Origin of the sequence: Aestuariibaculum suncheonense, from assembly GCF_014596935.1 — a bacterium.
Taxonomy (GTDB): Bacteria; Bacteroidota; Bacteroidia; order Flavobacteriales; family Flavobacteriaceae; genus Aestuariibaculum; species Aestuariibaculum suncheonense.
In genome coordinates this window covers 57,672-173,014 of the sequence record NZ_JACVXC010000004.1, presented here as the reverse complement: position 1 = coordinate 173,014, position 115,343 = coordinate 57,672, and the positions used below count along the sequence as shown (strand labels likewise).

Here is a 115,343-nt window from a genome sequence, read left to right as displayed (position 1 = left end):
AAATCATTGATTTTAAAACTGCTTATTGGTTTTTGAGTTTGAACTTTTACATTGTAAGTTTTGTAGATGTTTCCATTAGATACTCTATATTGAACTGTATTTGAGAAATCCATGGGTAGTCCCTTTTCAGGTAGAATGGACGATCCGTTTGGTATTTCTAATTCAGGTGTTAGAGCAGAAATGTCGGTGCCATAAGGCAAAGTAACGGTAATCAGATTTTCTTGATTATTGATTTCGCCTTCAATATCATTAACAGCAAAGGATTCCATGTTTACAGAAACATTGGTTACAAAAGCTGATTCATCAAAATTATCTTCGCAAGACCATATCAGGCAAGCGAATAGCGCTATTACACTTACAATAACACTTATGTTTTTAGTTAGTATGTTTTTCATCGTTTTGTCTTGTTTAGTTTCTTTTTAATATCCTGTATTTTGCTGGTATAACCCTTGACTAAAGTTTATTTGAGCAAGAGGAATAGGGCAGTATTCTTCTTTGTTTTTATCAAATCCAGCTTCTAAGTAGTATGAGATTTTTGTTTTTTCTTCGGCGTAGAAGGCATTCAAAGTTTCAGAAGCAATTCCCCATCTTACTAAATCAAAAAATCTACTACCCTCCATCGCAAATTCTAATCGACGTTCCCAACGTAAAGCCTGACGCGCGAAGTCCTGTGTCCAATTACAGTTTACTCCGTCTTCATATTGTTTAATGAAGTTATTGGATGTGTAGCTTGAAGTTAAAGTCGTACTCACTGAAGCTCTGCTTCTAATTTCATTTATAATTGGAAGAGCGTCATTATGTTTGCCCAATTCAATAAGTGCTTCAGCACGCATAAGAAGTACATCTGCATATCGAATTATAATTCTGTTTTTAGAATTTCCATAGAACGGATCAATGTTAACAAAGCAGTCGCAATCTGGTTGAACGTTTTCTTTTAAAGAAGCAAAATAGAAATAGGTACCAGGAGAACGGTTCCAGTTTTCTTCGTAAGTATAATCTGGATGATATTTAAACGGCAAACCAGGTATGGCCACCGTGTGATATAATCTCGGGTCTACGTCGTAGTTGTTTAATTGATGATAATCTAGATCTGTATCATTATAGGTGTCAAACATAGGTAGCCCATCAGAGTTTGTTTTGAAGGCATTTACCAGGTTTTGACTTGGTTTATGAAAATCACAACAACCCAGACCTTGAGGTACTGATAGTACATCACCAAAATTTAACCTTCCGTATAGTGTTCCATCGTTATCAGAATATTGAATAGCGAAAATGGATTCAGGACCATTTTCATAACTTCCTGATAAAAAATTAAAGGCATAATCAGGCTCTAACGAAAAAGCTCCTAAAATTTCGTCTGTAGCGTCAACTACTTTTTGTAATGTTTGTTGGTTAATGTTTGTCACATTATAGTTTTCATCTTGCTCATAGGCTTGATATAATCTCGTTTTTGCTAAATAAGCATATGCAGCGTATTTGTTGATTCGACCAACTTGAGCTTGACTATCAGGTGTATGATTTGCTGCATATTCAAAATCTGAAGCAATGGCTTCCCATAGCTCATTATCGGATAAATCTCTATTTGATATAAGATTGTATTCCTCTGGTAAAGTTGCTTCAGTTACATAAGGAACATGTTTAAACATCACTTTTAGCATGAAGTAAAAATGTGCTCTAACGAAATGCATTTCGCCTAGTCTGGTTGATTTTAAAGGGAAGTCGTTTTCATCAATTTTGTTTAATGCTCCAATGGCCTTATTTGCTCTTGAAATACCAACGTAGCAGTTATACCATAACCTGTCTAATTCCCCAAAATCTGTTCGAATATTATTAGAAACTTCAAAAAAGTGAAAAGCTTGAATATCGTTTGTTCCGCTTCCTCCTTTATATGCGTCGTCAGATCTCACGTTACCATAAGGCCAAAGACTAAAAGGAGTATCGTAATGATCGTTGCCTAAAGCTGCATACGCCGATGTAATAAAACCTTCTACATTCTCTGGAGTTACAAGGCTTTCTTCGAAAAGAACACTTTTTGGGGTGTTGTCAAGAAAGTCTTCACAAGAAATTGTTAATGTTAAGGCCAGACAGCTAAATATATATATAATCTTTTTCATGATTTATGAGTTTTGTTAAAGTGAAATGTTTAGACCAAAGGTGAATGTAAGAGGTAGGGGATAACCAAATCCAGGATTCTCAGGGTCTACACCTGTGAAGTCTGATGATGAAATTGTTAATAGGTTTTGTGCATTAACATACATTCTGAAATTACTAATACTGTAATTAGTCAAGAGGTCTTGCGGAAGCGAGTATCCTAACTGTAATACTCGAAGTTTTAGATAACTTCCATTTTCAATATAGTATGTAGAAAAACGAGATTCTGCATTGTTGTCAATTGTGGTCAATGCTGGAATATCCGTATTTAAGTTTTGTGGAGACCAGGCATTTAATAATCGAGCCCCTTTGTTAGATCCTACATCATCAACACTCCAAAAATCTGTTTGATATTTAGTTTGATTAATTACGTCTACGTTTCCAACACCCTGCCAGAAGGTTGTTAGATCGAAGTTTTTATATTCTAAAGAAAGGTTGAAACCGTAGGTGAATCCAGGATTAGGGTTACCTATCCAAGTTCTGTCTTTATCATCAATTAATCCATCCTCATTTAAATCTTTATATCTTATACGACCAAGATCTTTACCTGGTTGGATGGCTGAGTTTTCAACTTCTAGGTTGGATCTGAATAATCCATCAGCTACATAACCATACATGGAGTTGATAGGCCTACCAAGTATGTTGTCATCCTGACCATTTCCTCCATAATTGTTTTTTACTTCATCAGGAAGTACTGTAATTTTATTTTGATTAGCTGCGATGTTTCCGGAGATTTCATATCTAAAACCATAATCTGTTAAATGCTTGTATTGTAAAGCGAATTCTATTCCTTCATTTTCCATTGAAGCTCCATTTACCCAACGGTTACCGCCTTCGCCAATAATTGCTAAGTATGGAGGTAAAACTAAGATGTCTTCCGTGTTCTTTTTGTAGATATCTATACTACCTGTTAAGGCATTGTTTAAGAATCCAAAATCCAGACCTAAATTGGTTTGTGTTGTAGTTTCCCATTTTAAATCATCGTTTCCTGTTTGGATAGCAATAAAACCTGAATTTAGAAGACCACTTCCAGCACCCGAAAGATCATATGCCGTGCCATAAGACGTGTTCCATGTAGGGTCTCCTCCAGCGTAATTGGCAAGGTAAAGTGAATATATGGCCTCATTACTAATTTCTTGATTACCTGTTTGACCCCATCCGGCTCTAAGTTTTAAATCGGAAAAGAATTTAAGATGTTTCTCAGCGAAGGCTTCGTTGCTGATTCTCCATCCCGCTGAAAATGCAGGGAAAGTACCAAAGCGATTGTTTTTTCCAAATCGTGAAGAACCATCATGTCTTAGTGTTGCAGAAAATAAATATCTTCCGTCGTAATCATATGAGGCTTTACCAAAATAGGAAAGTAAACTGTATGAAGTCGCAGAGCCTCCTGTGTAAGATTCTCCTGTTCCTGCATCAGGGTAGAAATAGTCGGGATCTTCAATTAAAAAGTCTTCTTTTCGTAACCATGTGTTTTCAAAGTCTTCTTTGTACATTTCTGTACCTGCAAGGATGTTGATGTTATGGTTGTTTTTCTTAATGTCGTATTGAGCTGTATTTGTCCAAGTCCATTTTACGGTGTTCGATTTATCTATATTAACAGCATTTTGATCATTCTTTAAATACCCTGAAACATAGCTGCGTTGTATGGCTCTTTTATAATAATTATTGTAATCTATACCAAAACTGGTTCTAAGGCTCAGGTTTTTAATAGGGGTTAATTCTGCAAAGGTGTTACCAAAAAGACGTAAATATTTATAGCCATTATCTTTGTTGTAATCCAGAACTCTAACAGGGTTTTGTCTATCGTTCATACCACCTACAGGACCACCCCAACCTTGTCCGTCTACAGTTCGAACTGGGATAATTGGTAATGCTCTTAGTGCAGGGTCAAGTACACCTGGGTCAGTTACTTCATTAGTTCTGTTAATAGTGAAGTTTTCACCAATTTTTAATTTGTTGTCAAAGAAATTATAAGACGAATTCATTCTGGCCGATATCCTTTTGAATTCGGTTGTTTTTACAATTCCGTTATTGTCGTAATAGCCTAAAGAAAACATGTATGCTCCTTTGTCGGAACCATTGGACATTGATAAATCTAAGGAGTTGGCTCTACCTTGTTGTGAAATTTCATTATACCAATCGGTATTCGATGCTTTTATTGTTTGAGCATCATCTAAATATTCAGGAACTAGAACATTAAATAGTGTTGGTTGCCCATCAATTACTCCCCAATCAAATTGGTAACTTAAGTTGTTAGAATTCGGATTTATACCATCGTTAATATTGGCTTGCCATAAAACTTGTCCGTATTCATATGCATTTAATACATTCAGTTTGTTGGCATAGTCAGAGAATGAAGTGTAATAATTTAAGTTGATTTTTGTTTTACCTTCTTTTCCTTGTTTTGTTGTTATTATAATAACACCGTTAGAAGCACGAGAACCATAAATACTTGCAGACGAAGCGTCTTTAAGCACTTGTATCGATGCAATGTCGTTTGGATTAAGTTCGTGCATTCCTGCTTTGGTAGGGACACCATCAATAACATAAAGCGGGTCAGTGTTATTCAAAGTACCAATACCACGAATGTTAATTCTAGTATTTCCACCACTAGGAGACCCATCTGTGGAGATGTTAACCCCTGCAAGGCGACCTTGTAAAGCTTTAATGGGGTTTGGTTCAGTTTGTTTGTTTAGTTCGTCGACATCAACCACCGCAACAGCTCCTGTAATGTCTGCCTTTTTTTGTTTTGTATAACCTGTTACAACGATTTCTTCTAATTGTTGATTATCCGGTTTCATAGCGATATTCATTGTCAAATTATCACCAACCGTTACCTCTTGAGTAATAAAACCAAGGTAACTGAATTGAAGTACATCTCCTTTTGATGCGCCATTTAGAATAAAGTCTCCATCAAAATCGGTTACAGCTCCTTTTGAAGTACCAGTTATAATAACCGCAACACCAGGTAAAGGCATATTGTCTTCAGCAGATACTACCTTTCCCTTAATATCCAGATCTTGAGCCATAAGGACTGAGAACTGTAGAAAGAATAAAATAATTAATTTATACTTCATGATTTAGTTTTTAATAGTTAGTTGTTATTTATGTTTAGTTTATTCGCGTTTAAAGTTGAAATTTTAGCTTCTTTTCTTGAAGATTCTATTGTTAACTTGTCGAAAGGTTCATTTGGAAAGAATATTTCAGTTAACACCTCTTGACCATTGTTAAAGAAAAGCTCTATCGATGTTTTGTCTAATATGATTTTTATCCTGGCTTCTTGATATTCTTTGGTAAGAGGGGCCTTCGTAACGTGTTTTCCAAATGCTTCAGAGAAATTTGTTAGCCCTGATGATTGACGATCTATAAAAAGATATTTTTCAATATTATCTAGTCCGAATTTCAGGTTGTTTCCAATAGTATTAGAAAGCGTGAAAGTATATGCGTCAGCAGTTAAATTGGTTAGTTTTATATCTATTACAGACTTTGTTAAGTCTATAGTTTTACCGTCGATTAAAACTGTTTTTTCTTTAAATTCTATGTCTTCTTTGGTGATTTTATCGGAATAATAATTTTCTAATTGATCAACAGGTTCAGAGCAAATTAAAAATCCATTTTCAGTTTTATTTAGTTTTAGTTCTCTTGGGAGAGTCATGCTACTTCTCCAGGTTTCGGTGGGCACATCTTGTGCATATAACCAGTTAGACATCCATCCTATAGAAATTGGGTTTTTACCGTTGGCATTATTCCAAGTAACACTAGCATAATTATCCATTCCATGATCTAACCAGATAGCCTTTTTTAAATCTAACTGCTTTTTAAAGTCTTCATCAAGTTTAAATGTCTTGCCATCAAAGTCACCAATGAAATATTGCGTTGCAGATCCTCCATTTGGACCACCGGGATTTAAACTTTGAAGAAGAATCCATTTGGTTTCATTAGAATTTTCGGATTGCATTGGAAAAAAATCAGGACACTCCCAAACCCCGCCATGGGCACCAATGTCGTTTCCAAAATCAGAAATGAACGCCCATTCCTTTAAATTTTTAGAGCTGTAAAATTTGGTTCTGTCATCCGCAGCAAGTGCCATAACCCATTGTTGATGGTCTTCGTCCCAAACCACTTTAGGGTCTCTAAAGTTCTTAATTCCTGGGTTTTTTAAGACAGGGTTATTTGCATACTTAATCCATGTTTTTCCTTCGTCAATTGAATAGGCTATACTTTGATTCTCGAAATCAATAAGACCTTTTCTTTCTTTAATTGGATCATGATGGGTAAAAATAGCCACTATAGGAGGAGTTGTACCATCTCCAAATCCAGAAGTGTTCTTTAGGTCTACTACTGCACTACCAGAAAAAATATAACCTAGTTCATCGGGATATAGAGCTATAGGATTTTCTGTCCATGTTATCAAATCTTTACTTGTAGCATGCCCCCAGTGCATAGGACCCCATTTATTTCCTTCTGGGTAGTATTGAAAAAACAGGTGATATGTGTCATTTAAAAAAAACATACCGTTAGGGTCATTCATCCAGTTTTCTTTGGGGGTAAAATGGAAGTTTGGACGGTATAAAGTTTCTTCTGTATAAACTATATTCTCGGATGTGGTTTCGCTATCTAAGCTAGATTTTGTAGTTTCTTTACATGAGAAAGTGAAAAACATTATTACGGCAACACTGGCTACTTTTTTGAGAGTCTTTGAATTGTCTGTTTTAATCAAAGTTTTTCCTAATTGTTCTAAAGAAATACCTTTGGTTTCAGGCATCATGAAAATCACAAATAGAAGTTGAAACACCATCATTATAGCGAAAATTAAGAAAACCATACCGGCTCCAATGGTTGAAAATAACACTGGAACTAAAGAAGGAACTACCGCAGCCAATACCCAGTGTACAGAACTGCCAAAGGATTGACCGTATCCTCTTAAATGGTTCGGGAAAATTTCAGAAATAAATACCCAAATTACAGTTCCTTGACCGATAGCATGAGCTGCGATGAATAAGAATAAAAATATTGGAACAGCTCCACCTTCCCAATTGAAGAAAAATGCTGCAGACACAAGTGATAATGATATAATGTATCCAAAAGACCCGATGTACATTAGCTGTTTTCTGCCCAACTTATCAATAAGTGTGATCCCTAATAGTGTGAAGAGTAAATTGGTTATACCGACACCAATACTACTTAAAAGGGCTGAACTTTCTTCTAATCCTGCTTCGGTTAGTATTCTAGGCGCGTAATAAAGCAACGCATTGATACCTGATAATTGATTGAAAAAAGCAATTAGAAAAGCTAAGATTAAAGGAAGTCTATACTTCTTCATGAAAATATTTTCGTTAGGAATGGTGTTGTTCATTTCATCTTTAATCTCCATCATTAATTGTTCTGGATCTACTCCCGGGTTAATAACTCGAAGAACATTTTTGGCCTCACTGTTTCTTAATTTGGTTAATAACCATCTTGGACTTTTCGGAATACTTAAAGTGATAATTGTGTATAGGGCTGCAGGAATGGCTTCAATACCAACCATCCATCTCCAGGCGTTTTCTCCAATATCATTTAATAAATAATTTGACAAGAAGGCTATTAAAATGCCGAATACAATATTAAACTGATATAAACCTACCAGTTTCCCTCTGTCTTTTGCTGGTGCTATTTCAGAGATGTATGCAGGAGCAGCAATAGTAGAAGCCCCAACACCCAAGCCGCCTAAAAATCTAAATAAAGCAAAGGTATATGGGTCATTGGCTAAACCAGAGCCAATAGCAGAAACCGTGTAAAATACACCTATCCAGATTAGGGTTTTTTTGCGTCCTAATTTATTTGTTGGAAAGCTACCAAGTAAAGCTCCTATAACAGTTCCCCACAAAGCCATACCTATTACTACGGTTCCATGAAAAACATCAGATGAGTTCCATATGTGTTGTAATGTTTTTTCTGCGCCAGATATAACAACTGTATCAAAGCCAAATAGGAAACCAGCAAGTGCGGCCGTGATAGACCAGATCAATATTTTCTTATTCATAATTTAGTTGGAAAATTAATTTCTATAAAACTAGATATCCAACATAGTAAACCGTATAAGAATTGTTACATAATTGTAAATGAACTTAATTTGATCTTATTGTTTTGATTTTCAATTAATTGATGTTGTGTTTTTTTGTTCGTTTTTATATGAAATTATAAAAATAGTTACATCTTTGTATGGTAAAATACTTGTGTTTAGGGATAAAATACTGGTATTAATATGATAGTACAATCAATATGATATTAAGAAACTGTTATTTTTTTCTGTACATTTTTGGAGATTTACCAAATTTATTTTTAAAGGTTAGAGAGAAATAACTTGGGGATGAAAATCCTACCGAATAAGCTATTTCAGATATTGAAAGCGTCGATTCCTGAAGTAATATTTTTGCTTTTTCTAATCGTAGATTTTGAATATAGTCACTGACGTTAATATTTAATATAGCCTTTACTTTTCTATAAAGCTGTACTCTCGATATACCTAGATCCGAAGCTAATTGTTCTACATTGTAACTGGAATCATCAATGTTTTCATGAACATATTTATTCATGTCATTAATAAATTCTTGCTCAGAATTAGCAAGGTCATTTGTGGGTTCTGTTTTATAAATGTTTTTTATGTGATGCCTACGCAACTTTTCTCTGTTAAAAAGTAAGTTTTTAATGGATCTGTAAAGTATGGTAAAACTGAAAGGTTTTGTCAGGAACAAATCTGCACCCGAATCTAACCCTTGAATGTATGATTCTTTACTATCGTATGCGGTTAAAATAATAGAAGGAATATGTGATGTTCTTAAATCCTTTTTTAGAATGTCGCATATTTCGAATCCATTTTTATCAGGTAAGTTAACATCGCAAATAATTATATCGGGGATCAGTTCAAAAGCCTTTTCAATGGCTCCATGCCCATCGCATGTTTCAATAATAAATTCAGCAGAAAGTTTATTGTTCAGGTATCTTATGAGATCAGGATTGTCTTCTATTATTAATAAGGTGTTTTTGTTGTCTTCATCTATATCATTTTTAAGAATAAAAGCGTCATCTTCGTAGTCAGTCTCAAAACTTAAAGTAGGGTTTTCTATTATGTCAGGCTCATAAATTATTTCATCAGAACTTAAGTGTACATCGCCTTTATATAATGATATAATGAATTCCGCTCCATTTTTAGAATTTACTTCAATAGTACCTTTATGCAATTCAATAAATTCTTTAGAAAGGTGTAAACCAATGCCTGAGCTAGATTTTTTATTATTTGAACCTTGAAAGAAGGGCATGAAAACCTTATCCATTTCTGTATCAGGAATACCAATACCAGAATCGCTAAAATGGATCTTTACAAAATTAGTTTCTTCATCTATGATATCAATGCTAATTGTACCATTGTTAGGAGTGAACTTAAACGCATTAGATAAAATGTTAAAGTATACCTTATCCATTAAATTTCTATCGATGAAAACTTTTAAAAATTCATTGTTTGTGTTAATAGAAAATTTAATATTCCTTTTCTGAGCTTCACGTTCAAAATCTTTAAAAATAGATTTTGAAAATTGATACAAGTTGGTTTCTGATGCTTTCAAAATGAATTTTCTGTCTTCTATTTTTCGAAAGTCAATGAGTTGATTTATAAGTCTTAATAATCTTTTAGAATTGTTAAATATTAAACCTACCTCTCTAATTAATTTATTGTCTCTAATTGATTTATTGTCTGAAATTGATTCAATAGAAGAGAGGATTAGAGTAATAGGTGTTTTAAATTCATGTGAGAGACCGGTGAAAAAGTTAGTTTTAGCTTCACTTATTTTTTGAATATGTTCCTGTTGGATTGTGATTTTATTATTTCTTAGTTCTAACTCACGCTTTTTTTTACGAAGTTTAAAACCAGAATATATACTAAAGGAACCAAGTAGAATACTGGTAATTAAAAGACCTAGAACAAGTTTTAATATGTTCGTTTGAGTAGAATATGTTTTTTCTTGTTCATTGATTTTGTTTTGTTGGGCGACAATGTCTTCTTGATGTTGATTTATCTTGTCTAATTGATTCTTCATGATTTCCGCATTTTTAGAATCAATCACAGTTGTTCGTAAAATATTATTTTTTTGAACCTTTTCTCCGTTCAATATTCTTAAAGCAAGTCTAATAGCTTCATCACCACCAGTGGGGTATAAAATTGTTGCATTTAGAATATTGTTTTGGACCAATCCTATGCCTCCATCAGGAATGTTTAATCCATCAACACCTATGAATTTTAGTTTTTTTTCAAACTGTAATTTATTGGTTAAGTCCCAAACTTGTTTGGCCAATTGATCATTAAAGGCATAAATATAATCGATACCTCTAGGTCCTAAGGAATCTAAAGTTTTTACTATTTCGGAAGGATTGACTCCTTCAATAGTTTTAACAATGTTAATATTTGGATTATTTTGAATTTCATGATGAAAACCTAAGCTTCTTTCTTCTACAGGAGACGAGTTTCCAACACCTTTTATTTCTAAAACATGTATGTTTTTCTCTTGAGAGTTAGATATAATGTACTTGGCAGCTGTTTGTCCTACTTCTAAGTTGTCAGCCCCAACAAAAGCAGTGTATTTGTCAGAATTAATTTTTCGATCTAAAAGAATAATCGGTATTCCGGCATCGAATGCTTTTTCAATAACAGGGACAATACTATCTTGAACAAGGGGAGAAACAATAATCAAATCATATTGATTCTTAATCATTTCCTCTATTTGCGCTATTTGTAGTTTAGTGCTACCATGAGCTTCAAACCTTGAAAGATTAATCTCATTATGATTCAGAGATGCTTGAATTTGCATAGAATGATTCATTGCATTTCTCCACATCTGATCACTCAAGCATTGAGAAAACCCTATTCTGTATTTTTTATGATTTATTTCACTGCAAGAAATTATAATAATAGAAACTATAGAGATAAAAAAAAGAATAAGATTTCTCATGATGATTGAAAATGCGGACCATAATTTATGGTTCTGTTAGTCAAAAATATTACAAATATGTCAGTTTAAGATATATTTAGGTGTTATATGTTTTCAATTACTGCTAAAAAATTATACATTAAAATTTGGGTTAAATAGATACTCTTCTGGATCATTTAATTTATTATATCCTCTGTTCATTAATTGATTTTGAAGACAAAATTAAAAATGAAAACCATTGTTTTTATTGGTCTTATGGTGTTGTTTTACAGTTAATATTGGATACAAAGTGGCTAATTGTGTTATTGTTTTTAGAGTTATATCAACGTAACTTTAAATTGTATAATTTAAAATTATTTTGTTATGAAGGCACGTAAATTATATCCAAATCAATATGTTCCTAATTCTGTAGTTATTAACCCATATTTTTACACTAATTCGGTTACTAATACAAAGGAAGTTATATTAATAAATGAATGGTCTTTTAATGAGGGTGTTTCTGAAATGGAGCTTAATGTGGTTAAATTAACCGCTTTTGATGATAAGGGTAATGAGCATTTGTTTTTTGAAATGCCAAAAGAAAATATTGTGAAAATTAAGGGCATGAGATATGCTAGATTTTTGAAATCACATAGTTTAGACAAGTTGTCTAAGGGAACCTATTTATATTTTAGATTTTATCTGAAAAGTAATTTCAATAAATTCATTTATAGTAATGGTGAAGAAAAATATCTTTCCGGAGTTAATTGTTTAGATTTCAAAATTAAAAATAAATTGAAAGTTGATGGTCATCAAACAGGTGAGGTGAAGCTTTGGTTTGACTTAGCACCTAATCACTTTATTAGACATCTAAAACCAATTATTGACTTTATTAGAAAGGGCACCGAATGATTTTCATTAGTTTACTAGTTATTGGTGTAATTAGTTAACAGCGATTAATCTTTTGTTTTATTGTCTTTTTAGTATAATTCAAAATTATCCTTGCTAAAAAAGCTATCTGGCATTATTGTATTCTTAATTGATTTTTAAACAGTGGAGTTTAATATTTAAATGCTTTCCACAGTTTAATATAATAGTGCTACAATTTTTTTTAAAGGATAGCTTGTTTGCTGATGCTTAAATAAGTTTAAATAATTCAATACCTTTATTTTTTGTAGATATTTAAAATAGAGATGGAGAAAATATTTTACTGCGCATTAAAATTGAACAGGCTCTTTTTTATTTTGTTATGCCTTTCTAGTAGCCTCGTAATTGGACAATCAAATAATTCTTTTATAGTCTTAAAGAAGGTTTTAGATTCTGTTGATATCTACGATTCATCTAAGGTTTTGAATATAAAGGAATTAAACTTACGGCTAAATAGTTTAGATAAAACCAATCTGACAGAGAGATTCAATTTAAGTCAGGAGTTATTCGGGCAATATATTGTTTTTAAAAGGGATTCAGCTTTCAGTTATGCATTACAGACAAAACGAATTGCAGAGTCAGTTGGAGATAAGCAGCTTCAAAATAGGGCGTATTTAAATTTAGCCGATATATGTGTTTCTGGGGGTATGTATAAAGAGGGATTTGATTATTTAAATTCTATTGATACTACGAATATAACTAAAGAAATAGCTTCTTATTATTATGGTATAATGGGAAGATGTTACAGTGATATGGCTGAATATAGTAATCTACCCTATTTTAATGATGATTATGATGAACTAGCAAAGAAGTATAGGAACAAAGCCGTCTTGTTAACTGAAAAAGGAACGTTCTATTATAGTTTTCTGGTAGCTTTCAATAAGCTCAAGAGTAAAAAATATAAGGAAGCTCAGTTGGATTTTGAGGACTTGTTAAAAGCGGAAAATTCGGCACATGATTTGGCCTTAACCCATTTTATGCTGGGTGAAATTTATAGTATAGAGAATAAACCTAATGCGGCTATCGAGCATTTTACATTAGCAACCATAAACGATGTAAGAACCTCTACAAAGGAGTCTTTGGCCATGATTAGGCTAGCTGAACTTCTATTTAAAAAGGGCGATTTATTAAATGCTTCATTAGTTATTAACAAAGCCTACGATGATTCCAGATTTTATGGGGCACAACAGCGAAAACTTCAAATAGGAGCTGTTTTACCACTAATTGAACAAGAAATTTTAAAAAATATAGAGCGAGAAAAAACAAGATTATACTGGCAATATGTTGGAGTTACCGTTTTTCTTATAATAGTGTTGCTTTTTACAGGAATAATAATTATTCAGTTCAAAAGGCTTCAAAAGGCGAAAAAAGTTATAGCTAATGCTCACAATGAACTTCAGGATAAAAATGTAGTGTTGTTAGAAGTGAACAAGAAACTAAATGAGAGCAATAATGAAATCATTCAGGTAAATTCCAGACTTTTTGAAGCTAATAAAATCAAAGAAGAGTATTTAGGATTCTTTTTTACGGAGTACGATGATATATTTGAAAAGTTTAACGAATTAATAATAAAGGTTGATAGTTATCTTGATTTGGGAGAATATGAAAAGGTTAAGTATCATTTGTCCAAATATAATCCAAGAAAAGAAAAGGACAAATTATTACATAATTTTGACACTGCATTTATAAATCTTTTTCCAAATTTCATCAATGAATTTAATTCGTTAATGAAGGAAGGTCAACAAATTCGTCTGAAAGAAAATCAAATATTAAACAAAGAACTTCGCATTTTTGCCCTAATCAGATTGGGGGTTACTCACAATGAGAAAATAGCCCAAATACTCGGTTATTCAGTCAATTCCATTTATGCATTTAAAACTAAAGTTCGGAACAAATCTTTAATTGAAAACGAGAAATTTGATCTTAAATTGAACGAAAACACTTCAATAAGAGCTTAAATTTCTTTTAAATTGGACATTGTTTTAGTTTAATAATCTATATTAAAATTGTTGTTTTATATATTTTAAAATATTAATTTTCAGATATTTAGTTTTTTTGTTTGTCCTGTTTTATTCATATTTATCTATACGTTTTTTTAAGAGCGTCTTTTAGGATGTGTTTTTTTGTTCATTTGTTAATGAGTTGTTTCAAATTAACTCAATTATATTCTAAATTAACTCAAACTAATTTTAAGATGAATGAAAAAACTAAACTAAAACTACTTAATAGGATAAAGAAATTAAAGTATTTATTATTCTTTATAACTCTATTCTATTCTTTGAAAATTTCATCACAAGAATTAAATCAGTTAAAAGTAACTGGTAAAATTTTAGATGAATTTAATACACCACTTCCAGGAGCGTCAATAGTTGAAGAAAATACTTCGAACGGAGTGATTTCTGATTTTGATGGAAATTTTGAAATCACAGTTCGTAGTGTGAATGCAAATCTCGTCATTAGTTATATCGGTTACAAGACTCAAATCCTAAATACAAGTAAAAATCCTATATCGATTAAGTTAGTTCCTGATGTGTCTTCTTTAGATGAGGTTGTAATTATTGGCTATGGAGAATCCAAGCAGAGAGATTTAACAGGTTCCCTATCTGCTATAGAAATGGCAGATGTTCAAAAACAACCAGCTTCAAATATCGGTGATGCGATTCAAGGTCGAGCGGCCGGAGTAACCATTACGACATCTGGTCAGCCAGGAAACAATCCAACTTTTAGAATTAGAGGTACAGGAACTATTGGAAATAATGATCCTCTAATTGTAGTGGATGGTATGCCTTTAAATGGTGGGTTAAATCAGGTTAATATGAAGGATGTAGAATCTCTACAGGTTTTAAAAGATGCTTCAGCGACTTCGATTTATGGTGCGAGAGGATCAAATGGGGTTATAATTATTTCTACCAAAAGAGGTAAGAAGGGGCAAGGACAATTAAGTATTGATACATTTACCGGATTTCAGCAGGCGACAAATACCATAGATGTTTTAAATGCGCGACAATTTGCATTGTTAAGTAATGAAATGTTAGTTAATGGAAATTTACTACCCAATCCGGAATTTACGAACCCTTCTTCTTTAGGTTCTGGTACAGATTGGTTAGATGCTTTTTTTACTACAGGTAGACAAAGTAACATAACACTTTCATATTCCCAAGGATCTGATAAATCTAATTTGTATACCTCCATTAACATTTTTGATCAGGATGGAATCATAATCAATTCGGGGTATACAAGATATATAATGCAGTTTAATAGTGATACTCAAATTAATGATAACTTGAAGTTTGGTAATAGTTTGAAGTTAAATTATGATATCAAAAAAAATGGAGATAATAGTATTCAAAATACTATTCTTTCTCTGCCTACACAACCTATTTTTAGAGAGAATGGGAACTACTCAGGACCAATAGGGCAGCCAATTTACTCAGGAGATTTGGATAACCCAATAGGGAAATCAAATATCGTAGAGAATACCACTAAAGGGTATAATCTCCAGGGAAATATATATGGAGAGTTAGGGTTTTTAAAGAATTTTAAATTTAAATCTATTCTTGGAGTCGAGGCAAATTTTTGGGATACGCGAACTTGGGCTCCTTCATATAGTTGGGATTCAAAAGTATCTCCTAATGCATTTTTAGCGGAAGGTTCAAATAAGAGCTTAACCTTACTTTGGGATAATACTTTAACCTTTAATAAGGAGTTCGAAGATGGAAGTTCTATAACAGGGGTTTTAGGTACAAGTGCCCAGGAAAATCAATTTAAATATATCAGTGGCTCTGTACAAGGGTTCACTAGTGAAAATGCTCAAACAATTAATAATGGCTTATTACAACCTACCATTAATGGAAGTGGGTCTGAATGGTCAATATTTTCATATTTTGCTAGGGGGCAATTCGATTATAAAAATAAATACTATCTAACGGCTACAGTTCGTAGAGATGGTTCTTCAAGGTTTGGTGAAGGTAATAAATATGGAACATTTCCATCGGCATCTGTGGCATGGAGAGTAACCGAAGAAGGTTTTTTTGAAGATTCAAAAAGTATAAATGACTTAAAATTAAGAATAGGTTATGGTATAACAGGTAATCAAAATATAGGTAATTATTCTTTTGCATCATCATATAATACAAACCTCTATAATTTTAATAACACCTTCGTGACGGCAGCTGTACCAACCGTACTTCCTAATTCTAATGTTAAATGGGAATCACAGAAACAATTCAATATTGGTTTAGATGCAAGCTTGTTTGATAATATAGTTGATTTAACAATTGACGGTTATATTAAAAACACAGAAGATATGTTGGTGCCTCAAACAGTGCCGGTTACTTCTGGTTACTCTGATGTTTTTGTGCCATTTATTAATGCAGGAAAAATTAGAAACCAAGGAATAGAAGTTGTGCTTACTACTAATAATATTAGGAAGGATAAATTTAAGTGGTCTACAGATTTTGTTTTCGCATATAATAAAAATGAAGTACTCAGTATAAATAGCGATACACCACTTACTACAGGAGGTATTGGGTTAAATTATACATTGGCGAGAATACAACCAAATTATCCAATTAATGTTTTTTATGGGTTTGTTCAGGATGGTATATTTCAAACTCAAGAAGAAGTAAATAATGCTGCTCTTCAAACCCCAGGAATAAATTCATTTACAAGTACAGCACCAGGTGATATACGTTTTAAAGATTTGAATAGCGACGGAGTAATAAATGATGATGACAGAACTTTTATAGGTAATCCAAATCCTGACTTCACCTATTCATTCAACAATACATTTAAAATAGGAAATTTTGATTTAAGTGTTTTTTTTCAAGGCGTATATGGTAATGATATATTTAACGCTAATAGATTGTATACAGAGAATATGTCTGTTACAACCAATCAATCAACAGCGGTTTTAGACCGATGGCAAGGAGCAGGAAGCAGTAATACGATGCCGAGAGCAATTTTTGGCGACCCAAATAATAATAACAGGCAGTCAACAAGATACATTGAGGATGGATCTTACTTAAGATTGAAAAATGTGAACTTGTCTTATACGATTCCAGTAGACAATTTTAAAAAATCCTTTTTCAATAATGCAACGCTTTACATTTCAGCTCAGAACCTATTTACAATCACAAATTATTCTGGTTTCGATCCGGAAATAGGTCCAAATGGTATTGATAATAATATTTATCCAATAACAAGAACATTCACCTTAGGAGCAACCGTTGGATTTTAAAAAATATACTATGAAACATATAAATATCATACTTATAATTTTCGGCTTCACAATTATAACAAGCTGTAGTGAAGACTTTTTAGATAAACAACCACTTGATACAATAAATACAGAAAACTATCCTCGGACAGCTGAGGAACTGGTAACGGTTGTTAATGGTGCTTATCAACCATTGCAATGGCCAAAATTATATAATTTAAGAATGTGGACATCTGATATTATGGCAGGTAACAGCATCGTCGGTGCCGGTGGAGGTACTGATGGAATTGAAACACAAAATATGTCCAATTTTACAACTCAACCAGATAATGCAGGAGTTTTAGATCTGTGGAGGGGCCCTTGGCCAGGTATTTTGATGTCAAATATAGTTTTGGAAACGGCTCCTACCTTGGATATAGATACTGCTATTAAAAATAGAAGTATGGGTGAAGCTCATTTTTTACGAGCTCATTACTACTTCATTTTAGCACGTTATTTTGGAGATGTTCCATTGGTTACCACGCCTCTAAGTTCTGATGACGATTTATTTCCAGTAAGGAATCCTGTAAAAGAAATTTATGATTTGATTATAGATGATTTAGAGAGCGCTGCTCAGCTTTTGCCAAAAAAATCATCATATGGTCAACAAGATTTAGGAAGAGCATCAAAAGGGGCTGCATACGGATTATTGGCTAAAGTACATTTAACTTTAGGTAATTATCAAGAGGCTTTAAATATGGCAACAGAAGTAGAGTCTTTAGGTTATGATCTAAATGATAACTATGCGGATAATTTTGATATTAATAATGAAAATTCAAAAGAATCTATTTTCGAAATACAATTTGCATCAGACGGAGGTTATAGCTTCTGGGATAATGAAAATCAAGCTTCATGGGCTAGCCCATTTATGGGACCAAGAGGTGCAAATTTTGTTGGTGGTGGTTTTGGTTGGAATCAGCCCACTCAAGAGTTTATGGATCAATATGAGGAAGGAGATTCAAGAAAAGAAGTTACAACACTTTATGAAGGGTGTCCTGATTTTGACGGGAAAGATTACCAAAGTGAATACTCCTATACAGGGTATAATGTTCGTAAATTTTTAGTTCCACTAAGCCTAATTCCCTCATATGACAACAGTCCTCTTAACTTTCCGGTATTACGTTTTTCAGATGTATTGTTAATGAAGGCAGAAGCGTTAAATGAATTGGGTCAGACATTACAAGCCGAAAATTATTTAAACAGGATAAGAAACAGAGCAGGTCTTGACGACATTCAACCAGGTTTAAGCCAAATTAATTTTAGAGAAGCTGTCTTAAAAGAGCGTAGGTTAGAATTAGCTTTTGAAGGGCAACGTTGGTTCGATTTAATACGTGTCAATAATGGTCAATATGGTTTAGACTTTTTACATTCTATAGGTAAATCCAATGCTTCCCAAAAACATTTACTATTTCCAGTGCCACAGATAGAAATTGATAGAAATCCAAAACTAACTCAAAACCCTGGTTACTAAAAAAGAAAACGATGAAGAATAAAAATATATTTAAGAATATCATTTGGGTAATGATAAGTGTTTTAACGCTTGTTTCTCTATCCTGTAATGATGATTTAGTTGATAACACTTTTGATACAGATGACGTTTTAGAAGTGACACTTTCTAATTCTGAAATGGTGTTAGAAGAACTGTTTTTCAATAATAAAGTGGTATTTAATTGGTCTAGTGGATCGAATAAAAGTACTGGAGCAGCCATAAAATATAGACTAGACTTGGATTTGGTCGATGGTGATTTTTCAAACCCAATAGCAATTTTTGTAGATAATGTGCAGAACACATTTTCACATGAAGTTAGATTTGGTGATTTAAATAGGGCGCTTCTCGATTATGGTTTAGATGTTGACAAGACATATGATTTAAAGGCAAGAGTTACTGCTAAAGTGTCTAATGAATTGGTTTCAGATCAAGTGGCTTCAGCTAATTTTAATGTAACAACTTTTAAACCAGTTTCAAATAAACTATTTATAGTTGGAGATGCCACTCCAAACGGTTGGGATATATCCAATGCAACAGAGTTGACAGCCTCAACAACACAAAGGGGTGTCTTTGTTTATAGAGGCGATTTAACTTCAGGGAATTTTAAGTTCGCAGTAAGTCAAGATGGTTGTTGGTGTCAAGATTTTTATACAAAGGACGCAATTGATTCTGGCAAAATCATTTATAACGAAGGAGGAAGTGGAGATGATTTACAGTGGTCAATTGATCAAAGCTTAGAGAATGATCAGGAATATAAAATTACTGTAGACTTATTAAATAAGACAATTAAAATAGAAGTCGTAGAGATTACAGTAAAAACTCCCCCTTTCGCAAATTTATGGATAGTTGGAGATGCTTCTGAGAGCGGATGGAACATTGATTCACCAGTAGCATTTAATCAAAACAGCGATAATCCTTTTGAGTTTTATTATGAAGGACAGCTTAATCCAGGAAATTTTAAAATTTTCGCAGGCGCCTTAGGTGACTGGTGTGGGGAATGGTATCGACCATTTCAGGATAATCAAATATTGGAAAATGGTATTGTAGATCAAAACTCAGGTTGTGATGTCGATAATAAGTGGAGTGTTAGTGAAGCAGATCAAGGTAGGTACAGAATCATAGTCGATACCCAGAATAATACAATCGTCTTTAGCAAAGTATCATTGTATTTGATCGGCGATGGAGGACCAAACGGGTGGAATATTAACAATCCAGATCCAATGGATTATGTTAATGGCGAATACATTTTTCTTGGGGAATTAGGAGCTGATAATCCTACTGGAGAATTTAAAATTTCAAAGTTTATTGGAGAATGGTGTGGAGGAGAATGGATTAACGCAGCAACTAGTTCCCAGTCCATAACAAATACAAGTTTTATTTATACTCAAGGTTGTGATGGGCCAGATAATAAATGGAAGATGCAAGAGGGAGATGCAGGTACGTATGAAATTCGTGTAAACCTTGTTACAGAAGTTATTACAATAATTAAGCAATAACAGTTTAAATAAATAAAATGGGAAAAATAATATCAAAAAATAAATTCACAATATTTTTAATAGTTCTATTAGTATTAAATTTTTCTTGTGATAATAACGAAAGTCAAGAATTAGAAGTAGAGGAAAGTATAACTCCAGAAATGTATTCTGAGACTTTAGGGCTGTTAAAGGATAAAGCAAAGTATGCGCCGGGCGAGGAAGTAAGTTTTCATGTTGATGAAGTGCGTGAAAACACGATAATAAGATATAAGTTTTTAGGGGAAGTTCTTGCAGAAGAATCCTTGTCTGCAACTACTTGGAATTGGACACCTCCAATAGAAGATTTTCGGGGTTATATGGTAGAACTTGTTGATATCGCAAATGAAGATGTTTTAGGAACCATTGCTGTTGATGTATCTTCCAATTGGACTAAGTTTCCGCGCTATGGTTTTCTTTCTAGTTTTGGAAATATTTCTTCAGAAAATCAAAATGAGGTCTTGAATAATTTAAAGGATTTTCATGTTAATGGTTTACAATATTACGATTGGCATGCTAAACATCACATTCCGCTGCCTTTGGATGCTAATGGAAGCCCTGAAAGTACTTGGGTTGATTTATTTAATCGTGAAATAAAGTTTGAAACGGTTAATAATTACATTAACGCTGGACACGAGTTAAATATGGCTTCTATGTTCTATAATTTAATTTTTGGTGCTTGGCATCCAGAAAATGGGGACGGTTTTTCTAATGAATGGTTAGCATTCAAAGATCAATATCACAAAAATTCAGATAAACATGATTTGGGTGATTTAGGAAGTATTTTGGTGACCAATCCTTCCAATCAAGATTGGCAGAAATATATTTTCAATAAGACGGAAGATGTTTATTCAAATTTAAATTTTGATGGATGGCACTTAGATCAATTAGGAAACAGAGGTTTATTATACGATTACAATGGTTATCTCATGGATTTGGAAACTGGTTTTGAGAATTTTTTAAATAATCTAAAAACCCACTTTCCTGAGAAGAAAATAGTCCTAAATGCTGTTGATCAATACGGACAAGATAATATTTTAAAAACCCCCGTAGATTTTGCTTATACTGAGGTTTGGAGCAGAATACAATATAGCGATTTAGTTCAGGTTATCTTGGAAAACAGAGAAATGTCAAATAATCAACTAAATACAGTTTTGGCAGCCTATATGAATTATGATGCTTCAGAGGGAAGTTTTAATACGCCTAGTGTATTGTTAACAGATGCTGTAATTTTTGCATTCGGAGGTTCTCATTTAGAGCTTGGAGAGCATATGCTTTCTAGAGAATATTTTCCTTTTAACAACTTATATATGCAAGATGATTTGAAAAATTCTTTAAAAGAGTATTATGATTTTATGGTGGCGTATGAAAACCTGTTAAGGGATGGAGGAGACTTTGTTATACCTGATGTATCGTCAAAGAGTATTAGTCTTAATAATTGGCCGCCAATAACAGGCAATGCTTCAGTGGTCGGGAAAAAAATTGATAATAAGACAGTTATTCAATTATTAAATTTCGACGGGACTAATACACTTAGCTGGAGAGATAATAATAAAATCCAAACAAAGCCGAATGCGTTCGCAGGTTTTGATTTGTCTATCGCTGTTGATCATTCGGTTTCTAAAGTTTGGTTTGCTTCACCAGATTTTAAAGGAGGAGCGTCGAAAGAAGTAGAATATATTCAAAACGATAACACAATTCAAATTACAGTGCCTTATTTAGAATACTGGAGTATGATTGTTCTTGAACAATAAATACAGTAAAACATTATGAGAACAATTTTATTATTGGTCGTTTCAATAACTTTTGTAATTCAGTCATATTCTCAAACTTCACAAGTAATAACAGGGTTTGAGAAAGATAAAAATAGAGTTACGATTTCTCTGGATGATGGTTCTAAAATGAGATTAAAGTTTTTAGATGGAGAAAATATTAAATTTTGGTTTTCTCCCGATGGCCTTTTTGAAAGAAACAATGCTTCGTTTGCGGTAATTAATGAAAGTTTTGATCAAGATTACAGTATAGAGGTAAATCAGTCTTCCACAAATCTTGAAGTCTTTACAGAAAAATTGAGGGTTATAATTTATAAGGACCCTTTTAAAATTCAAATTTTTAATAAGTACCAAAGATTACTTTTTGGAGATGTTGATTTGCAGCCATATTGGATAGATGGAACTCTGGTTAAGACCACTAAAAAACTTAGAGATGATGAGCATTTTTTAGGGCTAGGAGAAAAAACAGGAGATTTAGATAGAAGAGGGAAGTCATTTATTATGTGGAATAGTGATAAGCCGTGCTATTCAGAGATTGAGGATCCACTATATAAGAGTATCCCTTTTTTTATGAGTAATTACAATTATGGGCTTTTCTTGGATAATACTTTTAAAACGAAGTTTGATTTTGGGAAGGAAGTTAAAAACGAACTGTCATTTTCTGCCCCTGCAGGAGCTTTTATTTACTATTTCTTTTACGGTAGTGATTATAAGGAAATTATAAAAAGCTACACAAGGTTGACAGGACAACCAATTATGCCACCAAAATGGGCCTTGGGTTGGTCACAAAGTAGAGGAATGTTAACTAACGAGAACCTTACAAGGGAAATTGCTACTGAGTATCGAAAACGAGGAATTCCATGTGATATAATTTATCAGGATATTGGATGGGTAGAAGGATTACAAAACTTTAATTGGCGCAATGATCGATACGATAATCCTAGGGAAATGTTATCTGATTTAAATAAGCAGGGGTTTAAAGTGATTGTATCACAAGACCCAGTTATTTCTCAGGAAACAAAAGCTCAATGGCAAGAAGCTCATGATAAAGGCTATCTGGTTTTAGATGATAGAACCGAATTAGCTTATGATATGCCTTGGCCATGGGGAGGTAATGCAGGTGTTGTTGATTTTACTAAACCGGAAGTAGCTGATTGGTGGGGGAATCTGCAGCAAAAGACTTTGGAAGATGGAATTAAAGGTTTTTGGACAGATATGGGAGAGCCAGCCTGGAGTAATGAAGAAAGCACTGATAGATTACATATGAAGCATTATTTGGGTATGCATGAAGAAATTCATAATGTTTATGGTTTAACCTGGGATAAAGTGGTGACCGAGCAGTTTGAAAAGCACAATCCAAATCAAAGAGTTTTTCAAATGACCAGAGCGGCCTATTCGGGATTGCAACGATATACTTTTGGTTGGTCAGGTGATAGTGGGAATGGAGAAGATGTAACAGATGGTTGGGAGAATCTCGCAAATCAAATTCCCTTAGGATTATCGGCAGGAATGGGACTGATTCCCTTTTGGACAACTGATATCTCGGGTTACTGTGGAGATATAACCAGCTATGAAGAGTTTGCAGAATTATATGTGCGTTGGCTGCAATTTGGTGTTTTCAATCCATTAAGTAGAGCTCATCATGAAGGGAATAATGCTGTAGAGCCATGGTTGTTTGGTGAAAAGGCTGAACATTTAGCTAAGCAGGCTATCGAACTTAAATATCAGTTGATACCATATTTATATACTTATGCGCGTGAGGCATATGAAACAGGAATTCCAATTTTAAGGGCCTTACCAATTGAGTTTCCGAAAGATGAAAAGGCTATTGAAATTAATGATCAGTTTTTCTTTGGAGAGAAACTTTTGGTAGCTCCAGTAGTTCAGGAAAATGTGAGTTCTAGAAAAGTATATTTACCAAAGGGCATTTGGGTTGACTTCAATAATCCAACAAAAACTTACAAAGGTCCAGTTACTTTAGATTATAGAGTATCGCTAGAAACCATTCCTATGTTTGTAGAGGAAGGCGCGATAATACCCAAGATGCCTGTAATGAATTATATCGATGAGGTTGAGAATCCAGCCATGATTGTTGAAATATTTCCTTCAGAAACTAAAGAGTCTTCATTTGTATTATATGAAGATGATGGTACTTCAAATAATTACAAAAAAGATGAATTTTCAAAAACCAAAATTCATTTAGGTAAGAAAAATGAAAATTATACCATAAAAGTCGATAGACCTATTGAACAAAATTTTTATTCAATAAAACGAAATTATGTGTTTCAAATACATTTGGTAAATAAGCCTAAAAATGTCCTAATAAATAAGCTTAAGCTTAAAAAGGTTGATTTAAAAACGTTAGAAACTAGTCAAAATACAAACTTTGATTTATCAGGTTATCATTACGATAAAGAGCATCAACTTCTTTGCATAAAAACACCAGATACTAAACTAGCTATAACTATAGAAATTAATAAATAATTTAAAATGATAAGAAAACTTATTTTCACTGTAATATGTCTTCTGAATTACAGTAATACGATATTGGCTCAAGTTGTAATCTCTCCTAATAAAGAAGTGCAATTAGATTTTATACTTCAGGAAAATGGAACTCCGGGATATAAAATAGCCTATAAAAATAAAGCAATTATTAAGTCTAGTAAACTTGGATTTACGCTTAAGGAATCTGAAAATTTGGATAATGGTTTTACACTTTTAGACTATGAAACATCAACATTTGACGAGACCTGGAAACCGGTTTGGGGAGAAGAAAGTGAGATAAGAAATCACTATAATGAAATGCTTGTTAAGTTAAAACAGGAATCAACGGGACGTTTAATGAATATCCGTTTTCGAGTGTTTGATGAAGGAGTAGGGTTTCGTTATGAATTTCCAGAACAACCTAATCTAGGACATTTCGTTATTGAAGATGAAAAAACACAGTTCGCTATGACTGGAGATCATACGGCATTCTGGATTCCAGGAGATTATGATACTCAGGAATACGATTATACCGAATCTCGTTTGTCTGAAATTCGGGGATTGATGGATAAATCGATTACCGGAAACCTGTCGCAAAAGTCGTTTTCTTCAACAGGCGTTCAAACATCATTAATGATGAAAACCGATGACGGTATATATATTAATATTCATGAAGCCGCTTTAATAGATTATTCCGTATTACATTTGGAATTAGATGATGAAAATATGGTCTTTAACGCTTGGCTAACTCCCGATGTACAAGGGACAAAACCTTATATGATTGCTCCAGCCAACACCCCTTGGCGTACCGTTATGGTCAGTGACGATGCCAGAGATATTTTAGCATCACGCATAACCTATAATTTAAATGATCCATGTGTTATTGAAGATACGTCATGGATTAAACCTGTGAAGTATGTAGGTGTTTGGTGGGAAATGATTACAGGAAAAAGTTCATGGGCATATACCAACGATTTTAAAGCTGTGAAATTAGGAGTGACTGAATATGGTACAGCTACTGCTAATGGAACACATGGAGCGACCAACAAGCGCGTAAAAGAACTCATTGATTTTGCGGCCTTACATGGTTTTGATGGCGTTTTAGTAGAAGGTTGGAATGTTGGCTGGGAGGATTGGTTTGGACACTCCAAAGATTATGTATTCGATTTTGTAACGCCATACCCTGATTTTAATGTAGACGAAATTCAAGCTTACGCAAAATCTAAAGGAGTTGAAATGATTATGCATCACGAAACATCTTCTTCCGTTAGAAACTACGAAAGACATTTGGATGCAGCCTATCAGTTTATGAAAGATCATGGTTACAATGCGGTTAAAAGTGGTTATGTTGGGGATATTTTACCAAGAGGAGAGAATCATTACAGCCAATGGATGATTAATCACTACCAATATGCTATTGAAAAAGCAGCTAATTATGAGATTATGGTAAATGCTCATGAAGCGGTTAGACCAACAGGAATAGCCAGAACATATCCTAACTTAATAGGTAATGAATCGGCTCGTGGCACCGAGTATCAGGCCTTTGGAGGCTCAAAACCTAATCATGTTACAGTATTGCCTTTTACCCGTTTAATAGGTGGACCAATGGATTATACTCCTGGTATTTTCGAAATGGATATAAGCAAATTAAATCCGAATAACAATTCTCATGTTAATAGCACTATAGCCAATCAGTTGGCGCTTTATGTTACTATGTACAGCCCGTTGCAAATGGCAGCCGATTTACCTGAAAATTACAATAAGTTTTTAGATGCTTTTCAGTTTGTAAAAGATGTTGCGGTTGACTGGGATAAAAGTGTGTATTTAGAAGCAGAACCAGGAAGTTATATCACCATTGCAAGAAAAGCTAAGGGTACAAACAATTGGTTTGTGGGTAATGTTAATGGAAAACAAACCCGAGAATCTAATATCTCATTAGACTTCTTGGATAAGGATAAAAAATATACAGCAACTATTTATGCCGATGCTAAGGATGCTAATTACAAAACGAATCCGCAGGCTTACACGATAAGAAAAATGAAAGTGACTAATAAGACGAAGTTGTCATTAAATAGTGTAGAAGGTGGGGGATATGCTATAAGTATTATGGAAGAATAGTTTTTAATGAAATTTTATTGGGAATGGGACTTTTTTTCTAAATTTACACATATAATCAGAAAACTAAAGCTGCATACGTTTTAGCATACGATTTAAGTAAATTAACAGCGGAAAACCTCAGTAAAATGGTTTTTTAAATGGAAGTCTTGGGGCTCATAACCCGAAGGTCACAGGTTCGAGTCCTGTTCCCGCTACGAAGCAAGAGAATTTAGAAATAGGTTCTCTTTTTTTTTTGCAGTAAATTCTTAGTACAAGCTCCATTTTTCAAGTATTAATGCAACACAACTTGTTTTTATTTTATATACGTTAAAATACACATATTATTCTTAGGTTTAATGAAGAAGATTAATATTAATTGTCTAACGGTAAAAAGGACTATTTTATACTATTGGTATGAAGGTCAAAATAGGGTAGGGCACCATCTTGTCTTGGTGGGTGGTTTAATATTTTATGATAGCGCTTTGTGATATGCTTTACCAATTCTACTAAGTCACCTTTAGTAGCCTGTTTATTCATGTCTTTTGTGAGTCCCAGTCTTATCCAATCTGCAAGTAGAGTTCCAATAGTTGCATTTGCAACGCCTTGCATACTCATAGCTTCTACTTTTGTTTTGGTTTGTTCGGGATTATTATCGGCCGGTACAATGGTATCTTCAATATTGGAAGTTGGTAATTTTGACTGTTTTGATTTCTTCGCATTGTGTGCTTTAGATCTGCAGGAGTTACAGCAAAATTTTTGAACGCGTCGTCTTGTAGGTTCAAATTCTTTAAAGTAATAGTTACAAGTTTAATATCTCATTAAAATAAGCGTTTAATAGTTGGTTTTAGGATTAAGTTTAAATAATAAGAATAAAATGCCTTCCATTTTATCACCAACTTTCTGTCTTATAATTTCAAAAGCCTTATACATTTGGTTCTCTACGGTTCTTACAGATATGTTTTGGTGTTCTGCAATTTCGTTATAAGTAAGTCCTTCTAGTTTAGCCATGGTGAAAATGGTTTTACACTTTGGAGGAAGGTTTGAAATTTCTTTTTTTACAACTTCAATTAATCTGTTAATTTCGGTGTAATCTTGTTCCTCAACAATAGAATTCAGGTGTTTTATATGCTCTTCTTCTAGAGGAGACATAATTCTACTTCTTCGGTACTGGTCTATAAATTCGTTGTAAACGGCTTTGTATAAGTAGTTCTTTATAGAGATGTCAAACGATAGCTTTTTTCTTTTGTGCCAGACTTTAAAAAACACATTCTGCACAATGTCTTCGGCCTTAAATTTATCTTTTGTTAGTCCCTGAGCATAAATACATAATCTGGTGTAATATTCATCCATGATGTAAGCATAGGCGCTTTCATTTCCTTCAATTAAATTTTCAATAAGGATGTTGCTATTCACCTGAATAAAAGTCGGATTAAGTGTTAAATAAGTTGAAAGTTTGTGTAAACATATAATTTTTTTTCTAAAAAATGTGGGTGGTATTAATTCTCATCCGTAATAATAGTATAACCTTTTATAAAATGACAGAAAGAGATAAAAAAGCATCAGTGAAATTTCTTGCAAATGAGGCAAATATTGATGATTTGGCTCATTTGAATGAATGGCTTAAAGACTCTAAAAACAACCAACTATTTAAAGACTACATTAAATCGAATTATTTAATGGATTCCGGTATGAATTCTTTTAATTCGGAAATTTTTAAGAAAAATTATTTAAAAATAATCCGTGAAGAAAAACGTAAAGAAAGACGCTTAAAAATTTATAGATGGTCTGGTTACGCGGCGGCTATTGTAGTTGTGGCTTTGTTAATAGGAAATTTTGTTTTTAATGGTTTGGTAGGTAATTCAAAAGATGAGTTAGTTCCCGTAGTTGTAAACAACAATATTAAACCCGGAGAAAATAAGGCTGTTTTAACTTTAGACGATGGTGAAGAAATAATCTTTACTAAAGGTGCTTCTATGCAAACCCAAGATGCCATAAGTAATGGGGAAGAATTAGTTTATAAACCTAATGAGAGTACTTCTAAAAAGATAGTATTCAACACACTCACAATTCCTAGAGGAGGTCAGTTTTTCGTGAAATTGTCAGATGGCACTCAGGTATGGTTAAATTCAGAATCACAATTAAAATATCCTGTAAATTTTATTGAAGGGCAAACTCGCGAAGTAGAATTGGTTTACGGAGAAGCCTATTTTAATGTGTCTCACAGTTCAGAACATCTTGGTTCACACTTTAAAGTCTTGAATAATAGCCAGGAAGTTGAGGTTTTAGGGACAACTTTCAATATAAAAGCCTATAAAGAGGAATCTATTATTTACACGACATTAGTATCGGGTAAGGTGTTTTTAAAAACGAATGCTGTACAGCAAAATTTAATTCCAGGAGAACAGATAGAATTAATTAAGTCTAATGGAGAACTAATTAAACGAAAAGTTAATACAAGCACAGTGATTTCTTGGATTGATGGGAATTTTGATTTTAACGATGTGCCTTTAGGTGAAATAATGAAAGTGCTCTCAAGATGGTATGATATGGATGTTAAGTTTCAAAATGAAAGTATAAAGTATCAGAGATTTACAGGAAGGTTGAGTAAAAATCATACAATAGAAGATATTTTAACTAGTATAAAAGGAGCTGAAATTATTAATAGTTATGAGATTAGTAATAAACAACTTATTATAAAATAGAGATTGAAAATACTAACAATAGAAATAACGCTCAAAAATAGTAAAAGCCTATGATTTAAAACAGAAATAATTCTAACTAAAAAACAAAAAAAGGAGGAAATCAGTTTACACCGTCCAAAGTAGAAAACTGGTATCCCTCCGCTTACAGTATTAATTACAAATAACTAACACCAAAACAAATTTATGGAAATTAAATTAACTAAAAGGCGTTTTTTAAAACGGCTTCTTATTCTGTGTATGAGAACATTTATCTTTTTTTTATGTACTACAGTCTTTGGTTTATCTTCAGTTCATTTAGAATCTCAAAATTCTAAAATTGTTATTGAGAGAGACCAGACGGTTACAGTTGATGAAGTGTTTGATATTATTCGAGAACAGACCAAAGATTACATGTTTATTTATAAAGCAGAACTATTTAAAGACTTTCCTAAAGTTCAATTAAATAAAGGGGTAATATGGATGGATGCCCTTATAAGCAAAAGTCTTAAAGGGGGAGATTTGGATGTTATTCTTACGGCAAATAACACCATATTAATTAAAAAATCTTCAATTTTTCAAAGTATAAAAATTACAGGTCAGGTTTTAGATCAAACAGGTTTGCCCATCCCGGGAGTGACGGTTTTAATTAAAGGCACGCTAAAAGGAGTATCAACAGATTTTGATGGTAAATATTCTATTGTAGTGCCATCATCAGAGAACATTTTAGTGTTTTCTGCACTTGGTTTTAAGAAGAAGGAAGTATTGGTCGATAATCAAAACGTTATTAATATCCTTCTTGAAGAGGATATTGCTGAGCTTGATGCTGTTGAATTAGTTTCTACAGGTTATCAAACTATTTCAAAAGAGCGCAGCGCCGGTTCGTATTCAAAACCAGATATGGACGTGTTTCAAAACCGTAGTAGTAGTATGAATGTCGCCGAACGTTTAGATGGTTTAGTCCCAGGTCTTACGGTTAACAGAAGTCCTGGAGCAGAATTATTTAATCCTATTTTAGTACGCGGATTATCAACTTTACAGCTCACACAAACAAGTCCTTTAATTGTTGTAGATGGCATACCTATTGCAGATATCGCACCGCAATCAACAAGTGCAATAGCTTTATCAGGGTTACTTAACATCAATCCTCAGGATATTAAAGATATTACAGTATTGAAAGATGCTACTGCTGCTTCCATTTGGGGAGCTCGAGCAGCCAATGGCGTTATTGTAATAAATACCAAAAAGGGAAACTCAACAGGAGAAACAGAGTTTCAATACGATACGTTTGTATCAACTGAAGGTAGATCAGATTTAGATTATTTAAGAACGTTAGAGAGTAAAGATTTTATTCAGGTTGTTGAAGATATTTTCGATCCGGTAAGGAACCCATATAATTCTGTTACAGGATTTACAACCTCGGGTAACGGTATTCCTCCTCATGAACGTATTTTGTATGATGAGTACAGAGGTGTTATTAGCAGTGGAGCTGCCAGAAGGAGCTTAGATAGCCTGGCTTCTATAAACAATAGAGACCAAATTGAAAAAATTTGGTATCGCCCTTCTATTTTAACAACACATACACTTTCTGTTTCTGGTGGTGCCGATAAATATTCGTTTTATGCTTCTGGAAATTACACCGGTACACAAAGCCACACTCCAGGAGAAAAGGATAATAGATATAAATTAAATTTCAGACAGAATTTCGATGTTGGTAAGCGGGTTAATATCGATTTGATAACAGATATTACCTATCAAGATAAATTCAGCCCGAATAATATAAATATTGATAGTCGTTTCTTACCCTATCAGTTGTTTAGAGATGCAAACGGAAACAATATAGAAATGTCTTATATGACCGAACTAAACGATTCTATTAGATCGGTTATGGAAGATGCAAGTCGCATAAATCTAAGCTATACGCCGCTTAATGAAATCGATTATGCCTATACAAAAAGTAACACTAAATCTATTAGAAATATTTTAGGTTTTGATGCCGATATTGTTAAAGGCTTGAAGTTTCAGGGAAAATATGGTTATACGGTAAATATTGTCGATAATGAAAGTTACACTGATCATTTAGCTATTGGAGAGCGTACCGAGTTGGTCGAATTTACAGTAGTGCCTTCAGCTGGATCCGCACCGGTTTATTATTTGCCGTCAACGGGTGGTAAATATGCAACTCGAGGCACAGATGTTAAAGCCTGGACCATAAGAAATCAACTATCTTATATTAAAGATTGGAATAACCGTAAGCATCAGCTTAATTTAATTGCTGGTCAGGAAGCTCAGGAGCAACTTAGTATTGTTAAAACTAGTCAGGTTAGGGGTTATGACGACCGTCTTCAAACTTATGAGCAAATAGATTATGGTAATTTGGCTCGCGTAGATAATGTGGTTAAGCCTAATGCTTATAATTTTCCATTGTACGGTTTAGTTTTTAGCAGTTTAAATCAGGAGCGTTATTTTGGACGTGGAGAAACAATAAGTCGATTTACTTCATATTACGGTAATGTGGCTTATACTTATAACCAAAAATATTCGTTAAATGCGAGTGTTAGAAATGACCAGAGTAATTTATTTGGTTTAGATAAATCGGCGCAGAATAAACCTGTTTGGAGTGTTGGTGGTCGATGGGATTTAGGAAGAGAGACTTTTTTGAAAAATTCTGGATGGTTAAATATGTTGGCGCTTAGGGCAACCTATGGTATTGCAGGTAATGCTCCAAGGCCGGGATCGGCGGCATCTTTCGATATTTTAACACCAACATCAAGTTTCTTTTTTCCAGAAACCGGTTTGAGAATATCAACTCCCGGAAACCGAAAATTAAGCTGGGAACGTACAGCGACTAAAAATTTTGGTATCGATTTCAATTTTATTGGTCGTATTTCGGGGTCTATCGATTATTATCAACGTCGAACAGAAGATTTATTGGGTACCATTCCAACAAATCCTCTTACAGGTTATAGCAGTGTAACAGGGAATTTAGGAGATATTGAAAATGATGGAGTTGAAATGTCTCTTCAAACACGAAATATTGTCCTTAAAGATTTTTCTTGGACGTCAACATTAAATATAGCCTACAATAAAAATACACTTACTAAACTTAATTTAACGGAAGAAACAACCTCTGGAGATGTAAGAGTTAGAGAGCAATTTGTAGTGGGGTATCCAACTTTTGGATTGTTTGCTTACGATTATGTTGGACTTGATGAGAACGGTGATCCGCAAATTCGTTTGGCAGATGGTACAATCACTAAAGATCCAAATGTAACGACTCCAGAAGATATTAAGTTTATGGGAACAACGCAGCCTAAATGGAATGGTGGTTTCGGAAATACATTCGCATACAAAAATCTATCTTTAAACATTAATACAGTTTATAGTTTTGGACATGTCATGCGCCGTGATGTGAATAATTTCTATAGCGGAACCCGCTTGTTACCTGGTAATTTTAATTTCCTTTCAGGAAATATAAATGAAGATTTCCTAAACAGATGGCAACAATCTGGAGATGAAAATACTACAGATATTCCTAGACATGTAGTAGCTGAAGACGGCACACGTTATACAAATTATTACGTTTATGGGAATAGTAATGTTATTAGTGGTTCTTTCATAAAAATTCGAGATATAAATTTAGTATATAGACTCCCTTCAAAAATCTTTGGAAACATCAGTTGGATTAATCAGGTAACTGTTAGAGGACAAGTTTCTAACATTTTATTATGGGCTGATAATGACTACGGAATAGATCCTGAATATCATTTTTTCGACGGGAGTAGAGCACTAAAACCAGGCGAGAGAATAACCTTGGGGTTAAATGTTAAATTCTAAAAAATATATCTATGAAACTTTTACATAAAACACTCTATAAAATAACTTGTTTTTGCCTTGGAATGTTATTAATAACCTCTTGTTCTGATGATTTTCTTGAGGTTATTCCAAAAGGTAGATTAATAGCCGATAAGGTTGTAGACTATGATAAAATGTTCTACAATTTAAATTTAGTGAATATGACCTCGACTAATGCACAGGTGCCTTTGGGACCTGAATTTATAGCTTTCGAACCTCAATTTAGTAGTGCCGCTTTACGTACACAACGCCTCTATAAGTGGGAAGGCTTAGTTTATGAAGCCGAACAAAATTCGAGCGAGCTTGAAAATACAATGGAAAACCTTTATATCTATAATAAAATTATAAATGAGGTTTTACAGGCAACCGATGGTTTAGAGCAAGATAAATTAGCCTTACAAGCCGAAGCTAAAGTTGGGAGAGCTTGGGTGTACCTGTTATTAATTAACTATTATGGCTTGCCGTATAATAGCGAAACATCTGCCACCGATTTAGGTTTTCCATTAATTACTGAAGCCGATCTTGTGGCATCAAATTTTACTCGAGCAACTGTAAAGGAAGTCTACGATTTTATTATTCAAGACTTAACCTCTGCCATTCCCTATTTGCCTACTTCGGTAATAAGTCGTTTTCGATTAACAAAAGCAGCTGGTAATGCATTACTTGGAAAAACCTATATGTTTATGGGGGAATATGAAAAAGCTAAACCTTATTTAGAAGATGCTTTTACCCAAATGAGTACAATGGGGATTAACGCAGGTTTACTAGATTATAATCAAGGTTATAGAGGTCAACGGGTTGATACTGATCCTGAAAGTCTTTATGGGAAACAAATGGTAAACAACTGGGCAAATACATCAAGTGAGTTTGCTGTAAAACCGGAGGTAATGGCTTTATATGATCAAAATGACTTACGTTTAAATTTGTATTCATCAAATATTAGAGGTGGTGGTGCTTATTCAATTGAAGGTGCAAAAAGAAAAGTTACAGGCAGTGGGCAAACCGCCTGCGGTGTTCGAATTCAGGAAATTTATTTGTTTAATGCTGAAGTTAAATGTAGACTTAACGATTTAGAAGGTGCGGTTGAGGTGCTTGAAGAATTCAGACGTCACAGAATGCCTGCTCAATTTGCAGTTGTTCCAACTAATATAGCATCAGATAGAAAAGCTTTACTTCAATTTATTTTTGATGAGCGATTACGCGAATTTGCCGGTTTAGGATTTTATTGGTTCGATGTACGTCGATTAACGGTTGATGCTGACATACCTACTCCAGTGTCCAGTTATTCTCATGCTATTTATGATAACCAAGGGAATGTAATAAATAGTTATAGTCTAACAAAAGAACGATTGGTACTAAGGTTTCTGCAAACGGTATTAGACCAGAATCCTAATTTAACTGATAACGAATAATTTAATAATAATATCTGTCAGGAAAGTGTTGATTTTATAAAAGTGACACTTTTCTGATTGAAAATATAATATCATTATGAAAAAAATAGTATTTCTAATACCTTGTTTATTGCTGGTACTTATAGCTTCGGCTCAAGGAGTTTCGTTTCAGGACTTGAGTCTTGAAAGAGCTATAGAAAAAGCTAAAACAGAGAAAAAATATGTTTTTATAGATTTTTACACCAGCTGGTGTGGTCCATGTAAACTAATGGATGCACAAGTATTTCCAAAGGAAGATGTTGGTGAATACTTTAATGAAAAGTTTGTAAGCTTGAAGTTAAATGCGGAATCAGGAGAAGAAGGACCAAGGTTAGCCAATAAATACAAGATTAGAGCGTATCCTACTTTTGTCGTAATAGATGAAAAAGGTGAATTGGTGCATATGTTTGCCGGTGGAATATTAGATACCCAAAAGTTTATTGAAAAAGTAAATACAACTTTCAATAACGATAAAGCCTATGGGAGATTAGAACAACGATATAATTCTGGTGAGCGAGATAATAAAACAGTGTCGGCTTATTTGCAAGCGTTGATAGAAACCAGTACAATAAAACCAGACTCACTAGTTAATGATTTTTACAATAGCTTGAGTGGTAAAGAGAAAGTAAGTGAAGAAGCTGTTTTTGTCTTTGAAAAGTTTGCTCCTTTAGATTCTGATAAAGCTATTTTTTTTGAAGACCATAGAAATGAATTTAGAAATGAATTGGGAAAAAATAGAGTCGATTCTATCTTAGTGAGTAAATATGAGCAGTATTTTGGAATGATTGCCAAAGGGTATACAGCAAAAGCAACGGTTGAGGTTGTAAATGAAAAATTTGAACACGTGAATGGTTTAGGTATATCAAATTTGAAAACAGTACCAGCATTTAAATCGGCAGCAATATTGCAATTAACAAATATAGGAAAAGACGACGTTTTAAAAGAAATTAATAACACAATTCCGAACCTTAGTGAAAGAGAAAAAGATTTAATGCTTTATATTCTAATTCCAGGAATTAAGAAGTTTTTAACCGATGAAGAAAAGGACAGTTTATTAAAATTGGTTGACGACGAAGGAGTAAAGGGCTATATAATAAGGTCTGTTTACAGATAAAAAGAATACATCAGTATATGAAAGCGTAACTAATTAAGTTGCGCTTTTTTTTTTAAGTATATGTGAAATTAGAATTCCCCTTTCATACAATCTCTTAAGATCTTAAAAGCTTTAGCGACGTGAGCTTCAACGGTCTTAATAGTTATTTCAAAAGTGGTTGCAACTTCAGCATATTTCCGTCCCTTTATTTTATTCTCATAAAATACTTCTCTGCATCTGTCGGGTAATTCATTGATGCATTTATCAAGGTTGGTTAATTGTTGATCTCTTAAATTCTTTCCTTTTTCAGCACTTAAAATTAAAGCAGTGTAATAATAAGAGGAGAGCATATTATTATCTTTTTTGAGATGTCTATGCTTATCCATTAATGTTGTATAGGCAATTTTATACAAATAACTATTTAAAGATGTTTTAACGGATAGTTGCTTTCTTTTATTCCAAATTTTTATAAAAACATCTTGAACAACATCTTCAGCCATGGTATCATCATTGGTATAAGCCCTTAAGAAAAGAAACAGTTTAGGAAAGTATTCTGAATACAGCTTTTCAAACACCTTTTTATCTCCTTCCTTAATAGCTTTAAAGCTAATGTTTATTTCTTCATTAATATTCAAGGTTTTCGGTTGTTTGTTATAAAATGTTTTACAAAAGAAAAAAAAATATAAATTCTTATTAGGGTTTTTATTGTTTTTTACGTCCAACTAATAAATTAATGTCAATGCAAGTTAATGAAATAGATAAATTAATATTAAGATTAATGGATAATACGATTTCTCCTGAGGAATCTATGTATTTAGCCAAATGGCTCGAAGATAGTCCTAATCTGGAATACTTTAATGAATTTATCGAGCTAAATCAATTAATTCAATCAAAAAGAAAGTACGATCATAGATATTCAATTGAAGAATTTGTCTATAAGTCACAAAATTCTAAAAAGCTTGTCTTAAAAAGGGTTATGGCAGTTGCAGCTGTTTTACTGGCATTTGTTTCTTTGGTTTATGTGTTAAAAGGAAATTTAACTAATGCTAATCAAGAAGAGTTAATCCCCGTAATTGTTAATAATCAAATTATACCAGGTTCGAATCAGGCCGTTTTGACTCTAGATGACGGTACAAATATCGAACTTGGCGATGACCATACCTATGCTTCCAATATTGCTAACGGAAATAATAAATCCTTAGTTTATCACCTAGGAAAGGATAGTCAATCGTCATCAATCACCAAGTTTAATACGCTTACTATTCCCAGAGGTGGCCAGTTTAAGTTAGAATTGGCAGATGGAACTAAAGTCTGGTTGAATTCAGACTCTCAATTGAGATATCCTATTGCATTTCATGGTGATTCCAGAGGCGTAGAACTTATATATGGTGAAGCTTATTTTGATGTGTCACCTAGTACAAATCACAATGGAGCAAGTTTTAAAGTAGTAAAGGGTGATCAAGAGATAGAAGTTCTAGGTACAGAATTTAATGTGAAAGCTTATCATGAAGATCAGGATATTCAAACCACATTAGTAGAAGGGAAAGTGGCAATTAATTTTCATGGTATTGAAAAAATATTGAAGCCAAATGATCAAGCAGTAAGTCACTTGGTTAATCAGTCAATAGATGTAAGACAGGTTGATGTGAAATACGTAACATCTTGGAAAGAAGGGGTGTTTAATTTTGAAGGTGAAACATTAAAAAATATTATGCAAGTGCTATCAAGATGGTATGATATGGATGTACACTTCGAAAATAAATCATTGGAAAGCACAAGGTTTATAGGTGTTTTAAGAAGAAATCAAAGTATAGAAGAGATTATGAATGTCATAATGACTACTTCTATAAATAATTATGAAATCAATAATAAACGCCTAATTATAAAGTAATACAATAGAAATATTAGAATTGTTTAATCTTAAAATTTTACAGTATGAATTCAGTTTTATAAAAAAAAGGGACCTGTTCAACCCTGGAAAAGTTATATAACATTGGTCCCCTTAAAGCAGTCATTAATTAATAAACTAACAACAAAAACAAATTTATGGAAATTAACTTTAGCAAATCTAGGTTTCGATACAGAAACCTGGTAATGAAGATTTTTATGAGAACATTTATCTTTTTATGGTGCATTTCAATGTTTGGTTTTTCATCAAACAATGCAATATCTCAGAACTCTAAAATCAAAATAAAGAGTGATGCCACTTTAACAGTAGATCAGGTATTTAGTTTGATAAAAAATCAAACGGAGTATAACTTTATTTATGAAGTAGGATTATTTGATGAGTTTCCAAGTATTGAAGTAAAAAAGGGAACCATTAGCACTAAAAAGCTATTACAACAAACTTTAGAGTATAAACATTTAAATGTACTTGTTTCTTCTAACAATACTATAATTATTAAAAAATCAGAAGAGGGAAAAAAAGTAATTCAGAGTCAAATTACAGGAACTGTAACTGATAAAAAAGGAGTGCCTTTGCCAGGTGTAACTATTGCAATAAAGGGAACAATTAAGGGTACCGCAACAGATTTTGACGGGAAATTTGAATTATTATCCAACCCTGATAATATTTTGGTGTTTTCTTTTTTAGGGTATTTATCAAAGTCCGTTGAAGTAGGAAATCAAACAGTAATTAATGTAGTTCTAGAGGAAAATATTAATGAACTAGAAGAGGTTTTAGTAACTGGTTACCAAACCATTTCTAAAGAACGTGCAACCGGGGCATTTTCTAAGTTAAATACAGATGATTTCAAGTCTCAGCGTTTAAATGATTTAAATACCATTATTGAAGGACGTGTAGCTGGATTTCAAAATGGCGTTTTAAGAGGAACTACCACAATGAAAGGATTAACAACGCCTTTGTATGTCATTGATGGTTTTCCTATTGAAAATACACGATACACTTCTACCGGGGCTTTAATAGAAAATTTACCTGAATTAAATCTGGAAGATATACAGAGTATTACGGTATTAAAAGATGCGGCAGCGACTTCAATTTACGGAGCCCGAGCCGCTAACGGGGTTGTTGTTATCGTAACAAAGAAAGCAAAGACAGGAAAAACATCGGTTTCTTTTTCTTCTAATTTAACAGTATCTCCTTATAGATATTATGTTGATAATTTAACAGATGCAGGTGATATTGTTGATTTAGAAAGAGAATGGGCTAATGGTAACCCAAGATTACAGGCAACAGATGGAAGTGCTCAAACTTACGCGCAATCTCTTTTAACGAATGCAGTATTTACCAGTCAAGGTATGCAATCTATTTTGAATTATTATGCCGGGAATATATCAGAGAATCAATCAAATGATGAATTAAATAAATTGGGAGCATTAGGATATCAATATTATGATGATATCGAAAAATATGCTAAACGAAGTCCATTTTACCAACAGTATAATGTCTCCTTAGGTAAAGCAAGTGAAAGTAATAGTTTTAATGCCTCGATTACTTATAAGAGTAATGAATACGAAGATTTGTACTCAAATGATGAGTCTGTTGGTATTAATCTTCGAAACTCAACACAGGTGACCAATTGGTTGACGGTTGATTTAGGAACCTATACCAAATTTCAAGATGGAAATACCCAAACTTATAATACGTTAAGTCCTGGCTTTACTTATCAACCTTATAACAGACTTGTAGATGAATCAGGAAATAATTTTGTTTCAACTGCAGAATCGCGTTACAATGCTTCTACTTTAAATGCGATTAATACTTATGGTTTGTATAGTATGGATATTACGCCTATTGAAGAATTAGGTAGAAATATTAAGGAAAACAAAAATTTCACCAATCGTACTTATGCAAAGTTAGATATTAAAGTGGTAGATTGGTTAAAGTATAATGCTATGTTTCAATATGAGTATGGTGTTGATCGTGGCAGTCAATTGATGAATAAAGAGTCGTTTGCTGTTAGAAATAAAGTTAATCAAATGGCATCGGCTTCTAACGGAGTGGCAGTTTATAATATTCCTTATGGAAACATTTATAACGAAACTCAACAGTATGCTAACGCTTATAATTTCAGACAACAAATAGATATAGATAAAATTTTTGCAGATAAACATGAGCTTACTGCTATATTGGGTACAGAGGTTAGACATTCTAAATTAGAGTATAAGTCAAATACGCTTTATAACTACGATACAAAGCTTTTGTCTTTTAGCCCAGTAGATCAAAAGGCTTTATTAAATGCTTCAGGACTTATTTTAGGAGGCTTTATGTATTCCAGTGATTTTGCACAGGCAAGAGAAATAACCAATCGATTTGTGTCTGTTTATGGTAATACGTCTTATACTTATAACAGAAAGTATACTGCTACAGGAAGTTTACGTTGGGATCGTTCTAATTTATGGGGTACAGACAGTAAGTATCAAAACAAACCCACATGGTCTGTAGGAGGAAGCTGGAATATCAGTTCTGAAAACTTTTTCGATGTTACTTGGGTAGATATGTTAAAGTTAAGAGCCTCTAATGGTATAGGTGGAAATATAGCAAAGAATTCAGCACCTTATATGACGGCAAGTTATTTTCCAAGTAATACTGTTGGTGGAACTTATGGTTATGTTTCCAGCAGACCTAATCCACAGTTATCTTGGGAAAAAACAACCACAACAAATATTGGTTTAGATTTTGCACTATTCAAAAACCGATTAAACGGAGCTTTAGAATTTTATAATAAAAAAGGAGAAGATTTATTAGCAAATACCCAGGGAGTTCCAACAGAAGGCTATGGTTACTCAACATACACCATCAATAATGGGGAAATGCAAAATAGAGGACTTGAGATAACTTTGAATGGAACAGTAGTAAAAGCTGGCGATTTTAGTTGGGATGCCACAGGAATATTTGGATATAATAAAAACAAGGTTACTTATGTGAATGTTGAGGCTCCGGTTTATTTCCTGCAATTGGATTATCCAAGTGAATTTCCAAGAATAGGAACTCCGTACAACTCCATTTATGGTTATAAATGGGCTGGGTTAAGTCAAACTGGTTTGCCTCAGGTTTATGATAGCGAAGACAATGCTTTATCAAGTCAACCAAACGATTTGGAATCTATCCAAAATTTTGGATCAACAGTACCGAAGTACAGCGGCTCATTCAGCAGTACTTTTAAGTATAAAAACTTCGATTTATCAATGCTATTCATTTTTCAAGGAGGGCATAAAATCAGAAACACGCAACTTCCAATGTTAAAAAATGGATATAATGGAGCTTTAAGAAGTTATGTGTCTAATATTGGAGTTGTAAATAATAAAATAGCTAATCGTTGGATGCAACCGGGAGACGAATTAACAACCAATGTGCCTCGAGCTATTTTTGAATACGACAGCGATTTTAGTTCTGCATTATATTCTATTTATTCATTAGCAGACATAAATATTCTCGATGCAACACATTTACGATTAAGCAATGTGTCTTTAGCTTATAATTTACCTAAAGGTCTTCTTTCTAAACTAAATGTTAGTAGTGCTAGGATGAATTTTAATGTTGAAAATGCTTTTACAATAGCAAAAAGTAGAGATGCTAAATTCATGCTAAATGGATTTAATGCTCCAAATTTTGTGTTTGGTATAAATCTTAATTTTTAAAAATCGATTGTCATGAAAAAAATAATTCATAAAATTTTATTATTAAACATCTTGGTTTTGGTTTTTAGTGCCACAAGTTGTGAAGACTATTTAGATGAAGTCCCTAAAGGACAAAAAATTCCAGAAACATTAGCCGATTTTGAAGCCATGTTGCGTTATGAGTATGGTAACCACCGTGTAGATATTAATCAGGCTCTAAACTTATTAAATGATACTTGGGTTTCGAGTTTTAATTTGTCTTATTACCCATTGTATAAGGCTAATTATATGTGGGATGAGGCAGCCAATAGAATCGAGTTGAATAATAGCGATGAGACAACATACTATGCTAGTTACTCAGGTATTAATGCTTTTAATTTAATTATAGAAAATGCATTGACTGCTTCTGAGGCTACTGAAGATGAAAAAAATGAAGTTTGGGCGCAAGCAAAAGTATTACGTGCGATGACGTATTTTAATTTGCTAAACTTCTATGCTGATACTTATGATGAAACTACAGCTTCCACTAAGCTTTCTGTGCCTCTAATTACAAGTGCAGATGTAAATGCGCCTTATACACAGGTTAGCATTCAAAATATGTACGATTTTATTTTAAAAGATTTACAAGAGGCTTTACCATATTTACCACAGGAAACTGTAACTGCTTTACACCCAAGTATTGGAACGGCTTATGCTTTTTATGCCAGAGTGTATCTTCAAATGAATAACTTTAGTAAAGCATTAGAATTTGCAAACAAGGCTTTGGTTGAGAATGATCAATTATATGATTGGACGGCTTACTATGAAGCTAATAAAGCACAAATTGAAAACCCAGATTCATACATACAAACTACCTCGCCTTTAGACTTTAATTATGTTGAAAATTATTCGTTTAGACATGGTAGTATTTATTATCAGAGTGGAGAAAGTTCATTGACTGTTAAGCGTGCTGAACAATTTGAAGAAGGTGATGCTAAATTTCTTTCGAGATGGAAACTAAGAACTGTAGGAACCGACACCTATTATTCATCAACTTTAAGAGGCTACTTTAATTATGGAGGTATAACCACTGTTGAAGTTTACTTAATTAAAGCCGAATGCTTAGCTAGAAGTGGTGATGTAGAAGGCGCCCTAAATGTGGTAAATACAGTTCGCGAAAAACGAATTTTAGCATCAGAATATGCCGATGTAACAGCCGCCAACTTAACTGAAGCTATGGAAATTATTAGTCAGTTAAAACGTAATGAGTTAATTCTGTCTATTGTTCCATTCTCAGATATACGCCGTTTAAATCATGAAGGTCTTTATACTACGACTTTGTCAAAAATAGTTGATGGTCAAACATTAACATTAACTCCTGAATCTCATTTATGGACCATGCCATTTCCTCAGGGAGCAGTAGATAATCCTGGTAATGGATCATTGGAACAAAATGTAGATCGCTAATAGGTGTTATAAATAAATTAAAAACAATAAAATGAGAAACATACTAGTTTTAGTAGTTTTAACGCTAATATTATCCTGTAAAAAGGAAACAAGTAAAGGCTTTGAGCTTGAAGGGAATCTTTCAGGTGTAGCAAATGGAACAAAAATAAGTCTTCAGCCTTTCGCTAAATATGAAACTAAACCTGAGTTTGAAGCAACAGTAGAAAATGGGAAATTTAGTTTTAAAGGAGAAGTTCCAGAACCAAGAATGTATCATTTGGTATTAGGAGAAGGAAAGGCTTATTATTTTATTATGATAGAGAATTCCACTATTAAATTGGATGGTCATGTATTGGAAAAAACATCTGAAAATGACGCTAATACTTATTACTCATTTGATGATATTAAGGTTTCAGGGTCTCAAAGCAACGAATACTTTTATAGTCAATATAAAGTAAGAGAGGATTTGAATGAGCTTCATGCCAAGATGCAGGAAGAATATAAGGATATTAATACGATGTTCGGTCAAGCAAGAGGTTTAAAAGATCAAAAGAAAATGGATTCGATAATGAATTTAGATCGTTTTAAAGAGTACAGTAAAGCCGAAAAGAATTTTTTCTCAACCGTTGAAAATAGATTTAATAAAATTATTGAGGTAAATAAAGAAACTTCTTGGGGACCTTTAATGATGTTAACGTTGTATTCTTATTTCACACCAGATCAACGTTCAACGTTTGAACAAATGTCAGAAGAAGCAAAACAAAGCTTTTATGGTAAAATGGTTGAAGAAGACTTATACCCTGCCAATCGTACAGGAGAAAAAGTACCAGAGTTTATCACTTTAGGATCTGATGGGAAGCAATATGCTTTAACGGATTTAATAAAAGATAAAAAAGTAATCTTAATAGATTTCTGGGCTTCATGGTGTGCACCTTGCAGAAAGGAGTTGCCAAATGTTAAAGCAAATTATAAAAAGTATGCCGATCAAGGTTTTGAGGTCATTGGCATTTCTATCGATAGAGATGCAAAGGCTTGGCAAAAGGCCTTAGAGGAGGAGCAAATGCCTTGGCCTAATTTTAATGACAATGATGTGGCAAGTTTGTATAAAGTAAAAGCTGTTCCTACCACATATTTAATTGATAATGAAGGTAAATTAATAGCCGACAACGTAAGGGGAGAGGAATTAGGGAAAATGTTAGATCAAATATTTTCGCTTAAGTAGTGGTTTACGTAAAAGAATATTTCTTAAAAAGGCCTAATATAATTTTAGGCCTTTTTTTATTCTAAGTCTTTTAAATTTGGATTTTAGTCGACTTAAATATGATTAGTTTTTACTACAGCAGGTGATTCTCTATATTTGTTTTTACAGGTAGTTTTAATGGAAAATAAAACTGGAACTTAATATTTCGTTAGGCTTTTTGGATAAAAGGAAAAAAAATATACAGCAACCATTTATGCCGATGCTAGGGATGCTAATTATAAAACGAATTCGCAGGCCTACACGATAAGAAAAATGAAAGTAACTAATAAGACGAAGTTATTATTAAATAGTGTAGAAGGTGGTGGTTATGCTATAAGTATAAGAGAAGAATAGTTTTTAATGAAATTTTATTGGGAATGGGACTTTTTTTCTAAATTTACACATATAATTAGATGTGGTATACCAATAGATTCGATACATTTTTAGATTAATTTTATAGTTAAGAGTTCTCTTTTTTAACTATGAAAAATCAGGATCGTCAAATTAAAGCTCGTAAAACTGGCTTAAAATCTATGCAGAATCTGGATCTGTAACAAAAACAGTCTTACGCTGTGGCATTGCTCGTTCTACTTTGTATAGGTGGCTTAAACGATATGAAGAATCAGGTGTTTTAGGATTGTCAGATAAGTCTCGATGTCCTAAAACCCTCGCTCATACTAAGATAACGGAAGATATAGAAAACCAAGTTCTTGAAATTAGAAGGAAAAGAAAGTGGGGATCTAAGCGGATTTCCACTTACCTTCTTCGAAAAAACTTAAAGATCTCATCAATGACGGTATGGAGAATATTTTCTAAGCACAAAGTTCAGCCTATACTAAAAAGACGTAAGAAATCAGGTTATAAACGATATAGCAAAGAAACTCCTGGAGACAGAGTCCAGATAGACGTTACAAAAATTAAAAACAAGGCCTATCAGTTTACAGCAATTGATGATTGTACTAGGATGAAGGTTATTCGGATTTATCCCAATAAAAAAGCTAGTAGCAGTATAGATTTTTTAGGAGAAGTACTGAATACCCTTCCTTTTCCAATTCAGCATATACAAACAGATTGGGGGACTGAATTTTTTAATGATGCATTCCAATATGAATTACACGAACATTTCATCAAGTACCGTCCAATAAAACCCAGATCCCCACATTTAAATGGGAAAGTTGAACGCACACAACAAACAGACAAGTCAGAGTTTTGGTTCTTGTTAGACCTATCAGAACCAACACTCGATTTAAACGCTTTAGCAATTGAATGGCAGGATTTTTATAATAATAAAAGACCTCATTCCTCCTTGAATGGTAAAACTCCATTAGAAAAGCTTAAAGATGTTGAAGCTCTTATACCGATTCAACCTGATATAACAAAGGAATTTTGGGAGTCCAATGAAAAAATACTAACTAGAAATTATGAGTATTTAAGCTATTTAAAGCATAAAAATAAGGCTCTAAAGAAATAATTATTTTGTCGCGGATCTATTGGTATATCACAAATTAGAAAACTAAAGCTGCATGCGTTTTAGCATACGATTTAAGTAAATTAACAGCGGAAAACCTCAGTAAAATGGTTTTTTAAAAGGAAGTCTTGGGGCTCATAACTCGCGTATTTAAACTTTACACTCTTTGTGAGATATCACTTATTATCTTTTTAGCTTTTTTCCAGACTTTGTTTCCGATTTTCTGTGTGTTTAATTCTAAAATATTGAAATTATTCAATAAATATTTAGTATCAATACAGTTGCTTTAAGACATTATTATTTTTCCTTATAAAATTGTTTCATAACATACCACGCTTTTTTTCGTTGTCCTTTATCCGAAATTAATCCTTTTCGATTCCATCCATTTTGATTACGTGGATGATAACGATTAGGTGACCGGAAATCAAATAGAATCCATGGTGAAATACCTATTAGATTTGGGATGTTTTTAAACATTCTAATGTTCATTTTATAATTATTTTCCTGATATTCCTCACTCCAAGATGAGGCTACATCAGCCTCTCCATGTTGGCCATAGAGAGCTTCACTTCCAAATTCCGAAATAATAACTGGTTTTCCTTCTGCAACTTCCCATTTTATATTTTCAGGTTCTATCGGGAATGGTGAATACCAACCTATATATTTATTTATACCAACCACATCAATTACATTGGTTACCTTATCTTGTAGTCTGAATGTTGAGGCTTCTTCATTGAAATAACAATTATCGAAAGCTGCACCTACTAGACGTGTATCATCTAGAGATCGAGTAAAAGAAACGAGCTTAGTTAGTATGCTGTCTCTTGCTGCAGTTGGTTTTGTTTCGTTTGCAATGCTCCATATAATAATATTTGAACGATTTTTATCACGATAAATCATCTCTTGCAGCATAGTTTCAGCTTTTTTCAAAATTATAGGATTGGTAAATTCTATACCCTGCCAGATAGGGATTTCTTCCCAAATCATAATACCCATTTCTTCTGCCATACGCAATAATCTTTCATTTTGTGGATAGTGGGCTGTTCTCGCAAAATTGCATCCAAGCGCCTTAACTTCACTTAAAATCATAGCAGCGTCAGCATCAGAGCAAGCTCGACCAAGATATTGTGGTATTTCCTCGTGAAAGTTAATGCCTTTTAAAAAAATAGGTTTGCCATTAAGTAAAATGTTGGAGCCTTTGGTTTCAATAGTTCTGAAACCTAATTTATCTTGAATAACGTTTTCATTATTAATGATTTTTACATCATACATTTTTGGAGTTTCAGGAAGCCATAATTGTGGTTTTGCTTTGATTTCAAAAGTAGCTATGCCTTTCTCATTCGCAGCTATTTTTTTATAAATATTTAATTCAGGGATTAAAATTTCTATTTCATTGGGAGTAGTTGTTCCGTCTAGCTGTACATAACCTGATATTACATCTTTACAGTCTTTTTTGAGTTGGATCTTATAATCAGAAATATACGTATTAGGAGTTTCAATGTAAAAAGCATCTCTAGTAATACCTCCGTAGTTCCACCAATCAAAATTCATAGCAGGAATACCATCTACCTGTCTATCATTGTTGACTAAAACGACCAAGTCGTTTTCTCCGTTTTTGACTATATCGGTAACTTCGAACTGAAATGGGGTGAAGCCACCTTCGTGTCTGCCGACCTCAATACCATTAAGCCAGACAGCAGCCTTATAGTTCACAGCACCAAAATAGATAAACTGCCTCCCTTCTTCGTTTTTTTCTACTGTAAAATAACGCTGGTACCAAACATTTCCTTCGTAGTATTTAAGTTCTGGTATTTGCGAATTGAAATCTCCTGGCACGTTGAGTCTTAATCCAGAATCGAAAGCATATTCAACAAAATCGGTTTTCGATTCTGGCTTTCGATTTTGGTAGAATTTCTTATTTTCGCCTCTGCCGTATAAATCAATAATCGCATTCCATTTGCCATTGAGTAAAACAGCATTGTCCCGCCCATAGGGGTTTATCATAAATGACTGGGCCTGTGTTGCTATCGATAAAAGTATAATAAAAAAGTATAATATTTTTTTCATAATTTGATTTTGATTACTGTTTATGATTTTATTCGATGTATTTTTTGATCGCAATCCATCTTTATAATGCTTTGGCTGATTCTGTTTGGTTCCTTTAATGCTTAATTCAAAGCTAACCATAGATCAATTTTCGCGTAAAATATTGATCCATTAAACCTTCGTTTGGTACATCCATATATTGATAAATTCTTGATAGTTGTTAATGCTATCATCAGGTGATCCAAGCGGTTTATACATATTATTAAAATTATATAAATCCCAATGTTTTTTTGGAGCATTAAAAGGCAAATGTGGTATTCTAAATTCAACGACAATCAATAGTAAATTAGGTTTTTGTGTTTCTTGTCTTTTTACAAGTACGGTAATGTATACAAGAACTAAAAAGAATAGTGTATACTTTGACATGTTTATTTTTTGCTTTTTAAAACTAATCTTTGTTTTCCCGTCAATCTTTATATGAATTGAAATTTTCAGCCAACATTTTTAGTCTTTATTTTTCAAGTTTAGGTTTTAAGTTTTCTTTAATACTTATATTCTATTTAGATTTTTATATATCCGTTGGTAAGATTATTGCGTTTCACAGGATTTACTTTTTCTATTTATATAATTCATTAATGATATCTTCATAATAACAATAAGTATTCAGTCACGTTTTTAATTTTTGATGAAGAATCGCTTCCTTGGTTGATGCAATTAGTATTGGGCATAAAGGAGGATTTCAGGTTTGGTATTGTCGCCAATTCGTTTCATTAAAAAAATGCTTTCTATATTTCACTTTCAGAACTTTTCTAGGGGAAATTCTGAAATAAGGATATTAAATAACACTTAAGGTTGCTGATTTAATAGATTTGTACTCATGACAAATTTATTATTTTACCTTAGGAATTTTAGGGGGTAAATAACTTAATATAGGGGGTGTTTTTAGGTTTTCACTTTTGTGCTAAACTACACATTACAATTACATGGTATGTCTGTTTTGCAATACTCAAATATTATAGATGCTACCTTTCTGAAATTTCAGCAAATGAAGCCATAACGTCTGGCAAAGGAAATCATAGACTTATTGTTATTATGAAGATATCTTTAGTGTCTTTAACGAATCGAATGACGAGGTGCTTTTTGAAATCATTTTTCTCAAAATTTACCTGATGAAAATGCAAGTTATTATCATTATATGAACTAAGCTAATTTTTATGATGCATCAAATATTTAAGGTAATTTTCCTTGGTCTCAAGGCCCTATTGCAAACTTGTACAAAATTTGGCAACCAATAGGAAATTGCATTTGATGCTGATATTTTAATGGCCTTATTGTAAGTTCTCTTCTTTGTTTATAAAATTCCCGTTCGTCAATAAATAATTCAATTTCCACTCTTTAAGATTGTAAGAGTGTTTTGCTTCATACATCCTTTCTATATTCTTTTTATTTTCTTCCTTGAAATTTCCAAATCTTTTAGATTTGCACTAGTTATTGTTCTATCCCTATTATATGACGCAAAATAATCGATTATATATTGTCTTTTTAATGATGAGTAGTCAATTCTATTATTTGTTAGAATATTAACTTTAATTTCAACCCCTTTAACAAGAGATGTGATTTCCTTAATATCCTCTATTGTTGCTTGATTTTTTCCTTTTTTACCTGCGTGGACTTCTAGTATTAGACAGGACATAAAAATGAGTGTTACAATTGCAACTAGAATTAAAAGGGAAAAGAATCTCTCAAAAAATCCTACTAAAAAATCTATCTTTTTTCTATTTTCATTCTATATAACCAATATCAATAATGCTTTCGAGGGGTATTCCTTTCCAAAGGCCCATTATTTAAGACCTATTCCAATAGATCAGTTCGTCCTGGTTAGTAGTCAAGATGTGTTGCATCAAATCCAAAATGGTCTTATTCGGCTTCTATTCCTGACAAGAATTAAAATAATGACTAAAACAACAAGGTTGGTTATTCAAGTTTAATTGCATTACTAGATCTAAATGAAGTTTATATCAAGATACCACCCTAATTAATTATGGTAAAAATAAAATACTTAGCTTTTTATTGTATGTCTTTTATTTTTTGTTGGTTATTGGTTTTAGTCTAATTCCGCCGGATAAAATTTTTAAATAGCAGGAGTTGCTTTTTTAAGTTAGTTGAAGTTAGACATGGAAGGTAATGATAATTGATTTTTTTCAATTGGTTATGCCATGGTGCCTTATATATTTAAAAGTAATTTAAGGTTCATGGTTTTATTTGGTTGTTAAGATAATTGCAATAACAAGATAGTGAAGAAAATATTTCTGTATAAAATTAAGGGTTTTTAATTTCAGTTTTCGTCCCTAAAAATAGGAACGCATTGTGTGGTCTAACTTAATGCTGATTTTATGCCTAATATTTCTGATATATTGCAAGGTGAATACGAAAGTGAATACGGAAACGAATACGATTTATCTGTGCAAAAGCAATTTTCCAAGCCTAATATCTTACAGCTATTGGTAGTCTAAAGCAGTGTTGACGCATCTATTTTTCTTGCAGAAATCCAGTTAATACCTTAAATGGTGTGAAGCCTCATCGACTTATTGACTTTTGTTTTAATAAGTTTTGTAAATGTCAGTTATATGAAATTTTACAGCTATAAATGAAGAAAATTTAATCTTTACAAGGATTATTTGTTCTTTTATAAATTTTATATCTATATTTTCGCGATTGAATAAATGAATTGAATTTTAGATCATAATTGAAAGTAGATGAAGATTGTTAAAACAAGCGACAATGATCAAGGGGTTTTAAATCGTATTGCTAATAACGATAGTGATGCCTTTAAAGAGATTCATGATAAGTATTCTAGGGAGATGTTTGTTTATGCTTTTAACATTTTGAGGAATAAAGAGGTATGCGAAGATATTATTCAGAATATTTTTATTGACCTTTGGTCTAAAAGGCAAGATGTAGAAATAAATAACTTAGAATCTTATTTGTTTAGAGCTGTTAAGTATCAAATTTTTAATTATTTCAGAAGTAATAAGATTAAAAATGAAGATGTCACAAGGTTAAACTTAATAGATTCTTCAATAAATGCAGCAAAAAAGATGGAATTTCATGAGTTCGAGACTGCAATAAAGAATTCCATTAATAAACTTCCTAAGCGTTGTAGAGAAATATTTGAGCTAAGTAGGCTGGAGCATAAGTCCAATAAGGAAATAGCCGAAGAGTTAGGGATTTCTATTCAAGGTGTGAAAAATCAAATATCGAAAGCGTTAAATTTTATAAGAGAAGATTTACGCAGAGAAGAGCTAATCTTGTGCTTTTCCTTATTTTACTAAAAGTAATTTTTGAGTAGACTTATCAGGTTATTCTTAATATTCTCCATTAATTTTTGTTTTAATCTAGGCTTTTTTTGAAAAAAAATAAAAAAAGTTCAAAATGGAAGTGTACCAAAATGAGATTTTGGTTACTTATAGTTGTAGAGCATGTTCTAAACGACCGTTTTGTTACAAATAAGAGTATAGATATTATTTAAAATCATTAGGAAAAGTGAATAAAAGACAAGCAAAAAAACTTTTTACAAAGTATGTTAATAATGAATGTTCAAAGGAGGAACTGGAATTGTTAAATACTTTTTTGGACTCTTATCAGGGCAATAGTTTTGGGGGTGAAGACTATAGATTGATAGAAGATGAATCTTTTAGGTCCGAATCTTGGTCGAGAATTGAAAAGCAATTGTTTAAGAAGACAGATAAAGTGTATTCATTTAAGATTTTTTATAAATATGCTGCAATACTGCTCGTTGTTCTAACGGTTTCATTTTATTTTTTTCAAGGTGGTTTTTTTAGTGAAGATTTTATTGAAAGCAATCAAGAATTAGTTGGAGATATAGAAATAGGTACTGATAAAGCTATATTGACTTTGGAAGATGGTGAAGTTGTTGCTTTAGAAGAAGATAAAATCTATGAAACTACAAATGTAAAAAGTGATGGTCAAGGTATTGTTTATAATGCCGAAGCTTCTAACCTAAAAACCGAATACCATTCTTTAACTATCCCAAGAGGAGGGCAGTTTTTCGTAGAGTTGTCTGATGGCACCAAAGTTTGGTTGAATTCTGAAACTAAGCTAAGGTATCCTGTTATTTTTAAAGAAGGAGAAACTCGTCAAGTCGAGCTAGTTTATGGAGAAGCTTATTTTGATGTTTCTCCAAGTTCACAACACAAAGGAGCTAGATTTAAAGTGTTAAATAATAAGCAAGAGGTAGAGGTTTTGGGAACAAAGTTTAATCTTAAAGCTTATAAAGATGAGACTAATACATATACGACTTTAGTAGAGGGTAAGGTGTCTGTTATGACAGCAGGAGAGGATATTATTTTACACCCTAATCAACAGTCGGTTTTAAATGAAGTAAATAATCATATTGAAATTTCAGCTGTCGATGTAAATGAAAATATAGGTTGGGTTAAAGGAGATTTTGTTTTTTATCATAAACCTTTAAAGGATATTGCTGTAGCTCTAGAGCGATGGTATAATGTAGACATAGAATTTCAAAGTGAAGAGCTTAAAGATGTTAAGTTTAATGGGGAACTTAGTAAATATCAGTCTATTGAAGAGATTTTACAACTAATTTCAAATACAAAACCTATAAAAAGCTATGAAATAAACAATAAGACGATAGTAATAAAATAAAAGAGGGGTAGAATACCACATCTCACCGTAAGCAATTCTATCCCCTTTTTTCTGTGATAATCAATTAAATTTTTAACCAATTAAAACGTATGCAAATTTATGAAAATTAACCAAACTGATGCGTGTTTTCGATTCAGAAAACGGCTTTTAATGATTTTTATGAGAACATTCATCTTCTTGACCTTCTGTTCTGTATTTAGTTTAACACCTAATGCGGTGTTATCTCAAAATTTTAAAATCTTTATTGACTCTGATAAAACAATAACCATTGATGAACTTTTTAAGTTGATCAGTGATCAAACGGATTACAAATTTATTTATCAGGACGGATTGTTTAAGGATTATCCCAAAGCGCATTTAAAAAAAGGAACTATAAAAGCAAACGACCTACTAAAAAATAGTATTGCTAATTCCAAATTAAATTTTGAAATCATTAATGGTAATACCATTGTTATTAAAGAGCAGGAAGATACTTCTGATAGCAGTTTGAAAAATCAGCAAGAAAATGAAATTACAGGGGTTATTCTTGATTCAGAAGGAATCCCTATTCCAGGAGCTAATGTAGTTGAGGTAGGTTCAGGTGTTGGAGTTATGACAGATTTTGACGGGAAATTTACTTTAACGCTCCAAACTAAAAAGCCAAAAATAAAAGTATCCTTTGTGGGATATACCACTTTAGAAGTAAATATAGGTTCTAAAAGACATTACGAATTAATTCTTGAAACCAATACAGAAGCACTTGATGATGTTGTTGTTGTTGGTTTTGGTAAACAAAAGGAAGCCAGTTTGGTGAGTGCTGTAAGTACTGTTAAAGGTGAACAATTAAGAATGCCTAATCGAAGTCTTAGTAATAATTTAGCAGGGCAAATACCTGGTTTAATTGCTATACAACGCTCCGGAGAGCCAGGATATGATAATTCTGAATTCTGGATTAGAGGTATTAGTTCGTTTGCAGGAGGTACGGGACCTTTAGTGTTAGTTGATGGTATTCCTAGATCCTTAAATGATATCGATCCTGATGAAATTCAAACCTTTACACTATTAAAAGATGCTGCAGCAACTGCGGTCTATGGAGCCGAAGGAGCTAATGGTGTTATACTTATAACATCAAAACGAGGGGTTAATCAAAAAACAGTTATTTCATATCGCGGTGAGTATGGTGTTTCAGAACCAACGAGATTACCTGAGTTTGTCGGTGCCGGTGATTTTATGAGATTATATAATGAGGCCCTTTTTAATGAAGGAAGTGCTCCAATGTATAGCGATGAACTTATTGCGCGGCATGAATCAGGGCAAGATCCAGATCTTTACCCTGATGTAAACTGGCTAAATTTATTGTCAGATTATAGTACATCTACAAGACACACTCTAAATTTTAGAGGAGGAGGAGAAAAGGCTAAGTTCTTTATTTCTGGATCTTATTTCAATCAGGGCGGTATTTTTCAGCAAAATTCCTTAGCAGATTACAATAATAATATTGGCCTTAATAGATATAATTTAAGAAGTAATGTCGATTTTGATGTTTCGCCAACAACATTATTAAGTGTTGATTTAAGTGGACAATATTTAGAAACAAATTATCCTGGAGTAGGTTCTACGACCATTTTTCAAAGAATGACCATAGCGCCTCCAAATTTATTTCCAATGGTGTTTTCAGACGGAACAAATGCTGGACACCCTGTTCCTAGTGGTAATCGAGTAAATCCATATAACTTATTGATGGAGTCTGGGTATTCTAAAGAATGGAGAAGTTCAACTCAATCTAAGGTAGCTTTAGTTCAGGATTTAGATGTTATTACTCAAGGTTTAAGTGCTAAAGGTGTAGTAAGTTATGATAGTTACTCGCTTTATACTACAAGTAGAACTAAAACTCCAGCTCAGTATGTAGCTTCCGGAAGAGATTTAAATGGAAATTTAGTCCTTAATCAAGTGGTAAATGAGGTGCCTTTTGGAGAGCCTGCTGAAGGGAACTCAGGAGAAAAAAGAATTTATTTAGAAGCTTCTGTAAATTACAATAGATCCTTTAATGAAAAACATGATGTAGGTGGTATGTTGCTGTATTATCAGAAAGAAACCCAATTGCATAATCAAGCGTTAGCTTTTAGAAAGCAAGCCTATGTAGGAAGAGGAACATATCTGTATGATAATAGATACTCCTTAGAAGTTAATTTTGGTATCACAGGTAGTGAAACTTTTGCAGATGGAAATCGATTTGGTCTCTTCCCTGCAATGGGTGTAGCATGGCTTGTTGATAATGAGGCGTTTTGGAAAGATAGTGGCATTTCTAAAGTCATTAATGGATTAAAATTAAGATACTCTATTGGTAGAACAGGGAACGATGATACTGGGGGTGAGCGTTTTTTATATAGATCTAGTTTTAATAATGCAGGAGGTTATCCAATAGGAATTGGTAGTAATGGTGGTTTAAATTCGATAGGAGGCTTGGTAGAAGGACGTTTTTCAGCTCCAGGGCTAACATGGGAAATTGAAGATAAGAGAAATTATGGTTTGGATATCGATTTATTTTCCAATAGAATTAATTTACAATTAAACTATTTTGATAATACCCGATCAAGTATTTTGCTACAAAGACGTACTGTATCTGAAGCTGCGGGTTTAAGACAAGCGCCTTGGCAAAATTTTGGAGAAGTTTCTAATAAAGGATTCGATGGTAGTTTAATGGCAAGAGAGAATTTTGGAGATTTCACGGTGTCTCTTCGAGGGAATTTAACTTATGCTAAAAATAAAATTTTGGAATATGATGAAGTGCCTCAGTTGTATGATTGGATGAATGTTACAGGGACAAGCTTAAGAACGGCTAACTTGTATGTAGCTGAAAGATTATACGATCGTGAAGATTTTGATATTAATGTTGCCCCTGATGGAACAGAAACGTTTGAATTAAAGGAAGGGTATGCTGTGTCTAGTTTAGGAGGTAATATCAGACCAGGAGACATTAAATATGTTGATTTAAATGGTGATGGTGAAATTAATCAGTTTGATCAGTCTAGACAAATAGCAAAACCTTCGGTACCTGAGTTAATATATGGTGTTGGTCTTAATGTAGACTATAAAGGATTTTATGCAAATATATTCTTTCAAGGAGCAGGAAGCGTTTCAACGGTGTTGGGAGGATCTAATGGGCAAGGGTTTCACCCTTTCACATGGGGTGTTCAGGAAACATCAATTAGAAAGGCGGCTTTAAATAGATGGTCTCAAGATAATCCTTCGCAAGATGTAATGTTTCCACGTTTAAGAACCTCTAATTTCTTTCATAATACTGTAGCGAGTACATGGTGGTTACGTGATGCAAGTTTTTTGCGTTTGAAAAATGTAGAAATAGGATACAATTTCTCTAAAAATTTATTAGACAAATTGAGTTTAACAAGTGGTCGTTTTTACGTTATGGGTAACAATCTGCATGTATGGGATAAAATTAAAATGTGGGATCCAGAGATTGGAAATGAGAATGCTGGAATGAACTATCCGCTTTCTAGAAATGTTACTTTTGGATTAGAACTTAAATTATAAAAAATGAAAAAGACTATATATAAAACATTAATATTATTTACAGCATTTTTAATAAATGTGTCATGTAATAAGGATTATTTGGATGTTTCTGATGAGTTGGCAGGAGAGCAAACTATGGAAGAGATATTTAGTATTCCATCGCAGGTAAGAAGTTTTCATAGAAATATTTTTACAGGTATCCCTGAGAGCTCAAATATGATATTTAGTCCGAGTTATACCCTTGGAGGTCTCGATAATCCTTGGGCAGGTTTAACAGATGAGTTAAAAGCTGCACAAGGTACTTTGAGGAGCGTCACCACTAATGGATACAATTCAGGTAATGCACCATTTCATAGATGGGGTACACTGTATACGCTAATAAGACAAGCAAATTTGTTTTTAGATAATGCCAAGGTTATTCCTCAGTCAGGAGAAGCCGATTTTATCGATATTGATGAGTTAAGTCAGCTTAAAGCACAGGCCAGATTTCTAAGAGCCTATTACCATTATTTATTATTTGAATTGTATGGGCCAATACCTATTATGGATTTTGCTGCAGATCCTAGTTCTCCAGATTTAGACTTTGCTAGAAATTCGGTTGATGAAGTGGTCAATTTTATTGATTCAGAATTAAAAGCTGTATCAGAACAATTAAATGATATTGAAACAGCCGATGCCTTTCTGGCTTTACCTACCAAAGGCGTAGCTTTGGCTGTTAGAGGTCGATTATTGATGTATGCTGCAAGTCCATTGTTTAATGGAGAGTATCAAGAAGCACTCAGCCTTACAGATAAGGATGGAAAACAATTATTTCCAGAACGAGATGATTCAAAATGGCAAAGAGCTTTAGATGCTATGCAGGAGTTTATAGATTTTGCTGAAGATGGCTATTATAGCCTTTATAAGGAATATAATACCAATGGCACTTATAATCCAGATACCTCGCTTTATAATTTGTTCAGAAGTGTAAATGAGGAGGTTATTTGGGCTAGTCCCCGTTCTTCTTGGGGAACATTATCTAATGAAGGTATCGACAGAAGATGTACACCTCGTACAGAAAGAGGTGGTTTTGCTAGTATCGCCATTACCCAGGAATTAGTGGATGATTATTTAATGGTAGATGGTTTGCCTATTGAAGAATCCCCTTTATATTCTGAAACAGGATTTTCTACCGCGGGTGAAGATATTTCAGGTCATGTAGGAGAAGGAATTTATAAAATGTGGATTAATAGAGAGCCACGATTTTATCAAACGGTGTTTTTCCAAAATAGAAATTGGCATATAAGCAATAATAAAATACAATTTCATAGAGGTAGTGGTAATGGTAATATGTCATCAAATTACCCTTGGTCAGGATATATGCTTTACAAACGTATTAGTAGAGAGATTTATAATTCAGGAAGTTACCCGAGGAATGAGTATAGACCAGCAATTCTTTACCGTCTAGCCGAGTTTTATCTTCTATACGCCGAAGCACTTAATGAAGTTAACCCTTCTGATACAAGAGTTATCGAATATGTAGATCGTATTCGTGAGCGAGCAGGGATTCCAAAACTTATAGACATTAAACCAGAAATAGTAGGAAATAAAATAGCCCAACGTGAAGCTATAAGAAGGGAAATGCGTGTAGAATTAGCTACAGAAGGACAGCGTTACTTTGATGTGAGACGATGGATGATTGCTGAAAACCCTGTGGGTGAAGGCGGTCAAGGAGGTCCTTTTTATGGAATGAATATGAGTGCAGAGCAAGATGATGCCACTTTTTATCAAAGAACGCCATATGAAAACAGAGTCTGGAATACAGCTATGTATTTGTATCCCATACCACTTAATGAAATTCAAAAAAGTGAAAAGTTAGTACAGAATCCGGGTTGGTAGAACTGTATAATTAAGTTTAATATTATTCCCTTATAAAATGAAATTAAAATATAAAAAAATCAATATATATGCACTTCTAATTTGTGTCATACTTATTATTAGTTGTAATAACGATCCAGTTGAAATGAAAACACCTAACGGAATTTTTATTTCTCCAACAGAAAAAACTATTAGTGAACCTTTTGATATATTGTTTTTAGATTATCCTTCAAAAAAAGACATTGCAGTGTCTTTATACGATGAAACTAAAATCAATGTAAATGTTTCAATAGATCAGAATAATGATTTAGTTGAGGTTTATAATGAAAGCAATAATACAAGCTATCAGTCTTTGCCTATTGAAAATGTTACTTTTAGTTCTAAGGACTTCATTATAGAAGCTGGGACAAAGGTGTCAAATTCAGTTAGCTTAACAATTAGTACGACCAATTTAGATCAGGAAACTATTTATCTATTGCCCCTAGAAATAACAAATGTAAGTGACCCTAATATACCACTAGATAAATCGATGAATAGAAAATATTATGTGGTTCAAGGAGGACCTCCTCCAAACATTGCAATTGGAAAACCAACAATGCAATCAAGTACACTTTCAGGGGCTATTAGTAGCCGAGCAGTAGATGGTAATACCAGTGGGTTTTGGTCTAATGGATCTGTATCGCACACGGGTAATGCTGGAGAAGAATGGTGGGAAGTTGATTTAGAAAAGGTATCTCCATTTATCCAAGAAGTAATCTTATACAATAGGCAAGATTGCTGTTCAGAGCGATTAGTAGATTTTTATGTTTTTGTTTCTGATGTACCATTTGAGTCGAATTCTGTAGCGAATATTTTAAATCAAGAAGGTGTCTACAGTTATTTTCATGCTGGTGTAGCTGGCTACCAAACAACAATTCCGGTTACCAGAACAGGAAGGTATGTTAGAGTTCAGTTAACAGGAAATACTTATTTAGGTTTGGCTGAAGTTGAGGTTATGGGCATTGAATAGTTATTATAAAGTTTTGAGTTAGTAATTAATAAAAGTCGTGAGTTTATTTTTACTAAATGTGATTAATGTAAAAAAGAATAAGGGTTAGAGCTATTTGTGGAGTATTATAAAAAAACATATTATAGCTCTAACTCACTCACGATTAATTAATAGTCCTTAGCGAAGTATTGTCTCATAATTATCAAGGCAAAAGAGTCAAGCTTTTTTGAATATATATTTTGGGTTAAATGATTAACCCTTTTTTTGTTGCAGAAGTGTCCTGATGTTAATTGAAAGTTTTTTGTATAGCAGTTTTTAAAAGGCAGACAGTATGAGATTGCTATTGTTATGAGTTGTTCACTAAGTTGATTGTTCGTCAAATTTGAATAGTAAAGAGTTGCTAAAAAAATATTATTGACTTATTACGCTATAACTTGTATTCCTCTTAGTTTTTATTAAAATATTAAATTATGAAAAAAAGAATTTTTATGATTCTGGCTGTTTTTAGCTTGGTTGTGTTTTCAGGATATGGACAACAAGTTAACAGAGCTCAAAAATTATTTATAAAACACGGACTCCAGTTTCAGACTTGGAGTGCCACAGGAGGCCACGAATGGCCTATTTTTGATAATGGTGTGACTTCAAGGGTTTCGAACGTGTACGGAGGCTCAAAAAGTGTACGCTATATTAGGGTGCAGTTACCGGGAGAGAGTAATGAGATTTTAAGTTTAGCAGAGGTACAGGTTTTTAGTGGAGGAGTGAATGTAGCTCTAAATAAGGTAGCTACTCAGTCTAGTACAAATGGTAGTTCTGAGGCAAGTAGAGCGGTAGATGGGAATACTAATGGCGATATTAATAATGCATCGGTAACGCATACTCAGTCTTCTTCACAACCATGGTGGGAAGTAGATTTGGGGGCTAATTACGATGTAGAGTCGGTGATGGTGTATAATCGCACAGATTGCTGTGGCGAGCGACTTAGAGGCTATTATATATTGGCTTCACCAAACCCCTTTGTGAGTACTTCTTTAAGTGGAGCGCTTGCAGAAAATGGAGTTGTTTTAGTAGGGCCTCATTTTCCTGTAGCTGATGAATACACAAATCTTCCGTTTGTTCAAGGATTTTATGAAAAGCCCATGTTTAGTCCTGATTTTTTTAACCGTCACCCAAATGCGCTTTGGAGCATGGAAAAAGCCCCTTATGGAACACAACTAGATATGGGGCCTACAGCTTCTGAAGTTTCAAATGGATTTTTAGATGCTTATCAATTAGAGAAAGTAGGCAATTTGGTTACTTTAGGATTTGGTGATGAAGAAAATTATTCCAACGAATTGAAAGATTGGTTCAAGCAATGGTTCGATTTAAGTAAAGCAAAATATCCTGATGTCTTGTTGCATAATAATCAATATGTTAATCAATGGAGCGACAGTCAAATGAGAACCTACATACAACAGGCACAACCTGATTTTATTAGTTTTGACAACTATTTGTTTAATGAAAGCCAAGTAGAGTTTGATGGAGGTTCTTTGAGGTCCATGTATAACTACCTTGGTAGATATAGACGCTTAGCGCTTGAAGGTATTGATGGTGATGGAAATTTACCAATAGAGTTTGGACAATATACCATTGGTTTTAGGCAAGGATCTACTCAAGCAGGTGAAGGTGGACTTTATTATACTTCTGAATCTCAAATTTATGGAGAAGTATTTGGCGCTTTAACCATGGGAGCTAAATGGTTAAGTGCATGGAGGTATAATCGTTGGGATAGAAGTTACTGGATTGATAATGCAGGTAACCTACTTCCTGGATACTATTGGTATGCAAATGCATTAAAGGAGTTTAAGAATTTATCTCCTCATTTATCAAGATTACAAACAACAGACGTACGTTTTATTCCAGGAGAGCATTTATTTGGTGGAAATGCAGTGTCTAATTTAACCCCTAATGAAGTAGCTATTTGGGACGCGGTTTCCGATCCTGATCCTTATATAACGGGAATAACAGCCTCTAATATGGTAAGTGGGACCAATCATAATCTAAAAGGAGATGTATTGATTGGATATTTTAAGCCAGTAAAAAATTTAAGTACTGATACAGATATAAGTATGGGACCAATACATCACAAGGATGCAAAGTACTTTATGATTATGAATGGATTGACAAAGGCAAGTGGTTGTTGCCATGAGTCTTCATCTTCATTGTTTCAGGATGATATTAATCAGGGACTTGCTAGTTTAGCAAAGCAAACCATTACTTTAAATATTGATTTTGGAGAAAATCCTGTAGATGTTTTAAAAAGAGTTAACCCTACTACTGGAGTGGTGGAGGAAATTTTATTAACTCAAGTTTCAGGGAATGAGTACACGGTAGATATTGTTTTAGATGGAGGTAAGGCTGATTTGTTTTATTGGGAGAGTGCACACTCAGTAGTAAACATTATTCCTTATAATCTTGCGCTTAATAAACCAGCTAATGAGTCTAGTGTGCAAAGTGGAGCATTGGCAAGTCGAGCAGTAGATGGTGATACCAGTGGGAATTGGATTGATGGTTCTGTAGCACATACTTTAAGTGAATTTCAACCATGGTGGCAAGTCGATTTGGGTAATTTAGCAGATATCACAAATATAAAGTTATATAATCGCACAGATTGCTGTGCAGATCGTATGACCAATTATTATGTTTTAGTTTCAGAAAATCCGTTTCAAGCATCAGAGACACTTATCGATATTTTAACGCGTTCTGATGTTTATGAATTTTATCAAACTAGTCAAATGGGACGCCCAACTAGCATTTCAATTAATCAAAAAGGCAGGTATGTAAGATTACAGTTGCAAGGTACAAATGCCATTAATATGGCAGAAGTCGAAGTGTATGGAACTTTTTCAAATGCGCTGTCAATACAGGAGAATAGGCTAAATGAATTTAAGATTTACCCCAATCCATTAAAGCGGGGAGAAACATTGAAAATTAATAGAGAATGGGGAAATTCATTTGAAGGAGAACCATTAGAAGTGTCTATATTTTCTATAACAGGAAAAAAAATATATACAAAAAAAATATTACCCGAAAATGGAAAAAGTAATGTAGAAATTAATGTAGAACAATTAACTACTGGGGTGTATTTTATAGAATTATTAACTGGCAGTTTTAGTGAAACAAAAAAAATAGTTGTCAAATAAAAATAGGAACTTTTTTTTAAAAGTATTTAGTTTGTATTCTTTTGATTAAATAAGCATGAATAGAGAAAATAAAAGATTAAAATTGAAAAGTGAAACATTGTTAACTATTTTACTTACTTTATGCGTTAATAGTTTTAACCTCCAAGGACAAAATATTGAAACCCTTCCGAAACCCTCAATAAAACAATTACAGTGGCAACAGATGGAAACCATTGCTTTTGTTCACTTTAGTATAAATACATTTACAGATAAAGAATGGGGCTATGGAAATGAATCTCCGGAGCTTTTTAATCCAACAAATTTAGATTGCCGACAATGGGTTAAAATTTGTAAAGATGCAGGTATGAAGGGTGTAATTTTAACAGCTAAACACCATGATGGGTTTTGCCTTTGGCCTTCTAAATACACAGAATATAGTGTGAAGAATTCGCCTTGGAAAAATGGTACAGGTGATTTAGTAAGAGAGTTTGCCGATGCTTGTAAAGAGTTTGACATGAAAATGGGGTTATACTTATCTCCATGGGATTGTAATCACCCAGATTATGGTAAACCTGAATATAATGAATATTTTAAAAATCAGTTGGAAGAATTATTGTCAAATTATGGTGAGGTTTTTGAAATATGGTTTGACGGAGCAAACGGAGGTCGAGGTTATTATGGTACCGATAAATTACATACTAGAACGATAGATAAAGACTATTATAATTGGAGTGAATTTGAAAGTGTTGTTAAGGCATTGCAACCTAATTGTATTATTCATGGGGGTAAAATAGCCGATATTCGATGGGTAGGAAATGAGGAAGGTTTTGCAGGCGAAACGCATTGGAGCACTATGCTTACGTCAGATAAATTTGATAAAAATATCCCAGTAAAAGATCAATTAAATGTAGGGCATGAAAATGGAACACGATGGTTCCCCTCAGAAACGGATGTATCTATTCGTCCAGGTTGGTATTATCACGATTCTGAAAATCATAAAATAAAATCTTTACCTAAGTTATTAGACATTTATTACGAAAGTGTAGGCCGTAATAGTCTATTGCTTTTGAATTTAAGCCCTGATAAACGAGGACGTATTTTTACAGCTGATTCTTTACGATTACTTGAATGGAGAAAGCAATTGGACTTAGATTTTAATGAAAATTTAATTGATGGAAATGCATCGTTAATAGCTGATAGCAAGGAAATTTTTAAAAATGCTTCAGACGGTAATTTTCAAACCTATTGGAAAGGAGATTCAGAACAACCTAGTTTCAATATAGAATTTGGAGAAGAGAAAACTTTTAACCGTTTGTTATTGCAAGAATTTATTGCAGAAGGACAACGTGTTAAACATTTTACTGTAAAGGGTTATACAGACAATAAATGGATAAATATAGCACAAGGAACAACGATTGGGTATAAACGAATTTTAAGATTTTCGGAGGTTAAAGCGAGCAAAATTCGCATTATTATAGATGAGTCTTTAGCGGTACCTTTAATTTCAGAAGTAGCTGTTTATAATGCCCCGCTAGTTTTGTCTGCTCCAAAAATTGAAAGAAATCAATCAGGACTAGTTAATATCATTTCTCCTGATAAATCTGGAAAGATATTTTATACTGTTGACGGTTCTGAACCTAATAATAATTCCATAGAATATACCCAACCATTTTTACATGATGGCGATTTTACGATTAAGGCGATTGTTATTAATGGTGATACAAAAGGAGAAATAGCAGAAAAGAGATTCGGACTATCAAAAAAGGCATGGAAGGTAATTGGTGATAAAAATGAGTTTCCAAAATTATTTGATGGCTTATCTAAGACGACATGGATCGCTAATGAGCAAGATTTAAAAAGTATTATAATAGATTTCGGAGAACAAATATCCATTTCAGAATTACAATATTTACCAGATCAATCAAGAGGTAATGTAGGTATTGCTTTAGATTATAAAATAATGATTAGTAAAGACCGTAAAAAATGGAAGGAAGTTGAAAGTGGAGAGTTTTCTAATATCAGGAATAACCCTATAAGACAGTTGATAACGTTTAAAAAAAATAAGAAAGCCCGTTATTTGAAGTTTACAACCAAAAATATTGCAGACGGCCAAAGTAAATTAGGTATTGCAGAATTTGATGTCTTTTAAAAGCTTTTATAAAGCAGTTTGTAAGGTTCTTTTTAAGAAGAAAAATCACTTAAATATTTATCCGAAATTTTAAAGTATATATGACAAAATTATTGTTTTCCTTTAGTTATTTAATTGGGATCTTTTGTGTACAAGCTCAAACCCTTGATCCTGTAATCGAGAATCCAGATGTTATAGAAATGAACAAGCTTGAGGCTCGAGCGAGTTTTTTTCCTTACAGTTCTTTAGAGTTAGCAAAAGAAGGTACGCTTTCTAAAGCTGAAAATTACTTGTTGTTAAATGGTATATGGAAGTTTAATTATTGTGAGTCGCCTGAGTTACGTCCTGTTGATTTTTATAAACAAGATTTTGATGTTTCTGGATGGAATAGTATAAAGGTGCCTGCAAACTGGGAGGTGGAAGGTTTTGGTATTCCTATTTATGTAAATGCTACTTATCCATTTCAAAAGGGAAAAGTAACACCACCAGATATCCCTGATGGTCATAACCCTGTGGGCTCTTACAAACGAACATTTGAGCTTCCAAATAATTGGGAAGGTAAAGATGTAATTATTCATTTGGGAGCTGTGAAATCAGCATTTTATATCTGGATTAATGGAGAAAAAGTAGGGTATAGTCAAGGTTCTAAACTACCTGCAGAGTTTAATATTACTAATTATGTAACGCCAGGAAATAATAGTATTGCTTTAGAAGTTTACCGTTGGAGTGATGGTAGTTATCTGGAATGTCAGGATTTCTGGAGAATTTCAGGTATAGAACGTGATGTGTATTTATATGCTAGACCTCAGGTACAAATTGCCGATTATTTTTCAAAAGCAGGTTTAGTTAATAATTATACCGATGGTGATTTTAACTTAAACTTGGATTTAAAGAACATTAGTTCTAAAAAGCAGAAAGGGACGGTTGAAGTGATACTTTCAAAATCTGGGCAAGACGTGTTTACATCTTCATCGGAATACGAGTTAACAGAAAATGGAGATACAGATTTGTCGTTTACAAAAATTATAAAAGATGTGAAATCATGGTCGGCAGAAACCCCAGAGCTTTATGAATTAAGTATTGTACTTAAAGATAAGAAAGGGAATACTTTAGAAGCAATATCAAGAAAGTTAGGTTTTAGAACGTCTGAGGTAAAAGGTGGCCAATACCTGTTAAATGGTAAGCCTATTTTATTTAAAGGAGTTAACCGTCATGAACACGACCCTAACACAGGTCATGTAATTTCTAAAGAAGATATGCTTAAGGATATAAAAATATTTAAAGCATTTAATATCAATGCCGTTAGAACATGTCATTACCCTAACGACCCTTATTTCTATGAGTTATGTGATCAGTATGGAATTTATGTTGTTGACGAAGCTAATATCGAATCACATGGTATGGGGTATGCGTTGCACAAAACACTAGCGAATAATCCCTTGTGGTTAAAAGCACATTTAGAGCGTGTGGAGCGTATGGTTGAAAGAGATAAAAATCATCCATCTGTAATTATCTGGTCGTTAGGAAATGAAGCAGGAAATGGTTATAATTTTTATAAATCTTATTTATTGGCTAAAAAACTAGATTCTACAAGACCAACACAATATGAAAGAGCCGAGCATGAGTGGAATACAGATTTATTCGTTCCTATGTACGACACGCCTCAAGGTGTGGAAGACTATGCCAAAAATGATGATTTTACTAAGCCTTTAGTGCAATGTGAATATGCTCACGCCATGGGAAATAGTATGGGTGGTTTTAAAGAGTATTGGGATTTATATGAGAAGTATGATAAGTTACAAGGTGGTTTTATCTGGGATTATGTTGATCAGGGAATTAAAACAGTAAAGAACGGTCGAGAGATTTATGCTTATGGAGGTGATTTTGGACCAGAAGGCACTCCGAGTGATAATAATTTCTTAAACAATGGTTTGGTACAGCCTGATAGAACTCCAAATCCGCATATATATGAAGTGAAATATGTTCATCAAAATGTGAAGTTTTATGAAAACGATTTGTCTAAAGGGTTAATTAATATTAAAAACTGGTATTTCTTTAGAGACTTATCTAATTATCAATTATCCTGGGAAGTATTGGAAAATGGTAAGGTTGTTGAAACTGGAAGTATAGAGAATATAATAACCAAGCCACAAACAGAAAGAACACTACATATTCCTTATAAAACAAAATTTAAATCAGATGCGGAATATTTTCTAAATATTAATGTCCAATTAAAACAAAATGAGCCTTTATTAGCTGCAGGTTACACCATAGCTTATGAGCAGTTTCAATTAGAAAAAGCAACTTTTAATTTTTTAGAAACTTCTAATCAAGCGGTGAGTTTTGAAACAGAAGATAATATTATTTCGGTATATAATGATGACCTTAAAATGGTGTTTAACAAATTAGAAGGTAGACTAAAGGAATATACCTATAAAGGTAAAAACCTGATAAAAACAGGTCCAGAAGTTAACTTTTGGCGCGCTCCAGTTGATAATGATTATGGTGCGAAGACTCAAAACAAATATAAAGAATGGAAAGATGCGGGTAAAACAGCAAAAATAACGACTGCAATTAAACAAATTAGTAAGAGTGAAATAGAACTTCGCTTTACTAGGGATATGTTTGGGGGAGATGCCCAGGTAACAGAAACTTATAATATAAAAGGACAAGGTGTAGTTAAAGTAACCAATGATTTAAAAGCTTTAAAAGGAAATCATTCTAATTTATATAAGTTTGGAAATAAGCTTGTCTTGCCAGAAGCTTATAAAAACATTACGTTTTATGGGAAAGGCCCTTTTGAGGCTTATGCAGACAGGCAGCATGCTGCAAAAGTAGGTTTATATAAGCAAACTATTGCTGAACAGTATTTTCCATACATTCGTCCACAGGAAACCGGTAATAAATTAGAGGTTCGTTGGGTTGAATTAACGCAAGAAGATGGTTCAGGCCTTAAATTTTTAGGTGAGCAACCATTTAATTTTTCAGCGTTAAATTATAGTGAAGAAGATTTAGATTCAGGAGAAGAAAGGACTCAAAAGCATGCAGGTGAGCTTGATGCAAGAAACGAGGTTTTTGTAAATATTGATGGATATCAACAAGGACTAGGAAGTATAAACAGTTGGGGGAGATTACCTATGGATCAGTATTTATTACCTTATAAGGATTATACATATTCTTACTGGATGATTCCTTTAACAGAATAAACAAGAATATAAATACATGAAGGAAGTCTTTAGAAATTTTATAATAATTACTATTACTTGTTTATTTACGTCTTGTTATTTCAAAGACACAATCTCTAAGGAAAGGAATACAGCTAACTATAAATTAGTATTTGAAGATCAGTTTGAAGATTTTAAACCCGAGTATTGGAGTCTTTACCCATATCAAAACACATTTTCAGCATGGAATCGATATGTGGTAAGTGATAGCAGTTTGGCAGAGGTGAAAAATGGTCACTTACATATCAAGGCGAGATGGAATAAAGAAAAAGATTTACCAGAAACAGGAGCTATACAGACTAAGGATAAATTTAGTTTTAAATACGGTAAAATAGAGGTTAGAGCAAAATTTTCACGATCAGGTCAGGGAGGCTGGCCAGCTATATGGTTGATGCCTCAAAACCCAATATATCCTGGATGGCCAGATGGGGGTGAAATTGATATTATGGAACGTCTTAATAATGATACTTTCGTTCATCAAGTAGTACATCAAAGTGATAATAAACTCAATTCTATATCAATAGGGAAAACACCTGAGATTTTAACTGCTGATTATAATATTTATAGCGTGGTGAAGTTACCTTATAGAATTGAGTTTTATATAAATCATGAATTAACAATGGTTTATGAGCCTAAAGAGGATTTTGTTAAACGATGGCCTTTTGAAACAGATTATTATATTATTTTAAACCATGCTTGTGCTGATAAAGGTCAGTCCGGCATTGATTTTTGGCCCGGAAAAGTGAATGCTACAGAAGGATTTCCATATGAGATGGTAATTGATTATGTGAAAGTTTGGAAGTTAAAGGATGAAAATTTAAAAGTGAGAAACTAAAATGACAGTTAATACTGGAATAATATGTTTTTATTCTTACTTATTGTGTTAATTGGCTTTGTTTAATTAATTTGTGAACAACGAAAGGAGTGGACAGGTCTTGCTAAAACAATATTAGCTAAGATTTTTAGAATCCAAAACTAAGATAATAAAAAGAGTAATTGTAAGAGTTCTACTTTTTCTAACTTTTTATACAAAAGTGTAAATTTTACCAAAATTTACGAAGCAGAGGGTGATTTGTAGCTTACAAACTTTATGGTATAGTGCCTTTCTTTTTTTGTATTAAAATAAGTTAATTACTCTTTATTCGCTTCTTTCATAAGATTTAGTTCGTGTTGGTAATTTACCTTTTTCTTTACGGTAAAAGGCATTTTATTAACAGCCGATGTTTTTAAGACAATGGCTTTTTTAATGTTCCCTTCTTTGTAAAGTAAATCTGCTTGTAAGTTTTCTGCCCAGTATTTCCCCGGAATTAATTTATAGCAATATTTAATCCATTTATTTAATGTTTTTATTTCCTTTTTGGTTTTAATAAACCCTAGGTAATCATTTCCAACCGATGTAATAGCTTCTACTAAATTATTGGCTTTTTGGCCTTCTTTGTATAGTGATAGTAAATAATCGGTAGTGGCATCTTTACCAAATTCTTTGTCCTTAGAATAAAACGCGTAATGCTCTTCATCTTGTTTATGGATGTTTTTAATTGTTTTAGCATTTATCAGGCTATCAACATATTTTTCAGCTAAAGATTTAAATGCGTTAGGTTTATTCGAAAAACGGTAATAATCCAATTTGTAAGTATATAAATTGTCGCTACTCTTACCCTTAATGTCATCAAACTTTTGAAAACGATCGATGATGATATTCATTAAATCAGCATCTTCGGTTCTTCTGGTTTTTTTTAAAGATTTTAAAAATACCCCGTTGCGAAAGCGTTGTAAAGCCATTTTATCACGTCCTTCAGCGATAGATATATAATAATCATAATTGTTATTGAAGATAGCTTCAGCTTCAGAGCCTAATTCGATATCTGATTGTTTTTTAAGCAGAAACTGCATCATTTCAGGGCTTGCCTCGGTTATTTCAGTTTGCACTTTTAGCCAGGCATCCATGCCTTTGCTTACATCGGCACCAAATTCTTCCATCTTATTGTAATAGAGTTTTAAGAAAGCTTCATCGTTTTGTTTCTCAGGAAACATGTCCTGAAGTTTTTCTAAACTGTATTTCGTGGTCGCACTATTTAAAGCATCTTTACCAAAGCCAATCATATTTTTTCCAGGACCAATACCAACAGCTTGGTGCACTAAAGTCCCATCTCCATTAACAAAAACTAAAGTTGGAAACGCCGTAACATTATAGCGCATAGCTGCATCTTTTCCTTCTTTTTCAGCATCTAGTTTTAAACTAATGAAATTGTTATTATAGAATTCACCATTTTGTTGCTCTTTAAAAGGCCCTGATGCTAATTTTTTACAAGGACCACACCATTCGGTATGAAAGTCGATGAAGATGAGTTTGTCCTGTGCTTTAGCTAGTTCTAATGCTTCTTCGAAAGGTATGTGTTTGAAATCGATACCTTGTGAAAAGGTAACAGTTGTAACAAAAAATAATAGAATTAGAAAAGATGATATTTTCAACATTTGTGATTTTATAAAATTGCAGTAAACAAGATTAAGCTGTTAGTGTATTAATAAGACGTAAAATTGCTTATTTGGAGTGACAGACTCGTAAAGAATGCTACATGTTAACGTGTTTATAATTTTTTTAAGCCAGTTTTAACAAGGCCATAAGAAAGCCTTGTTTGTAAAAATGTAACTTGCACCTGTTAATTCATTAACATTATTAAATTATCTATACTTAGATAAATTCTTATTAAATATCATGAGATACATTTTAAAAACATTTATTATACTAGCAGGAATTAGTTATTCAATTACCTCACAAGGTCAGGAATTGTTTAAGAATAATATCAGGCAATATAAGGTGAAGCTATTAGGAGAGGCAGTTAAACTAATTGATTCGGAAGAAGTATTGTCTGCAGATTCCATGGAAGTTACATTTAAGACTAAAGGATACGATCCGGTGCATGTAGATCTTAAGTCAATGAAAAAGAAAAAACTCAGCCCAGATAAGATTTATGATCAGGTTTCTGAATCTATAGTAATTGTTTCTCCTGCTGGGCGCTGTGGAGGGTTGAGTGAGAATGGTGTTGAGTGCAAGCGTATACATACCTATCCTGCTTCAGGGTATATTGTTAATTCCGATGGTATTATTGTGACTAATTATCATGTTGTTAATAGTTATACGACAAAGAATAACACAACAGCAAGAGATGTGCTTTTGGTTATGCTTAAAGATGGCAGGTCTTTTCCTGTTGAGGAAGTATTAATGGCTGATAAATCGAATGATTTGGCTATAATAAAAATTAATCCTAAAGGCGCTAATCTTAAGCCATTACCCATAGCAACTAAAGATGCTAACATAGGGGATCCTGTATATGTTGTTAGTCATCCTAAAGGGTATTTTTATGCCTTTTCTTCAGGAATGGTGACTGATAAATTTAGTGAAATTAATGCAGGTCAGTACAGAAATCTTATGGGGATTTCGGCTGATTTTGCAGCAGGATCCAGCGGAGCTGCTATTATCGATCAATTTGGAAATGTTATAGGTACGGTATCGTACACTAAAACCTTAAAATATTCTGATGATGCAGAAAAAACTCAAATGGTTCTTAAAGCTATTATTCCTTCATCTTGTCTTCTAAAACTAATGAAAGAAGGTAATTAAGGTTAAAAGTTAGATGTGTAAAACAGCAAGAGCTATCAATATGGTCGATTTTGCTGTTTAATTAATAACCAATAGCAGCACCTTCAGCACTTGACGTATCTGAGGCACCGATAAGAATGTGGTTTGTTGGATCTATTTGAATACCCATCAGTTCGCCAAGACTTTTTATAGGAGCCAAATGATGCCCCATAATTTCCAGGTTTTTTTTAGTATCTGGTGATAGTTTGTCGGCTTCGTAAACAATCCGGTCAGGAAGCCATTGATGGTGGATTTTTACGGTTTCAATGGCTTTATCAATAGGCATGTTATATTCTAGAACATTTAATACGGTTTGAAAAACGGTATTGATAATGGTTTTTCCGCCGGGAGTCCCAATAGCTAAATAGGGTTTGCCATCTTTTGTAATAATAGTAGGTGTCATGCTCGATAACATGCGTTTTTCTGGTTGAATAATGTTCGGGTTGGTGCCAATCAAACCTTCTTTGTTGGTTTCATTAGGTTTCGGGTTAAAATCGCCCATTTCGTTGTTGAATATAAAACCAAGTTTGGGAGAGCCCATTCCAGAACCATAAGAATGTTCAAGCGTGTAGGTTAAAGCAACGGTATTTCCATGTTTATCTACTACCGAAAAATGCGTGGTGTTTTCTCCGTCGTAAATTCTTCCTAAATTTGCTGGATTACTGATTGAAGCCTTATTCATATCAATATTTTTAAAACGGGTTTCAGCAAAGGTTTTAGAGGTTAATTTGTTTAACGGAATATCTGGGTTAAAATCGGGATCACCAAGATATTCAGCACGGTCAGCAAAAGTTCTCCGCATCACTTCTGCCAGAAGGTGAATATATGGAGTAGAGTTAAATTCAATGGAATCTAAATTAGCCTGTTCCATCATATTCATCATTTCAATCAGCGCAACACCTCCAGAACTCGGTGGTGGCATGGAATAAATATCGTAACCTTTATAACTGCCTTTTATAGGTTTTCTTTCTATAGCTTCATACTTCTTTAAATCCTCTTTGGTGATTATACCTCCATTTCGTTTCATATAGTTTTCAATTTCATTGGCTACTTTACCATTATAAAATCCGTCTTTTCCGTGATCTCTTATTTGTTTTAAAGTATGAGCCAATTTGGGTTGCCTCCATACTTCTCCATATTTTATAAGGTCACCGTTATCATTTTTAAAATAGTTTTTAATAAAATCGATATTAGAATATGTGTTGAAGGAAATCGCAGCTTGATAAAGGGAATAGGGCAGTTTAAATCCGTTTTCAGCCAAATCAATGGCGGGTTGCACTAACGTTTTCCAAGGTAATTTACCGTACTTCTGATGTGCGAGATATAAACCGGCAACGGTACCAGGAACGCCAACCGATTTCAGTCCGATGTGATTTATAGTCGATTCTCCTCCGTATAAATTTATCCCTTTAGGTAATTCTCTCGATTCATTTAAAAACATATCTGGATGAGCTTTTATGGGCGCTTTTTCCCGAAAATCGATGGTTGTCGCGAACCCGGTTGTATCTAAAAAGACTAAAAAACCACCACCACCAATATTTCCTGCTGAAGGATGCGTTACCGCTAAGGCAAAAGCTGTAGCAACTGAAGCATCTATTGCATTTCCGCCTTGTTTTAAAATATCGACGCCAACAGCCGAAGCTATTTTGCTGCTGGACACCACCATGCCATTTTTAGCGTGGGTTTGAGCATGTGTTTCAAAGAGGGTAATCGTTATAGAGAAAAGAAATGCAAGGACTGTTTTAAGATGCTTCATACAAAAGAGCTTAACGATTTGTAAATGGTGTAATAGATTGATAATCTGTTATAATGAATACCAGATAAACTAAGATAATAAAAAGAGAACGGACTTTTTATTTTGAAATCAAAACTGATAAATATCATAGCATCAGGATACTACATTTTCTACATTTATTGAGGAAAGGTGAATAAATAAAAAATGAAAACTACGGTAGATGTTATCAAGTCTTCAGGTGAAAAAGTAAAGTTTTCACTTGAAAAACTAAAACAATCGTTATTGCGAAGTGGAGCGAAGCGAGCCACCGTAGACATGATTGTTAATAAAGTGTTGGATGAACTTTATGATAATATTTCGACTAAGGAAATATATAACCGTGCTTTCGCTTTGTTAAAAAGGGAACAGAGTTATCTGGCTTCAAAATATAAGTTGAAACGTGCCATATATGAGTTGGGACCCACCGGTTTTCCGTTTGAACGCTTTATAAGTGCGGTTTTAACGTATTCAGGTTATAAAACAGAAGTCGATAAAGTGCTTCAAGGAACTTGTATCACTCATGAGATTGATGTGGTAGCTACAAAAAATGATACAACTACAATTGTGGAATGTAAATTTCATAGTGAAAAGAGTTTTAAGTGCAATGTTAAAGTGCCCTTGTATATCCATTCGAGATATAACGATATTAAGTCGTACTGGAATTCGAAAGCAAAAGAAAATACAGTTTTAAAGGAAGGTTGGGTAGTTACCAATACGCGTTTTACCGAAGACGCCCTGAAATATGGTAAGTGTGTTAATTTGTACTTGCTGAGTTGGGATTATCCTTTAGATGATGGTTTGAAAGACCGAATTGATCGTTTGGGATTGTACCCCATAACGGTTTCAACATTACTAACCAACCGAGAAAAACAGTTTTTATTAAGTCGGGATATTGTGTTGTGCCGGGAACTTATCGGAGATGCTTTTTATTTAGATCATTTGGGTATTTCTGAAAAACGAAAAGAGAAAATATTAAACGAAATTAATATGCTATGTCATCATTAATCATGGACGATTCCGTTAAAATAACGTTTTTAGGAGCTTCAGGTACGGTTACAGGATCTAAGTTTTTTATTGAAACTTCAGAGAAAAATATTTTAGTGGACTGTGGCATGTTTCAAGGTCTGAAGGAACTGAGATTACAAAACTGGGACGATTTACCTATAGATGTCAGTGCTGTGGATGTGATTTTGCTAACCCATGGCCATTTCGATCATGTGGGGTATTTGCCAAGGTTGTTAAAACAAGGTTTTCAAGGAAAAATTATAGGTACGGCACCGACGTTGTCTATTGCTGAAATTGTGTTGTTAGATAGTGCTAAAATTCATGAAGAAGATGCCGAAAAGGCCAATAAAGAAAATTATACCAAGCATTATCCTGCACTTCCTTTTTATAACAAACAGGATGTAGAGCGCATTATCAGAAAATTTCAGGTAGACATGCCAAACAAATGGATTTTTCTATCTGATAACATATCCTATCGTTTTCAATGTAACGGTCATATTCTGGGATCTACTTTTATAGAAATTGATATTAGTGGCAAGCGTTTTGTTTTTTCTGGCGATGTTGGTCGTATTCACGATTATTTATTAGAAAGTCCTAAAAAACCGGAATGGGCCGATTTTTTGTTTATTGAAAGTACTTATGGCGATAAACTCCATCCAAAAACCGATGTTGAAATTGAGTTAGCCGAGATCATAAACGATACCATTCATAATCAAGGTAATTTAATCATTCCAAGCTTTGCCGTCGAGCGTTTACAAACCTTAATATTCATTCTTTGGAAACTATATCAGCAAAACAAAATACCCAACATCCCCATTTTTGTCGATAGCCCAATGGGAACTAATGTTCTTAAGGTGTTTAAACAATATACCAATTGGCATAAATTATCCGATGCGGAATACGATGCCATGTGTCATCATGTAAATATTATTCAATCGTATAAAGAAACCTGGGAAACCATTGACGATAACCGTTCTAAAATTATCATCGCGGGTAGTGGTATGGTCACTGGAGGTCGTGTGCTCACGTATTTACAGCAATTAATCGATCAGCGGTCTACAACCATTTTATTGGTTGGGTTTCAGGCGGAAGGCACTCGCGGACGTTTATTAAAAGAAAGCGCGCATGAAATTCGGTTTTACGGAAAATATTATCCGGTAAAGGCTAAGGTGAAAAGTATTGAAAGTTTGTCTGCCCATGCCGATCAATATGAATTATTAGATTGGATGAACAACATTATGAATGTGCCTGAAAAAGTGTATTTAATTCATGGAGAACCTAATGCCTTAGATGCCTTTCGATTAAAAATTAAGAATACTTACGGGTGGAATGCTACCATTCCTAAGTTGTTCGATGTAGAGCATATTAAATTGTAATATGAAGATGAAATGAAGACCTAAGTTTTAAAACTTTTGAATAGTAATTAAACTAAAATGTTAATAAGCCAAATATTAAAACCATATTAACGATGAAAACACAAGAAGTAAAAGGGTACAGAGTATGGCTAAACTCCGAAAACATGCATGAAAGTTCACTTAAATGGCTATCTGAATTAGAATTTGCCAAAGATGAACAGTTGTTTTTTAATGATTTAATTAAGTCGTATACTCTTCAGTTAATTGACTCTGAACATTTTGAAGATGCTAAAAAAATGTCTGAGCAAATCAGTAAAACTCATGACGACATTATTGCTTTGATAGAAGCTGTGAAACATCATGAAAACGGATTGGAAATAATGGTTGATGGATTAGATCAATATGAGGAAGAACAAGCCTATAGAGATGAACATCGTGACCTGATATTAAAAATAAATGCCTTTTTAGATGAGTATAAAGACCTGAAAAAAGAGTTGTTTATACTTATAAAAGGCGTCATAAAAGAAGGCAAGCAAAAACGTTTGCTATAGTGGCGTAATTAGTTGTTTAAGGCTTTCATGAATTTGAAAGCCTTTTTTAATGACTATTTAAGTTTAAAGCAATTCGTTTGCAGTGTTTTATGGTCAATTTTAGTGAAAATATGTTGTTCATTAATAAAATCCTTACTTCCGTCTAAACTTTTTTTGAAAATCGAAGTATTAAAATATCTTGCAGAGCAAATTAAAATATTAAAGATGAAGCTTCAATTTACAGTACCTATTTTACTCGTTTTTTTAACGTTTTTCACTAGTCTTAATGGACAAAATTCTAATAAAACAAGTGATTATCAAATCATTCCAAAACCAGCGTATCAGGAAATTTTAAATGGTGCGTTTAAAGTCGATAAGAAAACAAAAATAACCTGTGATGAAACACTTCAGCAGGAAGCTAAGTATCTTTCAGAGCTTTTAGGAGCAGCTTTAGGGAAAACATTAAAATTAGAGGCAAAAGTAAACAGTGGCGACATCATTTTAAAGCTAGATGAAAACATTGAAAATAACGAAGGTTACGAATTAACCGTTGATAACAATCAGATTGTAATTTCAGGAAAAACCAGTACAGGTGTATTTTATGGTATTCAAACTTTAAAACAGTTGATGCCGTCTGATATTGTAAAAGCGACTAAAATAGGGAGTAATTTTACAATTCCTGCTGTTGTTATTAAAGATGAGCCGCGTTTTGTTTACCGAGGTATGCATCTCGATGTTGGTCGTCATTTCTTTCCGGTAAGTTTCATTAAACAATACATCGATTTAATCGCGATGCATAAAATGAACACGTTTCACTGGCATTTAACTGAAGATCAAGGTTGGAGAATTGAAATAAAAAAATACCCTAAACTTACTGAAATTGGAGCTTACAGAAACGGAACGATTATAGGGCATCATCCGGGTACAACAAACGACCAAAAAGAATATGGAGGCTTTTATACACAGGAAGAAATAAAGGAAGTGGTTACATATGCAGCGAGTAAACATGTTACAGTAGTTCCTGAAATAGAATTGCCAGGACATAGTGCTGCAGCTATTGCAGCGTATCCGGAATTGAGTTGTTTTCCTGAAGAACCAACAGATTTAGGGAAAAGTCCTATGTCTGAAAAAAGTAAAGAACTTCAAGCCAACGGAACCGCTAAAGTGGTTTATGAAACCTGGGGAGTTACCGGAGATGTGTACTGTGCTGGCAAAGAAAATACATTTAAGTTTTTAGAAGATGTATTAACTGAAGTACTGCCGTTGTTTCCTTCAAAATATATTCATATTGGTGGCGACGAGTGTCCGAAAGACAATTGGAAACGTTGTCCAAACTGTCAAAATAAAATAAAAGATTTAGGCTTGCATGATGAACATGAATTGCAAAGCTATTTTATTCAGCGTATCGAAAAATTTGTAAATGCCAAAGGCAAACAAATTATTGGTTGGGACGAAATTTTAGAAGGAGGTTTAGCTCCTAATGCAACGGTAATGTCTTGGCGAGGCACTAAAGGAGGTATTGAGGCTGCAAAACAGCACCATGATGTGATTATGACTCCAGGATCTCATTGTTATTTTGATCATTATCAATCAAAAGATAAAGCAAATGAACCTTTAGCGATTGGTGGATTTACAACGGTTGAAAAAGTATATTCATATAATCCAGAGCCGGAAGAATTAACAGCTGAAGAAAAACAGTATATATTAGGAGCTCAAGGCAATGTGTGGACTGAATATATGGAAACTACCGATTATGTAGAGTATATGATTTTACCACGAATGACCGCTTTGAGTGAAGTGGTTTGGTCTGCTCAAGAGCAACGTGACTGGGAGGATTTTAAGCTAAGACTTCCAAATTTAATTGAACGTTATAAAGCCATGAATTTAAATTATGCTAAGCATAGTTTAGCCGATGAAAATCCAGAATAATTTAAAAGGTTCCTGTTTCAGGAACCTTTTTTTTAAGCAATAGGTTTTGAATTCTAGCATAATTTAAAATCTAAACTTCTGTTAAATAGATTGCTCATAATTAAAATTTTGTAACTTTGTTTCATCATGAAAGGTGTATTTCTTAAAATAATGGCAATCTCAATGGCATTTGTAGTGTTATTTACTACGATGTCGTTTACTTTGAATATGCATTATTGTGGCGATACCTTGGTTGAAATGGCCGTATTTCATGAAGCCAAAGGTTGTGGGATGGAAATGGTTGCGCCTTCTACAGAGGTTTGCACGATTTCAAAGAAAAATTGTTGTGATGATAAACAGTTGGTTGTTGAAGGGCAGGATGAATTACAACAGTCTTTTGAAAAGACATCATTTAATCAGCAATTATTTGTTGCTTCTTTTGTCTACACCTTCATAAGTCTTTTTGAAGGTGAACAACAACTTGATAAATCTTACATAGCTTATAAGCCACCACTCGTAAGCAGGCAAATCTACAAACTGGTCGAGACCTATTTAATTTGATTTTAGTAAAACGGTTATAATACCTAATGGTGTTGTGACCTCGTTGTGTTTAGAGCATTTTTTTAAGATTGCTCTTAATTTATCGTATACAATGTTTTAATTACTAAAATTTCAAAACCATGCTAAATAAAAGCATAAAGTTTTTAATAGAAAATAAATTGGTCGCTGTTCTGTTACTCGTTTTATTCATAGGTTGGGGAACTGTAAATGCGCCTTTCAATTGGGATACAGGATTCCTTCCAAATAATCCTGTTGCGGTAGATGCCATTCCTGATATTGGAGAAAATCAACAGATTGTTTTTACCAAGTGGGACGGACGTTCTCCACAGGATATCGAAGATCAAATCACCTATCCTTTAACTACATCTTTATTGGGGATTCCAGGCGTAAGAACCATTCGTAGTTCGTCTATGTTTGGGTTTTCAAGTATTTACATCATTTTTGAAGAAGATGTCGAATTTTACTGGAGTAGAAGTCGTATTCTGGAGAAGTTAAATGCACTTCCAAGCGGATTGTTGCCGGAAGATGTTAGCCCTGCTTTAGGGCCAGACGCCACAGGTCTAGGGCAAATATATTGGTACACACTTGAAGGACGCGATCAGGAGGGTAACGTTACTGGAGGCTGGGATTTACAGGAGTTACGTAGTATTCAGGATTACTATGTGAAATACGCTTTGTCTTCAGCAAGTGGTGTTTCTGAGGTCGCTTCTATTGGAGGATATGTGCAGGAATACCAGGTAGATGTTAATCCGGAACTGATGCGTCAATACAATATTGGGTTACAGCAAATTGTAAAAGCCGTTAAAGAAAGTAATAGGGATATTGGTGCCCAAACTCTTGAAATTAACCAGGCCGAATATTTAGTGCGCGGTTTAGGGTATGTTAAGTCTATTGGTGATATCGAAGAAGCGGTTGTCACTTCAAAAGATTTTACTCCGATTAAAATTAAGGATGTCGCCAAAGTATCCTTAGGGCCGGCAGCACGTCGTGGTATTTTAGACAAAGAAGGTGCTGAGGTTACCGGAGGTGTAGTGGTAGCACGATATGGAGCCAACCCGATGGAAGTTATTAATAATGTAAAAGAGAAAATAAACGAGTTAAGTTCAGGCTTACCAACTAAGGAACTTAGTGATGGCAGAATATCTCAAGTTACTATTGTTCCGTTCTATGATCGTTCAGAGCTTATTCAGGAAACTTTAGGTACTTTAAATGAGGCGCTGACTTTAGAAATACTCATTACAGTTTTAGTTATTGTAGTTATGGTATTTAACCTAAGGGCTTCCATACTTATTTCCGGCTTATTACCTGTGGCCGTACTTATGGTGTTTATTGCTATGAAATTCTTCGGGGTTGATGCTAATATTGTTGCGTTGTCAGGTATTGCAATTGCTATTGGTACTATGGTAGATGTCGGGGTTATTCTCTCGGAAAATATCATTCGTCATCTTGATGAAAATAATGAAGGGTTATCCATAAATACAGTTGTATATAATGCTACGGCCGAAGTTTCAGGAGCTATTGTAACAGCGGTAATGACAACCATCATCAGTTTTATTCCGGTATTCACCATGATAGGTGCCGAAGGGAAACTGTTCCGTCCTTTAGCATTCACAAAAACATTTGCATTGACCGCTTCCATTATTGTGGCGTTGTTTTTAATTCCGCCATTTGCGGCATTCATTTTTAAAAGGAAAAATATTAAAAGGAAGTTTAATTATGTATTAAACATCGTATTATTTGCATTAGGAGTAATAGCCTTAGTTAATGGATTTTGGTTAGGGTTTGTGTTAATCGGTTTTGCTATTGTAGCATTATTGAATTTATATTTTAAAAGAGAAACGTATCATTTTTCTCTTTTCTCTTTTAACTTTTCGCTTACAACAAATCTGATAAATATTATTATTTCGGCATTAGTTATTGTTTTTCTTTTAGCTGAATACTGGAGACCTCTTGGGGTGGATAGAAGCATTTTTTGGAATCTTATTTTCGTAGCTGTTATTTGTTTCGGATTACTAGGTGTATTTACCCTGTTTAGAATGAATTACACCAAAATATTGCGTTGGTGTCTCGATAATAAAGTCTTGTTTTTGTCGGTTCCTACAGCAATTGTTGTAGCTGGCTTTTTCATTATGAAAAATACAGGGAAGGAATTCATGCCGTCATTAAACGAAGGTTCGTTTTTATTGATGCCAACATCGATGCCACATTCGGGTATTGAAGAAAATAAACGGGTGTTGCAGCAATTGGATATGGCTGTGGCTAACATTCCAGAGATTGAAACGGTTGTAGGAAAAGCAGGTAGAACAGAATCGGCTTTAGACCCTGCGCCATTGTCGATGTACGAAAATATTATTCAGTACAAACCTGAATACATGTTGAATGCTAATGGTGTTCGCCAACGTTATAAAGTGAATGACGACGGTGCCTATGTATTAAAAAACGGAATGACATTGCGAGCGGAAGAACAAGAAGCGTGGCAATCTATTAAAGCAAAAGAGCAGCTCATTCCAGATGATGACGGCGAGTTTTTCCGAAACTGGCGTCCTGAAATTCAATCTCCGGACGATATTTGGAACGAAATTGTAAAAGCAACAAAGCTTCCGGGCGTCACTTCAGCACCTAAACTTCAGCCTATCGAAACCCGATTGGTTATGTTGCAAACAGGTATGCGTGCACCTATGGGGATTAAGGTGAAGGGTCAGGATTTAAAACAAATTGAAGCCTTTGGAATGGAACTTGAAAACGCATTAAAACATGTCGAAGGCGTTAAGCAGGAAGCTGTTTTTGCAGATAGAATTGTTGGAAAACCTTATGTGTTAATCGATATCGATCGCGATAAAATTGCACGATACGGTGTAAGCATTGAGCAGGTACAAAATGTGTTGAAAGTAGCTGTTGGAGGTATGGTGTTAACACAAACCGTTGAAGGTCGCGAACGTTATGGGGTTCGGGTGCGTTACCCAAGAGAGTTACGTGCTAATCCAACCGATTTAGAGCAAGTGTATATTCCTGTTGAAAAGGGAAGTCCGGTGCCACTTAGCGAACTGGCAACCATTCGTTACGAACAAGGACCGCAGGTAATAAAGAGTGAAGATACCTTTTTGGTAGGCTATGTGTTATTCGATAAACTGGATGGGTTTGCCGAGGTTAATGTAGTTGAAAGTGCGCAGAAACTCATTCGGGAGAAAATCGAGTCTGGAGATTTGGTAGTGCCAAAAGGTATTAGTTATCAGTTTACTGGAAGTTATGAGAATCAGTTGAGGGCAGAAAAAACCTTGTCGGTAGTGGTGCCACTGGCTTTAATGATTATTTTCTTAATTCTGTATTTTCAGTTTAAATCGGTAGGAACATCATTAATGGTGTTTTCAGGTATTGCTGTAGCTTTTGCTGGTGGATTTATTATGATTTGGTTGTACGGACAAAGCTGGTTTTTAAATATGTCGTTTTTTGGTGAAAACCTGCGCGATTTATTCCAAATGCATCCCATAAATCTAAGTGTTGCTGTTTGGGTCGGATTTATAGCCCTTTTTGGAATAGCTACCGATGACGGTGTGGTTATGGCAACCTATTTAACACAAACATTTGATAGGAATACACCAGAAACAAAAAAAGAAATCAGGGCTTCTGTAGTTGAAGCAGGAGAAAAACGTATCAGACCGTGTTTGATGACGACAGCAACCACTATTCTTGCGTTATTACCAGTATTAACATCAACCGGTAGAGGTAGTGATATTATGATTCCTATGGCCATCCCAAGTTTTGGGGGCATGTTAATTGCCTTAATTACGCTGTTTGTTGTGCCGGTGTTATATAGTTGGAAAGCAGAGTTGAAAGTTAAAAACTAAAAGAGAGATGAAAGTATATATTAATAATTTTAAGTTATTCTTGGGGCTTGGTTCTTTATTCTTGAGTTTTTATTCTGGTGCTCAGGATTTAGATCAGCTTATAAACGAAGCAGTAAGCAATAGTCCGGAGCTTCAGAAATTCGATATGCAGTATCAAATCGCTTCCGAAAAGGTTAATGAAGTGCATGTTATTCCAAATACCGAATTTGGTTTTGGATATTTTGTCAGTGAACCAGAAACCCGTACCGGAGCTCAAAAATTCAAACTGTCAGCAAAACAAATGTTGCCTTGGTTTGGAAACATTACGGCCAGAGAAAATTATGTTGGAGCTATGGCCGATGCGAAGTATGAAGATTATGCGATTGGCAAGCGTAAACTTATGGCTTCGGTTTCGCAGTCGTATTACGAATTGTATACCATTAAGGCTAAGCAACAGGTATTAGCCGAAAATATAAGTCTTTTAAAAACGTACGAGACTATGGCACTTACATCGGTAGAAGTTGGCAAAACTTCTGCAGTAAGTGTGTTGCGATTACAAATGCGCCAAAACGATTTACAGCAGTTAAAAGATGTTTTAGTTCAGCAATATATGGCAGAACAAACCAAGTTGAACAAACTGTTAAACCGCGATAGTAATAATAACGTTGTGGTAATAGATGATTTAGTAATACCGAGTGAAGATTTTGATGGTTCATTAGAACAGTTAGAATTACATCCTGAATTGATTAAATACGATAAACTTTATCATTCGGTAGAACAATCGGAGTTGTTGAATCAAAAAGAAAGCAGCCCGATGATTGGTTTTGGTTTGGATTATATCAACGTTGAAAAGCGTCCTGATATGGATTTTACAGATAATGGGAATGACATTATCATGCCAATGGTTTCAGTGTCGATTCCTATTTTCAATAAAAAATATAAATCGCAAACTAAACAAAATGAATTACAGCAACAGGAAATAGTATATCAAAAGCAGGAACGCTATAATGCCTTAGAAACGACTTTAGATAAAGCTTTAAAAGACCGAGCTTCTGCACGTATTAGTTTTAATACACAAACCAAAAATTTGAAACAAGCTAAAGATGCCGAAAGTATTTTAATTAAAAGTTACGAAACAGGCATCATTAACTTTAATGATGTTTTGGATATTCAGGAATTACAGTTAAAGTTTCAAATGAATCAGATTGAAGCGGTAAGAGCTTACTATATACAGTCCACTATTATTAATTATTTAATTCAGTAGTTATGTCGCATACGTTGTTAATAAAAAATATGGTTTGTGCGCGTTGTAAAATGACGGTTTTACAAGTATTGAAAGATCTGGGGTTCAAGGTGCAGTCTGTTGAATTGGGTCGGGTAGTCGTCGCTGAAAGAGAAAACTATGATTATACTAATTTAGAAATTGAGTTAAATGAATTAGGTTTTGAACTTATAAAAGAAACAACCGAGGCGATGGTAGAGCAGGTTAAAATAGCTTTAATAGAGACGGTTGAAAAAGGGGATGCCGATTTTATCCTTTCGGAAGTTGCAAAAAAACTTGGAAAGAATTATTCGGCGTTGAGTAAAACCTTTAGTAAGCATGAAGGTATGACGCTTGAAAAATATCTGATAAATTTAAAGATAGAAAAGGTTAAAGAGTATATTCAATTACAACAGCTTAATTTTTCAGAAATCGCTTATAGTCTAAATTATAAAAACAGTAGCCATTTGGCTAAACAATTTAAGAGTGTGACAGGCATGTCGATGACTGATTATAAAGTCCTTCAGAACTGGGAAAGGAAATCGATAGACCAAATTGTATAAAAATTAACCATAATTAGGAAAACCGAAATTTTAAGGTTGAGGTAATTTTGAAATGGTAGATTTTAAAAAGAAAAGACAATGAAACATACATATCACATACATGGGATGACTTGTAATGGCTGTCGAGGGCATGTTGAAAGCACGCTAGCTAAAGTAGAAGGCGTTACTAATGTAACAGTCGATTTAGCTAAAGCGGAAGCAGAGATAAAAATGGAAAAGCAGATTCCTATTGAAAGGTTTCAGCAAGCTTTAAAAGATGATGGCGGAAGGTATAGTATTCACACGCCAGGACATCACCATCATGAGGAACCAAAAAAGAAAGAGAAGCCAAAAGGAAAAGGTACAGGGGTGTTTTATTGTCCGATGCATTGCGAAGGTGATAAAACATATGATAAACCGGGAGATTGTCCGGTTTGTGGAATGGATTTGGTTGAAGAGCAAAATTTATCAGCACCCAGTTCAGAGCAGTGGACCTGTCCCATGCATCCTGAAATTGTAAAAGACGAAGCCGGATCTTGTCCTATTTGTGGGATGGATCTCGTACCACTTAAGCCAGAAGCATCGGCTGAGGAGAAAACCTATAAATCGTTATTGAAAAAGTTTTGGATAGCCACGGCGTTTACTTTGCCAATATTCCTAATTGCGATGAGCGAGATGCTTCATAATAATCCGTTATACGACATTATGGAGCAAAAATACTGGAATATGGTGCAGTTTGTATTGTCTATTCCGGTAGTGTTTTATGCGGCATGGATGTTTTTCGAACGTGCTTACCGCAGTATAAAAACCTGGAATCTAAACATGTTTACATTAATCGGTATAGGGGCTGGAGTGGCTTGGGTATTTAGTGTGGTAGGCATGCTGTTTCCAGATATGTTTCCTGAGCAATTTAAAACCGAATCGGGAGCGGTACATGTATATTTTGAGGCGGCAACCGTTATTTTAACCTTGGTGCTTTTAGGGCAGTTATTAGAAGCTCGAGCACATAGTAAAACGAATTCCGCAGTTAAAGAATTATTGAAATTAGCGCCTAATAAGGCTATTAAAATAGTTAATGGGGAAGAAGTTGAAGTAGGTATCGATAGCATTGAAATTAATGATATTCTAAAAGTGAAACCCGGTGATAAAATTCCGGTAGATGGGGTTTTGGTTAGAGGAAGTTCGAGTGTTGACGAATCCATGATAACAGGAGAACCTGTACCAGTGGATAAACAGGAAGGAGATAAGGTTAGCAGCGGAACGATTAATGGCAATCAGACCTTTTTAATGAAAGCAGAAAAAGTTGGTAGCGATACGTTGTTATCACAAATCATTCATATGGTAAATGATGCTAGCAGAAGTCGCGCGCCAATTCAAAATTTAGCCGATAAAGTATCTGCCTATTTTGTGCCTATTGTGGTTATTATTTCAATAATCACATTTATCGTTTGGGCCATTTGGGGACCAGAACCAGCTTATGTTTTTGCTTTGGTTAATGCCATCGCTGTGTTAATCATCGCTTGTCCTTGTGCTTTAGGATTAGCAACACCTATGTCGGTTATGGTTGGTGTTGGTCGTGGCGCACAATATGGTGTACTTATAAAAAATGCTGAAGCTTTAGAGCTTATGGATAAAGTTGATGCTTTAATTATCGATAAAACCGGAACCATAACGGAAGGTAAACCTAGCGTTGAGAAAATAGGAGTTTTTAATGAAACCCTAACTGAAGAGAAGGTTTTACAATACATCGTATCATTAAATACAAATAGTGAGCACCCTTTGGCAGAAGCAACCGTTAAATATGGTAAAGCCCAAGATACTAGAATTCTAAAATCAGAGCGATTTAACGCCGTTACCGGAAAAGGAGTTGAAGCTCGTGTTGAGGGTGTAAAAGTAGCTTTAGGAAATCCTAAAATGATGGAATATGTGCAGGTAAGTATCAATTCTCAAATGGAAGAAGAAGTTAAAAACTATCAGAAAAAAGGAAAAACGGTTTCCTATCTGGCTGTTGAAAATGAGGTTGTGGGTTATGTGGTTATTGGCGATAAAATTAAGGAAACTAGTAAAGCAGCTATTAAGGAACTACAAAGCAAAGGCATTGATGTGATTATGCTCACTGGCGATAATCACGATACGGCTCAGGCTGTGGCTTCAGAGTTAAATCTAGCTGAATTTAAAGCTGGTATGTTACCGGAAGATAAATTAAAAGAAGTTGAGCAGCTTCAAAAAGAAGGTAAGGTTGTAGCAGTAGCTGGCGATGGCATTAACGATGCTCCTGCTTTAGCAAAAAGTAACGTGGGTATTGCCATGGGTACCGGAACCGATGTAGCTATTGAAAGTGCTATGATAACTCTGGTGAAAGGAGATTTACAAGGTATCGTAAAGGCACGCCATTTAAGTCATGTGGTGATGAAAAACATTAAACAAAATCTGTTTTTTGCTCTAATTTATAATACGCTTGGCGTACCAGTGGCTGCAGGTGTGTTATTTCCGTTTTTCGGCGTTTTGTTATCACCAATGATTGCGGCTTTAGCTATGAGTTTTAGTTCGGTATCAGTAATTACGAATGCATTAAGATTAAGAAAAGTTAAAATATAAACAATGAAACCGGCGTGGTTAAAATAATCATCAAAGGTTATATGTTACGATTGATAAAAAATATAATAAACACATGAAAAAATATATCATTTACGTAGTCATTTTAGGTGTTGGTCTTTTATTGGGATGGGTGTTGTTCGGAGGATCATCGTCTCAGGAACTGGAGCATAACCATGAATCAGAGGCTTCAGTGTCAACAATGTGGACCTGCTCGATGCACCCACAAATCATGCAGCCTGAACCTGGAGACTGTCCTATTTGTGGGATGGATTTAATTCCTGCAGAAGCAGGAGCTGAAGGATTGACAGCTGATCAGTTTAAGCTAACTGAAAATGCTGTGGCTTTAGCTAATATTCAAACCACAATATTAGGTTCCGCTGCGGCAGAATCAAATGGAATTTTATTGTCAGGTAAAATAGCAGAGAACGAAAGTGCAAATGCTGTTCAGGTAAGTTATGTTGCTGGCCGCTTAGAGCATCTAAACGTGAGTTTTACTGGTGAGGATGTTCGTAAAGGCCAATTGTTAGCTACTGTATATTCGCCGGAATTGTATGCTGCTCAGCAAGAATTATTAACCGCTGCTTCATTAAAGGAATCGCAACCGGAATTGTATCAAGCCGTAAGAAGTAAATTGAAACTTTGGAAGCTTTCAGACAGTCAAATTAATCAGATTGAAAGTACTGGGAAAGTAAAGGAAAATCTTCCTGTCTATGCAACTGTTTCAGGTGTGGTAACCCAAAAAATGGTAAATCAGGGCGATTATATAAAGCAAGGTCAGCCCCTATTAAAAATAGCCGATTTAGGAACTGTTTGGGCTAATTTCGACGTATATGAAAATCAGATATCACAATTTAAAAAGGGACAGGATATTGAGGTTACAGCAAAAGCATATCCAGGGAAAGTGTTTAGTGGTAAGGTCGATTTTATAGATCCTGTATTAAATACGAATACCAGAACCGTAAGTTTACGTGTGGTACTTAAAAATGGAAATAGGGAGTTTAAACCAGGTATGTTTATTCAAGCAGAAGTTAAAGGAGGAAAAGAGCAGCATAGGGAAGTATTAACTGTTCCTACTACTGCTGTTATGTGGACGGGAGAGCGTTCGGTTGTGTATTTGAAAGCAAGTAAAACCTCATCTGTTTTTGAAATGCGAGAGGTTACTTTAGGCAACCGATTAGGAGAAACTTATGAAGTGTTAGACGGATTAAATTCAGGCGATGAAATTGTTACTAACGGGACCTTTACTGTTGATGCTGCCGCACAGTTGCAGGGTAAAAAATCGATGATGAATCAGCCAAAAGAAATGATAGCCGAATCAGATCAACAGGAAACGAACAGGTTAACGGTGTCTAAGGATTTTCAAGAGCAGCTAAAGTTTGTGTATAATCAATATATTGTTTTAAAAGACGCATTGGTAGTCGGAAATTCAGAAAAGGCTTCAGAGGCATCTCAAAGCATAGGAAAAAGTCTGATGAAAGTGGATATGAAACTTTTAAAAGAAAATGAAGCTCATATGCGTTGGATGACTCAGTTAAAGACGATAGAAAGCCATACGGCGTCTATTTTAAAGTCTTCTAAAATTGACGAACAAAGGCAGTATTTTAAAGGATTATCGGATGCATTAATCGCAGCAATACAATCCTTTGGAATCAACGAGAAAGTATTTTTAGAATTTTGTCCTATGGCAAATGATAATAACGGGGCATATTGGTTAAGCAAGGAAGAGAAAATATTGAATCCTTATTTCGGCGATGCTATGTTGTCTTGTGGGGAGGTCAAACAAATTATAGAATAATCAAATACATTAAAAATCATGAAATGCCGTTTAATAATAAGTATAAAATTGACAGATTTAAAAATTAGGGCATTTCATATCACAATTATAAATCAATAATACATTAACAGATGAAAAAAGTAATTTTAAGTGTGGCAATAGTTGCCGCGTTAGGTTTAGTAAGTTGTAAGAATGAAGCTAAAAATGAAGTAGAATCAACACAAACAGAAATCACAGGTGAGGTAGCTTTAACCGAAATGTCTTTTGGTGTTCGTGGTAATTGCGGAATGTGTAAAAGTACCATTGAGAAAGCAGCCAATGCCGTTGAAGGCGTAGCTCAAGCAAATTGGGACGTGAATAAAAAGAAAATCGATGTCGCTTTCGATGGTTCAAAAACCGATGCAATGGCCATTCATAAAGCCATCGCAGCTTCAGGTTACGATACAGAGAAAGTAGCAGGAAGTGAAGATGCTTACAAAAATTTACCGGGATGTTGCCAGTACGATCATACTATGGAAATGAATCAGTCTGGAGAGCATAAAGCTGAGGCTCATGATGAGCATCATATGTAAAACGTAAATTAAGAGAAAATTTCCTGGATCTGATTTTCTTAATCAGTTGTTAAATTTGCATTTTACAATGTTGTATTTTGTTAAATGCTTATTATGTTGAGGGATAAAGATTGTATCTTTACGAATATAATAATTTGAATTAGAGAAATAGTTGATAACATGATAAAAGAAAGTAATCCATCAGGTGTATTTAAGGGAATCCATGAGATACAGGTAGAAGAAAGAGAATTACCAAATTTAACGGACGATAGCGTTATTCTTAAGGTTGAAGCAACAGGTATTTGTGGTACAGATTTACATATTTACCATGAAGCGTTAGTGCCCGCAGGTTCTGTTTTAGGACACGAGTTTTGTGGTGAATTGATTGCTGTTGGGAAAGCTGTAGAAAACCTAAAAGTTGGTGATCGTGTAGTCGTTAATCCTATGTATAATGGTATTGGTTTAGGCTTAGCTGCTGGTGGATTTGCCAAACAGGTGAAAGTAGATCAGGCAGTTTTAGGGAAAAATATTCTTAAGATTTCTGATAACATTACCAGTGATAAGGGCGCGTTGTTAGAGCCTTTAACAGTTGGTTTGGCAGCGATTAATAAAACCCATTTAACAGCTTCAGATAACGTTTTGGTGTCAGGTTGCGGAACAATTGGTTTGGTAACTATTGCGGCTTTAAAAAGTAAGGGTGTAGAGAACATTATCGCTACCGATATTAGTGAAAAGCGTTTGGAGCTTGCCAAAACTTTAGGAGCTAAATTTACCTTTAACCCTTCTAAAGATGGCGATTTAAAAGACTTTATTGTTTCACAATATGGTGAGGTTAATGCGCTTGATTATTCAGGGAAATTACCAAACTTAACAGCTGTGTTTGAGTGTACAGGAGTTAGTGCCTTATTTACGCAATGTTTAGAATTATTAGCGCCGGATGGGAAAATGACGGTTCTAGCCATTTATAGTAAAGAAACAACATTAAATCCTAATTTAGTTGTTTACAAACGTTTGAATGTGCAAGGTTCTTTATTTTATACCGATGAAGATTTTGCTGAAGCGATTGATTTAGTTGAAAGTGGTAAAGTGGATGTGACACCAATTATCACACACCGTTTTCCGTTAGATGAATTACCAAAGGCTTTTGAGGTTCAGGCAGACAGTAATCAATCGGTAAAAGTAGTTGTTAATTGCAATTAATATTCAGTTATGAGATATAAAAAAGGCTTGGTTTAACCAAGCCTTTTTTATTTATTGAATTCTTAAAAAACTATTTCTTGTCTTTGTATTGAAATACGTTGTAAGGAATTGAGGTTCCTGTAATTTTTAAAACAACCACGCCATGCGCAGGAACAGATTTAGTTATTTCGCTATTATTTGATGTTGGTGTTATTTCTTTACTCCATAAATCTTTGGTTTTATAGCCTTTTGAAGCATCTATTCCAACAGATTTTAAATCGAATCTAATATTTTGAGCTTCTTCAGTTCGATTTAATAGAGCCACGGCAACAATACCACTTATTGATGAATTAACTGGTTTACCCCAAACTTCCAATTCTCCATAATCTACAAGTCTTCTGGCTTGGTAAACATATTTACTTTGGTTAAGAGCAATTAATTCTTGATTAGTAATAATCTCTTTAGTCTCCTTTGTTAATGTTGTTAAGTCATTTCCCAAAAGCAGGGGTGAGTGCATTAAACACCACATCGAGAATTGGGTTTTGTCTTCTTCATAAGTCATGCCGCGTCCTACTTGCAGCATATCCATGTCGTTATAATGTCCGTAGGAACTATAAGGCCACAAATCGGCATTGGCATCAATGGTTTTTAAAGCTGACTCAAAGGTGTCCGCTAAATCACCATTTATTCTCCAGGAGTTGGCAATTTGGGTTACCCATTTTCCCGGGAATTCCCAACGACACACATTGTAAATTACTGACGGTTTTATGTTTCTGGCGAGTTTGCCAATTTCGGTATATCGTGTTTCTTCATCTAGACCAAGCCATTCGCCACCACACCAGTCTATTTTTATAAAGTCGAAGCCCCATTCTTTCAGAAATAGGTTTAAATCCTGCTTGTCATGACCGTAAAGCCCCATGCCAACACCAATAGTGTCTTTGTCCCAGTAAGAGGCGCATGTATTGATACCTGCATCAGAATATATTCCGGCTTTAAGTCCTTTAGCATGGATATAATCAGCCATATCTTTCATGCCTCTCGGAAATCGCGTTTTGTGAGATATTATATTTCCGTTTTCATCTCTTCCGCCAAAATAACCATCGTCAATGTTTAAATAGTTATAACCAAATTCGTTTAGTTTTGAGTTAACTAAAGCATCAGCCTGACCTTTTATAATGTCTTCATTAATGTTTACCCTGTAATTGTTCCAAGATGCCCAGCCCATTAGGGGTGGATGTAATGTGTTATTATGTGTTTCAGGTTTTGACGTTTGTGGGGTTTTGCATGATGCTGCTAAAAAACCAGATAAGAGGACAAATACCCCTAATTGTCTTAATTTCATGCTTTAATTAATTGGATTAATAATTGATTTGGTTGCGTTGAGTTGTTTGACTTTTTAGAGTTCCTAAATCTAATAAAACCACTAAGACTAATAAAGAAAATAGAATATAAAGATTGTTTTATAGAATACAGTTAGTTTTTTTTGTTATTACTATCAATTCCAAAAGACTAGGACATATCCAATGGTTCGGAAAGCAACAACCGAACCAATGGTATGTGGTGTTTTTTATGCTGTTAGTGATGAAATTTTCTTAATTCAAATGCATGCGTTAAAAATAATATGTTTTGAGATTAATCTCGGTATAGAATTAATCACGTAAGATTATCCATTTTAAGTTAAATTGTTTGAAAGACTCATATTTCAACATTTGCTTGGAGTATTTTATTCATCTTCAAGTACATCTACGATTTCGTACATGTTTTTACCGTCTACTTGAATAGGTTGGTAATACGTTTCTCCAAACTGAACAAAAGTCTGGTCTCCAATTTTAACCTCTTCGCCACCTTCAGGTAGGTTTGGTACAATAGTACCAGCTGTAGCGGGTACCACGATGTAACCATCGGCATTTTGTTCATAAAAAGCGCCGCCGTAATAATAGTTATTGGTTTCATTAACAGTTACTTTTTCTGCTTCTGGAGGAATAGAAGGAACCTGTGCGCCTACGGGGGCCTGAACTGCTTCGAAACCGTCTTCGGTTTTCAGGTAATAGGTGCCGTTGTCGTAATGGTATTCTTCTTTATCGTTATTGTCGTCTACAATGGCAACAATAATGGCGGTAGTAGCCAACGTGCTTACAAAATAACCCCATGGATGCCAGTGTGGCCCCCAATAGTATGGACGGTAAGGATGGTAGTAATATGGACGATGACAATAGAATCGGAAGCCTCCAAAAATATAAGGTGGTCTGGAATAATGTCTATGGCTATGCCTTACATAGGTGTGTCTATGGTTGTGGTTTCTGTTATTAACATTTATGTTTATATTGTTATGACTGTTGTTGATATTAATGTTATTGCGACCACCACCTGTATTGCCAGGTCTACGGTTTATGGTTTTAATATTAGAGGTGTTTTTATTTCTGTTTATCACCTGCTTGCCTTTATTGTTGCTAATGGTGGGTTTATTTCTGTTAATAACTTGTTTATTGTTGCTATTAATAGTGGGTTTATTGCGATTAATTGTGGTTTTGTTATTTGTGTTTCTATTGGGTAGGTTGTTTCTGGAGATAACTTTTTGATGCCCTCCATTTATCGAACCACCTCGGTTTGTGGTTGGTCTGCTTACAGGACGTGATATTGGCTTATGAGCCATAGTTGCATTACCACCTCTGGAAGCTCGATGTCCTAAGCGTTGGGCGAACAAGTTCTCGGTAGCGCCTAAACTTAAAATAACTATTAAGGCTGTTGCTGAAAAGTATTTTATATGATGTACTATAAGTTTCATAGTTATGTGTGTTACGGTTAGGATTTTGCCAGAATACTTATTAGAGAAGCGTGAGGTGGCGGAGTGAAATTGTAAATAGCTTCCGGAATGTTCGGATTTAATTCCCAGTTGCTAAAACTGGTTTCAAACTGTAAGTGGCCTTCGTTTTTATAAATAATAATCAAGCGTTTAGGTAAAACAGTGGCATTACTGGAAATCCATAGTTGTATATATTTATATTCACCGGTAGCTGTGATGTAAAAACATGTTTCACCGTCAATGCTGCGTTGTCCCTTGTAAGCAATTGTGTTGAATTCTTCTATGAGATCATCGGTGAATGACGGATAGAAAAAATCGGCAGCAGGGAACTTAAAATCAAACGCCATGTGCATCGAGTCAATCATGGTTAATATGGTTTCGGGAGCTTCTAAAGTCACGTAATTGTTTTCATCTAGCGAGTAATACGAAACATATTCACCATTGTACCAATAACCATAGTTACCAGAGTCTCCTTTTGTTGTTGAGGTGAATTTATTCGGGCCGGTCATAGCAATGCTGCTTTTAGCATAATAGGTACTTAAATTACCATCCTCGTCTAATTTATCTGCAGCGGTACTAATGTTAAATTTAACCGATTCCAGACTGCCAATAATGTCAGCCATTTTATCGAGTATGTATATGGCGGTGGAATCTATGCTTTTGGTTTGGGCCTGAGAGACAAGAAAAGTAAACAGGCTTAAAAGGGTTAGGAATTTTTTCATAAAGAAGTATGTTATAATGAAAATGATAAGCTAATTAACCAGATGTTAAAAAGACAGTTACTGTACAATAACTTTAGAAGATATGAGAAAAATAAAAGTCGGATTCTACGTGTAAAATCCGACTTTTATTTATTTACGATCTAGTCTTTTCCTTTTTTACCCCAGATTTCAACTTTAGCTCTTTTGGTTAATATAACTTTGCCTTTGGTATCGTATTCCATTTCCAGGTATTTTACTTTGTCTCCCTTGCTAGGTACTGCATAAGGTACTGAAGACATACCGTTGGTTAGTACACCAAGACCTTTGGCATCATATGTTTTTTTCTCACCATTTTCCATAACAATGGTAATACTTTTAAGTTCCAGTGTGCCCTGAGTACAGGTTAGTTTTACTTTAGTAATATCTTTTTCTGCCCCTACTAAAGATACTTTGTCTTTTTCATTTTTAAAGGCTACAGTTTTTTCTGCTAATTTTTTCCAGTTGTCGTTTTGAGCTTGTGTAGAAACAGAAAGTAAAAAGCATAGTATAAATAAATATTTCATTGTAAAAGGTTTAGGTTGAACATTATCTGTCTTAAATTTAGTGAATTATCTTCACTTTTTCTTACATGATTTAAAATTTTAATATTTAGTTAAAGTATAAAGTTATCTAAAAGCTATTTATCTTCAAGTTTTTATCGCTCAGTGTTTTATTGTTTGTGTGAGAATAGTTTGACTCGGGTTTTGTTCCTCTAGCGATACTTTTTGATAAAACACATGAAAATGATCCCCTTTTTAGAGCAAAACAAGTCTCGAACCAAACTCGAACAAAAGCCGAACAAGAAAAGAGGAGAACCTCTAGCGTTATTTTTTTAATTAATGAGGTTGTTTTAAGGTGTTAATGATTACTACGTTTGCTAACAATACCACCACCAACTTCGTTAATATTTTGCACATACATAAAGGCTTTAGGGTCTGTACGGCTAATGGCTTTTTTTATTTTATGCACTTCAAGTCGGGTAACGACGGCTACAATAATATCGCAATCCTGTTTTACACCATACGAGCCAGGTAAATTACCGCGTTCGCCCTTATACACGGTTACGGCCTTTTTAAAATCGTTCACGATAAGCGATTTTACCATTTCGGAGTTAGGAGAAATAATGGTTAGGGAAATGAGTTTTTCAAACCCATCTACCACATAATCTGATGTTTTTAAAGCGGTGTAAAACGTAACAATGGAATACATGGCTTTCTCGATGCCCAGATAAAATGCAATAATTAAAAATAAACAGGTATTAATGGTCATGATAATTTCGGCAGTAGAGAAGCCAATATTTTTGTTGGTGTAAGCTGCAATAACTTCCAGGCCGTCAATGACGCCGCCACTTCTAATAACAAAGCCAATACCTAAACCTACAAAAACCCCTCCGAAGATGGCAGTTAAAAAGTGATCGTTGGTCACTTCTGGTACGGGCAGAAAGTGCATCATGGCACCAAGAAGAATAACGGCTATCAGTGAGCTGGCTGCAAAGTTTCTGCTGATTTTTAAATAGCCAATGTATATAAAAGGCAGGTTAAGAATAACCAGAGGAATGCTGACGCTAATATGGTAAAATTCATGAATTAAAATGGATATACCCAGCAGGCCACCATCAAGAAAATGATTCGGAATCATAAAGCCTTTTATGGCGATTACTGCAAAACAAACACCTATAATTGTTAGGGATAAGGATTTGATTGAAAAAACGGTTTTGAAGTTTAGCTCTTCAGAATTAACATGACTCATAAACATTAAATTAAATAATGAAACTAATAGATTGCTACTAATTAATTCGAAAAGAGGTTGTTATGGAGTTGGTTGAGGTTAGTCTAAGATACGTAAAAAAATACATAATAAATGTATTGTTTAAAAAATACTAAAATGGTATATGTCATTTAACTCCTGAATTTAAGACTTCTATTTGTGTTTTTAATTTGTTGATATACAGGTTGTTTGGTTTATTTTGAGTAATATGCAAATAAATTAAATGTAAAATAATAATAACATAAATAATTAACATAAAGAATGTGTAATTGTTAAATGTTGGATTAAATTCTTAACAATCAATTATTTGTAGTAAATTTACGTGGCTCTTCGGGTCTCTCTCAACCTCCTTAAAGAATTATGGTTTAATAGTTTTAAGTACGCTTATCATTATTATTTTTTTGATCATTTTTTACGATTAAGCAATCGTTTAAAGTGGTTTAACTGTAAATCTTTGCTTTATGAAAAAAAAATACTTACCTCAGGATTTCATTTTAAGTTGCCTCATAGTTTTTTTTATTTCATTTTCGGCCTTTGCGCAAAAGAATAAAGATATAACACCTGTTGTTGAATGTGTTAAAGATTTAACCAATGGCCTTTATCAGGCAACGTTTAGTTACTACAATCCTACAAACAAAGAAGTTGTTATTGACGAATCGGGCAGTATTATAAAAACCAATAATGGAAAAAAAGTAGCCAAAGGTTTAAATAGGTTTAAGCCAGGAAGGGTAGAAAAAGTATTCACAAAAGAGTTCGGTCCGCATGATTATGTAGAGTGGACTATTATTAGCAACGGAAATTCGCATACTGTTATAGCTAATGCCAACTCTTCAAAATGTGAGCTTGATGATGGTATTGTTTTTCCTGTAATTGGAAACAACGGTAAATCTTACGATATTATAGGTCAGGAGTTGTCTGCTTTATGCGATAATGTTGCAGGAGAAACACCTTCTGATATAATTTTCAAATTTGAAGAAGGAAAAGTACTGGTTGAAATTGTACCTAAAGCATTTCAAATGCAGGCGGTACTTAATTTATTACAAGGAGCGCCTTTTAATATTCCTGCATCAGACTTTTTATTAGATATTCCCGAATTTTTGAATCTAGCAGCGATTGACGTGTTTTTCAATCCGGCAGATTTATGTGCCTTAAATAATTATGGAGATATTATAAACTTTGCCAGACCTGCTTTTCCGGCATATAATAATTCTGCAGGTTTTCAGGAGGGGGAGCGGATTGTGACTCAGGGTGATGCGGCTCAAACATCAAATTTGGTGCGACAATCGTTTAGAATTATTCAAAGTGACGGAACCATTTTACCGGTTAATGGTACAGGTGTTAAAATCGGGGTATTGTCAGACAGTTACGATATGGCTTTGGGTGTACCACAATATGCGGCTTTAGATGTAGGTAATGATGAATTACCAGAAGGCATTGAAGTTTTAGAAGATAATAAATATAAATCGTCTGATGAAGGGCGTGCCATGATGCAAATTATATACGATGTAGCTCCTGGTGCGGCTATGGCATTTCATACGGCTACGGCGTCACCCAGACAGTTTGAAGTCGGCTTCAATGCTTTAAAAGATGCGGGTTGTGATATTATTGTAGATGATATTACTTTTATAACCGAACCTTTTTTTGGAATGGGTAGGATTTCACAAGAGATTCAGCAATATGTAAGTGAACCCGGAAATTTCCATTATACTTCGGCAGGGAATTTAGCAAATAAGGCTTATCAGGCTACGTTTAACAGTTCGCCAACTACTCCGGTAACCAATTTTATACCTAGCGGAACACCAACAGTGGCCCATGTTTTTGGAGCGAATACTGATGGTTCTCCAGATTATTTGCAGAAAATAAGTGTTGTTCCCGGAACTTATTTGATTGTACTGCAATGGAAAGAAGATTTAGCCTCACAGGAGAATCAGTTAGGAGCCGATAATGATTTAGATATTTATATCGTTGATGATGCCGGGCGTTTGTTGGTTGGGAATAACAGGGAGAATGTTAATGGCGATCCTACCGAGATTATTGTGTTTAGAGCCACGGGTACAGGAGATGCCAATATTTTAATCACCAGTGCCAACGGACCAACTAATGTGCCATTTCGATATATCGCTTTCAGAACAACGGCTGATGATGGAACCGATAACGGACTGTCGTTTCCGGAGTACTTTGGGAACGGCGCTCCAACCGTTAGTGGTCATGCGATGAATCCGGAGTCTGTTACTGTTGGAGCAGTAGATTATCGTTATGCAGAAAATCCTGTTGCGGAATATTTTTCAAGCTATGGCGGTCTGTTAAAAGATGGTGTAAATCTGGAAATTGATATGTATGCTCCCGATGGCGGTAATACCGCTTCAACAACCATTGGTCGGGATTCTACTTGTGATACCTGTGATACAGACACGGCACTTAATTTTTATGGAACATCGGCAGCGGCACCTCATGCAGCGGCGGCTATGGCCTTGTTAAAGTCGGCGTTACCATATTGGTATCCTGATGGAGCAGGGGCTTCCACATATTCTAATAGCGATGCTTTATCAACTTTTAAAAATACAGGTGTTAATTTTACGGCTTTGGATGGAAGTGCCGGTCAGTTTTTAAATACGGTAAATGCCTTTAAAAGTATTGCGGCACAAACGGCTAGAATAACTTCTTTGACTATATTAAGTGGAAATGTAGGGGTAGAGCCGATAACACTTTCCATTATAGGAGAGTTCTTTCCATCTCCAAGTCAGGAGCCTTATCCAGCAAAAGTATATTTTGATGGTCAGGAAATTACCGATATTCAGGAGATTTCAGAAAACGAGATTGTTGTAACTATTCCTGAATTTACTGGAAATCCTGAATTGAAAATTTATACCGCACCTAAACCTGGAACTGAAGGAAATGGAGGATTTTCTGAACCTGTTAAAATTTTACCAGATGGCAAATATCTAATAAATATTGTACCTAATAATGAAGTATTTGAATACGGACAAGATATTAGCCTTTCTTACTATGTTCAGGGCTTACCTCTTGAAGATATTCAAGATCCTAGTTTGTCGTATCCGGAAATCATGGCGGCATTAGGTTTCCCTGAAGTTGTTTTAAGTTCTGCGGCAGATGAAAAGTTAGCATTAGGGGAGTATCCTATTGTTTTTGATTATGCCATAAAACCGTCGTTTGCAGAAGCGATGTCTCCGGAGTTATCTGAAAAATATCAGGTAAATTTTATTTCAGGATATCTGGATGCTGAAATTGGTAAAGTAGGATACTTAACCATCACGAAGAAGGATTTAGTTATCACGCCTAAAGATGTGGTCTATACTTATGGAGATGCTATAAGCATTGATTTTAATTATCAATTTAATCCCAGCGGTATGTCTGATGAAGATGGCTTTAGACTATTAATCGACGAAACCCATGCCACTGATTTTAAAGATGGTATCCCTAGTAAGTTTCAAGCTGTGGTTAATAAATTTCAGGCAGTAGTTAACGATTACGATGTGAGTTTTTTAGAAGGCGGTAGTTGGAGTGCGTCGGAACGTACCATTCAAAACAAATTTCAGGCCGTAGTGAACGGTATGAATATTATTAGCCTTAGTAACGAAAATATAACTAATTATATATCGGCAAAAGAAGATTTTGATAACGGAACAACTAATAAGTTTCAGGCGGTTGTGAATAAGTTTCAAGCAGTAGTGAATGCCGAAGATTTGTTTACAGGAAATGTGGAGTTGGGAATTGAAAATAAATTTCAGGCAGTTGTGAATAAATTTCAGGCAGTTGTTAATTCAGATGATCCGGAACATCCGTTTAAGGATTATGCTCAAATGTTTACGGTAATAGATGCTGAAGATGCACCTCCGGAAGATGGGTCTGACGATGAGCGTGCCATTTCTAAAATTTATGCCTTAAATATGTTAACCGGGATAGATGTTACACCTACGGTTAATGATAAACATTATGTATATCCGGGAGCCTTTTTAAATGCTATGGCAGCTAATTTTAATATTGTTTATGAGGCGGGTAATGTCATTATCAATCCTAAAGATTTACAGGTTAGTACAGAAAATTTAACTATAGCTTATGGTGATATACTAACAGAAAACATGCTTTTAGCGTTAACCACGTTTGACGGTTGGGCGTTTGAAGGAGACGCTATGGAATCTGTAGAAACGGTGTTTCCTGATGGTGTACCTTTTTATTTTGTGAAGGATAATGAGGAATTTGAACTTTCAGAACTGAATGCTTTAGGAAACTATCAAATCAAAGTAAGAAACCCCAAAAATTATAATGTTATTAGTGCTTATAATGATGTTTATGGAACATTAACGATTTCGCCGGCAACACTTAATGTTGTTATTTTACCTGAGGACTCGGTTGTTCTTCAGGGAGCTATTCCAGATCTAACTTTTGAGTTTAGCGGATTTGTCGCCGACGATACTGAAAGTTCTGTTTTTCCTCAAGGCGTACCATATTATTTTATAGATGATAATGGTACGAAGTTTTATGATACAAATATTCCTGGATCTTATTACTTAAAATTAGAGGATATTGAGAATTATACTATTATAGCTAATACCGCACATATATTTATTAATCCCTCGGATAGTTCCAGAAAAGTGCGTACGTATGCCGATTGTGTAGCTTATAACCCCAATGAAATAGGTGATTTAAAATATACTGTGATATACAGGTATGAAAATGATAATGATTACCCGGTTTATGTAAATGAAGGCGAGGATAATAAACTAACCGGAGCAGCTTACAGTGGTGAGCTTCCTACGGTATTTATGCCGGGAGCAGGAACATTCGAAATTAAGTTTGATGGTTCGCAGTTGGTTTGGAGTTTAACAACCTATGATGGGACACAGAAAAGCTCGGTGTCATCAGCTTCAACCAGTGAAAGTGGTAAATGCGATGCGAAATTAGACGGCGCCTATGCCATATACCCGAATCCGGTTTCAACACTGCTTACTATAGAACAAAATATTTTTGAAAGTAATGCCTCAGTTTTAGTTATTAATATGTATGGGTTTGTAGTCATTGATGCAGGAGTGTTCGAGCAGCCACTCTCCACAAAACAAATCGATATGTCTGCATTGCCAACAGGTCTTTACATTGTCAGGATATCGAGCGAAATAGAAGTGCGAACTTATAATATTTTAAAGGAATAGTGTTTTATGAATTCAAACCAAAGCATACTAGTTATATTATTAATGCTATACTCATGTTTTGGTTTTTCCCAAAATAAAGCAATAGATAGTTTAAAAGTTATAGTTGATACCGGGGTTCGAGATACTTTAATGGTAAAAACCTTAAATGCTTTAAGTTGGGAAGTTTTAAATGCGGGAGACTTAAATGAGTCTTATAATTATGCATATAAAGCATCAGAATTAGCTAAAGATTTAGATTATAGTAGGGGTATGGGCTATGCCTTAAAGTATATTGGGCTTACACAATATTATCAAGGAAGATATTTAGAGGTGCTTGATACCTGGACTCAGTCATTAAAAGAATTTGAGAAAATTCATGATACCACAGGTATGGCGAACCTTGTAAATAACATAGGAGGTGTTTATTGGAGTAAGGGGAATAATGTTAGGGCATTAGATTATTACCTCAGATCTTTGAGTATTTCTGAAAAGTTAAAAGATCCTCTACGAATATCATCCGCATTATTAAATGTCGGTGGACTATACGCCGAAATGGGGAGTTATGATAAGGCTTTGGATTATTATAATAAATTTAATGATTACAGGGAGGAACTCAGGGACCCTTTACTTACAACTAGTTATTTAATGGGAGTTGGAGAGGTTTATTATAAAAAAGGACTCTATGATGAGGCACTTTATTATTATCAGGAAGCCTTGTCCAGCAATGATGTTGCGACATCGAGAGCAGATAATCTTATTAAAATCAGTAAGGTCTTTCTAAAGAAAAATGAAATACAAAAGTCTGTTGACTATCTTAATGAAGCATATGAGGTAGCGAAATCTAACGATCAGCAACTTTTAGTGGTTCAGGCTTTGGAAGCTTTGGGAGACGTATATAAATATGAAAATTTAGAAAAGTCAATAGAAGCTTATAAAGAAGCCGAATTACTTGCTAAAAATATAGAAGCTAATGATGAATTAAGAGATGTGTATAAAGGGTTGTCTAATGCCTATGCACTTCTGAAAGATTTTCAAAAGGCCTATCAATACAAAGAGTTGTATGTGGCAAAAAAAGATTCCTTATTTAACCTGGCGACAGATGATAAAATCAGAGGCCTTCAGTTTGATTTTGACCTCAAGAAAAAGGAAGATAAAATCGGACTTTTAGAGAAAGAATCAGAAATTCAACTACTAAAACAAAAACGGCAAAAGAGTGTTATTTTAGTGTCTTTGCTAACTATACTTGTTGTGTTTATTTCAGCTATTGGGTTATACAAACGTTATAAGTTCGTAAAAGCGACGAATCTGATTATAGAACAGGAAAAGAAGCGGTCAGACAATTTATTGCATAATATTCTTCCGGAAGAAACAGCTTTGGAACTAAAAGAAAAAGGTAAAGTAGAGGCTAAGAAATTTGAATCTGTCACCGTGTTATTTACAGATTTTAAAGGGTTCACCCATTTTGCTAAAGATTTATCTCCCGAAGAACTGGTAAATAGTGTTGATTATTATTTTTCAAGATTCGATCAAATCATGGAAAAATATGGCATTGAAAAAATAAAAACCATTGGAGATGCCTATATGTGTGCCGGAGGATTGCCTTTCCCAACAACTGATCACCCGTTTAAAATTATTTTAGCAGCTTTTGAAATAGCTCAGTTTATAGAAGAAACAAAACGTAATGCCGGAGAGCATGTTACCACTTTCGATATTCGTATTGGTGTAAATACCGGACCCATAGTGGCAGGGGTGGTTGGGATTCATAAATTTGCTTACGATATCTGGGGCGATACGGTAAATGTGGCGTCCAGAATGGAAACGCTTTCAGATCCGGGCAGAATTAATATTTCTGAAAACACATATGATATTGTAAAAGATGTGTTCGATTGTAAATATCGCGGTGAGATAGAAGTTAAAAACCGGGGTATGATGAAAATGTATTTTGTAAACGGAATAAAAGATCAGGAATTTTTAGATCGACTTCAATTGAAAAAGACAGCTGTTTAAAAAAATCACTATATTTAATAGGAAAAATATTATAATTCAACATTTGTTGAACCAGACGATTCGTGAAAAGCAATAGCGTATGAAAGGCTACTTAAAACTTCGAAAAGATGTATTACATATTTTAAATACAGAATTGCCTGAAGCGCTTTGCTACCATAATATTATTCACACACTCGATGTACTTAATGTGGCGAATAAATACATTAAAAGATTAAAAGTTGATAGTTACCATGCCAAATTATTGCGAATGGGAGCTATGTTGCATGATATTGGTTTTATAATAGGAAGAGAGAATCATGAAGAAAAAGGTGTGGTTATTGCCAAAGAACTCATGACCAAGCATGGGTTTTCAAAAGAAGATATAAATATTATAAAAGGGTTGATTATGGCGACAAAAGTACCACAATCCCCTAAAACGAAACTGGAACAAATTATTTGTGATTCAGATCTGGACTATTTGGGTAGAAGAGATTTTTATTTTAAAGGCGATCAGCTTCTTAAAGAGTTGAATGTTCAAGGTACACCAATAGCGGTAGATGAATGGTACAAAATACAGATTTCTTTTTTAGAAAGTCATACGTATCACACCGAGTTTGCTAAAAGGTTCAGGCAACCTAAAAAAGAACAGCGAATACAGGAATTAAAGGAGAAGGTTAAGTCAGGTAATTGTTAATAGAATTATCTCTTGACGTCAAATAAAATGAATAATATTTCTTTTAACTGATCACCTATTAAATCTCTTAAAATACGGTAGGCTTTGGTAATTTGTCCCTCTACGGTTTTTATAGAAATGTTTAAATATTCGGCTATTTCTATATTGGTCAGTCCGTCTTGCTTACTTAATAAAAAGATTTCCTTACATTTTTTAGGAAGTTCTTCAATACCTTGAGTAATCAGAGCTATTTTTTTTGAAATCACATCAGCGTTATCCTCATCAATGGTTTCATTAATAGCTTCAATATAAGTTTCTTCTAATGGCTGAAAAGCTTTTTCTTTGCGATAATGACTTATAAAATTATTGAATGTAGATTTGTATAATAAGTTTTTAATAGAAAAGTCAGTATTTAGTTTCTTTCTGTATTTCCAGGTTTTTAAAAATGTATTTTGTACAATGTCTTCAGCTGCAGCGTGGTCTTTTGTAAGATTGAGAGCGTAGATAAAAAGTGGCTTATGGTAAGTGTTTATTAATAAGGTAAATGCTTTTTCATCTCCATTTTGGAGCTGTCGTATTAAATTTATGTTATGGTCATGTGACGTAGACATTATTAAGAGGGTATCTGAACAACAGAAATGTTTCGTAAATGTCACAAAAAAAACAATAAAAAGTAAAAAAAGAAAGAATAAAAGTAAGGGTAGTTAAAATTTGTTGAGTATTAATTAAAAAACAAAGTAGATATTCATGTCTTCAGAAATAGAAAACATATTAATAAAATATTTATCTCGATCTGCGAATCCAGAGGAATTAGCGCAACTTTCAAAATGGTTGGAAGATTCGAAAAATAAGCAAATCTTTGAAGATTTTGTTCAAACCAATTACGCGATAACCTATAGTGTTAATAGCCCAAATACAAAGGCCACGGTTGAAGCATTGTTAAAGAAAATTCGTAAAGAGCCAAAAGTTTTTAAACTACAAACGCTCTTAAAGTATGCAGCGATATTAATTTTGTTTATTACTATTGGAGTAGGTGTTTATAATGCGACTTACACTAATGATGAGATGATTACTAAAGATGCTTTGAAAGAAATTCTTCCAGGGTATCAAAAAGCAACCTTAGTATTGTCCGATGGAACTAAAGTTGATTTAGAAGAGCATCAGGAAGAGGTGATCTCTCAAAATGAGATGGCGAGTATTCAAAATACTAAAGAAGGATTAGTATATGATACGCTAGAAGCAGATTTGATTATTGAATCACCAAAAATGAACACATTATATGTTCCTGTAGGTGGTGTATACCAGATAAAATTACCCGACGGCACAAAAGTTTGGTTAAACTCAGCAACATCGTTAGAGTTTCCTGAGCGTTTCGTAGGTGATCAGCGTGTAGTGACATTAAAAGGAGAAGCTTATTTTGATGTCACTAAAAGTAATCGTCCGTTTATTGTAAAAACAAATTCGACTGATGTGACTGTTTTAGGAACACAGTTTAATGTGTCTTCATATGATGATGATAGCTATTTTTCGTCAACCTTGGTTGAGGGAAGTGTCGCATTAACCTCTAAGTTAAAAGATCATTCGAGTACTATATTGTCTCCAGGGGAACGAGCGATTTTAGATAAAAAGAATTCAAATATTGAAGTAGCTTCAGTTGATGCTGGAATTTATACAGCCTGGAAAGATGGCAAGTTTTACTTTGAACGCGAGCGATTAGATCAGATTCTGGTTAAAATGAGTCGATGGTATAACGTTGATGTCTTTATTGAAAATGATAAGCTAAAAGAAGAGACGTTTACAGGGGTTGCATATAAAGATAAACCGATAGAATACCTATTAGAAATGATTAGTAAAACCACTAAAGTCAATTATAAATTAACTAAAAACAAAAAAACAGGAACATATGAAATAGCACTAACCAGGTAAGATTGGCTGCAAAAAAAAATGGGAAATGCTGCAACATTCCCCATGAAGTATTTGTTTGCTAATAAAAAACTATTAAAACTCAATTAATTAACAAAACACACAAATTTATGGAAAAAAAGTTAACCACAACAACTTGTAGGTTACTCAGTAAACTCAACCCTTTAATTATACGGTTCATGAAACGTTCTCTCATGTTAGGTATTACATTTTTTAGTATAACAGCGTTTTCTTTTTCTCAGAAAATCTCATTAAAAATGGGTAAGGTTAAGCTTTACGAAGCACTCAAAGAGATTAAGAAAGAAGCTAATGTAGATTTCTTTTATAGTGATAAAGAAGTTAATGTGGATCGAACAGTCTTTGTAGATTTTAATAACACAGATGTAGAAGATATTATTTATAAATTATTAGGTGATACGTATAGTGTTCAAAAAACGGAAGATGGCATTGTGTTAATAAGTCCGCGTCACTCCATATCATTTAAAAATGAAATTAATGTTAAAGGAGTGGTAACCGATAATGATGGGTTGCCTTTACCTGGAGTTACGGTTTTAGTAAAAGGAACGAGACAAGGGACAACGACAGATTTTGATGGTAACTATTCCATTTTAGCAGATGAAGCTTCTACATTAGTTTTTAGCTACATAGGTTTTAAAACCATAGAAGTTGAGGTTGGAGGGAAAAATCAAATTAATGTGCAAATGGTTCCAGACTTTAAGGCACTTGATGAAGTTGTAGTGACAGGTATTGTAGAAAGAAATAAAGAAAGTTTTACAGGAGCCGTTACAACGGTAAAAGGGGAAGAGTTAAAAGCGATTGGTAATTTAAACGTAATTGAGAGTTTAAAAACAATTGATCCTTCGTTTGTTATTGTTGAAGATAACCTTTTAGGGTCTAACCCAAACCGTTTACCAAATATCGAAGTTCGTGGAAAAACCAGTATTTCTACTGATGATTTAAGAGATGAGTTTGGGGGCAATCCAAACCAGCCTTTATTTGTTTTAGATGGATTTGAAACAACTTTACGTACTATTATAGATTTAGATATGAATCGTGTCTCGTCTATTACCGTTTTGAAAGATGCGGCTTCTACAGCGCTTTACGGAGCTAGAGCTGCCAACGGAGTTATTGTGGTTGAAACTATTAAGCCCAAAGAAGGCAAACTTTTAGTTAACTACACTTCAGATTTAAGAGTGGATATGCCAGATTTAACTGATTATAACTTAATGAATGCTGAACAAAAATTGGAATATGAAAGATTGTCTGGTGTTTGGACAGAAGGAATTTCAAGCCTTAATTTAAGTCAGTTTAAGTTAGACGAGCAATATAACGAAATTTTAAAAGAAATTAGACGCGGCGTAGATACTTATTGGTTAAATGAGCCCGTTCGAGTAGGAACTACCTTAGGTCATTCATTATATGCTAGTGGTGGTGCTGAAAATGTAACTTATGGTTTAGGTTTAAATTACAGGAATCAAGAAGGAGTAATGAAGGGCTCTGGCCGTGATACTTGGGGTACTAATTTCGATTTAACTTATCGTAAGGGGAAAATTAATATTAGTAACAGATTACGTATTAATGGTTACGATGCTCAAGAGTCACCATATGGTTCTTTTGCTGCTTTTGCTCAGGCTAATCCTTATTTTAGAAAGACTGATGAGAATGGAGACGTAACAAGGTTTTTAGATATTAATGATTACTTCGGTACTAAATATGGAAATCCATTGTACAATGCGTCCTTAAATTCTGAGGATAAAACAAACAACATACAAATAACTAATAATTTACAAGGAATGTGGACTGTTAACGATAAATTACGTTTAACAACAGGATTCCAAATAAATAAGTTAACAACTAATCAGGAAGTGTTTGTTGCACCTGAAAATACTAAATTTTCAGGCGTAAGTTATTTAGAAAGTGGTACTTATACACATACACAAACTGAAGATTTCAGTTATACTTTAAACTCTATGGCCACTTATGCTACGGTTTTAAATGGAAAACATAGTATAACGGGTAACTTACGTGGTTCAATTGAAGGAAATAAGTCATCTAGATTAGGTGTGTCGGCAGTAGGATTCCCTCTTGGTACAAACGGTAATCCGGCTTATTCATTTAGTTATTCTCCAAATTCTAAACCATCCACAGGACAAAATGAGTATAGAAGAGTTAACCTTGTAGCAAGTGCTAACTACAATTATAATAAATTGTATTTTTTCGACTTAAACTATCGTGTAGATGGATCAACGGTTTTTGGGTCTAACAAAAAATACTCTCCATTCTGGGCAGTTGGAGCTGGTTGGAATCTAGTTAACCAATTCGATTTGAATAAGGCAGTATTTACTTCGTTACGTTTAAGAGGTAGTATTGGTCGTACAGGTAATCAAGGGTTTAATAATCTTTCAGATGTATCGATTTATACATTTTCAACTTATATAAATAGCTTTGGACAGTCGTTAGATTTAAGTACTTTAGCTAATCCGAATTTAAGATGGCAAACTACTATGGATTACAGTTTTGGTCTTGAAACTTCGTTGTTTAAAAATCGTATTACAGCCCAAATTAATACCTATAAGAAATTAACAGACCCATTAGTAGTGAAGATTGATTTACCATCATCTACAGGGGTGGTTTCATATCCATTAAATGCCGGGTTACTAGACACAAAAGGTATGGAGGTTATTTTCCGAGGTTCTCCTATTTATAATCTTAAGGATAGTAAAGTTTGGACTGTAGGTTTAACCTTAGCAGCGGTAAAGAGTAGATATGATAACTTTAAAAACACATTACAATCGCTTAATGATGAAGCTTTGAATAATCAATCATTGCAGCGTTATAAAGACGGGTATAGCCCAGACGATTTATGGGCCGTAGAATCTTTAGGTATTGATCCTTCAACAGGAGAGGAAGTGTTTTTATCTGCCGATGGTAATCCTACGTTTGTTTATAACACTAGCGATATTAAAAAAGTAGGAAATAGTCGTCCAACATTAGAAGGTGTTATAAGTAATACTTTAAGGGTAAAAGACTTTAGTGTAAGTGTTAATTTAAGATACCGTTTTGGAGGCGATGTGTTTAATAACGCCTTGTATAATAAAGTAGAGAACATCAATGATAGAAATGTTCAGGGAATTGATGAAAGGATTTATAATCAAGACTTAAGAGCATTAACTGATAGATGGAAAACTCCGGGAGATATTACACAATTTAAATCTATCACCAATTTTGATGCCGTAAAAATGTCTTCACGTTTTATTCAAGAAGAGAATGTGATTATAGGTGAGTCAATCAATTTTGGTTATCAATTTGAAGATAAACCATGGATGGGGAATATTGGTTTAAAACGTCTAAGATTAAATGCGTATATGAATGATATATTCCGAATTTCTTCTATCAAGTCAGAGAGAGGTATCGATTACCCATTTGCACGCACGGTTTCGTTTAGTTTAAATGCGAACTTCTAATTTAAAAATGATGACAATGAAAAAATATATAAAGTATACATTAGGCTTATTAGGGGGCTTAATAATAGCTTCCTGTGATAATTATCTTGATATAAAACCTGAAGATAAATTTTTAGAAGAGCAGGTATTTAGCTCTAAAGAGGGTATTTCTAATGCTTTAAATGGCATTTATGGTAGTATGATTAGTGCGAGTGGATACGGAGGTAATTTAACCATGAGTACAGTAGAGGTCATAGGTCAGCGTTTTAAACCTTTAAGTAATTCATCAGATTGGATAAATTTAGCCGACTACGATTATACCAATGCTAGTGTGCGTAATCAATTTAATGCTATTTGGACCGAGTTATATACTAACATTTTAAGTATGAATAACTTTTTAACAGGGTTAGATACCTATCCAGGAGCTTTAACTTTAGAACAGGAAAACTTGTTAAAAGGAGAGGTGATAGGACTTAGAGCGATGCATCATCTTGACTTATTGAGATTATTCGGACCTATTTATAGTACTAATTCTGATGATTTAGCTATTCCTTATTATACCAAGCCAGAAGCTGTAGCAAACCCTTTGTTAACAGCCAAGGAGGTAATGGATAATATTTTAGCAGATTTATTGATGGCTGAACAACTTCTTGAAAACGATCCTGTAAGAACAGATGGCTCTCAAGCTCAGGATAATGCGTTTATAGTAGAAACTAACGATAAACACGTTTTGGCTAGAAATAACAGGCTTAATTATTATGCTGTAAAAGCATTACAAGCTAGGGCTTATTTATATGCAGGGAATACACCATTAGCTCTAGCGGCTGCTAAAGCTGTTATTGATGAGGCCACACCTTGGTTTCCTTGGACAGCCAGAAGTGACGTGTTCGGTGCAGGAGGTTCTCCAGATCGTATTATGTCTAAAGAGGTATTATTTTCGACTATAAATACAGCATTGTATGGTCGTCAGAATTCTTATTTTTCTGCATCACTTCCAGATTCTAGTATTCTGGTTCCAGATGAAGATCGTTTAGAAGAAGTGTTTGAAAGCAGTTTAGATGATTACCGTTTTGCATCGTCTTGGGATTTGCCTGTCAGTGGAGCTAAAGATTATAAGACATTTTTCAAATTTGCAGATATTACAGATACAGATAAGGATGATATTCATATTAAATTTATGCAACCTTTAATTCGAATAAGCGAAATGTATTATATCGCAGCTGAAACAGAAATAGATCCAGATCTGGCTTTAGGCTATTTAAACACAGTTAGAAATAACAGGGGGTTAACAAGTTTAGATTCTCAAAGTGTAACTGATATTCAAATTGAAATTCAAAAAGAAATTCAGAAAGAGTTTTTTGGGGAAGGACAGTTATTCTTTTATTACAAGCGTTTAAACTTAGATAAGATTCCTAATGGAAAACAGGCAACAGGAACCTTAACAATGGGACCAGATCAATATGTGGTGCCACTTCCGTTGTCTGAAACAGAATATCGTTAACCTTAAAAATTAATTTTATGAAAAAATATATTAAAAGCGTTATGTTATTTTGCACTGTAGCTTTAGCGGTTGTTTCTTGTGCAAAAGAAGAATTACCTTTATTTAACGGAAATGATGTTGTTTATTTTGAGTGGGCAAAGGAAGGAACGCCAGGAAACCGCTTTCAAACTATTGATAGCATTGGAGTGTCATTTGCTTTCGATTTACCTACAATTACAGAAAAAGTTATTAATATACCTGTTAAGTTGCAAGGGTATCCAGTTTCAAAAGATCGTCAGGTAAATTTTAATATACTAGAATCTAGTACAGGTGTAGAAGGTAAGCATTTTACTATACCGCAATCTGTTTTTGTGCCAGCTGATTCAGTTCGTGCTATTTTACCTGTAACATTGTTAAGAACTACAGATTTGAAAGACGTTTCTGTATCTCTAAAAGTGCAATTACAGTCAAATGATTTTTTTGATGTAAATCTTTTAAGTACAAAGGAAGCCTCTAATGCTGATAGATTGTTGAGTTATAATGAATTCGAAATTACTTTGTCAGATATGTTAGTAGAACCAGCACTTTGGTCACGATTCATGATATATTATCTGGGCGATTTTTCGGCAAAAAAACTGTATTTATTTGCCGAAGTTAATGGTATTCCTGTCCCAAATTTTGATGAAGGTGCAGATTTAAATGCATTCTTTGCGCAGGTTAAGGTATTAAAAAATTATTTAATCGATCAAAAGGCAGCAGGAACACCAGTTTTAGAAGAAGATGGCTCAGAGATGGTATTAGGTCGTTTTGCATAATTTTGAAACTAAAATATTAAAACAAGCATGAATAAGTATATAAAAGTTAATGTAATAATAGCTTTAATTGTAGCTATTTTAGGGATTTCCTGCACAAAGGATGAAGGAAATTATGATTATGTAGATATAAACGAGGTTGAATTTAGTGGTATAAAAGAGTCTTACATAGTGACCAGATTTGATAATTTGGTTATTACTCCAGAATTAAATTTTACAAAAGACGAAATGGGTTCAGGTAATTATGCTTACCAGTGGGAAGCTTTTGAAGATGATATATCTGGGGGGACTAACTTAGTAAGTTTATCAACAGAAAAGGATTTGGATGTTACGATTAATTTGAAACCAAGAGGTTATTTTGTTTACTTGACAGTAACAGACTTAAATAGTGGTATTGAGTTCAAAAAAAGATTTAACCTAGAGGTTACAAATAGTATTTACGAAGGCTGGTTGGTGTTAAGCGAAGTAAATGGTGGATCTCGTTTAGATATGGTTTCCAAGTTAGAAAGTGGTTTTACTATGTTTACAGATGTTTTGGGAGGATCTGATCTAAATTTAGTAGGAACGCCAAGTTTTGTTTACTCTTTTGCATACATTACAACACAGTATGGCGTGTACATTTCTACTTCAGGTAATGGAACCACTAAAATAGAACCGGATACTTTTGATTGGGTGGAACAATATGGTATTGGCTATGAGTTTATACCTCAAAAAGCAGATAATTTTAAAGTCGACAATTTAGTATCTAATTCAGGGTATTCAGCATACGCTATGGCCAATGGAAATGCATATTTTTATTATCAGCAGCAGCGTATTAGTTATGGAGAACCGATTAATAGAATAGGATCAGAAATCTTTAGTGTGTCTCCAATGGTAGGAAAAGGAAAACAAGGAGACTATATGATTTTTTACGATACAACAAATAAACGTTTTGTAAGAAGTAGAAGAGGGGTTTTTTCACAAATGCCAGCTGCAGCATCAACAAAGTTTGATTACAATAATGTTGGTATGGATTTAATTTACATGGAAGGTAATGATTATAATAGTACTCTAGGCGCAGCTACGTTTGCAGTGTTACAAGATCCAACAGATTCTAAATATTATTTAGCATATTTTAATTCAGCAAATAGTTCTCAGGTTTATTTTGGTGAAATAGGTGCTGATGTTACAGATTTTGATCAAGCTTCGCTTTATGCTGTGAGCCCAGAGTATGGTTATTTGTATTACACAGTTGGTAGTAAAATATATCAATATAATTTTTCTGCAGGTATTACTACCCTTCTAATAGATAAAGGAGCGGAAGAGATATCATTAATAAAATTTCATGATTTTTGGGTAAATTCAAAATATAGCGGCTTATCAAATAATTTAATCGTTGGTAGTTACAATCCAGCAGGTTCAGAAGGAACAAATGGCACTATGGAATTCTACTCTATTTTAGAGTTAAATGCTGGTGTGAAGTTAGAAGCTTCATATTCAGGCTTTGGTAAAATTAAGAGTGTTAATTATAGAGAAAGATAATAGTTAATAAGACTATGTTTTCCCTAAAATTAAAAGGGTTGGTTTATATCAATCAACCCTTTTTTTTGTTTTAATTCATATGTTTTATTTTGTTTATTTATTTAAAAATCAGCATTTTATGATTTTTTAAATTAACAAAATATTAGTATGTGTTTTTAGGGTTTTAATATGGGTTTTGGATAGATTTGTTAGAAAAATTAAACGTTATAAACATGAAATATACACTCAAACAAACTGCTCTGGTAGTATTGTTTTTATCTTCTTTAATTGGAATATCTCAAACTAAATTTGAGAAGGGTGATTGGAAAGATATTCTCGAAAATGCCCAAAAAAATAACAAATTAATCATGGTGGATTTATATTTTGCTGGTTGTGCACCATGTGCTCAAATGGATGCTAATGTTTTTCCAAATGATGAAGTATCATCATTATTAAATACTGATTTTGTTGCTTTTAAAGCAGATATTTTTAAAGAGGACATAGGAAAGAAATTATCCTTAAAATATGGAGTAACAGGATTCCCAACTTTTTTGTTTTTAGCACCAAATGGAAAAACTTTAGATATTATATCAGGATATCATAGTGTTGATGAGTTTGTTGCTGTAATCAATGAAGTAAAGCAATTAAATAGAAATAAAGAGTATAAAAAATATAGTACCAGTTTAGAAGGAGATTATCCTCAGTTTTATAGTGATGCCTATTTAAAAAACAAAAGAAAAGTAAGTTTTGAAACGAGCGATAATTACTTAAGAACTCAAACTGATTTAGGGAGCGAAATCCCATTTGTTATAATGACAGGCTTAAGAGTTGGAGGACAGTATGCAGATTATGTATTAGACAATGCTGCTGTTTTAGCAGAAAACTATGGCAGAATGCAGGTGAGAAACAATATCGCAACTATTGTGAAAAGGAAGGCTATGTTGTTTGGAGAGAAAAGCGAAGAGTCTGCATTCAATAAGGTTTTAGAAAAAGCAAAGCCTATTTTTACTAAAACGGAATGGGAGCGTTTTCATCCTGGATTTCAAAAGGCTTTTTTAGAAAGTAAAAATCAATAAAAACAACGAGGCAAGAAAAAATGAAATTAAGGAAAATTATATTTGTTCTAGTAATTTGTGGTATTACTTGGTCTTGTGCTGTAAAGCAATTAGACAATAAAACGTCTTATTCTTTTATTACTGGTGTATTTGATATGCCATATGAAGATGAATTAACCTTATGGAAGGTAGCTCATGGAAAAACTTTTCCGGTAGGGACATCAGTGGTTAATAAAGACAATGCGTTTGGTTTTGCAGTTAATCCCGAAGACGAAGGGTTTTACATTTTAGGGACAAAAAATCTGAATATACCAATATACTTAAATGGAAATCAAAATATTGAGATTGTATATGTTGATGATAAGTACGAAATGACTCAAATTCCCGATGATGAAAATGAAATTCTTTATAATTGGGTAAAATCTATCGATACTTTAAAATCTTTTGATTTTAGAAATCGTAAATCGAAGCCTACAACATATATTGAATTTTTCCCGTTTTATGAGAACTTTATTACAGAAATGAAAAAGCAACATGGTTTGGTTGACTCTAATAATGATAAATTTAACCAGCTTATGCATTTGTATATTGATTCGAGTATTGAACGAGAGGCTATTCAGTTTTTATTTACGCCTAGAGTAGCTCATCCAGACCCTAATAAATTACCGGATTTTTATTCAGGGTTTAAAACATCAGATATCTATAATACGACAGATATCTTGGATGTGCCAAATGGTATGGACGCCCTTAATTTAAATCAAATGCTAAAGTTTTTTTATGGTAAAAAAGGGGTTGATGCAAATAAAGTTAGAAATTTGATGTTCGATGATGTTAAAAATGACACATTAAGAGGCTATCTGGCATTAAAATTTATAAATCAGTTTAAATCATATAATGAGGATTACTTAAATTATATAGAGCCATTAAGAGCGAGTATTGCTTTAAGCGATTTTGTTAAGAATGAGGTTGAAACCTACGAATTATCAATTAAGAATACATCTACAGGAACACAAGGCTATCCGTTTACATACAAAGATCAAAACGGTAAAGATGTTTCTTTTAAAGACTTTAGAGGAAAGTATGTGTATATCGATGTATGGGCTACTTGGTGTTCACCTTGTAAAAAACAAATCCCTTATCTGAAAGAGCTAGAGAGAGAATTACACGGGAAAAATATTCAGTTTGTGAGTATTTCATTAGATAAACAAAAAGATCATGGTAAGTGGTTGGATTTTGTGAACGATGAAGCCCTAACAGGAGTGCAATTAATTTCTGAGGATGCCTTTAACACGGCTATAGCAAAAGATTATAAAATTAATGCCATTCCTCGATTTTTATTATTTGATCCCGAAGGTAAAATTATAGATGCTGATGCTAAACGACCATCAGACCCAGAGTTAAAACAACAGTTATTACAACTGCTTAAATAGAAAATTAAATTAAACTAATGAAAAAAATAGCAATGCTTTTAGCTGGTTTTGCACTAGTATCGTGCAACCAAAAACAACCACACCCAGATTATGTTGAAATAACAGGAAAACTAACAAATGTGAAATCAGATAAAGTTTCAATTTATGCCATGGGTGGCGATAAAAAGGTGATTGAAATTTCAGAAGATGGAACTTTTATAGACACTTTTAAAGTAAGGCAGGGTAAAACCAAGTTGCAAATGATGCTAGAAAAGGACCACAAAATGTGTACGCTTTTTGCTGAAAATGGTTCGAATATTCATTTTGAGGCTGATGGCAGTGACTTTTTAAGTACTTTAAAATTTACTGAAGACCTTGCAGATATAAATAATTATGAAAGGGATAAGATGATGATTATGACTTCTGATCAAGGATTCAATAGAAAAATATGGTATCGATTTGATCAGGAAACTTTCGATAGTAAAATTTCGACTTTAAGGCAGGCATTAATTACGTCTTTAGAATCCTATTCAAATATTCCACAAGAACAATTGGAAGAAGAGAAAAGTTTTATTGATAAATATTTAGAACGTTTAGTTTCTAAATATGATAGCGAACATGCATATGCTTCAAAATTAGAAAAGGGGAATCCATCACCGGCTTTCGAAAACTATGAAAATTACGATGGCTCTACAACTTCGCTTTCCGATTTTAAGGGGAAGTATGTGTTTATTGATGTATGGGCAACTTGGTGTTCGCCTTGTAAGGCAGAGATCCCTTTCTTAGAAGCCTTGGAAAAGGAATATCATGGTGAAAATATTGTGTTTGTAAGCATGTCCGTAGATAAACAAGCCGATAAAGAAAAATGGAGAAACATGGTGAAAGACAAAGCCATGTCGGGCGTGCAAATATTGGCTCCAAATGCTACAGGGTCAGAATTTACAAGAGCTTATAATATTAACGCGATACCTCGTTTTATTCTAATAGATCCACAAGGCAATATCGTAGATTTTAATGCGCCAAGACCCTCAAATAAAGAAGAAATACATAAATTACTAGATGTTGTAAAATCCTAATTTAGGATATATTTAAGTAATAAATTAAAAAGGC

At 33.9% G+C, this 115,343-nt stretch carries 69 protein-coding genes and 2 pseudogenes (1 of these 71 only partly in view); 51 read left to right on the top strand and 20 right to left on the bottom strand.

Annotated elements, in window-relative coordinates:
- From ICJ84_RS11675 to ICJ84_RS11650, 6 genes and pseudogenes are all read right to left on the bottom strand, one after another.
- Positions 1-395, bottom strand: partial view of a DUF4960 domain-containing protein gene (locus ICJ84_RS11675; protein WP_188216586.1) — the start only. Its footprint begins 994 nt before the window's first position; 395 of the gene's 1,389 nt are visible here — the first part of the coding sequence; it begins with the start codon at positions 393-395; its stop codon lies off the left edge, out of view.
- A 24-nt stretch (positions 396-419) separates the two neighbouring features.
- Entirely contained in the window at positions 420-2,114 is a 1,695-nt protein-coding gene (locus tag ICJ84_RS11670) for a RagB/SusD family nutrient uptake outer membrane protein (protein WP_188216585.1), read from the bottom strand.
- Positions 2,115-2,129: 15 nt separating this feature from the next.
- Positions 2,130-5,228 carry a SusC/RagA family TonB-linked outer membrane protein gene (locus ICJ84_RS11665; protein ID WP_188216584.1) on the bottom strand — a complete coding sequence of 1,033 codons (3,099 nt, stop codon included), beginning with the start codon at positions 5,226-5,228 and terminating at the stop codon, positions 2,130-2,132.
- A 17-nt stretch (positions 5,229-5,245) separates the two neighbouring features.
- The gene (locus ICJ84_RS11660) at positions 5,246-6,814 is read right to left on the bottom strand and encodes a glycoside hydrolase family 32 protein (RefSeq protein WP_188216774.1); all 1,569 of its coding nucleotides are present in this window, start codon (positions 6,812-6,814) and stop codon (positions 5,246-5,248) included.
- Positions 6,812-8,176, bottom strand: a pseudogene (locus ICJ84_RS11655) (sugar porter family MFS transporter); the annotation flags it as partial. The pseudogene ICJ84_RS11655 and the gene ICJ84_RS11660, both read right to left, overlap by 3 nt.
- A gap of 256 nt (positions 8,177-8,432) precedes the next feature.
- On the bottom strand, positions 8,433-11,135 hold the full coding sequence (locus ICJ84_RS11650; protein ID WP_188216583.1) for a hybrid sensor histidine kinase/response regulator transcription factor: 2,703 nt from the start codon (positions 11,133-11,135) through the stop codon (positions 8,433-8,435).
- 342 nt (positions 11,136-11,477) lie between these two features.
- On the opposite strand from ICJ84_RS11650, the gene ICJ84_RS11645 reads away from it, so the two are divergent.
- The 8 genes from ICJ84_RS11645 to ICJ84_RS11610 all read left to right on the top strand — a co-directional run bounded on the left by ICJ84_RS11645 (position 11,478) and on the right by ICJ84_RS11610 (position 26,651).
- Positions 11,478-12,005: a hypothetical protein gene (locus ICJ84_RS11645; protein WP_188216582.1), complete on the top strand. Its 528-nt coding sequence runs from the start codon at positions 11,478-11,480 to the stop codon at positions 12,003-12,005.
- A 281-nt stretch (positions 12,006-12,286) separates the two neighbouring features.
- Positions 12,287-13,978 (top strand): DUF6377 domain-containing protein, encoded by a 1,692-nt coding sequence (locus ICJ84_RS11640; protein WP_188216581.1) that lies wholly within the window; start codon positions 12,287-12,289, stop codon positions 13,976-13,978.
- Positions 13,979-14,298: 320 nt separating this feature from the next.
- Positions 14,299-17,259, top strand: a complete 2,961-nt coding sequence (locus ICJ84_RS11635) for a SusC/RagA family TonB-linked outer membrane protein (protein ID WP_206688702.1) — start codon at positions 14,299-14,301, stop codon at positions 17,257-17,259.
- 10 nt (positions 17,260-17,269) lie between these two features.
- Positions 17,270-18,748, top strand: a complete 1,479-nt coding sequence (locus tag ICJ84_RS11630; protein WP_188216579.1) for a RagB/SusD family nutrient uptake outer membrane protein — start codon at positions 17,270-17,272, stop codon at positions 18,746-18,748.
- Positions 18,749-18,759: 11 nt separating this feature from the next.
- Positions 18,760-20,262 carry a SusF/SusE family outer membrane protein gene (locus ICJ84_RS11625; RefSeq protein WP_188216578.1) on the top strand — a complete coding sequence of 501 codons (1,503 nt, stop codon included), beginning with the start codon at positions 18,760-18,762 and terminating at the stop codon, positions 20,260-20,262.
- A 17-nt stretch (positions 20,263-20,279) separates the two neighbouring features.
- A complete protein-coding gene (locus ICJ84_RS11620) occupies positions 20,280-22,031 on the top strand; it encodes a glycoside hydrolase family 66 protein (protein WP_188216577.1) in 1,752 nt (583 codons plus the stop codon).
- 15 nt (positions 22,032-22,046) lie between these two features.
- Complete coding sequence (locus ICJ84_RS11615) at positions 22,047-24,533, top strand: glycoside hydrolase family 31 protein (RefSeq protein ID WP_188216576.1); 2,487 nt, start codon at positions 22,047-22,049, stop codon at positions 24,531-24,533.
- 6 nt (positions 24,534-24,539) lie between these two features.
- The gene (locus tag ICJ84_RS11610) at positions 24,540-26,651 is read left to right on the top strand and encodes a glycoside hydrolase family 97 protein (protein WP_188216575.1); all 2,112 of its coding nucleotides are present in this window, start codon (positions 24,540-24,542) and stop codon (positions 26,649-26,651) included.
- Positions 26,652-27,026: 375 nt separating this feature from the next.
- Here the strand turns inward: ICJ84_RS11610 and ICJ84_RS11605 are convergent, their stop codons facing one another.
- Together ICJ84_RS11605 and ICJ84_RS11600 are read right to left on the bottom strand one after the other, a co-directional pair.
- Entirely contained in the window at positions 27,027-27,245 is a 219-nt protein-coding gene (locus ICJ84_RS11605; RefSeq protein WP_188216574.1) for a hypothetical protein, read from the bottom strand.
- Between the two features lie 216 nt (positions 27,246-27,461).
- Positions 27,462-28,043 carry an RNA polymerase sigma factor gene (locus ICJ84_RS11600; RefSeq protein WP_317173665.1) on the bottom strand — a complete coding sequence of 194 codons (582 nt, stop codon included), beginning with the start codon at positions 28,041-28,043 and terminating at the stop codon, positions 27,462-27,464.
- 122 nt (positions 28,044-28,165) lie between these two features.
- Between ICJ84_RS11600 and ICJ84_RS11595 the strand changes: the two genes are divergently transcribed.
- The 4 genes from ICJ84_RS11595 (at position 28,166) to ICJ84_RS11580 (ending at position 35,707) form a co-directional block, all read left to right on the top strand.
- Complete coding sequence (locus ICJ84_RS11595; RefSeq protein WP_188216573.1) at positions 28,166-29,332, top strand: FecR family protein; 1,167 nt, start codon at positions 28,166-28,168, stop codon at positions 29,330-29,332.
- Positions 29,333-29,569: 237 nt separating this feature from the next.
- On the top strand, positions 29,570-33,145 hold the full coding sequence (locus ICJ84_RS11590) for a SusC/RagA family TonB-linked outer membrane protein (RefSeq protein ID WP_188216572.1): 3,576 nt from the start codon (positions 29,570-29,572) through the stop codon (positions 33,143-33,145).
- Positions 33,146-33,156: 11 nt separating this feature from the next.
- Complete coding sequence (locus ICJ84_RS11585; protein WP_188216571.1) at positions 33,157-34,575, top strand: RagB/SusD family nutrient uptake outer membrane protein; 1,419 nt, start codon at positions 33,157-33,159, stop codon at positions 34,573-34,575.
- Positions 34,576-34,651: 76 nt separating this feature from the next.
- Positions 34,652-35,707: a thioredoxin family protein gene (locus ICJ84_RS11580; RefSeq protein ID WP_188216570.1), complete on the top strand. Its 1,056-nt coding sequence runs from the start codon at positions 34,652-34,654 to the stop codon at positions 35,705-35,707.
- A gap of 68 nt (positions 35,708-35,775) precedes the next feature.
- Here the strand turns inward: ICJ84_RS11580 and ICJ84_RS11575 are convergent, their stop codons facing one another.
- Positions 35,776-36,321: an RNA polymerase sigma factor gene (locus ICJ84_RS11575; RefSeq protein ID WP_194408558.1), complete on the bottom strand. Its 546-nt coding sequence runs from the start codon at positions 36,319-36,321 to the stop codon at positions 35,776-35,778.
- 341 nt (positions 36,322-36,662) lie between these two features.
- On the opposite strand from ICJ84_RS11575, the gene ICJ84_RS11570 reads away from it, so the two are divergent.
- The 6 genes and pseudogenes from ICJ84_RS11570 (at position 36,663) to ICJ84_RS11545 (ending at position 45,402) form a co-directional block, all read left to right on the top strand.
- Entirely contained in the window at positions 36,663-37,577 is a 915-nt protein-coding gene (locus ICJ84_RS11570) for a FecR family protein (RefSeq protein ID WP_188216569.1), read from the top strand.
- Positions 37,578-37,792: 215 nt separating this feature from the next.
- Positions 37,793-41,287, top strand: a complete 3,495-nt coding sequence (locus ICJ84_RS11565; protein WP_241748750.1) for a SusC/RagA family TonB-linked outer membrane protein — start codon at positions 37,793-37,795, stop codon at positions 41,285-41,287.
- Positions 41,288-41,299: 12 nt separating this feature from the next.
- Positions 41,300-42,712, top strand: a complete 1,413-nt coding sequence (locus ICJ84_RS11560) for a RagB/SusD family nutrient uptake outer membrane protein (protein WP_188216567.1) — start codon at positions 41,300-41,302, stop codon at positions 42,710-42,712.
- A 31-nt stretch (positions 42,713-42,743) separates the two neighbouring features.
- Positions 42,744-43,913 carry a TlpA disulfide reductase family protein gene (locus ICJ84_RS11555; RefSeq protein ID WP_188216566.1) on the top strand — a complete coding sequence of 390 codons (1,170 nt, stop codon included), beginning with the start codon at positions 42,744-42,746 and terminating at the stop codon, positions 43,911-43,913.
- Between the two features lie 204 nt (positions 43,914-44,117).
- Positions 44,118-44,285, top strand: a pseudogene (locus ICJ84_RS11550) (glycoside hydrolase family 97 C-terminal domain-containing protein); the annotation flags it as partial.
- Positions 44,286-44,460: 175 nt separating this feature from the next.
- Positions 44,461-45,402, top strand: a complete 942-nt coding sequence (locus tag ICJ84_RS11545; RefSeq protein WP_188216770.1) for an IS481 family transposase — start codon at positions 44,461-44,463, stop codon at positions 45,400-45,402.
- A 294-nt stretch (positions 45,403-45,696) separates the two neighbouring features.
- Here the strand turns inward: ICJ84_RS11545 and ICJ84_RS11540 are convergent, their stop codons facing one another.
- The 3 genes from ICJ84_RS11540 to ICJ84_RS11530 form a co-directional block, all read right to left on the bottom strand.
- Positions 45,697-47,586: a glycoside hydrolase family 2 protein gene (locus ICJ84_RS11540; protein WP_241748749.1), complete on the bottom strand. Its 1,890-nt coding sequence runs from the start codon at positions 47,584-47,586 to the stop codon at positions 45,697-45,699.
- A gap of 30 nt (positions 47,587-47,616) precedes the next feature.
- Positions 47,617-47,871: a hypothetical protein gene (locus ICJ84_RS11535; RefSeq protein WP_188216565.1), complete on the bottom strand. Its 255-nt coding sequence runs from the start codon at positions 47,869-47,871 to the stop codon at positions 47,617-47,619.
- 1,006 nt (positions 47,872-48,877) lie between these two features.
- Positions 48,878-49,138: a hypothetical protein gene (locus ICJ84_RS11530; protein WP_188216564.1), complete on the bottom strand. Its 261-nt coding sequence runs from the start codon at positions 49,136-49,138 to the stop codon at positions 48,878-48,880.
- A 1,063-nt stretch (positions 49,139-50,201) separates the two neighbouring features.
- On the opposite strand from ICJ84_RS11530, the gene ICJ84_RS11525 reads away from it, so the two are divergent.
- From ICJ84_RS11525 to ICJ84_RS11485, 9 genes are all read left to right on the top strand, one after another.
- Positions 50,202-50,777: an RNA polymerase sigma factor gene (locus ICJ84_RS11525; protein ID WP_188216563.1), complete on the top strand. Its 576-nt coding sequence runs from the start codon at positions 50,202-50,204 to the stop codon at positions 50,775-50,777.
- A 211-nt stretch (positions 50,778-50,988) separates the two neighbouring features.
- The gene (locus ICJ84_RS17010) at positions 50,989-52,128 is read left to right on the top strand and encodes a FecR family protein (protein WP_188216562.1); all 1,140 of its coding nucleotides are present in this window, start codon (positions 50,989-50,991) and stop codon (positions 52,126-52,128) included.
- 159 nt (positions 52,129-52,287) lie between these two features.
- Entirely contained in the window at positions 52,288-55,659 is a 3,372-nt protein-coding gene (locus tag ICJ84_RS11515) for a SusC/RagA family TonB-linked outer membrane protein (protein ID WP_188216561.1), read from the top strand.
- 3 nt (positions 55,660-55,662) lie between these two features.
- Positions 55,663-57,516: a RagB/SusD family nutrient uptake outer membrane protein gene (locus ICJ84_RS11510; protein WP_188216560.1), complete on the top strand. Its 1,854-nt coding sequence runs from the start codon at positions 55,663-55,665 to the stop codon at positions 57,514-57,516.
- A 124-nt stretch (positions 57,517-57,640) separates the two neighbouring features.
- Positions 57,641-58,504, top strand: coding sequence for a BT_3987 domain-containing protein (locus ICJ84_RS11505; protein WP_188216559.1), 864 nt, complete (start codon positions 57,641-57,643; stop codon positions 58,502-58,504).
- A gap of 449 nt (positions 58,505-58,953) precedes the next feature.
- Positions 58,954-61,662 carry a galactose-binding domain-containing protein gene (locus tag ICJ84_RS11500; RefSeq protein ID WP_188216558.1) on the top strand — a complete coding sequence of 903 codons (2,709 nt, stop codon included), beginning with the start codon at positions 58,954-58,956 and terminating at the stop codon, positions 61,660-61,662.
- 55 nt (positions 61,663-61,717) lie between these two features.
- Positions 61,718-63,790: an alpha-L-fucosidase gene (locus ICJ84_RS11495; protein WP_188216557.1), complete on the top strand. Its 2,073-nt coding sequence runs from the start codon at positions 61,718-61,720 to the stop codon at positions 63,788-63,790.
- A gap of 80 nt (positions 63,791-63,870) precedes the next feature.
- Positions 63,871-66,975 carry a glycoside hydrolase family 2 TIM barrel-domain containing protein gene (locus ICJ84_RS11490; protein WP_188216556.1) on the top strand — a complete coding sequence of 1,035 codons (3,105 nt, stop codon included), beginning with the start codon at positions 63,871-63,873 and terminating at the stop codon, positions 66,973-66,975.
- A 16-nt stretch (positions 66,976-66,991) separates the two neighbouring features.
- Positions 66,992-67,828, top strand: coding sequence for a glycoside hydrolase family 16 protein (locus tag ICJ84_RS11485; protein ID WP_188216555.1), 837 nt, complete (start codon positions 66,992-66,994; stop codon positions 67,826-67,828).
- 296 nt (positions 67,829-68,124) lie between these two features.
- Here ICJ84_RS11485 and ICJ84_RS11480 read toward each other — a convergent pair whose 3' ends face one another.
- Positions 68,125-69,468 carry a thioredoxin family protein gene (locus ICJ84_RS11480; RefSeq protein WP_188216554.1) on the bottom strand — a complete coding sequence of 448 codons (1,344 nt, stop codon included), beginning with the start codon at positions 69,466-69,468 and terminating at the stop codon, positions 68,125-68,127.
- 241 nt (positions 69,469-69,709) lie between these two features.
- Between ICJ84_RS11480 and ICJ84_RS11475 the strand changes: the two genes are divergently transcribed.
- On the top strand, positions 69,710-70,615 hold the full coding sequence (locus ICJ84_RS11475; protein ID WP_188216553.1) for a S1 family peptidase: 906 nt from the start codon (positions 69,710-69,712) through the stop codon (positions 70,613-70,615).
- A gap of 61 nt (positions 70,616-70,676) precedes the next feature.
- Here the strand turns inward: ICJ84_RS11475 and ggt are convergent, their stop codons facing one another.
- Complete coding sequence (ggt, locus tag ICJ84_RS11470; RefSeq protein ID WP_188216552.1) at positions 70,677-72,389, bottom strand: gamma-glutamyltransferase; 1,713 nt, start codon at positions 72,387-72,389, stop codon at positions 70,677-70,679.
- Positions 72,390-72,572: 183 nt separating this feature from the next.
- Between ggt and ICJ84_RS11465 the strand changes: the two genes are divergently transcribed.
- The 12 genes from ICJ84_RS11465 (at position 72,573) to ICJ84_RS11410 (ending at position 89,516) form a co-directional block, all read left to right on the top strand.
- Positions 72,573-73,412: an ATP cone domain-containing protein gene (locus tag ICJ84_RS11465; protein WP_188216551.1), complete on the top strand. Its 840-nt coding sequence runs from the start codon at positions 72,573-72,575 to the stop codon at positions 73,410-73,412.
- Positions 73,400-74,788, top strand: coding sequence for an MBL fold metallo-hydrolase RNA specificity domain-containing protein (locus ICJ84_RS11460; protein WP_394367625.1), 1,389 nt, complete (start codon positions 73,400-73,402; stop codon positions 74,786-74,788). The genes ICJ84_RS11465 and ICJ84_RS11460 overlap by 13 nt, the downstream gene beginning before the upstream one ends.
- 92 nt (positions 74,789-74,880) lie before the next feature.
- On the top strand, positions 74,881-75,318 hold the full coding sequence (locus ICJ84_RS11455; protein WP_188216550.1) for a hypothetical protein: 438 nt from the start codon (positions 74,881-74,883) through the stop codon (positions 75,316-75,318).
- A 204-nt stretch (positions 75,319-75,522) separates the two neighbouring features.
- Complete coding sequence (locus ICJ84_RS11450; RefSeq protein WP_188216549.1) at positions 75,523-77,226, top strand: beta-N-acetylhexosaminidase; 1,704 nt, start codon at positions 75,523-75,525, stop codon at positions 77,224-77,226.
- 126 nt (positions 77,227-77,352) lie between these two features.
- A complete protein-coding gene (locus tag ICJ84_RS11445) occupies positions 77,353-77,766 on the top strand; it encodes an HYC_CC_PP family protein (RefSeq protein WP_425549730.1) in 414 nt (137 codons plus the stop codon).
- Between the two features lie 119 nt (positions 77,767-77,885).
- Complete coding sequence (locus tag ICJ84_RS11440) at positions 77,886-81,611, top strand: efflux RND transporter permease subunit (RefSeq protein WP_188216547.1); 3,726 nt, start codon at positions 77,886-77,888, stop codon at positions 81,609-81,611.
- Between the two features lie 7 nt (positions 81,612-81,618).
- Positions 81,619-82,854, top strand: a complete 1,236-nt coding sequence (locus ICJ84_RS11435) for a TolC family protein (RefSeq protein WP_188216546.1) — start codon at positions 81,619-81,621, stop codon at positions 82,852-82,854.
- Positions 82,855-82,856: 2 nt separating this feature from the next.
- On the top strand, positions 82,857-83,414 hold the full coding sequence (locus ICJ84_RS11430) for a helix-turn-helix domain-containing protein (RefSeq protein WP_188216545.1): 558 nt from the start codon (positions 82,857-82,859) through the stop codon (positions 83,412-83,414).
- 78 nt (positions 83,415-83,492) lie between these two features.
- Complete coding sequence (locus ICJ84_RS11425; RefSeq protein ID WP_188216544.1) at positions 83,493-85,991, top strand: heavy metal translocating P-type ATPase; 2,499 nt, start codon at positions 83,493-83,495, stop codon at positions 85,989-85,991.
- A gap of 73 nt (positions 85,992-86,064) precedes the next feature.
- Positions 86,065-87,786, top strand: a complete 1,722-nt coding sequence (locus ICJ84_RS11420) for an efflux RND transporter periplasmic adaptor subunit (RefSeq protein ID WP_188216543.1) — start codon at positions 86,065-86,067, stop codon at positions 87,784-87,786.
- 110 nt (positions 87,787-87,896) lie between these two features.
- Entirely contained in the window at positions 87,897-88,337 is a 441-nt protein-coding gene (locus tag ICJ84_RS11415) for a heavy-metal-associated domain-containing protein (RefSeq protein WP_188216542.1), read from the top strand.
- Positions 88,338-88,496: 159 nt separating this feature from the next.
- Positions 88,497-89,516, top strand: coding sequence for a zinc-dependent alcohol dehydrogenase (locus tag ICJ84_RS11410; RefSeq protein WP_188216541.1), 1,020 nt, complete (start codon positions 88,497-88,499; stop codon positions 89,514-89,516).
- Between the two features lie 70 nt (positions 89,517-89,586).
- Here the strand turns inward: ICJ84_RS11410 and ICJ84_RS11405 are convergent, their stop codons facing one another.
- The 5 genes from ICJ84_RS11405 to ICJ84_RS11385 form a co-directional block, all read right to left on the bottom strand.
- Positions 89,587-90,837: a glycoside hydrolase family 27 protein gene (locus ICJ84_RS11405; protein ID WP_188216540.1), complete on the bottom strand. Its 1,251-nt coding sequence runs from the start codon at positions 90,835-90,837 to the stop codon at positions 89,587-89,589.
- A 381-nt stretch (positions 90,838-91,218) separates the two neighbouring features.
- Positions 91,219-92,280, bottom strand: coding sequence for a DUF6515 family protein (locus ICJ84_RS11400; protein WP_188216539.1), 1,062 nt, complete (start codon positions 92,278-92,280; stop codon positions 91,219-91,221).
- A 17-nt stretch (positions 92,281-92,297) separates the two neighbouring features.
- Positions 92,298-93,020: a DUF2092 domain-containing protein gene (locus ICJ84_RS11395; protein WP_188216538.1), complete on the bottom strand. Its 723-nt coding sequence runs from the start codon at positions 93,018-93,020 to the stop codon at positions 92,298-92,300.
- Between the two features lie 140 nt (positions 93,021-93,160).
- Positions 93,161-93,562 (bottom strand): DUF2541 domain-containing protein, encoded by a 402-nt coding sequence (locus ICJ84_RS11390; protein WP_188216537.1) that lies wholly within the window; start codon positions 93,560-93,562, stop codon positions 93,161-93,163.
- Positions 93,563-93,896: 334 nt separating this feature from the next.
- Positions 93,897-94,787, bottom strand: a complete 891-nt coding sequence (locus ICJ84_RS11385; RefSeq protein ID WP_188216536.1) for a YitT family protein — start codon at positions 94,785-94,787, stop codon at positions 93,897-93,899.
- Between the two features lie 479 nt (positions 94,788-95,266).
- On the opposite strand from ICJ84_RS11385, the gene ICJ84_RS11380 reads away from it, so the two are divergent.
- From ICJ84_RS11380 to ICJ84_RS11370, 3 genes are all read left to right on the top strand, one after another.
- Entirely contained in the window at positions 95,267-99,973 is a 4,707-nt protein-coding gene (locus ICJ84_RS11380; protein WP_188216535.1) for a S8 family peptidase, read from the top strand.
- A gap of 6 nt (positions 99,974-99,979) precedes the next feature.
- Positions 99,980-101,959 carry an adenylate/guanylate cyclase domain-containing protein gene (locus ICJ84_RS11375; RefSeq protein WP_241748748.1) on the top strand — a complete coding sequence of 660 codons (1,980 nt, stop codon included), beginning with the start codon at positions 99,980-99,982 and terminating at the stop codon, positions 101,957-101,959.
- Between the two features lie 79 nt (positions 101,960-102,038).
- Positions 102,039-102,632 carry an HD domain-containing protein gene (locus ICJ84_RS11370; protein WP_188216534.1) on the top strand — a complete coding sequence of 198 codons (594 nt, stop codon included), beginning with the start codon at positions 102,039-102,041 and terminating at the stop codon, positions 102,630-102,632.
- A 5-nt stretch (positions 102,633-102,637) separates the two neighbouring features.
- On the opposite strand, the gene ICJ84_RS11365 is transcribed toward ICJ84_RS11370, so the two are convergent.
- A complete protein-coding gene (locus ICJ84_RS11365; protein WP_188216533.1) occupies positions 102,638-103,222 on the bottom strand; it encodes an RNA polymerase sigma factor in 585 nt (194 codons plus the stop codon).
- A 136-nt stretch (positions 103,223-103,358) separates the two neighbouring features.
- Between ICJ84_RS11365 and ICJ84_RS11360 the strand changes: the two genes are divergently transcribed.
- The 8 genes from ICJ84_RS11360 to ICJ84_RS11325 all read left to right on the top strand — a co-directional run bounded on the left by ICJ84_RS11360 (position 103,359) and on the right by ICJ84_RS11325 (position 115,309).
- A complete protein-coding gene (locus ICJ84_RS11360) occupies positions 103,359-104,537 on the top strand; it encodes a FecR family protein (protein WP_188216532.1) in 1,179 nt (392 codons plus the stop codon).
- A 176-nt stretch (positions 104,538-104,713) separates the two neighbouring features.
- Complete coding sequence (locus ICJ84_RS11355; protein ID WP_188216531.1) at positions 104,714-107,998, top strand: SusC/RagA family TonB-linked outer membrane protein; 3,285 nt, start codon at positions 104,714-104,716, stop codon at positions 107,996-107,998.
- A gap of 16 nt (positions 107,999-108,014) precedes the next feature.
- Complete coding sequence (locus ICJ84_RS11350) at positions 108,015-109,478, top strand: RagB/SusD family nutrient uptake outer membrane protein (RefSeq protein ID WP_188216530.1); 1,464 nt, start codon at positions 108,015-108,017, stop codon at positions 109,476-109,478.
- A 17-nt stretch (positions 109,479-109,495) separates the two neighbouring features.
- A complete protein-coding gene (locus ICJ84_RS11345; RefSeq protein ID WP_188216529.1) occupies positions 109,496-110,272 on the top strand; it encodes a DUF4843 domain-containing protein in 777 nt (258 codons plus the stop codon).
- Between the two features lie 27 nt (positions 110,273-110,299).
- Positions 110,300-111,790 carry a PKD-like family lipoprotein gene (locus ICJ84_RS11340; protein WP_188216528.1) on the top strand — a complete coding sequence of 497 codons (1,491 nt, stop codon included), beginning with the start codon at positions 110,300-110,302 and terminating at the stop codon, positions 111,788-111,790.
- 212 nt (positions 111,791-112,002) lie between these two features.
- Positions 112,003-112,845 carry a thioredoxin family protein gene (locus ICJ84_RS11335; protein WP_188216527.1) on the top strand — a complete coding sequence of 281 codons (843 nt, stop codon included), beginning with the start codon at positions 112,003-112,005 and terminating at the stop codon, positions 112,843-112,845.
- Between the two features lie 20 nt (positions 112,846-112,865).
- Complete coding sequence (locus ICJ84_RS11330; protein ID WP_188216526.1) at positions 112,866-114,254, top strand: TlpA family protein disulfide reductase; 1,389 nt, start codon at positions 112,866-112,868, stop codon at positions 114,252-114,254.
- 17 nt (positions 114,255-114,271) lie between these two features.
- Positions 114,272-115,309, top strand: coding sequence for a TlpA family protein disulfide reductase (locus tag ICJ84_RS11325; RefSeq protein ID WP_241748747.1), 1,038 nt, complete (start codon positions 114,272-114,274; stop codon positions 115,307-115,309).
- The last annotated feature ends 34 nt before the right edge of the window (positions 115,310-115,343 follow it).

Bases quoted from the DNA above. Each gene is read 5' to 3' on its own strand.
- ICJ84_RS11585 (WP_188216571.1), top strand. From the start codon at position 33,157: ATGAAACTTTTACATAAAACACTCTATAAAATAACTTGTTTTTGCCTT.
- ICJ84_RS11445 (WP_425549730.1), top strand. From the start codon at position 77,353: ATGAAAGGTGTATTTCTTAAAATAATGGCAATCTCAATGGCATTTGTA.
- ICJ84_RS11480 (WP_188216554.1), bottom strand. From the start codon at position 69,468: ATGTTGAAAATATCATCTTTTCTAATTCTATTATTTTTTGTTACAACT.
- ggt (WP_188216552.1), bottom strand. From the start codon at position 72,389: ATGAAGCATCTTAAAACAGTCCTTGCATTTCTTTTCTCTATAACGATT.
- ICJ84_RS11580 (WP_188216570.1), top strand. From the start codon at position 34,652: ATGAAAAAAATAGTATTTCTAATACCTTGTTTATTGCTGGTACTTATA.
- ICJ84_RS11355 (WP_188216531.1), top strand. From the start codon at position 104,714: ATGAAACGTTCTCTCATGTTAGGTATTACATTTTTTAGTATAACAGCG.
- ICJ84_RS11460 (WP_394367625.1), top strand. From the start codon at position 73,400: ATGTCATCATTAATCATGGACGATTCCGTTAAAATAACGTTTTTAGGA.
- ICJ84_RS11535 (WP_188216565.1), bottom strand. From the start codon at position 47,871: ATGTCAAAGTATACACTATTCTTTTTAGTTCTTGTATACATTACCGTA.
- ICJ84_RS11590 (WP_188216572.1), top strand. From the start codon at position 29,570: ATGAGAACATTTATCTTTTTTTTATGTACTACAGTCTTTGGTTTATCT.
- ICJ84_RS11360 (WP_188216532.1), top strand. From the start codon at position 103,359: ATGTCTTCAGAAATAGAAAACATATTAATAAAATATTTATCTCGATCT.
- ICJ84_RS11565 (WP_241748750.1), top strand. From the start codon at position 37,793: ATGAGAACATTTATCTTTTTATGGTGCATTTCAATGTTTGGTTTTTCA.
- ICJ84_RS11500 (WP_188216558.1), top strand. From the start codon at position 58,954: ATGAAAAAAAGAATTTTTATGATTCTGGCTGTTTTTAGCTTGGTTGTG.
- ICJ84_RS11560 (WP_188216567.1), top strand. From the start codon at position 41,300: ATGAAAAAAATAATTCATAAAATTTTATTATTAAACATCTTGGTTTTG.
- ICJ84_RS11540 (WP_241748749.1), bottom strand. From the start codon at position 47,586: ATGGTTAGCTTTGAATTAAGCATTAAAGGAACCAAACAGAATCAGCCA.
- ICJ84_RS11415 (WP_188216542.1), top strand. From the start codon at position 87,897: ATGAAAAAAGTAATTTTAAGTGTGGCAATAGTTGCCGCGTTAGGTTTA.
- ICJ84_RS11420 (WP_188216543.1), top strand. From the start codon at position 86,065: ATGAAAAAATATATCATTTACGTAGTCATTTTAGGTGTTGGTCTTTTA.
- ICJ84_RS11620 (WP_188216577.1), top strand. From the start codon at position 20,280: ATGGGAAAAATAATATCAAAAAATAAATTCACAATATTTTTAATAGTT.
- ICJ84_RS11640 (WP_188216581.1), top strand. From the start codon at position 12,287: ATGGAGAAAATATTTTACTGCGCATTAAAATTGAACAGGCTCTTTTTT.
- ICJ84_RS11475 (WP_188216553.1), top strand. From the start codon at position 69,710: ATGAGATACATTTTAAAAACATTTATTATACTAGCAGGAATTAGTTAT.
- ICJ84_RS11660 (WP_188216774.1), bottom strand. From the start codon at position 6,814: ATGTTTTTCACTTTCTCATGTAAAGAAACTACAAAATCTAGCTTAGAT.
- ICJ84_RS11605 (WP_188216574.1), bottom strand. From the start codon at position 27,245: ATGAGTATGCAAGGCGTTGCAAATGCAACTATTGGAACTCTACTTGCA.
- ICJ84_RS11395 (WP_188216538.1), bottom strand. From the start codon at position 93,020: ATGAAAAAATTCCTAACCCTTTTAAGCCTGTTTACTTTTCTTGTCTCT.
- ICJ84_RS11380 (WP_188216535.1), top strand. From the start codon at position 95,267: ATGAAAAAAAAATACTTACCTCAGGATTTCATTTTAAGTTGCCTCATA.
- ICJ84_RS11435 (WP_188216546.1), top strand. From the start codon at position 81,619: ATGAAAGTATATATTAATAATTTTAAGTTATTCTTGGGGCTTGGTTCT.
- ICJ84_RS11385 (WP_188216536.1), bottom strand. From the start codon at position 94,787: ATGAGTCATGTTAATTCTGAAGAGCTAAACTTCAAAACCGTTTTTTCA.
- ICJ84_RS11530 (WP_188216564.1), bottom strand. From the start codon at position 49,138: ATGTCCTGTCTAATACTAGAAGTCCACGCAGGTAAAAAAGGAAAAAAT.
- ICJ84_RS11430 (WP_188216545.1), top strand. From the start codon at position 82,857: ATGTCGCATACGTTGTTAATAAAAAATATGGTTTGTGCGCGTTGTAAA.
- ICJ84_RS11455 (WP_188216550.1), top strand. From the start codon at position 74,881: ATGAAAACACAAGAAGTAAAAGGGTACAGAGTATGGCTAAACTCCGAA.
- ICJ84_RS11485 (WP_188216555.1), top strand. From the start codon at position 66,992: ATGAAGGAAGTCTTTAGAAATTTTATAATAATTACTATTACTTGTTTA.
- ICJ84_RS11400 (WP_188216539.1), bottom strand. From the start codon at position 92,280: ATGAAACTTATAGTACATCATATAAAATACTTTTCAGCAACAGCCTTA.
- ICJ84_RS11515 (WP_188216561.1), top strand. From the start codon at position 52,288: ATGAGAACATTCATCTTCTTGACCTTCTGTTCTGTATTTAGTTTAACA.
- ICJ84_RS11525 (WP_188216563.1), top strand. From the start codon at position 50,202: ATGAAGATTGTTAAAACAAGCGACAATGATCAAGGGGTTTTAAATCGT.
- ICJ84_RS11630 (WP_188216579.1), top strand. From the start codon at position 17,270: ATGAAACATATAAATATCATACTTATAATTTTCGGCTTCACAATTATA.
- ICJ84_RS11405 (WP_188216540.1), bottom strand. From the start codon at position 90,837: ATGAAATTAAGACAATTAGGGGTATTTGTCCTCTTATCTGGTTTTTTA.
- ICJ84_RS11615 (WP_188216576.1), top strand. From the start codon at position 22,047: ATGAGAACAATTTTATTATTGGTCGTTTCAATAACTTTTGTAATTCAG.
- ICJ84_RS11490 (WP_188216556.1), top strand. From the start codon at position 63,871: ATGACAAAATTATTGTTTTCCTTTAGTTATTTAATTGGGATCTTTTGT.
- ICJ84_RS11440 (WP_188216547.1), top strand. From the start codon at position 77,886: ATGCTAAATAAAAGCATAAAGTTTTTAATAGAAAATAAATTGGTCGCT.
- ICJ84_RS11335 (WP_188216527.1), top strand. From the start codon at position 112,003: ATGAAATATACACTCAAACAAACTGCTCTGGTAGTATTGTTTTTATCT.
- ICJ84_RS11645 (WP_188216582.1), top strand. From the start codon at position 11,478: ATGAAGGCACGTAAATTATATCCAAATCAATATGTTCCTAATTCTGTA.
- ICJ84_RS11325 (WP_241748747.1), top strand. From the start codon at position 114,272: ATGAAAAAAATAGCAATGCTTTTAGCTGGTTTTGCACTAGTATCGTGC.
- ICJ84_RS11350 (WP_188216530.1), top strand. From the start codon at position 108,015: ATGAAAAAATATATAAAGTATACATTAGGCTTATTAGGGGGCTTAATA.
- ICJ84_RS11610 (WP_188216575.1), top strand. From the start codon at position 24,540: ATGATAAGAAAACTTATTTTCACTGTAATATGTCTTCTGAATTACAGT.
- ICJ84_RS11665 (WP_188216584.1), bottom strand. From the start codon at position 5,228: ATGAAGTATAAATTAATTATTTTATTCTTTCTACAGTTCTCAGTCCTT.
- ICJ84_RS11365 (WP_188216533.1), bottom strand. From the start codon at position 103,222: ATGTCTACGTCACATGACCATAACATAAATTTAATACGACAGCTCCAA.
- ICJ84_RS11450 (WP_188216549.1), top strand. From the start codon at position 75,523: ATGAAGCTTCAATTTACAGTACCTATTTTACTCGTTTTTTTAACGTTT.
- ICJ84_RS11650 (WP_188216583.1), bottom strand. From the start codon at position 11,135: ATGAGAAATCTTATTCTTTTTTTTATCTCTATAGTTTCTATTATTATA.
- ICJ84_RS11375 (WP_241748748.1), top strand. From the start codon at position 99,980: ATGAATTCAAACCAAAGCATACTAGTTATATTATTAATGCTATACTCA.
- ICJ84_RS11510 (WP_188216560.1), top strand. From the start codon at position 55,663: ATGAAAAAGACTATATATAAAACATTAATATTATTTACAGCATTTTTA.
- ICJ84_RS11330 (WP_188216526.1), top strand. From the start codon at position 112,866: ATGAAATTAAGGAAAATTATATTTGTTCTAGTAATTTGTGGTATTACT.
- ICJ84_RS11495 (WP_188216557.1), top strand. From the start codon at position 61,718: ATGAATAGAGAAAATAAAAGATTAAAATTGAAAAGTGAAACATTGTTA.
- ICJ84_RS11410 (WP_188216541.1), top strand. From the start codon at position 88,497: ATGATAAAAGAAAGTAATCCATCAGGTGTATTTAAGGGAATCCATGAG.
- ICJ84_RS11505 (WP_188216559.1), top strand. From the start codon at position 57,641: ATGAAAACACCTAACGGAATTTTTATTTCTCCAACAGAAAAAACTATT.
- ICJ84_RS11370 (WP_188216534.1), top strand. From the start codon at position 102,039: ATGAAAGGCTACTTAAAACTTCGAAAAGATGTATTACATATTTTAAAT.
- ICJ84_RS11340 (WP_188216528.1), top strand. From the start codon at position 110,300: ATGAATAAGTATATAAAAGTTAATGTAATAATAGCTTTAATTGTAGCT.
- ICJ84_RS11595 (WP_188216573.1), top strand. From the start codon at position 28,166: ATGACAGAAAGAGATAAAAAAGCATCAGTGAAATTTCTTGCAAATGAG.
- ICJ84_RS11670 (WP_188216585.1), bottom strand. From the start codon at position 2,114: ATGAAAAAGATTATATATATATTTAGCTGTCTGGCCTTAACATTAACA.
- ICJ84_RS11425 (WP_188216544.1), top strand. From the start codon at position 83,493: ATGAAACATACATATCACATACATGGGATGACTTGTAATGGCTGTCGA.
- ICJ84_RS11625 (WP_188216578.1), top strand. From the start codon at position 18,760: ATGAAGAATAAAAATATATTTAAGAATATCATTTGGGTAATGATAAGT.
- ICJ84_RS11570 (WP_188216569.1), top strand. From the start codon at position 36,663: ATGGCAGTTGCAGCTGTTTTACTGGCATTTGTTTCTTTGGTTTATGTG.
- ICJ84_RS11465 (WP_188216551.1), top strand. From the start codon at position 72,573: ATGAAAACTACGGTAGATGTTATCAAGTCTTCAGGTGAAAAAGTAAAG.
- ICJ84_RS11555 (WP_188216566.1), top strand. From the start codon at position 42,744: ATGAGAAACATACTAGTTTTAGTAGTTTTAACGCTAATATTATCCTGT.
- ICJ84_RS11390 (WP_188216537.1), bottom strand. From the start codon at position 93,562: ATGAAATATTTATTTATACTATGCTTTTTACTTTCTGTTTCTACACAA.
- ICJ84_RS11345 (WP_188216529.1), top strand. From the start codon at position 109,496: ATGAAAAAATATATTAAAAGCGTTATGTTATTTTGCACTGTAGCTTTA.